Genomic DNA, 115,343 nt, shown 5'->3' on the forward strand with positions numbered 1-115,343 from the left:
AGTTGCTGTTACTCGACGAACCGACCGCGGGCGTCGATCCGAACGCGCGCCGCGAATTCTGGGAAGAGTTGCATCGCCTCGCCGCGCGGGGCATTTCGGTTCTGGTCAGCACGCATTACATGGATGAGGCCGAGCGCTGTCATAAGCTCGCGTACATCGCGTACGGCAAGCTGCTCGCGCAAGGCACTTCGAAGGACGTGATCGAATCGCAGAATCTCGCGACCTGGACCATCTACGGCGAGCACCTGAGCAAACTGTCGGAACAGTTGCGCAAGACGCCCGGCGTCGATCAGACCGTCGTATTCGGCTCCGCGCTGCACATCAGCGGTATCGACCATGCCGCGCTCGAAACCGCCATCAGACGCGCGACCGAGGGCACGGCGCTGCGCGCCGAGCGCATCGAAACCGGGCTTGAAGACGTGTTCATCTACTTGATGGGCCACTCCACCGACAACTACGGAGCGCAACCGTGAGCACGCGCACCCTGTTCTCGCTGTCGCGCTGGTGGAGCATCGTGCTCAAAGAGTTTTTGCAGTTAAAGCGCGATCGGATCACGTTCGCGATGATCGTCGGCCTGCCGATCATTCAGCTCACGCTGTTCGGTTTCGCGATCAATACCGACCCAAAGCATCTGCCTACCGCTGTCATCATCGGCGACGACAGTACGTTTTCGCGCAGCTTCATCGCCGCGATGAAGAACTCCGCCTATTTCGACATCGTCGAAACCTTGCCCAACGAGGAGGCCGGCCGCCGCTCTCTTGCCCAAGGCCGAGTGCAATTCGTGTTGTCGGTGCCGGTGGATTTTTCGAAACGTCTGCTGCGCGGCGAACGCCCTTCGCTGCTAGTCGAAGCCGATGCGACCGATCCCACTGCGACGAACACCGCGCTCGCCGCGCTGCCGGGCCTTGTGCAACCGGTCGCGGACAAAGACATCACCGGCACGCTCGCTCACCTGAATGGCACTCCGGCCGCTTTCGACGTCCAGGTGCACCGCCTCTACAACCCTGAAGGCATCACACAATACAACGTAGTGCCGGGTCTGATGGGCGTGATCCTGACGATGACGATGGTGATGATGACCGGCCTCGCGATCACGCGCGAACGCGAGCGTGGCACGATGGAAAACCTGCTCGCCACACCTGTGCTGCCGATCGAAGTGATGACCGGCAAGATCGTGCCTTACGTAATGATCGGGCTGGTGCAGGCGTCGATCATTCTGACTGCGGCGCGCTTCGTGTTCGATGTGCCGTTCGCAGGTAGCCTGCTAGCGATCTATCTTGCTGCGCTGCTGTTTATCGCAGCGAATCTGACGGTCGGCATCACGCTTTCGTCAATTGCGCAGAATCAGTTGCAGGCGATGCAACTGACCGTGTTCTATTTTCTGCCGAGCCTGTTGCTGTCGGGTTTCATGTTTCCGTTTGCCGGGATGCCAGGCTGGGCGCAATTCATCGGCAATCTGCTGCCGCTCACGTATTTCAACCGGTTGGTTCGCGGCATCCTGCTCAAAGGAAACGACTGGGCCGACCTGTGGCCGTCGGTGTGGCCCGTGGCGCTGTTCATGGTCGTCGTGATGGGCATCGCGCTGCGCTTTTACCGGCGCACGCTCGACTAGGAGGACCGGTCGATGAAACCGCTCGCTTTCTTGTCCGTCGTCGCGCTGTGCGGTTGCGCGGTCGGGCCGGATTTTCAACCACCGGCGGCGCCGGACACGCAAACCTATACACGTGAAGCGCAACCTGCTGCGACAGTCACAGCCAGCGGTGTGGCTGGAGCATCGCAAGCATTTATCGCGGCTGAGCATGCAACACCAATGTGGTGGAAGCAGTTTCAATCCGATGCGCTAGACCGTCTCGTCGAGCAAGCCCTGCAACAGAGCCCCACGCTCACGCAAGCCCGCGCGAAGCTGATTGAGGCACGCGAAAACTACAACGCGCAATTCGGCGCGACTGCATTCCCGGCTGTCGATGCGACCGTATCCGGCGTGCGGCAGCGGGTCGATATCGCGGCGTTCGGCATTCCGAATGTGCCCAATCAGGGGCCGTTTACGCTTTACAACGCGTCGGTCAGCGTGTCCTATGCGCTCGATATTTTCGGCGGTAATCGCCGGGCGCTGGAAGCGCTCATGGCACAAGTCGACTATCAGTCGTTCGAATTCGAAGCGGCGCGGCTCTCGCTCGCAGGCAATGTGGTTTCGACTGCGATTCGGCGTGCGTCTTTAAAGCAGCAGATCGCCTTGACGCAGCGCCTCGCAGACACCCAGGCCCAGCAACTCAAGATCACCGAAGGACGGCTTGCGGCAGGCGGCGTCTCGCAACTCGACGTGCGCAGCCAGCGTACGCTGCTCGCGCAGACCCGTGCGTCGTTGCCGCCACTTGCGATACAACTCGCGAAGACCGACCACCAACTCGCGATCCTGCTTGGCATGCCGCCGTCGAAGGCGGACTTCGCCGACCTGACGCTCGATTCGCTGCATCTGCCAGATACGTTGCCGCTCACATTGCCATCGACGCTCGCGCGCGAACGGCCGGACATTCGTGCTTCGGAAGCGTTATTGCATCAAGCGAGCGCGAATGTCGGCGTGGCGACGGCAAATCTGTATCCGCAATTTTCCATCTCGGCGGGGATCGGTTCGGAACGCACGAACATTCAGGACGTGGTCAGCGGGCTGAATATCTGGAACTTCGGCCTCACTCTGACGCAACCGATTTTCCGCGGCGGCGAACTGCGCGCGAAGAAGCGTTCTGCACAGGCGGCTTATGATGCGGCGCTTGCTGACTATCAGCAGACGGTGCTGCAGGCGCTGCAGCAGGTTGCGGACACGCTGACAGCGCTGCAGGACGACGCGCACGAACTGCAGGCTCGCGACGAGGCTGCCCAACAGGCGCACGCGAGCCTGGATATCGCACAAGCGCAGTATGCGGCGGGCGGTGTTAGTCAGTTCGGCCTGCTCGATACGCAACGCCAGGTGTTGCAAACCGCGCTCGACCGGACTCGCGCGCAAGCGGACCGGTTCGCCGATACGGCTGCGTTGTTTCAGTCGCTGGGTGGGGGATGGCAGGTGTCGGCGGCGCCGTAGAGATCCGATATTTCGGAACCGTCCTAGAGATCGGCGGCTCCCAAGCATGCACAATCCACGCCGGACGCGCCCCGCCACGCTCCACACACCCCACATAACAGTTTCCTCGTAAGCGTTTCCGAGAGCGCGAATTCGATTGACCGCTTTCGGCCGTTGAACTTGCCGCTCCACTAACACTCGCTCGCCGCTTATGCCATCCCCCTTTCCAATGAGCTCAGACGATCCTTCAGTTTGGTACGAGGAGGCTGTAGAGGCCTATCATGCGCACCGCTTTAGCGTAGTGCAGACGCTGGTCGATCGAATCCTTGGCCACGAGCCGGAGCATGCCCACGCCCTGCATCTGAGGGGACTGTTGGCGCTCGTATCAAACCAGAACCAAGTGGCGCAACGCTGGGTCGAGCGAGCGATTGATATTCGCCCCCACCCGAGCTTCTATAACACCCTGTACGCCATTCATCTCAGCGTGGGCGACTTCGACCGTGCCGTGCAAACTCTCCGCCAGGGTCTCGCGCTTTATCCCGACTTTCCGCGATTCCACTACAACATGGCGTTGACACTGCACCATCTGGATTGCCCTGACGAAGCGGTCATCAGCTACCGCCGGACGCTCGAACTCGATCCAGACAACTCGGAAGCGTGCAACAACCTGGGCCTTGTCTTCAGGGAGCGTGGCGCGTTCGACGATGCACAGCAGTACTACCGGCGCGCCATCACGCTCGCGCCGACCAATCTCAGCGCGCGCAGCAACCTTGGCAATCTCTTGCTGGCCACGGGTCGTTATGAAGAAGCCTGGCCTTATTTCGAAGACCACTGGGTCGCTTTCAGGGATACCGATGGACGCCCCAACCGAGTACGCCCGCAAGTGGCGCTACCACAGTGGAAAGGCGAAAGTCCGTGTGTGATAAATCGCACGACCAGCATGCCCGAACGTGGCGCGCGCCTGCTCGTCCTTCACGAGCAAGGCTATGGCGACAGTCTCCAGTTTGTGCGCTACCTGCCGCTCGCGCTCGAACGCTTTTCACTGGTGGCTTATGTCTGCCCGCCAAACTTGCGTCGCCTGTATCAGCAGGCGTTGTGTTCGCGCTGGCCCGGTCTTGTGCTGCTCGATGCAGTACCCGCCGATGTCGGCGGCTGGGACTGGTATTGTCCTTTGATGTCTTTGCCCATGGCATTCGGCACTCGTCTGGACAACGTTCCCGCCGCCGTGCCTTACCTGTATGCCGACCCCGAGCAGGCCGCCTGCTGGCACGCGCGATTCGCGGCAGTGCCGGCGCCCCACCTGCCACGCGTCGGCGTGGTGTGGGCGGGCGGTCATTCAGGCTGGGCGGAGGACAAGGTGCGCAGCCTGACATTCGCGCAAATTGCCCCATTGCTCGCTTTATCTCACGTACGCTGGATCAATCTGCAAAAGACAGATGACCCGGAAAAGCGTCCCGACGCTGCAAGCAAAGCGCTTCTGACCGACTGGATGGATGAAGTGACGGACTTTGCGGACACCGCCGCGTTAATCGAGAACCTCGACCTGGTGATCTCTGTCGATACCTCAGTGGCTCATCTTGCGGCAGCAATGGGCAAGCCGATGTGGCTGCTCAACCGTTTCGCGGGTTGCTGGCGCTGGCTGCACGATAGGGACGACAGCCCGTGGTACCCCACTCTGCGCCTTTTCAACCAGTCGCAAAGAGGCAACTGGGACGATGTGCTCGCGCGAGTCGCCACGGCTCTGCAAGAGGCCTTCTCGCCACACGACGCGCGTTGTGAAGAAGAAACGGACACTCGCTCGCCGATTATGCTGACCCCTTCCCCCGTGCACTCTGATGACATCGCAACCTGGTACGGCGAGGCCCAGACAGCGCATCGGGAAGGCCACTTCGATATCGAGCAGACACTCCTTGACCGAATCCTTGTCTGTGACCCGAAGCACGTGGGCGCCCTGTACTCGCGCGGGGTATTGGCGCTTGTGTCAGGTCAATTCGAATCGGCACAGAACTGGATCAAGCGCGCGATCGAGGTTCAACCCGATGCGAACTACTACAACATTCTGAACATCGTTCAAGCCAAATTGGGTGCGTTCGCCAGCGCTATAGAAAGCGCCCAGCGGGCTGTGGCGCTTCAGCCCGACGTCCCTATGCTCCACCACAACCTGGCGACGACACTCATGCAGCAAGGACGTCTTGAGGATGCGGCAATCAGCTTTCGCAGGGTGCTCGAACTCGAACCAGAACGCTTGACGGCACATACCTCCCTCGGCGACGTCTTCATGCAACTTGGCGCATTGGACGAGGCAGAACGTCACTACCGGTATGCCCACACCCTTGCGCCTGCAGATCTCGAAACTCACGCCGCTCTTGCCGTGATCTTGCTCACTGCGGGCCGCTATGAAGAAGCTTGGCCTTTTTACGAAAACCGCTGGGCCATGCATGAGCGTCCCGACCTAATACGCCCACAACTGCCACTGCCGCAATGGAAAGGCGAGAATTCGGACGTGATAAGTCGTACAGGCAGGGCGCCCGATCGTGGTGCACGCCTGGTGGTGGTTGCCGAGCAAGGCATTGGCGACAATCTGCAGTTTATTCGCTACCTACCGTTAGCACTGGAACGCTTTTCGCATGTAGGCTTTATCTGCCCTCCACCCTTGCGGCGCCTGTTCAAACAGTCATTGTGTTCGCGCTGGCCGGGCTTGATGCTGGTCGATACGAAGCACGGCGGCCCGCGCGATTGGGACTGGTATTGTCCCTTGATGTCATTGCCGATGGCGCTCGGCACCCGGCTCGACACCATTCCGGCCACGACACCCTACCTATACGCCCACGGCAGACAGGCCGCCAGGTGGCGCGTGAGACTAGCCTCATTGCCGAACGCTAACCTACCGCGTGTCGGGGTGGTGTGGGCCGGCAATTCAGACTTGTCGGTGGACCGACAGCGCAGCCTTACATCCGCGCAAATTGCGCCACTGGTGACGTTGCCGCAAGTACGTTGGATCAGTCTGCAAAAGACCGATGACCCGGCAAAGCGGCCCGATGCAGCAAGCAAAGAACGCCTGACAGACTGGACGGACGAACTCAGTGACTTTGCGGACACCGCCGCGCTAATCGATAACCTCGACCTGGTGATCTCCGTCGATACCTCAGTGGCTCATCTTGCGGCAGCAATGGGCAAGCCTGTGTGGTTGCTGAACCGTTTCGCGGGTTGCTGGCGTTGGTTGCGCGGCCGGGATGACAGCCCTTGGTATCCCAGCTTGCGCATTTTCACCCAGTCGCAGCGAGGCAACTGGGACGACGTGCTAGCGCGGGTTGCCGTGGCTCTGCAGCAGCGTTTTCCGCCACATGACGCGCGTTGTGAAGAAGAACGTGGTCTCCCCCACGCAGGAAATCAGACACCTTAATTTTACCCGTGCAACTCGCGACGCTTACGCCGCCACCGCTCGCGCCGCATTCCTTCCCCGCAGCCATTCCAACGCAAGCAACAGGCACGTCGAAAACACAATCAAAATCGTCGCCAGCGCCGCGATCGTCGGGCTGATGTTCTCGCGAATACCGGTGAACATCTGGCGCGGCAAGGTAGTCTGATCCGCGCCTGCCAGGAACAACGTCACGACCACTTCATCGAACGACGTAGCGAACGCGAACAGCGCGCCCGAAATCACGCCCGGCGCGATCACCGGCAACGTGATGCGAAAGAACGTCTTCACCGGATTCGCCCCCAGCGACAAGCTCGCGCGCACCAGGTTGTAGTTAAAGCCTTGCAACGTCGCCGCCACCGTCGTCACCACAAACGGCACGCCGAGCGACGCATGCGCGAGAATCAGCCCAATATACGTATTCGCCAGTCCAAGCGGCGCAAAAAACAGATACATGCCGACGCCGACCACCACCACCGGCACGATCATCGGCGAAATCAGAACCGCCATCAGCAAAGCCTTGCCGCGGAAATTCGCTTTGGTCAGGCCGATCGCCGCCAACGTGCCGAGCACCGTCGCCACGACAGTCGCCGAAGGCGCCACGATAAAGCTGTTCTTCGCCGCCATGCGCCATTCATCCGACCCGATCAGGTTCGCATACCAGCGCAGCGACCAGCCCGGAATCGGATACACCAGAAACGTGCTGGACGAAAACGACAACGGCACAATCGCCAGCACCGGAAGGATCAAATACAGCAGCGTCAGCACGGCAAGCGCGCGCAACGCGAAATACCACACGCGCTCGATCAAGGACGTATGCGGCGCAAACAAGGGCTTGGCAAGTTTCATCGCGAGTAAGCTCCGTTCAGCCAATCAGCCGAGGCTCAGGGACGAACGCGTGAAGCGTCCATAGATGACATACAGCACAAGCGTCGCGGCAAGCAGCAAACCGCCGAGCGCACACGCCATGCCCCAGTTGATCGTCACGTTGGTAAAGTACGCGACGTAGTAGCTGACCATCTGATCATTCGGTCCACCGAGCAACGCCGGCGTGATGTAGTAGCCGATCGCCAGAATGAACACAAGTAGTGCGCCCGCCCCGATGCCCGGATAAGTTTGCGGCACATAAACACGCCAGAAAGCGGCGAACGGATGACTGCCAAGTGAGATCGCGGCACGCTGATAGGTCGGCGGGATCGACTTCATCACGCTATACAGCGGCAGGATCATGAACGGCAGCAGAATGTGCGTCATCGAGATGTACACGCCCGTGCGGTTGAACAGCAGCGACAACGGATCGTGCAAAATGCCGCTCGCAATCAGCGCCTTGTTCACCAGCCCTTCGCTTTGCAGAATCACGATCCATGCGGCCACGCGTACGAGGATCGAAGTCCAGAACGGAATCAGCACGAGGATCATCACCAGATTCGCGCGGCGATCGGAGAGCGTCGAAATCCAGTAAGCAAGCGGGTAACCGAGCAGCAACGCGAAGAATGTCACGACTGCGCCGATCACGAAGGTGCGGCTGAATACGTGAAGATAAATCTGTTGATCCGGATCCGTCTCGATGATGTGACCGAATCCGTCTTGCTTGTGGTCCAAAGAAGCCAGTAGATAAAACGGCGAGTAGGCACCGGAATTTTTCGCGATCGCCTGCCAGTAAGCGACGTGGTTCCAGCGTTCGTCGAGTTCGACGAACTTCGCGTGCGTCTGGGCCGGCGTGAGTGTCAACGGCTTACTGTTGTCGTCGACGAACGGCATCGCGTGAGCCGACTTTGCGACCAGCGAGCGATAGCCTGGAATTTCCACGTTCAACCGTCGCGCCAGCGCGCCCATGCCATCGCTATCGGCAATCGCCGTCAGATCCACGGCCAGTGCAGAGTATGCGGCGTCAGGCGGCAGTGCCTTGCGATCCCAACCGCTCAACGCATTCAGCGTATGCGGCAGGGCGTTCATCACTTCCGGATTCTGCGCGGCCCGCGTCAATAGCGCACCGATCGGCACGACAAAAATCAGCAGCAGAAAAATGGCGAGCGGTGCAATCAGCAACAGCGCCATCGCGCGCTTCTTTGCTTCTGCGGCCTTTAGTTCTCGCTTAAGTCGAACATTCGACTCAGGCGTCGAATCGGCGGCGATCGTCATCGTAGTCACACCTCGTCTCCTCGATCCGGAGTTAGCGCTTTGGCTGTCGGCAGGAGTTAGCGCTTTAGCGCTTACTCCTGCCCCATGCAAAGCCCTTACCCCGATCCCATGCATCCGGCCGCTCGCGCACATCGCGAAGACACGCGTTTGCGTTTGTTTCATTGCATTGATGCGGCGCGGCTTCACCATAAAAGCCGCGCCTTCTCACACCCGGCTAATTACTTCGAAGCCCACGACGAAAAACGTTGCTCCAACTCATCGCCATGGTCGGTCCAGAACGAGAGGTTCTGCAGCACCGCGTTCTTGCCGTTAGCCGGCGAATTCGGCAGATTGGACAGCGTCTTCGGATCGAGCGCCTTGATGGCCGCCACGTTCACCGGACCATACGCAATGTTGTGCGCGTAGTCCTGCTGCGGCTTCGACGAAATCGAATAGGCGATGTACTTCTCGGCCAGCGCCTTGTTCGGCGTGCCCTTCGGAATCGCCCAGTAGTCGAGGTCGTAAATGCTGCCGTTCCACACTACCTTGAGGTTCTTGCCTTCCTTCTGCGCGGCATCGATACGGCCGTTGTACGCGGTGGACATCACCACGTCACCCGCGACCAGGAATTGCGGCGGCTGTGCGCCCGCTTCCCACCACTGGATATTCGGCTTCAGTTCGTCGAGCTTCTTGAACGCGCGGTCCTGGCCTTCCTTAGTGGCGAGCACCTTGTAGACGTCCTTCGGCGGCACGCCGTCGGCCATCAGCGCGAATTCGAGGTTGTAACGCGCGCCCTTGCGCATCGCGCGCTTGCCCGGGAATTTCTTCACGTCCCAGAAGTCGGCCCAGCCGGCCGGCGCGGTTTTCAGCTTGTCGGCGTTGTACGCGAGTGCCGTCGACCACACGAAGAAGCCCACGCCGCAGGTTTGCGGCGCTTCCGGAATCAGATCCGTCTTCTTGCCGATCTTCGACCAGTCAAGCTTCTCATACAGCCCTTCGTCACAACCACGGCCGATGTCGCCCGACTCAACTTCCACCACGTCCCAATTCACATGCTTCGCTTCGACCATCGCCTTCACTTTGGCCTGCTCGCCGTTGTATTCGACGGCGGTCACTTTATTGCTGGTTTGCGTTTCGAACGGCTGGTTGAATGCGACCTTTTGCGCGTCGCCATTCGCACCGCCGAAATTGACGACCGTCAGCTCGGCTGCATTGACTTGCGCGGCGCCCAGCGCGAGCGCCACAGCACCGACAGCGATGGCGCAGCGCGATTTCCCGATCTTGCTCATGGTGTGTTGCTCTCCTTTGGTGGTGTGCTTCAAGCTACGTACAGTGCGACTTGTTATGTGCTGCTTAGGTGAACTGCTTCTTTTGCCTGCGTCGAACGACCTACGACCCACGCAGTGCACGCGCTCACGCGCCTGCAAACACCCGCAGATGCTCGGGCGCAAACTCGAGCGCGACGGGCGCGCCAGGTGCGAAGGTTTCGAGTGCGTCGGTGCCGAGCGGCACCTTCACGAAGCACTCGTCCTGCTCCGGCAGACCACAGCGCATCCGCACGTGGTCGCCGAAATAAATCAGCCCGCGCGCTTCGCCGCTTAGCGCATTGGCGCCAGGCCGTGACACGCCGTTGGCGAGTTTCATACGCTCAGGACGGATGCAAGCGACCGCCGGCGTTCCCGCCCGCGCGCCGCCTATATTGCGTCCCGTAAGCCGTGTGCCGTCAATCAGATGAAACTCGCAGTACTCGCCATCGACGTTCGCGATCGTGCCGCGCAGCTTGTTGCTGTCGCCGATGAAGTTCGCGACGAACTCGTTGCACGGCGATTCATAGAGACGATCCACGGTATCGAGTTGCTGCACGATGCCTTTATCGAACACGGCGACACGGTCGGACATGGTCAGCGCTTCGCCCTGGTCGTGCGTGACGTAAACGAAGGTGACGCCGAGCTTCTCGTGCAATGATTTAAGTTCATACTGCATGTGTTCGCGCAACTGCTTGTCGAGTGCGCCGAGCGGCTCGTCCATCAGCACGAGCTTCGGCTCGAACACGAGCGCCCGCGCCAAGGCAATACGTTGCTGCTGGCCACCGGAAAGCTGCGCCGGGTAACGCTTGGCGAAGCCTTCCATGCGCACCATCTTCAGCGCATTATTCGTGCGATGCGCACGCTCTTCCGCCGACAGTTTGCGCACCGTGAGCGGATACGCGACGTTCTGCTCGACCGTCAGATGCGGAAACAGCGCGTAGTTCTGAAACACCATGCCGATGTTGCGCTTATGCGGCGGCACGGTATTGAGCAGCGTGCCGTCGAGCCAGATCTCGCCGCCGGTGGGAAATTCGAAGCCCGCCAGCATCATCAGACATGTGGTTTTCCCTGATCCGGACGGCCCGAGCAGCGTCAGGAATTCGCCCTGATAGATATCCAGGTCGAGTTGTTTGACGACCAGCGTTTCGCCGTCGTATGTCTTGCGCACACCTCGAAAGCTGACGATCACGTCATCGGTTTTCATCGCACTAGTCTCCTCTGCGGTCCGGCTGGCTCCCCCTGCAAAGCAGCGGGATTGCATTAATTGCGTGGCTCACTATAGTCCCTTACGGTTCTACAATATGGAACCATTTCATTATTCCGGATAGAACCACTTGGACACCGTGATCTTGTCGGATTGGCTTGCCGCGCGGCTCGACCGCGCCGCCGCCGAACCGGTCTACAGACAGACGTTGCGGCTGATGCAGCAGGCGATCCTGACCGGCCAGTTGCCGCCTGGCACAAAGCTGCCCAGTTCGCGCATGCTCGCCGAGGACCTCGGCATCGCGCGCAATACAGTGCTGCACGTCTACGATCAGTTGACCGCCGAAGGCTATGTGATCTCGACCACCGGAAGCGGCACCTATGTCGCCGACACGCGGCCGGACACGGCAGCCATGAATGCACGCAAGAAGCCGACAGTCGCGAGTGTCAATGTGGACGCCGCCGATCAAGCCACCGAGGCCTTAAAGCCGCCAAAACGCGATCTAGGCGACCTCTCCATGCGCGGACGCAGGCTCATCGATCAGGCCGGTGTCTCCGCCAAACAGTGGGGCGCGTTCATGCCCGGCGTGCCCGACGTCGCTGAGTTTCCGGCGCGAACATGGAGCCGCTTGCAAGCAAGGTTGTGGAAGGAAGCCAATCCCGATCTGCTGACTTATGCGCCGGGCGGCGGCTATCGGCCGTTAAGGCGGGCGCTGTCCGACTACCTGCGCGTCGCGCGCTCGGTGAATTGCACGCCGGACCAGATCATCATCACGACGGGTATTCATCAGTCGATCGATCTGGCCGTGCGTTTATTGACCGACGTCGGCGATCGCGCGTGGGTGGAAGAGCCGTGCTATTGGGGCGCGCGCAGCGTGCTGCAATCGTCAGGGATTACGCTAGTGCCGGTGCCCGTGGATGACGAGGGCCTCAATCCGCGCGAGCAGGATCTGCAACAGCCGCCGCGGCTGGCGCTCGTCACGCCGTCGCATCAATATCCGCTCGGCATGGTGATGAGTCTCGCGCGGCGCCGCACGCTGCTCGAATACGCACGCCAGCACAACGTCTGGATCATCGAGGACGACTACGACAGCGAGTTCCGCTACGGCAGCCGACCGCTTGCATCGCTGCAAGGGCTAGACGACGCCGGTCAGGTGATCTACGTGGGCAGCCTGGGGAAGATGTTGTTTCCTGGTTTGCGGATCGGCTACATGATCGCGCCGGAGCATCTGGTGGATACGTTCCGTACGGGCGTGGCCGAGCTGTACCGCGAGGGGCAACTGATGCAGCAGGCGGTGATGACCGACTTCATCATGGACGGCCATCTCACATCGCATGTTCGCCGTATGCGCGCGCTCTACGGCGAGCGGCGGCAGATTCTGATCGATGCGATCACCGCGCGTTTCGGCAACGAACTACCCGTGATGGGTGACGAGGCCGGGCTGCATCTGGTGCTTGGGCTGCCCGATCATGCGAACGATCGCGCGGTGACAGCAGCCGCTTACGATGCCGGCGTGATCGTGCGGCCCCTCGCCGCTTACTACAGCAGCGAGACGCCCGCGCGACGTGGACTGTTGCTGGGCTACGCCTGCGTGCCGAACGAGAAGATCGGTCCGGCATTCGACACGCTCGCGCGCGTGATCGAGCAGACGGCGCTGAAGAAGGTGCCGACGCGAGCCGCTTAACCGGTTCGCATCGCACCACAACGCATCACTTCAACCCAAAGTCCACCCGCGTCGTGGCGCCCTTGTCCTTGATGCCATCGGCGTCCAGTTTCGGCGCGACGATAAACACGCGGCTGCTGTCGATCTTGCCCTCGAAATACTGCTGCACGGCTTGCGCCCGTTGCTGGGCGAGCTGCCGCAAACTTGCGTCGTCGATCGGAGCATTGGCGGCCATCGCCGCCTTCATCTCGTCGTCCGGCAGGCTCTTGGTCAAGCCGACAAAATTGCGCGGCTTCTTGAAGTCGGCCGCTTTGTAGGCCTTGGCCAAGTACTTATCGTATTCCTTCGGATCCACGGTGACGGTCGACAAATCCACGCTCTCGCCATTGCCCACCACGTCCTTGATCTTCTGCTGCTTGACCTCGCGTTCGACGTATTGCGCACGCAGGCCCGGCCCGTCGACTGCCGGATCGACGCGGCCAATCAGATCGATACGGATCGAGCTCTTGTCGGCCAGCGCCTTCACGATGGTGTCGAGCTTCTTGTCCGCGGCGTCGGACAGTTTCGCCGACCCCGGTTCGAACTCGACGTAGCCCAATTCCTCGCCACCACCACCGAAGGCATTGGCGATCAGCGAGAACGGCGCGGTGACGGCTTTCTGCAGCAGATTGAGCACCGCATGCCAGATGAGCCCGCCGACGCTGAACTCCGGATTCGACAACGATCCCGACACTGGCAGATTCACGTCGATTTCACCGCGCGAGTTTTTCAGCAGTGAGATCGCGAGACGCACCGGCAGCTTGGTCGCCGTATCGTTCTCGACGTGATCGCCGAACGTGAGCTGGTCGATGAAAATATGATTGTTCGCGTTCAACTGATCGTTATCGAGCTGGTAGTGCAGATCGACGTTCAGCTTGCCCTTGGTGATCGGATACCCGGCATATTTCGCCGAATACGGCGTGAGGTTGGTGAGTTCGATATCGTGCGCGCTGGCTGTGAGATCGAGCGCCGGTTTTGCGATCAGCGGATTGACGGTACCGCGAATCGACAGCGGACCATTCGCCGCCAGCTTCGCGGCGATGTCCACGGGCGCAGGCGTTGTCGACTGCGTGCCGAACGCGCCGACCGTACCTTGAATGCCAACCAGGTTCGCGGTGAAGTTCGGCTTGATGAAGTTGTCCGTATACGTCACGCGGCCCTGTTGCAGCACCAGTTGGCCGAAGTGCAGTTTGACGGGGCTTTGCGGCGGCGTGGCGGCCGTAACTGTGGCCGGCGTGGCTGGAGTTGCCGACGACGCCGGTACCGGCGCGGAGGCCACCTCAGGCGCCGATGCAGCCTGCGGCGTCAACGGCACCGGCTCGTGGCCGCCGCTCTTGTCGCGTGTCAGCGATTGCGCGGCGCCGCTTTCATGCGCGACCACGTCCTTGAGATTCAGCTTGCCTTGCGCGTCGAGCAGCACACGCCCATAGAACTTCGTGAACGTGACGCGGCCCGCGTCGACCGCCGTGCCGTGTTCGTCGTAGTCGGCCTTGAGGTTGGTCAGCGCGAGCGAACTCCATCCTGCGAATGGGTCCGAAGTCGCCTTGTCGATCATCCGCACGTCGACGAGCGCGACGTCGCCGCGGTACGTCGCTTTGAGCGCCTTCGCCTGACTCAGCGCGAGATCGCCGTTCGCGTTGAGCAGCGCGCTCGCAATCAACGCATTCAGCTTGCTGCCGAAGTACGGTTCGAAGGCCGCCGCATCCAGGCGGTTCGCGTTCACTTTGACGGCCACCTTGAGCGGCGTCGCCGTGACATCGCCCTTTACGCCGAGCGTGCCTTTCTTGTTGAGCGTGGCTTGCAGATCGACCGGCAGCGGCTTACTCAGATCGTCGCTGATCTGTTGCACCTTCAATTGCAGCGGCGTCACGCTCAGCTTCACTGGATTCGGCGTCGTGTTGTCGGTGAAATTGGCGGTCGCGTCTTTCAGGTTGAGTTCGCCGATCTTGTAGTGCCACGCGGGCCCTTCCGCCTCCGCCTTCTTCACCGCATGGATCGCCGTGCGCTTCTGCTCGACCTGATGCGGACCCGCGAGCGCGGCGAGGTCGATGCTGCCGTCTTTCAGACGCTGCGCATTAACCACCAGGCCGGTCGTGTTGACGCCGGTGATATCGGCAGTGCGCCCCGCGACGTCCACCTGCTTGACCGTTACCTGGCCTTGCGCGAGCGAGACGACCGGATCCTTGCTGCCACGCGCCGCGAGTTTGAGCGACTGCAGATCGAGTTGTGTATCGGTGACCATGACTGCGACCGGCGACTTCGACCAGTTCGCGCCGACGTTGGCATTGGCGGAAAGCGCGCCGTCCATCACTTGCGCGGCGGTCGCGGTGTCGAGATACGGTTGCAGCAACGGCAACTTCAATGACTTCAGATCGAGCTTTGCGCTGGCGGTCTTCGCAACAAGGCCGAACGCGCCGGCCACGCCGAGCGAGCCACCGGCGTCCTTGAAGTCGGTATTGAGCGTGTAATGCGCGGGGGCCGGGGCGAGCGTCGAGAAATCGGTCAGCGTGACGGCCAGTTTTTGAAGGCCAAGGTCGACCGGACGCGAGGCGGCTTCATCGTGAACGTTGACGGTGCCGTCGTTGAGCGCGAAACGCTTGATCGACAGGTCCAGAGGCTGTGCGGCCTTTTCCGTGGCGCTGGCACCAGATGCCGCGACGGGCGCAGACGCTGGCACCGACGCAGAAGCCCCCGCAGCAGGCGCAGTCGCGAACATCCGCTCGACACTCAACACGCCTTCTTTATCACGCGCAAGATTGGCGCTCGGCGCGTCGATGCGGATCTCGTCGAAGTGATACAGGCTCTTCAACGGCTCCAGCGTCGCGGCAGCCACATGCACTGCACGCGCTGCGAAGAATGGCGCCTTGCTTTGATCGCGCACGTCCACGTCGTTCAGATCGACGGTGCCCGCGACACGCAACGAAGGCGTGCCGTTGGACATCACAAAGTTGAGCTTGAGATCGGTCGACAGCTTGCCGCTCTGCACAACCACAGGCAGCTTGGTCGGCGCGTAGGAGATGAGCTGCGGCACGTCGAGCCCGTCGAAGCGCAGCGACACCTCCGATTCGCGCGACGCGGCAAACGGCTTGGTCTTGCCTTCGATCGCAAGCGGACTGCCGTCGATACGCGCACGCAGCAACGGCTCGACGAAGATGTCGGTTTTCGAAGGCAGCGTAGCGATGAACGGAATGCCGAGCTTCCATTGATCGATCACGTGCGTTGCGCCGAGCAATTTGTCGTCGAACGTAATCTGGCCGTTTTCGAGGCGAATGTTCGACACCGAAAACAAGGTCGGTTTGCTATCGGGCTTGGCCGGCTGCTTCGAGAATTTCTCGATCAGGTCGGTGAAATTGAAGCGCTGCGCGTCATAGCGAACGATATGAAAGCGTGGTGAATCGAGCTGTATTTCATCGACGATCGGCGCGCCACGAAACAGCGAGCTCCATGACGGCTTCACGATGAACCGCGCAATATCGACAAAATCGCCCGCGCCGCCACGCTCGCCGATATGCACGCTATCGGCTTCGAGCTTGAGCGTGTACGGATTGAGTGCGATGCGGCCGATCGTGGCCGGCCGGTCGAGTTGCTTGCTGAGTTGCTGCTCGGCAATGTGACGAATCAACGGCGGCGCCGCGAAAAAGCCCAGCAGACCGAACAATACGAGGAAGATCAGCAGACCCGTGATGACACGCCGGGTGCGGCGTGACTGCGCGACATCGCGCACGGTCTGCATGGAAGAGGCGATTGATGCTTTATTGAGGCTTGCCATGCTCGGTCTTGGGTAATGCGGCGGCAAGCCCGCCGCGAAACGAAAATCCCGCAAGCGGCAGTATAAGTGGTGAATCTTACGCGGGATATAAATGTAAGCCGTGGCTTACACATTGTTGCACGCTACAGCGGCGTATGTCCGCCGGCACGAAGGCGGACATACGCTGATTTATGCGTCACTCATACCTTGCTGTCACAGCAGTGACGCATAACGCTGGTGGACTTCACACCAGCACTTCGCTGCCCCGCATCAACGAGGCATTTCGCTGGCGAACTTCATCGACGTCGGCGCATGTCACTGACGCACGACGGCCGGCGGTTGCCAACTGCCATCGGTGGCTTGCGGCTTCGGTGCGTACAAACGCAGCATCAGTTGCAAATCGGCGCGCGGCGCCGGCAGCCAGTTGCCGCTCTTACCTCGTGTTGATGACACCGTCACGTCGAGTGAGCCGTCGCGATTGCGGCGCGCACCGTTACGATCGCCGACTGCGAGACGCGCCGGCGCGCTTTCCCCTAATGCACCGTCCTTCGTGTAGGCGGTGATCGACCAGAAGCCGCGCATCGGCGGCAACTGGTTCGGCTCGAAGTGGATCACGTAACGATTTGCGCCGTTGAGGGCATGACCGTCGCTGTCCTGGGTGACGACCGCGCGTACTTCATCGTCCTTCGTGCCGATGCCCGGTTGGATCGCCGCGGCGTAAGCGCGCATTGCATAGTCGGGGCCGTAATTGCCCACGCCGTCGCCGAACCAGTTCCAACCGTTGCCGCTCAGCAGATTGGACGGCGGCGTGACGACACGCTGGTGGCCATCGGCAAGGCCCGCAGCGATCGCCTCGGGCGCGCTCGGCAGCTTCACCGGATCACCAGGCGTCACGCCGAAGTCCGAAAGGATTTTCAGCGCATGCGGATCGGCCGGCGTCGGCGGGTTGTCTGGCAAGGCCTGCGCGAGCCGGCTGAAGAAGCCGTTCGCGTCGAGCGCGGCGACTTGCGCGGCCGGCGTGCCGGAAGCGGCCGCGGCGGCGGCATCGGCAGCACTGCTGCTAGGCGGCGTAATCGATGCCGAGCGCGTGCCGCCCGCGTAGACGCTCAACGGTGCGACGCGGATGGCGCGCTGCAGCTTACGAACCGCTGTCAGGTCGCGGGTGCCGTTCGACTGGATGCGCACGCTCACCCAGACGTTGCGGGTCGGCACGTCGACGCGCGTCACGCCCTTGGGCAGATCGCCCTGCCAGCCCGCGCCGACGAAAGCAATCGTTTGCGTCTTGATGCCTGCGGCGCGGGTAGTGAACTGTGAGCTGGTCGACCACACCACGTTGGTCCACATGTCGAGCACGCGGGCGTCCACGTAGCGGCCACGCGAGTCGGGCAGCGACACGATCACCGGCTCCGTGCCGACGTCCAGCCAGCCGGTCGAGTCGAGCGTGTCGAGACTCGGCTGCAGCGGATTGGCCGCGCCTATCGGCGGCAAGGCCTGCGCGTGACGCAGCGTATTGACCGGCGCCTGGCCCGGATCGGTGCCGACCGCCGCGTCGCGCGCGACGCCCATCAGCACCAGCGGATAGCCGAATACATACGAATCGGCGACTTCGTCCTTGATCCAACTGTTGGCTTTTTGCGTCGTGGACGGAGTCGACGCACAACCAGCCAGAAATGCGAGGCCTACGAGCGATGCGCAGGTCCAGTGAAGCGAAAACAGTTCTTGGCGATTTTTTATCATTCGTTCAGGTGGCAGAACGTGCGGTCCTAAGGGAGACGTCGGTGCGCAGCGAAACCGGTTTGCGTGGCCTCCCTAAGCCCAGCGCAGCCAGGCGGTGGCTCGCGATTCCGACAACATCGGGTTGTATCGTATCCTTGCTCACCAGGCAAGCGCAAAGGCAGGAATAACACTGGGTAATGCACGCGCGGACACCATTTAGCGTATGGTTGACGATTTTTGTCGATCCCGCGCTGGTTCTTAACCTGCTGGTCAGGTCACGCGACTGATCTGCAAGGCGCATCGCAAAAACATCCTTGACCTTCCCATCATGGGAAGGTCAATACTGGGTTCATGATGCGGCCCAATGCCGCGACGAGCCTTGTCTACCATGACCGAACTTGCCACGCCGCTGCGTCCCGCGGACGCTACACCCTTCAGAACCACCGAACTCGACATCGGCGGGATGACCTGCGCCTCATGCGCGATGCGTGTCGAGAAAGCACTGGCTAAGGTGCCGGGAGTCGCGGGCGTGTCGGTGAATCTGGCGACCGAAACGGCAACCGTCAATCTCAGCGACGTGGCATCGGATGCCAATGCCGCCTCCGATGCGTTGATCGCGGCGGTCAAGAAAGCGGGCTACGAGGCAACGCTGATCGCGCCGCCGGACGCACCGGCAGCGGCTGCCGGGAATGCCACTCTTGCCTCCTCTGCCGACAACAAACGCAACCAGACACGCCGCGAACTGGCGGCCGTACTCGCCTCTGCCGTGCTGACGCTGCCGCTCGTCCTGCCGATGGTCGGCGAATGGTTCGGTTTGCACGCAATGCTTTCGCCGTGGCTGCAGTTCGCCCTCGCCTCGATCGTGCAGTTCGTATTCGGCGCGCGTTTCTATCGCGCGGCCTACCGTGCGGTGCGGGCCGGCGCCGGAAACATGGACTTGCTGGTGGCGCTCGGCACGTCGGCGGCCTACGGAATCAGCGTCTACGAACTGGCGACCCATCCGGGCGACATGACGCATCTGTACTTCGAAGCGTCGGCCGTCGTGATTACGCTGGTGCGTTTCGGCAAATGGCTCGAAGCGCGCGCCAAGCGCCAGACCACGGATGCGATCCGCGCCCTCAACGCACTGCGCCCCGACCGCGCACGCATCCGCGTCGGCACGGACGAACGCGAAGTATCGCTCGCGCAAGTGCGGGTCGGCACGGTGGTGACCGTGCGTCCGGGCGAACGCGTGCCAGTCGACGGCGCCGTGCTCGAAGGCCGCACCCATATCGACGAATCGCTGATTACCGGCGAAAGCCTGCCAGTGCCGAAGCAGGCAGCCGATCCGGTTACCGCCGGTTCGATCAACGGCGAAGGCGCGATTGCGGTGACGACGACCGCGATCGGCGCGGAGACGACCCTTGCGCGAATCATCCGCCTCGTGGAAAGCGCGCAGGCCGAGAAGGCGCCGATCCAAAGGCTGGTCGACCGCGTCAGCGAGATCTTCGTACCGGCCATTCTGGCGATTGCGGCGCTCACGCTGGTGGGTTGGCTGATCGCCGGCGCAGGGGGCGAAACCGCCATTCTGAATGCGGTCGCCGTGCTGGTGATCGCCTGCCCGTGCGCGCTCGGACTGGCAACGCCCGCGGCCATCATGGCCGGCACCGGCGTTGCTGCGCGGCGCGGCGTGCTGATCAAGGACGCCGAGGCGCTGGAAACCGCGCATCGGGTGAATATCGTTGCATTCGATAAAACCGGCACGCTGACGCTCGGGCAACCGTCGGTGACGGCGTTCGAAGCGATCGGCGGCATTGGGCGCGACGAGGCGTTGGCCCTCGCCGCGGCCGTGCAGCAGCATAGCGATCACCCGTTGGCGCGGGCGGTGGTGAAGGCGTATGAAGCGGCACGGGTGGGCGGCAGTCTGCGGGACGACGCTGCGGTTGAGGACTCGCCGGCGAATGGTGGCGTCGGCGCGCTGGACGATAGCAGCGGACTGGGCGCTTCAGGGTCCGTTGCGACAGCGAAGGTCGCGGCGGCGTCGCAAGTTCCGACACTCACGGCCAGCGCCGCACGCGCGGTGCCCGGGCGCGGCGTAGAAGCCGACATAAACGGCCGCACCCTGGCGCTCGGCAGCACGCGCTGGCTCAACGAACTCGACATCCAGTTGCCGCCGGAACTCACCGAGCGCGCAAAAGAACTCGAAGCCGCCGGCAACACGGTCTCCTGGCTGATGGCGCGCGCGCCGCTTGCGCCCACCGCGCTCGCCTTGATCGCCTTCGGCGACACCGTCAAGCCGACCGCCCGCGCGGCCGTCGAACGGCTTGGCCAGATGGGCATCAAAAGCGTGCTCGTCACCGGCGACAACCACGGCAGCGCAGCGAGCGTCGCCCAGGCGCTCGGTATCGACGAATTCCACGCCGAAGTGCTGCCCGACGACAAAGCCCGCGTCATCCGCGACCTGAAGATCCGCAGCGCCGGCATCGTCGCGATGGTGGGCGACGGCATCAACGACGCTCCCGCGCTCGCCGCCGCCGACATCGGCATCGCGATGGCGACCGGCACCGACGTTGCCATGCAGGCGGCCGGCATCACGCTGATGCGCGGCGATCCGGCGCTGGTGGCCGACGCCTTCGACATTTCGCGCAAGACGTGGCGCAAGATCCAGCAGAACCTGTTCTGGGCATTCGTCTACAACCTGATCGGCATTCCACTTGCCGCCTTCGGCTTGCTGAACCCGATGCTTGCCGGCGCGGCGATGGCGTTTTCGAGTGTAAGCGTCGTGACCAATGCGCTGCTGCTGCGCACCTGGCGCGGCGCGTCAGCGCGTTGACGGTGTTTACGCCGCTACATTACGCAAAGCTTTCGAAATCGCTAAAGATATGGGCAAATCGGCCGTAATGCTGACATAGGTGAAAACCATGCATTCGCATGGTTTGCGCACCTCATGTCCTCCTTACTCTGAACGCCCATGGAATTTTTCTCTTTGCGCCGCGCCAGTGTTGGCGCCCGGCTTGCCGTACTGTCGTGCGCGCTGGTGGCATTGATTTTTGCCGCCTTTACATGGGCGCTCACGCGCAGCGCCGGCAAAGAGGTCAGCGATCAGGTGCTCGAACGCATCGCCGACAAGGACCGCTCGATCGCCGCAATGATCACGCTGTTCGACAAGGCGCTGTCCGCCGAAGTCGATCGCTCGATGTCGCTGTTCGCGAGCTTCCTGCCCACCGCCTACACGCTCGACGACACCCAGAAAGTCGACATCAACGGCGTTGCCACCCCGACCATCAAGGCTGGCGACAAAGTCCTGAACATGGACTTCTCGATTCCCGACCAGTTTCTCGAACGCAGCGGCGCGGTGGCCACCGTGTTCGCCCGCAGCGGCGACGACTTCGTCCGCGTGACGACATCGCTGAAGAAACAGGACGGCTCGCGCGCGATCGGCACGCTGCTCGACCGCAAGGCGCCGGCGTACGGGCTGATCATGGCGAACAAGTCCTATACGGGACTCGCCGCGCTGTTTGGTAAACGTTTGATCACGCAATATCGACCGATTACGGACGCGAGCGGTCGCGTGATCGGCGCGCTGTTTGTCGGCGTGAACGTGGACAAGGAAATCCAGTCGGTCCAGGACGGCATCAGCAAACTGAAAATCGGCGACAGCGGCTACTACTTCGTGGTCAATGCCTCGAAGGGCGCGGATCGCGGCAAGCTGATCGTGCATCCGGCCGCCGCCGGCCAGAACGCGGACAACGCGAACGCGCCGTATCAGCAGATGCTCGACATGAAAGAAGGCCAACTCGAATTCAGTTCCGCCGACGCGACGCTGGGCGAGCGCAACGCGCGCGACAAATTCGTGTCGTTCATCACCGTGCCGGAATGGCAATGGCTGGTGGGCGGCGTCGCGCCGCGCGACGAAGTGATGGCGGACGTCGTCGCGACACGCGATGAATTCCTGCTGATCGGTTTCGCGCTGGTCGGCGTGTTCGCAATCGTGTTCCTGATCGCCGTGCGCCGCCTCGTGAGCCGTCCGCTCGATGAGGCCGCGAAGGCGTCCGAGCGCTTCGCGTCGGGCGATCTGAGTGTTCGCGTGGGGAAGGGTGTCAAGGGCGCGAATGCGCGTGCCGACGAAATCGGCCGCCTGATGCAGTCGATCGACGGCATCGGCGAAGGCCTTGCGCGCATCGTTTCGCAAGTGCGCAATGCGTCGACGGATATGTCGGAAGGGACTGAAAAGATCGTCACTGGCAGCGGCAACATCGCCGCGCGTATTGCCACGCAGGCCAGCAGCCTTGAAGAAACGGCGGCCAGCATGGAACAGATCACGTCGACCGTGCAACAGAACGCCGACCATGCCGCGCAGGCCAACACGCTCGTCACGAATGCCGCCGATGCCGCAGTCGAAGGCGGCCGTGCCGTCGAACGCGTGGTCTCCACGATGGGCGAGATCAGCCGCTCGTCGCAGAAGATCGCCGAGATCACCAGCGTGATCGAAGGCATCGCGTTCCAGACCAATATCCTCGCGTTGAACGCGGCCGTCGAAGCAGCGCGCGCCGGCGAACATGGCCGGGGCTTTGCGGTGGTGGCGTCGGAAGTGCGCGCGCTGGCGCAGCGCAGCGCGGCTTCGGTGAAGGAGATCGACGGGCTGATCGCCGCCTCCACGGCGACCGTGCAAAGCGGTTTCCGGATCGCGGAGGAAGCAAGCTCGACGATGCAGGGCATCGTTCAACAGGTGGGCCAGGTGCGCGCGATCATGGCCGAGATCAGCGTTGCGTCACGCGAGCAATCGGGTGGCATCGAGCAGGTCAATCTCGCTGTCACGCAGATTGGCGAGGCGACCCAGCAGAACGCGACGATCGTCGGCGAGGCGGAACTCGCGGCGGCTGAGTTGCGCGATCAGGCTGCTCGGCTTGCGCAGGTGGTGAGTGTGTTCAAACTGGAAGCTGGGCGGGATTGAAGCGTTGCCTATGTCTATGTAACGGCGCGGCGCCTTGCCGCGCCGCCGTGCGCCGTGATCAAAACTCGACGTCCAATTCGTCGATCTCCTCCACTTCCTGCTGCGCGTCCGCGATCCATTGCTGCATCTCGGGCAGCGCCATGATCCGCTGCCCATAGTCGACGATCTCCGGATCCAGCTTGACGTCGTAAGTCACGAAACGCGTCACCACGGGCGCGTACATCGCATCCGCCGCACTGCGCTCGCCGAACAGAAACGGCCCACCGTACTGCTTCAGGCACTCGCTCCAGATTGTCACGATGCGGTCGATATCCGACTGCGCCCGCGCCCACACCTTGAAGCCCGGAAAATGCGCTTTCAGATTCATCGGCAACGCCGAGCGCAGCGAGCCAAAACCCGAATGCATCTCGCCGCAGATCGAGCGGCAATGCGCTCGCGCGCGGATGTCTTTGGGCAATAGCGCCGCTTCCGGCTTCAATTCGTTCAGATATTCGGCAATCGCGAGGGTGTCCCAGACCTTGATGCCGTCGTGAAAGAGACATGGCACCAGAATCGACGGCGACAGCAGCAACAATTCGGCGCGCGCGGCGGGATCGTCGATCGGCATCACGATCTCTTCGAACGGCAGGCCGCTGAATTTGGTCAGCAGCCAGCCGCGCAGCGACCACGACGAATAGTTCTTGCTGCTGATGGTGAGCGTGGTATTCGCCATACGATTCTCCTCCAGATGAGGCGTTCGTCCGACGCCTGGCGATGCGCATGCACGTTGTCGTGCGCGGGCGCACCAAAGCGCGGCAAATTCGGCCCGTTCCCATGACCGGCGCAAATGCTATGCCAACGTGCAGTGACGGCCGCGTCAGTGCGACTGCACGATTGGCACATGACTTGCCTCTATTCGGGCTCCTTCCCTTTCTGCACTCGTGCGAAGGTTATGAACCTGTTCGCATATCCCACATACCAGGCTTTCGCCGACATGATGCTGCCGATGCGGCACGGCGCAGCGCTGGTGAATCATTCGCTCGACGCCTGGCCCGCGTTTGGCGATACGTCGCATGGACGCTCGATACGCGCGGCTTGCGAATTGCTGACGCTCGCCGGACTCACGCCTGTCAGGCCGCCATTCGGCATCGATAGCGTGGTGACGGAAGGCAAATCCGTACAGATCGTCGAGGAAGTCGCGGCGCACACGCCGTTCTGTTCGCTGTTGCATTTCCGTAAAGACACCGCGCCTTCTCATCCGCAACCGCGCGTGCTGGTGATCGCGCCCATGTCCGGCCACTTCGCGACGCTGCTGCGCGGTACCGTGCGCACGATGCTGGCCGAGCACGACGTTTACATCACCGATTGGCACAACCCGCGTGATGTCCCGCTGAGCCAAGGCCGTTTTGGCTTCAACGAATACGTACGGCACGTGATCGACTTCATCGAAACAATCGGGCCGGGCGCGCATCTGCTCGCGGTGTGTCAGCCGACGGTCGCCGCTTTGGCCGCGGTCGCGCTAATGGCCGCCGACGACAACCCCGCGCAGCCCGCCAGCATGACACTGATGGCCGGCCCGCTCGACACCCGCATCAACCCGACGCGCGTCAACGAACTGGCTAAAAGCAAGCCGATCGAGTGGTTCGAGCAGAACCTGATCAGCGCGGTGCCGTTCGGTTTTGGGGGTGCGCACCGTCGCGTGTATCCCGGCTTCGTGCAACTGACCGCGTTCATGGCGATGAACCTTAACCGCCATCTCGACTCGTTCGAGACCATGCATTACGAGCGGGCCAAAGGCGATCCGGCAAAGGCCGATACGATCCGTACTTTCTACGAAGAATACTTCGCGACGATGGACCTGACGGCCGATTTTTATCTGGAGACCGTCGATACGGTTTTTCAGCGGCACGCGCTGCCGTTGCATGAACTCGAGGTGGAAGGGCGGCTTGTGGAGCCTTCGAAGATTCGACGTACTGCGCTGCTGACCGTGGAGGGTGAAAAAGACGATATTTGCGCGGTTGGGCAGACGCTTGCTGCGCAGGATATGTGCGACAAGTTGAGGCCTTATCTGAAGACGCATCATGTGCAGACCGGTGTGGGGCACTATGGCGTGTTCAATGGACATCGGTGGGAGCGGCAGATTTATCCACGCGTGCGGGCCGTGATTTACGACAACGAACCGCGTGCGGTGGTGGTGAGTTCGCGGGCGCGGACGATTCAGCCGGTGTCGGTGGCTGCGGCGGCTGAGGTGATGGCGGCAGCGCCGGCTGCGGCGGCGGTGGTCGATGTCGAAGTGGGTTCGGCGACGACGGTGGTCACCGACGCGCCGAACGGAGTTAGCTCCGGCAGCGGCACCAAGCCTCAGCAGGCGGCGTCACGGGCGCCGCGCCGGCGGCCGCCCGCGACACAATCGTGAGTCAAGCCACGGCGCTCTTCCACGGCTGCACCGCCGGGACTTCGCACGGACCTTCGACTTCAATCGACTTGAAATCGGCCGGCGACACGATCTCGATGTACTCCATATCTTCGGAGTAATCGAACAGATAGTGGACGATGCCCGGCGCCTGATGCACGCAATCGCCGGCGGCGACGAGCGTCTCCTTGTCGCCGTACATGAAGCGCGCCCAGCCCTTCAACATGATCACAATGTGGAAATCGGCCTCATGACGGTGCCAACCGGTGCCTTGCTCTGGTGCGTGATTCGCCTTGACGAGTTGCGCGAGCACCTTGCCGCCGGTTGCCTGCGCGATGCCTAAATCGCGGTAAAGAAAAAAGTCGCGTAGGCCCTGATCCACGTAGGACGTGTCTTGCGGACGGACATGGCTGAACTGCGTAGCGAATTCGGTGGACATGATCGCGCTCCTCTTGAGTGAGCCGGCAGTTGAAAACGACGCGTTGGAGCGTCGGTTGCAAGCATCAAGCGGGCCAGTTTGCGGGGGTGGCTATGCGTTGCTCGAAGGCGACCAGGCTGAGGACGCACCACGCATTACGCAGTGCGTCTTGCTTCAAACGCTTCGGCTGTTGCGGACCATTATGCGCTCGGGCGAAACATCTGGAACATCTCGCCGATTCCCGCGTAGTCCGCGCGGTAGCCCGCGCGCATGATCGGTTGCGCGGCGTGGGTGTCGAACAAACCGTCTTTCAGATAGGCCTCGTTGACGTGGACGCCGACCACTTGCCCGAGCGACAGGTAGTTGTCCATCGGCTTGCCGTCGAGGGTATGCAGACGGACCACTTGCAGCAGCTTGCATTCGAGAGCGGCCGGCGATTCGGCGACGTGCGGCACGGCGACGTTGCGGCCAGGCGCGGGTGTCAGGCCGGCGAGTTCGAATTCGTCGACGTGGGACGGGACCGGTGCGGAGGAACGGTTCATCTGCTCGGCGAGCGGCTTGCTGGACAGATTCCAGACGAATTCGCCGGTGGCCTCGATGTTGGCGATGCTGTCTTTACGGCCTTCGCTGCAGAAGCCGATGATCGGCGGGAAGCTGGCGAACGCGCCGAAGAAGCTGTAGGGCGCGAGGTTCAGGGTGCCGTCGGTGGCGCGTGAGGAAATCCAGCCGATCAGGCGCGGAGCGACGATGGCCTTGAACGGGTCGTGCGGGAGGCCGTGACCGGTGGCGGGGTTGTAGAAGTAGTGGGGCATGGGTGGTGTTGGGGTTTGGGGGTGAGGCGGGAGGTATTTATACCGCAGACTCGCTGGGGGTGCTGGAGGCGGGAGTGAAGCGGACTACGGCTATTCGCGCTTCCGTGAATTCCTGTTCATCGGTTGGCTTCGCGCTCCGTCTTGACAGGTAGTGAACCAGAGCAGGCCGAGACGCCGAAGCTTCAACGGCACGTCCCTGACGCCAAGAAAGCGAAACCTCCGTCGATCGCCAACCGCTCAGGCCGAACTCAGAAGGCGTCGAGTTCGAAGCAAGCCCTTGGGGCAATCACGACCAACAAGAAACGGGAAAACTGGTAATCATGGCGCGCCGCTCTCAGACGCAACGACTCCTGACGAGCGTGTCCCACTCTGGACCAAATGCCTGATTATCTGGATTGCATGATCCGCTTCACGCTACGTGCGTGCAACGCCATTAACCGCGACTAATCACCTGCTTGCGGCCTGCTTTGACGCGCGCCAAATGGGCGTCGTCCCAATCATAGAAACCAGCACCGCTACGTACGCCAACACGCCCCGCGTTCACCTGCACCCGCAGCAGATCGAGCACGTCTTCGTCTTTGGCGAGTTCCGGCATCAGATGCTGGGAGATATCGAGGAAGGTATCGAGGCCGCCCATGTCCGCGCCCTCGAGCGGCCCGACGATCCTCCACCGGCGCCCGAGCGATGCCTTCATGACCCGATCGACCACGTCAGGCGTCGCCGCTCCCGAACGCACGATGTTCAACGCCTCGCGCAGCACCGCGAACTGCAGCCGGTTGCCGACAAAACCCGGAATCGCCTTCGCGAGCACCACCGGCTCCATGCCGATCGCGCTCATCAACGCAGCGGTACGTTCGGTGACTTCCGGCGCGGTCGCGGTACCCGGCACGACTTCGACGAGCGGGATCATGTGCGGCGGATTCCAGAAATGCGCGATCAGAAAACGCTCCTTCGCGCGCAACGGAGCAACCAGTTGATCGGGTGGGAAACCGCTTGTGTTGCTCGCGAGAATCGCATCGTCTGCCATCAGTTCAGCCAGCGACGCATACAGGCGATGCTTCAGTTCCAGCACCTCGGGAATCGCCTCGATCACGAATTGCGCCGCCGCCATAACGTCGAGTTGCGCATGTGTCTCGATGCGCCCGAGCGCCGCCTGTTTGGCGGCGTGGTCGATGCGCCCGGCGTCGATCAGTTCGTCGAGTACCGCTTCCGCCTTGGGCGCGACGCTCGCGAGGCGCGCCGGGTCGACGTCGTGAACGATCGTCCGATGCCCATGCAACGCGCTTTGCGTCGCAATGCCGACGCCCATCAATCCAGTGCCCACTACGCCTATGACTGCCTCGTCCACGCCGCTCTCCTGCTGCCGTCGATGAAAGCCTTCGAGCATAGCGTAGCGCGCCGTTTTCCAAGACCGAACGTGGCAAAGCCGGTCTTCCGTGAGGAAAGACCGGCTTTGCGAACTTCACGCCGCGTCGCACGGCGCCGTCATGCGCGCATTAGTAGCGCGGGGGCGGCGGGCGATGATCGTCGCCGTGATGATGCGGATCGTAGTCGTGCGGATGATGACGCATCCAGTCGTCATGAGCCCAGTAGCGGTGGCCGTCGTAGTAACGATCGCCGTGCCAGCCGATGTTGATCGACACGCCCACCGGCATCTTGTGCGGCTGACCGTACACCGCCGGTCCCGGACCATTCTCGACAACCACCCGTTCCTGGGCGAAAGCACTGCCGGCTGCGAGCAACGCGCCGCCCGCCAGCAAGGTTGCAACAATCGAACGCGACGTCTTGTTAAAGGTTTTCATCGTGACCTCCCATGCAAAGTTTTGTATCAAGCCAGCGCCCGTGTTCGGTCGACATCGAACCGCTATTTTGGGTTCGGACCAGACGCCGTACGCTTGAGACCAACTTTAGCGGTGCAAACCGCATGAAGACGTGAGCACTTGTAAGCGCACATTTCATTGGAAAAGACTGATGAATGGGAGTCTTTTCGACCTTCGCCGCCCGTCTATAGCACATGCGCGGTGGATCAACTGAATGACACGATGGCGCCGTGTGAGGCGCCGTTACATCCATTTCGGCCGGGAAATATTCGGAAAAACTGGAAATCGGGCTGCGAGCGCACCAAAAACAAAAGCCACGGCACGCGTTTCGCGGGCGGTGGCTTCAATGATGCGAGGCGCACTCGACGTGCGCGCCCATGCGCGATGGTCCGCGCTCAGGCCATACGAATTTGCTTTTTAGTCGCTCAGCTTGATGCCGAACAACGTAGATTGCGCTTTGCGCATGCGCTCTGCTTCGCGGCTACGTGCTGCGTACGAGTAGTCCGAATCCAGCGGCAGGTGGGGCGACGCAAAGAGGTCGCTGACCTTTTGGAACAATGCAAAAATGAAGCTCATGGCGACTCCCGGTTGGTTACTGCATTAGCTAGGGTTTTCCCTTAAGAAGAATTATAGGGTTTTCCCTAGGCAAAAGCTAGTGCAATGCAGCAATTTCTCGGGTGTGGTGTGTTGTCACAGGGTTTTAGTCCATGGTGCGTCGCACCATGACAACGTCCCCGTTTTTCGTATTTCAGGGTCAAAAGCGTCCGCTTACTGAAGGGTGGTCGATTGCGGCTTTCTGCTGCGCGTGGGTTTCGCGCTCGTCGTGTTTTTACGAGGGTTCACTACGGCTGCATCGACTGCACCCTCCGCAGTGCTCTCCGCACGCATCAGCGTCGCGCTGTTGACGGAGACAATCAGCCCCGGCAAGGTCCGCGCGGGGTTCTCTTGCGGCTTGACGGAAGCGCCCGTCGCCGAAAACTCGACGTTCAACGCCCAGTGCCCTTCGTGGATGCCCTGATCGCGCAGAAGCGCGCCTAGCAGTTCCTCGATCGAATATTTGTGCGTGCTGGTCGGCATGGTGGCTCCCGTCAGAAGATGCGCTGGCGTATCCGGTCCGGCTTCGCAACAGCAACGAGAGTGTAAAACGCGACGTTTGGCTTGCGAGGTGTTGGCGGCGGGTGTTGCCTTACGGCGCCTATCCTGGGAGACAGGGAGCGAGAGCGGGGCTGGGGGTTCAGGACTGGAAGCCGCGATGCTGCGGGGCCGGGAGCGGGAATAGGCGCCCGGCTGTTTGCGCGGGCAAAACGAGCTGCCGCGGCCGGCTAACGCCAGCGCGGCAGTCGTTGAATATCAGTGCGAATTGGCAGCCTTCGGCTTGTGCGCGTGCTGTGCGCGCGTGCCGCGTTTGCCATGCGCTGGCGTGGCCACGGCTGGCTGAGGCGCTGCGGTTGCGGCTGCGTCAGAAGCCGCATTGGCCGCCGTCGCGTTGGCCATCGCGATGTGCGTGTCGAGCAAGCTGGCCATGGCGGCCTGCTGGTTCTGCATCATCTGTTCGATGCGGTGTTGCTGGGCGGTGGTTTCACGCGTCAGGCGCATCAGGAGCACCGTCTGCGTGATACCGATCGCGACTGTCATCAGCAACGCGCCCACCACGATCGACAACATCCACTTCATTCGGCGTGAATGGTCGGTCGCGGCGAGGCGTTGATCGGCGATCACGCCGTACAGGGCATCGACGGTATCGGCGAAGGCCGTAGCACGCGCGCGGTCGAGTTCAGGCGCGGCCCGCAGCGCTGCCGCGGCTGCTTCGGCGCGCTGGGCTTCACGGAAAGAAGGCGCAGAGAAAGACGCGTTTGTGTGTGCGGCAGATGCCGAGGCTGATGCGGGCGCTGATGCCGACGCCGACGCCAGCGCAGATGCCGATGCGGGCGCAAACGCAGACACATTGCCCGACGACTTCGCAGCCGGCCTCGGCTCAGCAACCACCGCGCCGGAATCAGCCCCAGACTCGGAGGAAGACAAAGCACGCTCCGCTCCCGCATGCGCGCCTTCTGCGCCGACCGCTTCTCTCGAAGCCGTCGTCGCCTTGGCAAAAGTCGCCGCGAAACGCTGCGGCGGAATAGGCGGCCTGGCACCGCCCGAGGTCGACGCAACCGCTGCATCTATCGTCGTGGCACCCGGCTCAGCAGCCTGGCGCAGCGCGGTCACGCTGCGCGCCACAGTCGCCGCCGCCATCGCAGACGTGAGCGGCACAACCGCGTCACGTGCCGACGCCGCCGGCTTCTCTTGGGCCGACGCTTCCGCTGCCGCCTTCACATCCCCGAAAGCCAGCTCGCCGACAGGCGATGCCGTGGCCTCCACGGCCTCCGTCTCCAGCCCACTCAATTGCGCATTCACCTGCACCGGTTCATCCGATTTCGCAGCGCGAGGCGCGCGCCGCGCCGCCCTTGCCTCCAGCGACATGCCGTCGGCATCGATCGCGCCAACCGCGGCCAGCACGACATCGGGTAATTCAAAGCCGTGCAACGTGCCTTGCCGGACGTCGATATTCATCGCTTCCAGCGTGGCGCGAGTGGGATCGTCGGGGAACAGGTCGAGCGTGCTGTCGTCGCGCGAGGCATCGCTCAGTTGCGCGAGACGTTGTGCCGAGCGCGCGGCACGCGCCAGCTTGTTTTCAGTTTCGGTCGAGACGGTGGCCTGCCGCCGCTTCTTCGAAGCGGCGCGCTGAGGCCGGGACTGCGTGGATGCTGCGGAATCTGCCATAGAGAAAAAAGCGGTCGTCGCCGGAAAGCGGGCGCCGAGCACCGCTCGTCAATGCCATTGGAATTTTTCGAGACCGCATTGTCGCACGGCCGCCCGCCCCTGCCGAAGCCATTCGCCGAGGTTTTTCCGTCTTTAAGACGACGCCTCGCCCTGCCGAAACTGCTTGACGCCGTGCAACTGACGCAGGCGCGAGCAGATCGCTTCATATTCGGTATTCGACACGCGGTGCAACGTGATCACTGTGACGGAGTGCCAGCGGCAGCCGTTTGCTTTATGCTTGGCCGCACGTCGCCGCGCGGGTTGCTGGGACGATCGTCGTGCCGCTGTCGAACTGCCCTATTGCGGGCCAATCAGCACCCACGATCGCCGGCGGCGCGCGCCGTGGCAAGAGCCAAAACCCGCACGCGCTTCGAATGACCGCGTTTGACCAACCGAACTATGCAGAGCATGACCCCTTTCACCGCTTCGACCATCCCGCTTGCCACCACACTGCGTGATCACTTCACTCACGTCGTGCTGCCGCTGTGGCGCGGACCCGGTTTCAACCCCGTGCTGAAGCTGCCCTACGAAGCGGTCAGCGCCGAGGGTCCCGAACCGTTGCCCGCGGAGCGTTATCGGGCGATGGCGTGCGCGCGACAATTGTTCGTGTTCTCGCAAGCAGGCGATGCAGCGCATGCCCAGGTGCTGTTCGACTCGCTGATGCACGCCTTTCAGGACACGCGCAACGGCGGATGGTTCTATAGCGTGGATGCGCAGGGCGCGCCGCTCGACACGACCAAAGACTTGTACACGCATGCGTTCGTCGTGTTCGCCTGCGCGGAATATGCCGGCCGTTCCGGCAACCGCGACGCGCTGGAAGTCGTGCATCGCACGTCGTCACTAATTCAGTCGCACTTCGCGGCCGACGATGATCTGTTCAACGCCGCACTCACCGCGGACTTCGCCAGCGTGACCGGCACGCCGATCCAGAATCCCTTAATGCACCTCACCGAAGCCTGGTTGGCCGCCCGCGAAGTCACGCGCGACAACGCCTTCGACGCCGCGTTGCGCCGCCTCGCCGGCGCCATCGCGCATCACTTCGTGCATGCGCCGACCGGCTGCGTCGCCGAATTGCCGATTGGCGCGGACGACAACCGTCTGGAACCGGGGCACCAGTTCGAATGGTTCTGGCTGGTCAAGCAGGCGGGTGCGTTGTTCGAAGCCTCAGGTCTCGACGAATCGCTGACGCGCGCGTTCAGCTTCGCGCAGCAATATGGCGTGGACCCGCAAACGGGCGGCGTGTACGCCTCGCTCGACGAAACCGGACGCATCAAGGACGCCACCCAGCGGATCTGGGCGCAGACCGAGTACCTGCGCGCCCTGGCGAGCCATGACGACCCCGCTGCGCACGCCGCGCTGCCGCGGCAAATCGAACTCTTCAGGCAACGCTTCCTGCGTCCGCAAGGCTGGTTCGAATGCAAAACGGCCGCCGGTGATGTGGTGCGCGCCGACATGCCGTCGACCACCCCCTATCACCTCGCGACCGCCTATGACGCCTTGCCGGGCTAAGTGCCGGCCGCCGTCTTCCCGGGCATCGGCGTCAAAAGCCGACTGACCGGTCAATCAGTATTCTTCGCGTTGCCAAGGTCCCCAATCGGCGTCGGCAGTTTTGAATCGCGTGTAGGTCGCGCTGTGTCCGGTGGGGGTATCCGATGTGTCGCCGTGCGGCTTTTTATCGGTGGTGTGAAGGGCGAAAGCCTGGTGCTCTTCGGTATCGACCGTGATACGGCCGACCGGATCCGGGGCGCTTTCTTGAGGTGATTTCGACTCCAATATCGCGAGATAGGGGGTCAAACGACTCCAGAATGAGGTAAGTTCATCTTGCAAATAATGTGTCAATGTTTTTCCTGGAAGAGTAATACAAGCAGTTTACCCTACCGGCTGGGCCCCCTTGGAAAATGGTTTCCGAACCTCAAAAGGGTCCAATCAGGGGAATACCCGAATACTTGTTGATTGGCGTCCATCATAAAGACGTGATACAACTCGTACTTCGCGCTCGATCTCGTGTTGAGAAATAGCGGTCGCGAATGCAACACACAACATTTACTGGATTAAAAATGGCAACAGGTACTGTGAAGTGGTTTAACGATGCAAAGGGCTTTGGCTTCATCACCCCGGACGACGGCGGCGAAGACCTGTTTGCACACTTTTCGGAAGTTCAAGGCAGCGGCTTCAAGTCCCTGCAGGAAAACCAGAAAGTGACGTTCGAAGTCAAGCAAGGCCCGAAGGGCAAGCAAGCTGCGAACATCCAGCCGGCCTAAGTACCTTCCGGTACGTTGAGGCACCCTTAGGCGCTTGCGTCTAATGCAAAATGGCCCGCTTTGGCGGGCCATTTTCTATTGCAGATGCCCTCTTTTTGGGCACGTTCGCGGTCTAGATCGCCCGCATTCCTGACAACGCAAACGCCGCCGTTTGCCCGCGCAGGTCGTCCATTTGTTGCATTCGCAACACAGTCTCAGAAATTTCGAACACGGAAACGGCGTCCTTCAATTGCTGCGTCTGCTGATGCAGCGAGGCTGCCGCTGCGGCGGCTTCCTCGACGAGCGCCGCGTTCTGCTGCGTCATCTCGTCCATCTGCACCACCGCCTGGTTGACCTGCTCGATGCCCGTGCTCTGCTCGAGCGACGATGCGCTGATTTCCGCCATCATCTGCGTGACGCGCGAAATCGACGCGGAAACGTTGCTCATCGCCTCACCGGCATGCTCGACCAGCGCCGAACCGCCCTGAATTTCGGCGACGGATTCGCTGATCAGCGTCTTGATTTCCTTCGCCGATTGCGCGCTGCGCTGGGCGAGCCCGCGCACCTCGCCCGCCACTACGGCGAAGCCACGGCCCTGCTCGCCCGCGCGCGCCGCTTCGACGGCCGCGTTCAGCGCGAGGATATTGGTCTGGAACGCGATGCCGTCGATCACCGAAATGATCTCGGCGATCTTGTCCGAGCTTTGCGCGATGCCGCGCATCTTGTCGACCACCTCGTTGACCACTTCGCTGCCGCGCGAGGTCGCCTCCAAGGCGGTTTCGGCGAGGGCATTGGCTTCACGGGCGTGATCGGCGTTCTGGCGCACCGTGGCGGTCAATTCCTCCATGCTCGACGCGGTTTCTTCGAGCGATGCCGCCTGGTTTTCTGTACGTGCCGACAGATCGGCGTTGCCGGTGGCAATTTCGTCGGCGCCGAGATGAATCGAGTCAGCGGATTCGCGCACGGTTTGCACGGTGCGCGCCACGCTCGCCTGCATTTTCGCGAGGCCCGAGAAGAGGCGGCCGATCTCATTGGTACCGCGCGAAGCGATCGGCTGGTCGAGACGCCCTTGCGCGATGCGGTCGAAGTGACGGCCGGCTTCTTCCAGCGGCGCCACCACGCACTTACGGAGCGCTGCGTACACGCCGAATGTGCCCGTCACCAATGCCAGCAGGATCGCGATGCTGACGGCGCGGAACGTGGCCATGCGGGTGTCGATCGAATCGAGCGACGCGCGGCTCGCGGCGGCGCCGAATTGCACGAAGTTGTGCGACTCCGCGAGGTACGCGTCCTGGAAGCCTTGGGTCGGCTGGTCGAGAAAGGCCTGGATATTGTTCGAGTCGAGAAACTGCACCAGTTCCGCAAGCGCGTCGTGCAGCTTTTTGTAGCGCTCGGCGAGCGCCGCAGCGCGGGTGCTGTTTTCGTCGCTGGTCTTCTGCGCGCTCATAAACGCGCCGAACGACTGGTCGGCCGCCGTCAGCTGTTCGCGGGCATGCTGCACGATGTCGGCCGGCTCGGCGCCGCCGCGCACCATGCGCGTACCCGCCCGCGACAGGTTGATGCGCGCATCCATCAGATGCTGGGTCGTTTCATTGACCGCGTCCACCTGCTTCAAGGCGATATTCGACAGATCACCCACGTCGTCATGCGTGCGCGTGAGCGACCAGAATCCCAAACCCACCGTGACAAGCTGGAAAACGCAGAACGCGGCCAGAACACACAACAGGCCGGATGCGACCTTGATCTTGCTGAACATCGTGAACACCTAAAGCAAAGAATGACGGGACCTACGTCAGGGTTAACGGCAAGGCCAAACTTTGCTTGAGATCAATGTCGTCAAAAATCGTCTTACGTCCCCTTTTCATCGGCCAACTTCGCAATTCCCGTCATTTTTCGCAACAATGCTGCGCAGATATTTTGGATTCACCTTGACGCGATGCGTCGGCGCTTCCTAGAGTGGGTAGGGACTGCACAATGGACGCCGGTGCAGATGCCACTGCGGGCTACGCCCGAAGGAATCACAATGACCGACATCCTCGACCGGGCGCGCGGCGCACTGCATGCCCAGCCGTTCAGCATGCTGCTGGGCACCGAACTGATGCACACCGGCACCAACGAACTGACGCTGTGTCTGCCGATCCGCGACGAGTTGCGGCAACAACATGGCTTTGTGCATGGCGGTGTCATCAGTTATCTCGCCGACAATGCGCTGACGTTCGCCGGCGCGCTGTCGCTGGGGCCGAAGGTCGTGACCGGCGAGTACAAGATCAACTATCTGCGGCCGGTGATGAACGGCACGCTGATCGCGCGGGCGAAGGTCGTCTACGCGGGACGCTATCAGGCGACCTGCCAGTGCAATGTGTATGTGATGGACGGGCAGCGCGAGAAACTCGTCGCCGTTGCGCAAGGCACGATCAATCGCATCAGCGAGAACGGCGAGCACGAGCCGGCGGGTTGAACGGAACCGTGCATTGGAGATGGGACGGGCGAGTCATAAGGCTCACACCGGGGTACATAAAAAAACCGCGCCTGCTGGGAAGCAGGCGCGGTTTTTCATTCTGAACGGTGCCAATTGTGCGGCTTACTGCACCGTCTATCGCACCGCTTATTCCGCCGCGTAAGTCTTCTGCGTCTGTTCGCCGAGACCTTCAATACCGAGACGTATCGTCTGGCCTGGCTTCAGATACACCGGATTCGGCTTCACGCCCATGCCGACGCCCGGCGGCGTGCCGGTCGAAATCACATCGCCCGGTTGCAGGCTCATGCACTGCGACACATACGACACCAGCTTCGCGACGCCAAACACCATCGTCTTCGTGCTGCCGTTCTGATAGCGGTGACCGTCCACTTCGAGCCACAGGCTCAGGTTCTGCGGATCGGCGACTTCGTCGCGCGTCACGACCCACGGGCCGATCGGGCCGAACGTATCGAAGCCCTTACCCTTGTCCCACGTGCCGCCGCGTTCGATCTGCCATTCGCGTTCCGACACGTCGTTGATCACGCAGTAACCGGCGACGTAGTCGAGTGCGTTGGCTTCGTCGATATATTTCGCGGGCTTGCCGATCACCACGCCGAGTTCGACTTCCCAGTCGGTCTTCTTCGAGCCGCGCGGAATTTCGACGTCGTCGTTCGGGCCACTGATCGCGCTCGTCCACTTGTTGAAAATCACCGGTTCCGCCGGCACCGGCAGATTCGATTCGGCGGCGTGGTCCGCATAGTTCAGCCCGATGCAGATGAACTTGCCGATCTTGCCGACGCACGGTCCCATGCGCGGATTGCCTTCGACCAACGGCAGCGAAGCCGGATCGAGTGCACGCAGCTTGGCGAGGCTTTCGTCGCTCAGCGCGGCGCCGTCGATATCGCCAACCACCTTCGACAGATCGCGAATCTTGCCTTGCGCGTCGAGCAGGCCCGGCTTTTCCTGGCCTTTCGGCCCATAACGAAGCAGTTTCATCGTTGCACTTCCCTTTCCGTTCAGTGGTATTCGGTTCGTGTTTCAGCGTTGATCAGTGTGCGTCAGTTCGACCAGCCACCGTCGATCACATGCGCGTGGCCGGTGGTGAACGACGATTCGTCGGACGCGAGATACAACGCCAACGCGGCGATCTCTTCCGGCTTGCCGATGCGACCCATCGGCTGACGCGCGACAAAGGCTGCCTGCACGGCCTCTAGCGTCGCGCCTTGCGCTTTGGCCTGCTCAACGATCCGCTGTTCGAGCGACGGCGAAGCCACCGTGCCCGGGCAGATCGCGTTACAGCGTACACCACGTGTAATGAAGTCTGCAGCGACGGACTTGGTCAACCCGATCACCGCGGCTTTCGACGCGCTGTACGCAAAGCGGTTCGGCACGCCCTTCACGCTCGAGGCCGCCGACGACATATTGATGATCGAGCCGCCGCCCTTCTCCAGCATGGCAGGCAAAAACGCGCGGATCATCCGGTACATCGCCTTCGCGTTCAGGTCGAAGGCGAAGTCCCAATCTTCTTCGCTGCATTCGAGAATCGAGCCGGCATGCACGAAGCCCGCGCAGTTGAACAGCACGTCGATCGCGCCGAGTTCGGTGGCCAGCGCCTTGATCGCCGCGTTGTCGCGCACGTCGAGCTTGCGCGCTTCGACCGGCTTGCCGGTGAGTCCGTCGATGCGGATATCGGTGGCGATCACGCGCGCGCCTTCGCGCGCGAACATTTCTGCGGTGGCGAGACCGATACCTTGTCCTGCGGCGGTGATCAGGGCCGTCTTGCCGGCCAGTCTTTGTGTCATCTGCGACTCCAGTTGAATGGGCTTTCTCTTGTGTTCGTAACTCGTCTTCGTCACATCAAAGTCGATAAAACGCAGCGGCGTTGCCGCCGAAAACCGCCTCTCGCTCGGCCTCGCTCAAGGACGCGAGCAAGGTGTTCGCCACTGAGTGCCAGACCTGATAGTCGCCGTTCAGATCGAGCACCGGCCAGTCGCTGCCCCACATCAAACGCGAGGGACCGAATGACTTCAGCAGATGCTCGACATACGGATGAAGCGTTTCTTCGCTCCAGCCGGGCGACGCTTCGGTGACGAGTCCCGACAGCTTGCAATGCACTTGCGGCAACTTTGCGAGCCGAGTGATTGCGTCGGCCCATGTTTGCCAACCCGCGCGACCGTAACGAATCGGTGGCTTCGCGCCGTGATCGACGACGATGCGCAGCGCGGGGAAACGCGTCGCGAACGTTTCGAAAGGCTCGACGTGCCGCGCGTAAATCAACGCGTCGAACGCGAGGTCATGCTCGATCAGTGCTTCGATTGCGGGCGCGAGATCGGGATTCGCAATCCATGTATCGTCGGGTAGATCCTGCAGCATCGGCCGCACGCCTTTGAACTTCGGCTCATGCGCTAGCGCTCCAATCACAGCCGGTGCCGTGGGCAGCAACAACGGCACCCAGCCGACTACACCGGCAATCGATGGCTCATGCCGCGCGATGTCCAGCAAGTAGCGCGTCTCATCGATAGTCGGCGCCGCCTGCACCACCACCGTCCGTTCGACGCCCGCTGCTTCTCGCAGTGGCTTGAGATCGTCGGGACCGAACGGCCGGTACAGGATTTTCAGTTCCGGCGTGAGCCACTCGTAGTCGCCACGAGCGGGGTCCCAGTAGTGCTGGTGAGCGTCGATATGTATCGTCAAATCAATCCTCCGGCGCGGGCGCGCGGCTGTCGAGCAAGCCTTTGTCACGCAACGCGGACCACAGATCCGCTGGGATCGGCTGCTCGAACGACGCGGCGTTCTCACGCAATTCGTCGGCACTGCGCGCGCCGGTCAACACGGTTGCGACCGCCGGATGCGCATACGGAAACTGCAAAGCCGCGGCGGCAAGCGGCACGCCATGCACCCGGCACACCGCTTCCAGCCGCGCGACGCGTTCGATGATTTCGCTCGGCGCATCGCCGTAATTGAATTTCAGATCGCCTTCGACACCGCGCGCCAGAATGCCTGAGTTGAATGCGCCGCCTAACAGGATGCTGACGCCGCGTTGTTCACATGCTGGGAGCAGGTCGTCGAGCGTGGTCTGTTCAAGCAGCGTATAACGGCCCGCGAGCAACGCGCAATCGATATCGAATTCGGCCATCACGTCGAGTATTGCCGCGCCTTCGTTGACGCCGAGCCCGACCGCCTTGACCGCGCCCGAGGAGCGCAGATCATCGAGCGCACGAAAGCCGCCGCCTTCGGTGAGTTGCCGCCAGTAATGGGGGTTCTTGTCGCCATGCGTGACAACGCCAATATCGTGCACCAGCAGAATGTCGATATCGACGATGCCGAGACGCTGCTGGCTGTCTTCGAACGAACGCAGAATACCGTCGTGCGTGTAGTCGAAGATCGCCTGGAACGGCAGCGGGTCTTGCCAGCCTTCGCTACCGTCGTAGGGCGTGGTGCGCGGCACGAAGCGGCGCCCGACTTTCGTGGACAGCACGTATTCACTGCGCGGATAGCCGCGCAACGCGTCGCCCAGACGGTGCTCAGCTTTCGTGTGACCGTAGTGCGGCGCGGTGTCGAAAAAACGCACGCCGGCGTCCCACGCAGCGGCGATAGTCGCGTGCGCTTCTTCTTCGGACAGATCGCGATACAGGCCACCCAGCGGCGCCGTACCGAGCCCCAATCCGGATACCTGCAATGCACGACGGCCGATGTTGCGCCGCTGTTCGATCTTCGAACCGATCTTTGCCGTCATGGACCACGTCTCCTATGTCGACCAGAGTTGGCGCTTTAGCGCTTACTCTGGTCCCATGCAAAGCTGTCGACCAGAGTTGGCGCATCAGCGCTTACTCTGATCCCGTTTATGTTTTAGCACGTGCCGACGATATTTGCCCGCTGCGTGGCCTCGGACTCGTCGCAAATGGACCGCTCAGTGCGGCTCGATCGCGACAACCCGATGCGGCGGTGCGGCGCTCGACGGCAAACAAGCCGGGCCCACTGGTTCGAAAGTCTTGTACGTCAGGATGAATTCCTGATGACCGAGCATTTCCGATTTCGACGCCGCACCGAGCGACACCGCCACAGTTTGCTCGAACACCTCGCGGCCGACTTCGTCGAGCGTGCCGCGGCCTTCGAGAATGCGGCCTGCATCGACATCCATATCGCCGGCGAGATTGCGGTAGGTCGCGGGATTCGCGCACACCTTGATGACCGGTGAAATCGCCGAACCGACCACCGATCCGCGTCCAGTCGTGAACAGAATCACATGCGCGCCGCACGCGATCAGTTCGCCGATTTCCGCGTTGTCGCTAATGTTTGGGAAGCCGAAGCGCGGTTCGCCGTCAGGCACAACGTCGAGAAGATAGAGGCCACCGGTCGGCGGAACGTCGCCGGGTTTGATAATGCCGACAATCGGCGACGCGCCGCTTTTCGCATACGCGCCTAACGATTTCTCTTCCTGCGTGGTGAGGCCGCCGTCCGCATTGCCGACCGCAAAACTGCCATGCCCGAGGATCGAGTAGTAGCGCGCCGCCTTCGCAACGCAAGCGACAATTTCATCCCCGAGTTCCGGCCTCGCGGCACGCGTTTTCATATGAAACTCGCAGCCCACCAGCTCGCCGGTTTCTTCGAAAATGCAGGTCGCACCCGCGTCGATCAGATGATCGAACGCACGGCCCACGGCCGGGTTTGCGGTAATGCCGCTGGTTCCGTCCGAGCCGCCGCAAATCGTGCCGATCACCAGTTCGCTCAGCGCCATCGGCACTTTCTGCTGCGCAGCAAGTTGCTTGCGTGCGTCGCGAATCCAGTCGACGCCGTATTGAATCGTGCTGCGTGTGCCGCCTTTTTCCTGAATCGTCAGGACTTCGACCGGACGGCCGCTCGCGCGCACCACGTCCACAAGGTAATGCTTATTCATGCTCTCGCACCCGAGCGACACGAACAGCACCGCGCCCACGTTGGGATGCGTGGTGAGGCGCTCGAGCATCTTTTCGGCGTACCCATTCGGATAACAACCGGGAAAGCCGATCAGATGCACTGGTGGCTCGCGTTCGGCTGAAGGATCGTCGAACGCGTCGAGCGGTTCGCGAAACTGCGTGACGATCTCGCGCGCAACGTGATGCGCGCACTCGACCAGATAGGCCACCGCAACCACATTGCGGATGCCCTTGCGGCCATCCTTGCGCGGATAACCCTGCAACAAGGGCTGATGCTGCGCGGCGGCGGATGCTACGGAAGTGTCAGTCATGATCATTCCAGCGCGGCGCAAGGCCACGTCAATGTGCTCAATTCAGTGATGGACGAACTCATGGCCCGCGTCGTGCGTATACGTGGGCAGGTAATCGCTTTCGAGGTTGTGCGTATGCAGATGCGCACCGCGCGCCACCGCCTCGGTCACGTGACCGATCACCGCGCCGTAACGCAGCACCTTGTCGTCTTTCGCGAGTTCATGGCGCGCGACCTTATGGCCGAGGTCGATGGTTTTGGTGAACGTCACGCGCTCGCCCTCGATCTCGACTTGCGTGCCCGCATCGAGACGCGCCGCCGCGATCAGGCAGTTATCCGCGGGACTGAGCAGGATCAGGCGTGGGTCGGTTTGCAATGTTTGGGGCGTTTGCGGCGTTTGCGTTGAGCGGCTGGTCAAGTGCGTTCTCCGTTATGCATGTGCATTAGTTCTGGCCTTCACCGCTGGCGAGCCGTGCCACCATCAGCGAGCCGAGGATGATCGCGCCGTAGATCGCCTGAATCCAGAACGACGGCACTTGGGCCAGCGTCAGCAGGTTCTGCACGACGCCAAGCAGCAACACGCCGGTGAGCGCACCGAGCATCGAGCCCTTGCCGCCGTCGAGCGAAATGCCGCCAATCACCGCCGCCGCGAACACCGTGAAAATCATGCCGTTACCCTGGTTCGCGTTGATCGCCCCCACGTACCCGGTCACGATCAGACCGCCCACCGAGGCCAGCATACTGCCGAGCACGAATACCCCCCACGTAATGCGCTCGACGCGAATCCCCGCCGCGCGCGCCGCTTCCGGATTACCACCGATCGCATATAACGCGCGGCCCAGGCGGTGATAGCGCAGCACGAACGCAGCGATGGCAAACGCTGCCGCCGCGAGCCACACCGACAACGGCAAACCGAGCACGATGGTGGTGGCGAGCGAGAAGAACGACGGCGGCATATCGAACAGCGTGCCGCCTTTGGTCGCGCCGACCAGCATGCCGCGCAACACGATCAGCATCGCCAGCGTGACGATGAAGGCGTTCAGCCGCAACCGCACCACCAGGAAACCGTTGACGAAGCCAATCACCGCGCCGACCACGAGGATAGCCAGCAAACCCGCCGCCGCCGGCCATTGCATCCCGAAGCCCGCGGACGCAGCCGGCATCACCAGCATCGCGCCGATAGCCGGCGCAATGCCCACCGTCGATTCGAGCGACAGATCGAACTTGCCGGTCAACACGATCAGCGATTCGGCGAGTACGACCAACGCCAATGCCGCGGACGCCCCCAGCACGCTGATCAGATTCGCCTTCGTCAGAAAGCTCGGGCTCACAAACGCGCCGATCACGAGCAACAGCGCAAGCGCGGGCAGCAACGCCAGTTCGCGCAGCCGGGCGAGTTCGCTGCGAGCACGTTTGCCGCGCGTCGCCTGTGCGACGAGCTGCGGCTGTGCCTGACCTTGCGGGGTGCCGAATGCGGGGCTGGGCACACTATTCTTCATGGAGACTGACTCCTTCAACGGATGCGATCAGGTCGTGGTCTTGCCAACCCGCGGGAAATTCGGCCGCGACACGGCCACGGAACATGACCAGCACACGGTCACAGGTACGCAGATCGTCGAGTTCGCCGGACACGACCAGCACGGCCTTGCCCTCCTCTCGCACGCGATCCACGACTGACAGCAACGCTTCTTTCGATTTCACATCGACGCCTGCCGTGGGGTCGATCAATACAAGCACGTTCGGATCGGTGGCGAGTGCGCGCGCCATCACGACCTTCTGCTGATTGCCGCCCGACAGCCCTGACACGACATGCTCGGGGCCTTGCGCGACGATGCCGAGCGCGTCGATCATCTTCTGACCGAAGGCGTTCTTTTTCGCAGGCGGCGCAATGCCGAATTTGCCGAGCAGGCGCGCGATCGTCATCGAGGCGTTTTCGGCAACCGATTGCGTCAGCACCAGGCCTTCGTGATGGCGATCCTTCGGCACGCAGCCGATGCCGTGCGCCAGCGCAACAGGGACATCGCCAGGCGGCAGCGTCACACCATCCACACTGATCGAGCCGCGCCTGGCCGCACGCAAACCGGCAATCGCTTCGGCCACGCTGGTGCGGCCGCTACTCGTTGCGCCGGTCAGCCCTACCACTTCGCCGCGCTTCACCGTGAACGACACACCTTCGTAATCGGAACCCACCAGATCTTTGACTTCCAGCGCAATGGCAGTGTCCGCCGGCAACGCATCGCGCGCCGCCGCATCGGCGACGGCCAGGCCACCACGCTCGCCGGTCATCGCTTCGATCAACTGCTCGCGTGGCAACGCGGAAACCGGCGCACTGACGATATGCCGCGCGTCACGCAGCACCGTCACCGCCTGGCAGATTTCATAGACTTCCTGCAGGTGATGAGAAATAAAGAGGAACGTCACGCCTTCGCGCTGCAACTCGCTGATGCGGCGGAACAGGCGCTTGATTTCGTCGCCGTCGAGCTGCGCGGTCGGTTCATCGAGAATGATGAAGCGCGCACCGTACGACAACGCCCGCACAATCTCCACGAGTTGCCGGGCTTCCACGCTCAGATCGCCGGCGCGCACATCTTCGCGTACGTCGATCTTCCAATGATCGAGCAACTCACGCGCATCGCGGCGCATGGCGCGCCAATCGATCACGCCCCCGCGTGACGGCTGCCGATTGATGAACAGATTCTCCGCGACGCTCAGATCGCGAATGATCGTCGAATGCTGATAAACGCAGGCCACACGCTCGCGCCATGCATCGCGATCCGCAATCGACGGCGCGGCCGCGCCGCCAAAACGCACCTCGCCGGTATCGGGCTTGCGCAAGCCGGTGAGGATCGACACCAGCGTCGATTTGCCCGCACCGTTACGCCCGACGAGCGCATGCGACTCGCCGGGCATCACGCGGATACTCACGTCTTTCAACGCGGCCGTGGAGCCGAAGCGTTTGGTGACCTCAAACGCTTCGACGACCGGCACGGAGGGCGTCGGCTCGCTCATTTAACGGTGTTGCCCCACAACGCTTTGTCGTCGACATTCGACTTCGTGACGAGCGGTGCGGGCAATTGATCTTCGAGAATGCCCGGCGCCAGCTGGACGATGTTGCTGCCGTGATCCGTCGGGCCCGGCTTGAACGTCTGTCCGGCCAACGCCGCCTTGATATAGAAGAGACCGTATTTCGCGTAGGAATCGGCAGGCTGCGAAATGGTGGCGTCGATATCACCGCGACGGATGGCCTCGAACTCCTGCGGAATGCCGTCGTTACTGACAATCACGACGTGCTTCGCATCGCCGGCCGGAAACAGCATCTGCTTGCGGCGCAACGTTTGCAGCGTGGGCGACAGATAGACACCACCTGCCTGCATGTAGATTGCCTTCACGTCAGGATTCGCGGTGAGCAGACTGTCGAGCGCGGTAGCCGCGACATCACCCTTCCAACTTGCCGGAATCTCCAGCAGCGACAAACCCGGGAAGCCCTTCAGACACGAGCGGAACGCTTCGGACCGGTCGCGTCCATTCACCGACACCAGGTCGCCCATGATCTGCACGACCTTGCCCGACTTCACATGCTCGCCGATGTACTTGCACGCTTTCTCGCCGTAGGCGCGATTGTCGGCGCGCACCACCATCGCCACCTTGCCTTGCGTCGGCGCGACGTCGACGGCGACCACCGGCACGTTCTTCGACGATGCTGCATCGAGCGCGCGACTGATCGCAGCCGAATCCAGCGGGCCGACCACGATGCCCTTCGCACCGAGGTTCAGCAGGTTGTTCATGTCGGTGATCTGCTGGGCCGGATCGCCGTTCGAATTGACCGGTGCGAGGATATCGATGCCCATGTCCTTCGCGTACTTGGGCAGATAGTTGTTGTACGACTGCCAGAACGGCGACGTGAGAAGCGGCAGACCGAGGCCGACCTTGCCGGCGTCAGCGGCGTGTGCCGCACCGCTGACGGCGAGGCCGGCGACGCAAGCTGCCGCCGCAACGGCGAACAGCGAACTCTGGAACAAACGGCGAGCCGGGTGCGGCCCTTTCGCGAACGACATGGTTGTCTCCTGTGTCGGTCCGGAGTTAGCGCTTTAGCGCTTACTCCGGCCCCATGCATGCGTTGTGGGAACTGCGTGAACCCGCCATGCGAGTGGTGGGCACTTGGTCCTGCGCTTTCTTATGAAGTATTGGTGTGCGTTCATTCACCAATGAACGTATTATTCATATACGGACTTTTCGAAGTCAAGCGATGTGCACTGCAGCACATCTCGGTGTTTCCCCTGGCGCAGTGCCACCTCGCGCAAGATTCGCCCCGCACTTACACTCACGCGCCAGATAATGAGAACAACACACGGAACCTCGCTCGCTATGGACGCAGAAGACAAAGACGACGCCGACCGTTACCGCGCCCCCGCGTTGGACAAGGGCCTCGACATCCTTGAACTGCTCGCCGAGCAGAAAGAAGGGCTGACGCGCGCCGAAATCACCAAGCTGCTGGGACGCAACGCGAGCGAGATGTACCGGATGCTGGAGCGTCTGGTCGCACGGCAGTACGTGGTGCGCTCGGCGGCGGGCGACCGTTATTCGCTGAGTCTGAAGCTGTATGCACTCGCGCATCGTCATCCGCCGATGAACCGCCTGATCTCCGAAGCGCTGCCGCTAATGCAGCGCTTTGCCGATGCGGCCGAGCAATCGTGTCACCTTGTGGTGTACGACCGCGGCAATCTGCTGGTGATCGCTCAAGTGGACGGGCCGGGCACATGGGGCATGTCGGTGCGGCTCGGCTCGCGGGTCGGCCTGATCGATACGGGTTCGGGCCGCGTGATGCTCGCGTTTCAAAGCGTCGAGCAGCGCGACCAGATGCTGGCCGAACACACCAAGGTGAAAGGCGAAGTCACGATCGATCGTGACGCGTTGGAACAGGCATGCGAGCGGATTCGCGCGGCAGGTTTTTCGCAGAAGGACAGCCAGCAGACGTTCGGCGTCACGGACGTCACGTTCCCGATCCAGGGGCCGTCAGGCCAGGCGATCGCGGTGCTCACTTGCCCGTACTTGCGGCGCATCGACGAATACGTTGCGCCGACTCTGGAGGCGGCAACAGCGCTGCTGCGCGAGACAGTGCAGGCGCTATCGATGTTTCGGGAAGAGGCCGTTTAACGCACATGGTTTAGAATGGCGACCCTTTCAAAAATCACGCCGCAGGGGTCTCCTCATGCGCGCTCAACGATCAAGCAATGGCGAAACTTCTGACCGATTCCGAATTCCTGCGTTTTTCCGAACTCCAGCAGAAGCAGTCGAGCTTCACGATCACGCCTGAAGAAGCCGACGAACTGCGCGACATCGTCGCTCATGCGCAAAAGCGCCGTGACGACCGCGCAGCAGCGATGCACAGCATCGAGACCTTCATTCAGCAATTCGACATCAGCCCGGACGAGCTGTTTTCGGCCGAGCAGATCGGCGACGCCGCGCGCACCTTCGGTCTGATTCCGGCTGCGAAGAAAGAGCGCGTACTGCCGCCGCAGTTCACGTTCAACGGCAAGCCGTATCAATGGACAGCGCGTCCGCTGCCGGACGACATCCGCGTGCCGCTGTTCGACGCCTTCAAGGCGGGTGAATCGGTGAAGTCGTTCATCGCGACGCTGAAGGACGCGAACCGTTGCGCGGCGACGATCGCGCGTCTGGAACGCGAAACCGGCGCTGTGTACGCTGAGGCGCTGCTCGAAGAGTTGTCCGTGACCCGCACGCAGGTCGACGAAGCTGCGACGAAGCTGCCGGCTTAAAGACTGAAGTCACAACGCCTGGGGCCGCGAATCGCCGCGGCCTGGCGTCATAGTCATAGCGGGCGGTCTTGTGTCTGTGAGCTTCGGCAAGCGCCGTCCCGCCAACTTAACCTTGCGCCGGTTCATCCAGCGCCATCCTGAAGCCGACCACGCCCGGATCTTCCGTCGGCGTGATGGTGAAGCCGCAGGACTTGGCTAGCGCAATCATCGGCGCGTTCTCCCGCAACGCCTCGCCGACCAGCCAGTGGGTGCCGCGTGCCCGCGCATACTTGATGATCCGATCCATCAGCAATTGTCCAAGGCGCCGGCCTTTCTGGTCGGAGCGCACCGCGGCGGCGAACTCGGCTGTCTCGTTGTCGGGATCGGCGACGGCACGCACAACGCCGAGCGTGCGCGTAAAGCCGTCTTCGCTGGTGACCGTCGCGATGAGTGCCATTTCGCGGTCGTAGTCGATCTGCGTCATGCGAGCGAGCTGCGAGTGATCGAAGCTGCCCACTGCGCCAAAAAAACGCAGGCGTAAATCTTCCGGCGTCATTGCTTCCACAAAATCGTGGTGCGCGGCTTCGTCTTCTGGTCGGATCGGCCGGACCGTCACACGTAGACCCTGCCAGTCGATCGTCTCTTCGAAACGGCGCGGGTACGGCACGATCGCGAGCCGGCTGCGTGTCGACGCGAGGCTGAGGGTAGGCTCGACTACCACCACGTGGTCCTTGAATACGCACAGCGTCAACGCCAGGCCGACGATCTCCTTGACGTCGCAGACCGCCTGCGAAAGCGCCGTCAATGCGGTTAATGCCGGCTCGGGATCGATCAGGCGCGCGTAGCGCGAGTGCATGACCATGTCGCGCGCGAGCATCGGATTAAGTGGCGGCAAGCCGTAGAGGCGCAGCGGCTCGGACACGCCATCCGCAGAAGGCGCGGTGAAGCGGAAGACGGGACCGAAGTTGTCGTCGTCGTGAAGTTCGACGGCGATGGCGACAACCGGCTTGCGCGACTGTGCGGCGACCAGTTCCTCGCAATCTGTCTGTGCCGGCGCTGCGGCTGATTGCTGCGCGGCTTGTTGGGTTAGCGCTTGCGTCGATCCTTGCGTAGCGCCTTGCGCCGAGGATCCTTTCGTCAGGTCGCCCCTTTGCGTTTCGACCCTCAGCCCAAAACGCTCAAGAAACTGTGCCGCTGCCGCCCCAGTTAGTTGGTGCTCACCTGCTGCAAGCGCGGCGCGGGCCTGCGCCTGAGCGGCGTCGATTGCTTCGGGTATCTGCGCCGGCAAACCTTCCGGCGTCTGCATCAGCAACTCGCGTCCCATCCGGTAGTCGACCAGACGCGCAAAAGCGCGCGCAAGCCGCTGCGGCGTCGTATGAACCGGAATGCCTTGCGCGTGCAGCGCGTCGCGGGTCGCCGCGTCCACGCCGCCGAAAAAGCACGCGAGTAGCCCGCGATACGCGAAGCGCTGATTCGCGATCAATGCCTGCGCGACCTCACCGACCGGCGCGCCATGCGTCGACGCGTGGACCACGAAGGCCGTGCCCGTGCTGCGATGCTCGGCGAGCAGCTTGAGCGCGGTACCGAAATGCTCGGGACGCGCATCGTCGCCGAGTCTTAGCGGGTTGCCGGCCACCGCGTGCGGCAGCGCTTCGCTTAGCGCCGCATCCGCTTCGGCGGGCCACGGCGCGAGCGTGTCGCCGGCGGCGGCGAAGGCGTCGCAGGCGAGCGTGGCGAGGCCACTGTCGCTGGTGATCAGCGTCGCCGTCGCGCCTGCCGCCACCCGGCCCACGCCGAGCGTTTCGATTTCATCGAGCAGATCGTCGAGCGAATCGACGCGCACCATGCCCGCGCGGCGGAATGCAGCCGTGTACAGCGCGTCGGCCGGATCGGCGCGGCCTGAGCGCAACGCCAGCACTGGCTTGTTGCGCGCCGCCGCGCGAGCCGCGGACATGAATTTACGCGCGGCGCGCACCGTATCCAACTCCAGGAGGATCGCGCGCGTGCCGGGATCGCTCGCCAGATAGTCGAGGACGTCGCCGGCATCTACGTCGGCTTCGCCACCCAGCGCCACGGCGTGCGAAAAGCCAAGGCCGCGCGCATGCGCCCAACCGAGCACAGCATTCGTCAGTGCATTCGACTGCGACACCCATGCCACACCACCCGCCTTCACCGTGCACGACGGCGCACCGAAATGCGCGTGCAGCGCCGGCGACACCACTCCGAGACTGCCCGGCCCGACGATCCGCAGCAAATGCGGCCGCGCCGCCGAGAGCGCATGCCGGAGCTGCAAGCGGTCCTCATCGCATCGCACCTCGCCGACGATGATCGCCGCGCGCGTGCCCAGGCCGCCGAGCTTGTGGATGATGCCGGGCCACGTGTCGGGCGGTGTGCAGATCAGCGCGACGGTAGGCGCTTGCGGCAAATCGCCGACATCGCCGATGACCTTGCGTCCGCCGAGCGTCTCGTATTTCGGATTGACCGGCCAGATGGGGCCGTCGAAGCCGCCTTCCAGCACACGCGCCCACACCATTGCGCCGGTGCTGCCCGGCCGCTCGGAAGCGCCGATCACAGCGACGGATTTAGGGCGGAACAGGGCGTCTAGGTTGCGAACGGTCACGGGCGCTCCAGCGGAGTGTGAAGTAGGCACGGCGGCCAGGTGGCGCGCGTCTTCGTCAGGATAGGCGAAGTCGAGGGCTTGCGCGGCTGCGGTTCTGAAAACGCGGCGTGACGTAGACGAAATCCCGCTTGATCCGCGCCAACGCACGCCAGAATTTTTTTAGCGCGATCAGGCAAAATATCGAGCCTGAATGCGACAATCCTATGGATGCCCGAACAGTCCGTTTGCCTTTGAAACATGCGGGCTGATTGATGGCGGCATGGCGCGTCAGAGACAACGCGCGGCACGAACATGGATTCCGCGAGCAGGCACGCCTGCTCCGAACGAACAAAGAGACAGAAGGTGATTTATGCGGCGCTTGCCATCGCTGATCGCGTTGCGCTTCTTTGAAGAAACAGCCCGGCACATGAGCTTTAACCGTGCGGCCACGGCGCTGTGCGTCACCCAAGGCGCGGTGAGCCGGCAGATCAAGCTGCTCGAGGAATCGCTCGGCGCGAAGTTGTTTGAGCGCGATCACAAGGGTATCCGGTTGACGCCCGCCGGGCTGCAATTCCTGCCTTGCCTCTCCGAGGCCTTCGACACCATCGAGCGCGGCTTCCGTCAGATCACCGCAGCCAAAGGGCGGCGGCGTCTCGTCGTCGCCGTGCCGCCCACCTTTGCGACGCAGTGGTTCTCGCCGCGGCTCGGTTCGTTGGGAGACGAATTGCCCGATGTCGAACTGTCCGTTCGTACGTCGCCCACGGAAGACTGTCACTGCGTCATCCGCTTCGGCCGAAACGCACTGGCGGGTGCACATTCCGAATTGCTGATGACGGAGCGCCACGTACTGGTCGGCGCACCGGGTCTGCTCAGCGAATCACTCGACATGCTGCTCGAACACTTGCCCGCGCTGCACGTGCTGCATAACGACGCCCGCCTGGACCTATGGCCGAACTGGCTGGCGAAGGCTGGCCTGCCCGCACGCTACGCGGAAAACGGCATCGAGTTTTCTACGCTGGAGCAGGCGATCCGCGCCGCGCGTAAAGGCGCGGGGCTGGCGGTGGTCGATCGAAACATGATCGTCGAGGAACTGGCGGACGGGAGTCTCGCGCGGTTTTCCGATGTTGAAGTAGCCGGGCCGTATGGCTACTGGCTCGACGTGGCGCAACGCCACGCGGCGCTTGAACATGTGCAAGCGTTTGCAGGGTGGATGCGGGAAGAGGTTTTGAAGATGATCAACAGTCCTCATGGGGTCCACTAAATCGCTTAAAAGCCCAAGCGAGGGTCGTAGCGTCGGCAAGCCGCTCCCCACCCGGGGCAGCGTACGCTCACAAACACAGTTACGCGACATGCGACTAAGCGACTACCGTAACGGTGACGATCTGTTCTGGCGCAATCCAGCCACTGATTCGGCCAAAAAACGCTTATAAGAAGCACATAAGCAATTGTTCGCCTTATCGTGCTACATTTATGAGGCACAAGGAGTTGCCTCATGGATTGCACCCTACAGATATTCCTGGACGATCGCTGGGTCGACTGCGCGCAGATCGAACTCAACGGCGGCCTTTGCCAGTGGAATCACCTGGTTGAGTACGCCATCGAACACCCAAACACCTCAGTGTCACTGGCTGAGCCTGTAGATCTGGATATCCGCGCAGCCCAGACCCTGCCCGCGTTCCTCTATGACCTCGTCCCACAGGGGGGCGGCCGTCGCTTCCTGCTGGGTGAGCTGGAACTACCGGATGGCCCTGACGCGGATTTTCCGCTGATCTGCGCGGGCGCCTTCAATCCGATTGGCCGGATCCGCGTTGCCGAGGCCGTCAACTATTTTGACGCGCACGTGGGGCGGCACGCGGACGCGCGTGGTCTGCCCGGCCTGACGATCGACGAAGTCGTCGTTCGCAGCGCGGATTTCGCGGAAAGAATGTTCCTGCACGGGATGCTGGGCACCGGCACCACAGGGGTTCAGGGCGCGGCGCCGAAATACCTGCTAACCCGGGACCGCGCGGGCCTGCTGCATGGTGATGCCATCCTGCCTGATGCCGATGCCACGCAGCACTTGATCGCGAAACTGCCGCGCGGGAATAGCGCGGCCGACGACAAGGTCCTGCGCAATGAAGCAGCGTACATGCGGGTGGCTGCCGCGTTGGGTATCCGCACGCACGCGGATTTGCCGACCCTTCACGGAGACGTTCTGCTGGTTCCGCGCTTCGACCGGATCGCGCGCGACGGGAAAGTCGTGCGCCTCCATCAGGAAAGCGTGGCATCCATTCTGGGGCTACCCGGTTTTGACCAGCGACCGAGCCTCTTCGAGGTCGTGGCCGGAATCCGCAAAGTTGTGAGCGATCCAGCAGCCGAAACGCTCGAATTCATCAAGCGGGACGTGCTCAATCTGGCGATGCGCAACACGGACAATCACGCGCGCAATACGGCTGTGCAACTGGTCGAAGGCAGAGTTCAGCTCACGCCCCTGTTTGACTTCGCGCCGATGTACCTCGATCCCGAGTTGATCCCACGTGCATTGAGGTGGTATCGCCCGAACACCCGGGCTGAGCTGATGGACTGGACCGACGTGCTCGCGGCGTTGCCTGTACCTGACCACGAGCGCCGAATGCTCGCCGCGGAGTTGAGCCGGTTTGCCGTACAGATCGAACGCCTGCCCGACACCATGGCAGCGCGGGGGGTCGATCACGACATCATCGAGTTCCTGACGCAGTACATCGATACACAGGCCCGACAACTGAAAGCTCTTCAACCCTTAGAGGCCTAGCATGCCCCGTCGGATTCGCCCCACCCGTGAAGAGCAGAACGCCCTGCGCCGCGCTTTCTACGAAAGGATCGCCCGGGGCGATATGACCATTCCTGATGCCATGAAAGCGATGCGCAAGATGACGGGCCTGACCCAGGCGGAATTCGCCGCGCACCGAGGCGTCAGCCGCCGAGTCATCCAGGACATCGAGCGCGGGACCGGGAATCCGACCGTCGACTCGCTTAACAGCGTTGCGAAGCTTTTCGGCCTGCAGGTCGGATTCGTCCCAATCAGGCGAAACGAACCCGCTTCACCGACCTCAATTAGCGGCCTATGACGGCTTACATCGCCTTCTTGAACGGCGCGCCCGAATGCTCGCGCAGTTCATTAAAGACAATCTTCGGCCACGCCTTCTGCGCGACTTCAATCTCCGACACATGCGATGCCAGATACGTCGGCGCATCCGATGCATCGAGCGCAATCCGCGCCGCGTACGAATCCGTGAAACGGCGCAGTTCGGCTGCATCGTCACACGTCACCCAACGCGACATGCGATAGCGCGCCGGCGCCATCCGCACGTCGACCTTGTATTCCGTCGACAAGCGGTGCGACACCACTTCGAACTGCAGTTGACCCACCGCGCCAAGAATGATCAAACCGCCGACTTCCGGACGGAACACCTGAATCGCGCCTTCCTCGCCGAGCTGCTTCAGCGCTTCGCCGAGTTGCTTCGCACGCATCGGATCGACCACTTCGACCGTCTGGAAAATTTCCGGCGCAAAGAACGGCAAGCCGACGAACTGCAACAGCTCGCCTTCAGTCAGCGTATCGCCGAGACTCAGCGTGCCGTGATTCGGGATACCGATGATGTCGCCCGGATACGCCTCGCTGACCGTCTCACGACGCTGCGACAGGAACGTCACCACGTTATTCGCGCGGAACGTCTTGTTCGTGCGCGTCACCTTCACGGCCATGCCGCGTTCGAAATGCCCCGAACACACGCGAATGAACGCCACGCGGTCGCGGTGCGCGAGATCCATGTTCGCCTGCACCTTGAAGACGACGCCGGTGAACTTCGGCTCGTCCGGCATCACCGGACGTTGCACCGTCATCCGCATCGACGGCGGCGGCGCCAGATCGACCAGCGCGTCGAGAATTTCCTTCACGCCGAAGTTATTGATCGCCGAGCCGAACAGCACCGGCGATTGTTGACCCGCGAGGAACTGTTCGCGATCGAAATCAGGCGACGCGCCGGTGATCAGGTCGATTTCTTCTTTCGCCTTGACCCAGCTATGGCCGAAGCGACGTTCGCCTTCTTCGTCGCCGAGCGCTTGCAGCGTTTCGACGTCGCCGCCCGCCTTATCCTGCCCGGCGCGGAACAGGCGCACCTGATCGCGCTGGATGTCATAGACGCCTTGGAATTCCTTGCCCATGCCGATCGGCCAAGTGAACGGCACGGCGGCGACACCCAGATGCTGCTCGATTTCATCGAGCAGTTCGAGCGGCTCGCGCACTTCGCGGTCGAGCTTGTTGATGAAGGTGACGATCGGCGTCTTGCGGCTGCGGCAGACTTCGAGCAGCTTCAGCGTTTGCGCTTCCACACCGTTCGCGCCGTCGATCACCATCACGGCGGCGTCGACCGCCGTCAGCACACGGTAGGTATCTTCGGAGAAGTCTTCGTGGCCCGGGGTGTCGAGCAGGTTGATGACGGCGTCACCGTACTCGAACTGCATGACCGAACTGGCGACGGAAATGCCGCGCTGCTTTTCGATCTCCATCCAGTCCGAGGTCGCGTAGCGATTGCTCTTGCGGCCCTTCACGGTACCGGCGATCTGAATCGCGCCCGAGAACAGCAGCAGCTTTTCAGTAAGCGTGGTTTTGCCCGCGTCCGGGTGGGAAATGACCGCGAACGTGCGGCGGCGTTTGAGTTCGGAGACTGACATCGGGTCTGGCGGTCACGGATAGGGGTTCAGGCGGTCTTCGGAAGCTTGTGGCTGCCGGTCTGCCACGTCTTGCGCGGCGGCGCCGAACTGCGAGAGCCGGTCTGAGACCCGCTTCACGCGGCAAGTCCGCCGCGTCGCAACCAGATTACGAACGAGCGTTTGAAAATGCGGGAATTGCCGGCACAGAACAGCGCAGGGAACGAATGATACACGTCATGGGGGCGGACGGCAGGAAATGCGGATTGAGGGGCAGATGCTGTACGGTCCCACGGATTCCCGCGCCGATGCGAAGGGCGGCAGATTGCCGCCCTGTCGGAGACTACTGATATGACATCGTAAAGGTTGCGACGCCGTTGACGGTACCCGCCTTGACTTTCGCGTCCGTCTGGACGTATCTCGCCGAAAGCGGGATGTCCATCGGACCACCGGAAGAGGTGCCCGCCTGCCACTGATTCGTGTTACCCGCCGCTGATGAATCCGGTCCGAACGCGACCGGCGTACCTTGGTTGAGCACCTGGAGCGCGACACCACTCGCCGTTGAGCCGGATTTCAGAGCAAGTGTAGTGCTTGTATTGGCTGGGTTAGCGTTATCCGTCAAAGTAATAAAGACCTTAGTGCCGGCACTCGGGCAATTGAGCGTGATTGGAAAAGACTTCTCTCCAGCGGTAGAACCAATGCCGGTTAGCGCGCTCGCCTTGATGGGGTCCAATGGGACGCTGGGCGATGGACTTGTCACGGTGCACGCGGTAGAACTAATGGACGAGGAGCCAGCTACCTGCGCCACAGAAACCAGGCCGGTCATACTACCGGTTCCTCCGACGTAAAACGTAATCGCATAGCCGCCGGTGCCGTTCAGCGTGAGCGTGCCCAGCTTGGTGATAGGCCCCGTCTTGACCAGTTTGAGCTTGACATACAGTTGACTAGTGAACGTGAGCGCACCATCAGGGACGGTATAGGTGGAGTTCAAAGTCATACCGTCGACCGCTCCGCCACCTGACAGAGACATGGTGTAACCGATTCCCGATATAGACGTCGAGCCGGTCCAATTGGTGGTACTTCCGAAGGGGCCGTTACTCGACCATCTTATCAGTCCGCCTCCGCTACAATTTGCGTACTTCTTGCCAGCTGTTGCTCCGACCACCGCAACAGGTTCTGTAGTAGCGAGTACAGCACCATCTGGGGCATTGGGCGGTACAACGATCGTTGTTGGGAGTTTGATCACCACTTCGGGGGCGTACCACCCGATGGAGTCGCAACCGGCGTACGCTTCAGGCGCGCTCATGAGCAGCGCAAGGCACGCGATCAGTAGCCCCAGTGGTCTTCTTCTGCGACAGGCCACCGCGGCTAATCGCGATAGTTTGCTTGGCATTCCAGATGTGAATTTCATGATGTCCATTCCTTGTAACGCAAGACTCACTCGTTTTGCGGTCCAGCGATTGTTCCGATACTCGAAACTCAGCGACACTTGACAGCGAGTTTGAGTACTTCCTGACAAGGCCTTGCTACCGGGCACTTGCCGTTCTGAAAATCAGTTCAATGTGTTTGTTCTGCTGCATGGTCAGGATTCGCCCCGGCAACGTGACCCTGCTCGTCGCGCACCATCGCGGATGCCGCCTGAAGCGATTCCCCCATGCCAAGGCAATGCCCCTGCACTGACGTATATGCCGCGCCCGCCTTGCCAGTCGACTTCGGCAGTACATAGTCAATCTGGCACTGCTCAGACGCCGCCGCCCCCCACTTCACAAAGAGCGAGCCCTTGTCTTCCAGCCCTCGCGCAAAAATACGGCTGTCCTGCGCGACCACACCTACTGTGTGTCCATTGCCGTCGACCACATCCACACCAAACGGCAGCGCCTTGTCGCCGAGTTGCGGTGCGCGAATCAATGCTGCACGTCCATTCACCGTCTTGTACTTGAGCATCACTACAGAGCCAAGCCGCGGCACGGCCTGCTCTGAAGTCGATTGGAACTCGACATCGGTCGACGTGCCCTTCGGGTCGATATCGACCGTGTTCATCCCGTAAGGCGTCAGGTACGGCACCACCGCATAACCGCGGCTATTGACCTTGACACCCGCCGCGCTCGACACGCTTGCGCCTTCTGCCCCCGGTGCTTCGACGATCCCGAAGGTATCGCCAACCGTCTGCGATAACGTCACACCACCAGGATGCGCAACGATTGATCCGCTGATACCGGCCGACACCTGGCGTGAACCCGAGCCCGCACTTGCCGAGGCGGTCACTTGCGCATACGGCGCGAGGTACGTACCGCTTACGCCAGTGTTGGACGAACTGCTACCGTTGCCGTACGTACCGTAAGCGTTGTACGAATACTGGTTGTTATCGCCCAAGGAGCCACTCACGTTGGCCTGCATACTGGTGCTGCCACCCGAGCTAGACAGGCTTGTCGACATCAGCGGCGCGTGCTGGCTGTGACCCAGCGGGATCGTCGTGCTGACCATGAACTGGTTCGACATCGAGCCGTCCGAGTTGCGCGTGCGGCCCGCGGTGACGCTGTAGGTGCCGTATTTGTAGCTGTTCGTGTAGCCAGCCTGATAGAACGTATCGCTGCCGCCGTGATTCCAGTACTGCTGCGCGGATGCGCTCAGAAACACGCTACCGCGGTCCTTGAAATTCTGATTGAGCGTCAGTTGAAAACGGTTCTTCTGGCGATAGATCGAATTGATATCGCCGCCCCGCATTGCCTGATCGCGCACCGATGCGGCGTCCGACAGATTCATGAAGCCAGCAGTCGAATAGCGGTACGCTGCAACCGCAATATTCGTATCGGTCGAGTCAATGAATTTGTTGTAACCGATGCGCAAGCTCGTGCCGCGCATGGTGCTCTGGTTCGGAATCTGAGTCTGGGAGCCCGTCACATCGGCGGAAATTGCACCGAATTTCGTGTTGAGCGCCACGCCGATGTCGGCCGACACGTAACCATTCGCCGCAATACCGCCGCCGTAGGCTGTCAGCATGTTCGTCAAACCACGCTGCAAGGTGAACTGCGCGAAATTCGGCTTGTTTTCAAGGCTGTCGTTACGCAACTGCCCGGCAGTCACCGCGAAGCGCGTCGTGCCCGGCCGCAGTGACTGTGCCACCGAGGCATAGGGCACGGTAAAGGTCTTGGTGCGCCCATCGGCTTCGGTGACGGTCACGTCGAGATTGCCGCCGTAACCGGTCGCATACAGATCCTTGATCTCGAACGGCCCCGGCGAGACGCTGGTTTCGTAGATCACCTGATTGTTCTGCTTGACGGTCACACGTGCGTTCGACTCTGCCGTTCCGCGCACGACCGGCGCATAGCCGCGCAGCGAGTCGGGCAACATGCGATCGTCGGTGGCGATCTGCGCGCCACGGAACTGCACGCTGTCGAACACGTCACCTGTAGTGCTACCGTCGCCCAACGTCACCTGCGACTTCAGCGCAGTGAGGTCGTGCTGCACGTACGTGGCGATATTGTCGAATTGTGTGCCTTGGCCAGTCCCCTGCGAGATAGAAGACTGATGGCGGAAATGCCATGCGCCAATATTCACGCCGGCGTTCAGGCCCAAATAGCTCTGCGTCGAATCCGTGCCCGAACCGGCGGTGTGATAGGTGTTCGCGTTGTAACTCACGAAACCCGCATTCACACCGTTTTGCCACATCTCAGGCGGCACATAACCGCGTGCAGCGTTACGCATGTACTTCTGCGGCACGCTCAGCATGAGCTTCTGTTCTGAAAAGTCAAAATCGATCGTCGCTTGCGGCACCATGACGGCAAGATCAACACATTCGTCCGCATTGGCAACGGCCGGTTCGCCGGCCTGCTTGCTTTCCGCTCCATGAGCATCAGCGCCTGTGTCGGCAGGCACATGCGCTACTACCGCCTTGACGCTGCTATCCGCACTCACCTTGGCAAAATCAACCCCGAGCTTTTCCAGCATCTGCCGGCTAAGACATGCATGCGCACCTTGCCCTTCGCCTGCAGCCACGAAGCGCACGTCCTCGTGTGCGACACGAATATCGTTCACGAAGACATCGACGGCATAAACGCCGGGGGACACCGAATTGCCTTGCGAGAATCGCGCGACGTCCACAGTCTGCGTCGGGTCGGTGCGCAAAAATGTCGTGTCGAACTGGACGGCGGGGGCGGAAGTCGTCTCCGAAGCATTCACGTTCGCCGACTGGACGCCCCCCATGACCGCGAACACCGACATCACAACTGCAGCGATGGGATGCAAGCCGAGCGGATCGGGGACTTCACGGGTGCAGACTTGCGACTGATGGCGAGGTGAGTGCTTCATGATCTGACCGACTTCCAATGTCTTCCAACAGGCGTGCGTCATCCCTGTGCGTTGCCTGTGCAACGCAGGCCGTATGCGAGAAAGGTTGAGTTGTGGGCGGAAGGCTGCCGCCCGACGGACAATGGAGCTGCGGCTTATTGACCTAGCGTTGCGTCGCCATCGATGGCGCCGCCGTAGTCGCTAATAGCGGTGTAGTGAACCTTCGCACCCGCGGATACACCATTCATCTTCTCGACCGGCAGCACCTCCGTCGCGTGAGGCGCCACCATGCCGCCCCTCTCGTTCTTGTAGGTGTGACCACCGCTCTCGACATCGACTTCGCTAAACGACACGTAGTACGGTGTCGGATTCGATACGCTCGCCGCCTGGCCCTTGCCGCTCGGCGACGCGGCAATCTTCCAGCTGAGTTGCGCCGGTGCGTCTTCGGGCTTGCCCGGCAGTTTGGCCGGACGTACGAACACCTTGATACGCGTGCGAAGGGCGAATTGCAGTGTGTTGGCATCGGTCGCGCCACTCGCCTTCGGCGGAATGTCCAGTACATTGAGCCAATACACCGATTCGCGATCCTGCGGCAGCGCTTCGCCGCTATACATCACGCGCAGCGTCTGCGCTTTATTCGGGTCCATGCGAAAGATCGGCGGCGTAATCACAAACGGCACCTTGATGTCACCGGGTTTCGCGTCCGCGTTACCGTCGTCCATCCATACCTGCACGAGCGACGGCCTGTTGCTGTCGTTATCCAGCTTGACTGTGACTTCGCGCTGATCGAGCGGATACACCACTCGCGTACCGCCGATCGTCACGCTTGCCTGTGCGCTGCCAGCGAGCAGCACACAGGCAAAACCGACTCCCATCGTCATTTTTTTTAGCAGCTTCATCACAATCACCTTTAAATTTAATCTTGAAAAAGAGCCGTTAAAAAGGCGCTCACCCGCGTGAACGCCTCCGGTCAAGGCTTACTGATACTGCATCGTGTATTGCACAGACGTGTTGACCGAACCGGCCACCGCCCCGCCAAGCGAGTAGTACTGCGAGTAGTACTGAAGCGTGCCCGAGCCCGAGCTGATATCCGTGCTGTTGTTGGTAATATCGTTGTTTCCCTCCGTCACGATGTTGATCGGCAAACGTTTTGCGTTCAACAGTTGAACCTGCACGTTTTTCGCTGTGCCGCTGTTCGTCAGGTTGCCGGTGATCGTGTCAACCGTCGGGCCGTTTTCGAAATGGGCGACTGCCTTGGTCGCGCCGCCCGTGCAGTTCGTCAAGTTAAATTCGAACGGAGTGGCCGTCGTGCCGCCCGTTGCACCTGCGGCCGCCAGCGAACTTGCGGTGACGTCGTCCAGTTTGATGTTCAAGTCGGCTGCCGAACCCGCGGTCTTGCCATTGATCGAACACGTGTTGGCCGTCACAGTGCCGGTGAACAAGATCGTGCCGTCTGCCGCGTGGGCGCCAAACGATGCGAGACCCAACAGACCGCCAGTTGCGATCGCGATTGCTGGGAGGAATGATTTCATTTTGCTGCTCCAGTGAGTTAGGAAATTTTGCGATTCAACGGCGAATCTGAATTAGATAAGACTCGCCATTAGCCCCTGGGCGCTCCAATGTTCTAAGCCAGAAAAGTGGCGGTATGTGTTTCGAACCATTGGCCTATCGTTCAGGCGCAAAACAATATTAAGATTCCGCTTTGTCGAAGTACTTAAGACGATTCTTAAATGTGTAAGACTATCCCCACAGATAATTCGAATTAATCTGACGGCTGGGGTTTTACTCAGGTTAGCGATTGAGATTTTTCCGAAAAATTCCTGGAACCCCTCCACTCGGTTCTCGCGCAGCAAATAAGAAAACCCCGCCGCATCGTTGCCGATGCGGCGGGGTTTCTAAACAGCGCTAACTGCGAACTACGCGCCGCTGGCTTCGTTCAACGTCAGATGCTTCGTTTCAGGCGCCCATGCAATCGACACCACCATGCCGATCAGCAGGACAACGGCAAGCACCATCATCGTCGAGTGAAAACCTAGGTGGAGGATGCCGAGCGGCAACAGAAACGTACCGACCGCCGAACCAAGACGGCTGCACGCAATTGCCAACCCGACGCCGCACGCGCGCACCTCGGTCGGAAAACACTCTGGAGGAAACACGCCAACAAGGTTCGAGAAAGCGGACATCGTCAGCGTGAAGATCGCGAATGCGACGATCATCGCGAGCGTTGCGGACTCCGGCAGCAGGCTCAACGCAATCAGCGACATGCACGTCACCGCGAACGAGCCGATCAGAAACGCACGGCGCGATAGCTTAATGGTGAGCCAGATGCCGATCAACGCGCCGAGCACGAGGAATCCGTTCAACAGGAAATCCGTGCTGGAGTTGTTGTCCAAATGGATCGCTTTAAGAATGGTGGGCAGAAACGTGTAGATCGCGAAATAGGGAATCACGAGGCACACAAAGAACGCACAGTTGAAGATCGTTCTGCGGATCAGATCTTTCTTGAACAGGCGCATGAAGCCACCGGGCATGTGCGCATGTTCATCGTTGCAGTCGTTCAGTGTCACGTTAGGGCCGAAGTGCTTGAGAACGATCGCCTTGGCTTCAGCGACCCGTCCCTTGCCATGCAGCCAGCGCGGCGATTCGGGCGTGCCCATCCGCAAAATCAGCACGATCAGCGCGGGAATGCCGGCCGACGCAAGCAGCCACCGCCATGCATCGGGCGACGCGTCCGCATACTGCATGCCGAGCACGTTGGCCACCACATAGCCGATGGTCCACACCACGCTGAACGATCCGAGCAAGGTGCCGCGATGTTTGCGTGGCGAAAATTCAGCGAGGATCGCATGCCCAACCGCGAAATCGCCGCCCATGCCGAAGCCGATCAACACCCGCAGCAGACACAACTCGAACGGCGAACTCACGTAGAACTGCGCGAACGCTGCTGCGGTGATGATCAGAAAACTCAACAAAAAGATCTTCTGCCGTCCCAGGCGATCCGACAGCCAGCCGAACACCAGGCTGCCGACAAAGATGCCCATCAGCGCGGAACTGCCGATCATGCCCATCCAGAACGCGTCGAGCGGCATCTGGCGATTCAGCGACGCCAGTGCATAGCCGATCGTGCCGAGTGCAAACCCTTCGGTGAAGTGGGCGCCGAACGTCAGCCCGGCAATCTTGACGTGGAACGCGTTCAACGGAACGTCGTCGAGAGGAATGGGGCCGTGCACGGCCGCCGCTGCGGCTGACGGCAAAGTGGGGGCGACGCCGAAAGTGGCCGCCTGGCTATCCTGATTGCTCACGCTGTCTCCTTGTATGTGTGTGCGCGGCGGACGCGGAGCCGGCGTGATGCCGGTGCCGCGCCAAGCCACGCAGTTGGGCTCGTCATTCGCTTCGCGGTTTATCTCGTCGTTCGCCGCATGCATTGGCATGCAATGCGCCAGGCAAACACGTGAGATGAACGCGTGAAACGAAGATCAGCGGCCGAGCCCGCCCATCATCATGTATTTCAGTTCCGTGTATTCATCGAGGCCGTACTTCGAGCCTTCGCGGCCCAGGCCCGATTGCTTGACGCCGCCGAACGGCGCGACTTCGGTCGACAAAATCCCTTCGTTGATGCCGACCATGCCGCTCTCCAGCGCTTCCGCCACGCGCCATGCGCGGGCAAGATCGCGCGTATAGAAATAGGCGGAGAGGCCGAACGGCGTGTCGTTGGCCGCCGCGATGGCTTCGTCTTCCGTCTTGAAGCGAAAGCAGGCGGCCACTGGGCCAAAGGTTTCTTCCGCGGCGATCAGCATCGAGTTCGATGCATCGATCAGCACGGTCGGCTCATAGAACGTGCCGCCGAGTGCATGCGGTTTGCCGCCCGTTAAAACCTTCGCGCCTTTCTGCAACGCGTCGGCGACATGCGCTTCCACCTTCTTCAGTGCCGCCTGGTTGATCAGCGGACCTTGTTCAACCTCGCCTTGAAGCGCGTTGCCGACGCGCATCTTCCGCACAGCCCGTGTCAGCGCCTGCGTGAATGCGTCGTAGATACCGTCCTGCACGTAGAAGCGATTCACGCACACGCAGGTCTGCCCGGTGTTGCGGAATTTCGAAGCCATCGCGCCTTGCACTGCCGCGTCGATATCCGCATCGTCGAAAACGATGAACGGCGCGTTGCCACCAAGCTCCAAAGACAGCTTCTTCAGCGTATCCGCCGACTGCTTCGCGAGTAGTTTGCCGACGCGCGTCGAGCCGGTGAACGACAGCTTGCGCACCACCTCCGATTCAGTCAGCACGCCGCCGATCGCCACTGCGTCGCCGGAGACAATGTTGAACACGCCCGGTGGAATACCGGCCTTCTCCGCCAGTACTGCCAGCGCCAAGGCGGACAACGGCGTTTCTTCAGAAGGCTTGAGCACCATCGTGCAGCCTGCCGCCAGCGCCGGGCCGGCCTTACGCGTAATCATCGCAAGCGGGAAGTTCCAAGGTGTGATGGCCGCGACCACGCCGACCGGTTCGCGCGTCACGATGATCTTCGCGTTCGGATTCGGGCTCGGGATCACGTCGCCATAGCTCCGCTTGGCTTCCTCAGCGAACCATTCGAGGAAGCTCGCCGCATATCCGACTTCGCCGCGTGCTTCGGCAAGCGGTTTGCCTTGCTCGCGCGTCAGCAATTCGGCGAGCGCGTCGCGGTTCTCGAGCATCAACTCGCCCCAGCGTCTGACACGCGCGCCGCGCTCCTTGGCTGTTATCGAGCGCCACGCCGGAAAGGCTCGCTCTGCCGCAGCAACGGCGTGCGTCGTTTCCACCGCGCCGCCCTTCGCGACCTGAGCGATCACCTCGCCCGTTGCAGGATTCAGAACCGGGTACGTGCTCGCGCTTTCGTACCACTGGCCACCAACGTAATGTCCGGTTCGAAGCAATTCGCTCATGCGGCCTTCTCCAGGTTCTCGACGAACACGCCTTGCGCAAGCCGCGCTTCACGAGCGATGCGTTTTCCCGCGGTGTAGTCGTTGATCAGATCGCACGGCGTGTAGTTGCGTTCGAGTTCGAACAATTCGTCGGCACTGAGCTTCGTGCCGAGCGCGGCAAGCGCGCTGTCGAATTGCGCCGGTGTATCCGCGCCGACCAGCATGCTGGCAACGCCGCCATGGTTCAGCACCCACGCCTGCGCAATCTGCGCGGCCGACACACCACGCCGCGCTGCCACGCGCGCCACCGAAGCAGCAATCTCACGAGAAGCCGTATCGCCGTACATTTGCGCAGTGAAGAAATCGGTCTGGTTACGTGTTGAGTTCGGATCGCAGGTCAGCAGACCACGCGCCAGCGGACTGAACACCGACACACCGACGCCCTGATCCTGGCAATACGGAATCATTTCGCGTTCTTCCTCGCGATACGCAAGGTTCAACTGCAGTTGCATGTTGATGGGTTTGTGCCAGCCGTTGCGCTCGCAGACCTGCATGATCTTCGCGAACTGCCACGTGTACATCGTCGATACGCCGATATAACGAGCCTTGCCCGCGCACACGATATCGTTCAACGCACCCATCGTTTCCTCGACCGGCGTGTTCACGTCGAAGAAGTGCAGCATGTAGATATCGACGTAATCCATACCGAGGCGCTTGAGCGACGAGTCGATACCGTCCATGATGTGCTTGCGCGAATGGCCGCCGGCGTTCTGATACGTGCCCATGTCGTAGCCGACCTTGGTCGTCACGACAATCTCCTCACGCCGCGCGATGCGCTTCAAAATGCGGCCCACCACTTCTTCGCCTGCACCGGTCGAATAGAAATCGGCGAGGTCGATAAAATTGACGCCGGCTTCCAGCGCGTGACGCACAATTGGCTCGCTCTGCGCTTCGTCAAAGATCCACGGCTTCCATTGCGGAGTGCCCATGTTCATCGTGCCGAGGCACAGACGCGACACCTTCAGGCCCGAGTGGCCGAGGCGAATGTATTCCATAGTGCTTGTCTCCTTCCTGATCACATTCAGTAGCGCACGCAGCAGCACGTCCCTCACGGCACGCGAACCGCGTTGCGTGTGATTAACGTCGTTTGGGGGTGTAGAACGGATTCGATACGTCGCGTGCGGCGGCAAACACCTCATCGCGATGTGGCAGGCCCTTCATCGCGGCGAGAATCGCGTTCTTGCACGCGCGGTAGTTGTTCTCGAAGACGGCGTCGAGATCGTCGGTGGCCGGATTGACCCAGTTCGCCGACACCACCACCCAATCGTTCTCCGCTTCGGGCGGCAACGTGCCGTTCTCCAGCGATTCGGCCACCGCTCTCGCGATGCCGGCTTGCGAAGCACCCCACGTCGCGTTGCCGTGGAAGTCGCCGCCGATCTGCGCCTTGTTCACATAGAGCGTCAACGGCTTGGTCGGCACACCCGGCCGCGCGATCACGACAAACGGTGCGTGCCCCGCTGAAGGCGTCGCCAATGCCGTAGCGAAGGCTTGCCCTGCAGGCCCGTTGCGCGGGCCGACCAATACGTTGATATGCGCGAGATTGACGCCAGGACCTTCGAATCCTTCGCCGATAAAGAGTTGTTTGTCCGTCGATACGCTCATGGTCTTTCCGTCGAAGTTGAGTGGATGACCGATTGTGCTGCGCGGTCTCCGCGACCATGTATCGATGAGTTTTGATCCGGGGTATGAGGCGAACTCATCTCCGGGTTTGCCCCGGGCGCACCAGTCGGCACGTTGGATGTGCGCGTTGAGTCGCGCGCACGGTCAAGCGCAAAGGTGAGACTTTTCGGGACTCGCGATGGCGAGCCTCGAATCGAGGCGAAAGGTGAACGCACAGAAGGCCGCACACGCACCAGCAGCGCGAGGTTCAGCAGCGAGGCGAAGCCCGCGGAAAAGACCGTGTGAGAATCGAACGATGGACTACGCGATTCTTCGCATAGCCAGGGAACGCCCGCCAGCAAAGGCTGGCGCGGATTTCGAGGAAGGTTGTAGCACCACGAGGGACAGCCGGGGTGATCGCACCGCAAGGTGCGTCATCCGACAAAACCAGGCTCACCGAAACAACGAACCCTGGTGCGAGGCGCCTCGCGAAACCCACGGCGCGCGTTGCAAGCTCACGCGAAAGGTGAGCGTTTTCGGGACCCTCTCAGCGGTGCGAGAAAAACCCGACGCAACTTCACTTCAGAAAAATTCGGCACGTTGCGAGCGCAAGCGCCATGGTCGAAACGTACTTTAGCCTTCGATCAGAAAGCGCTCGCGATTCTTGCCCGCGAGCCAGCCAGGCGAGCGGCCACGGCCGCTCCACGTCTCGCCGGTTTTCGGGTTTCGGTACTTGGCTACCGAAGGCGCTTTGCGTACCGCGGCACGCTTGCTCGTAAAACCCAGTTCTTCCGCGGTCAGATCGTACTCGGCGACCTTCTGCTTGATCTCGGCAATCGCCTGCGCGATTTCCTTTTCGCGCGCCACCGCGACTTCCTTATGGAGCTTCTCGAGCTGAGCAGTTAACTGTTTATATGAGGCCATGGCGGGTACTCCGATCGATTTGACGAACTGCAGTGCGGACACTTGCGGACACTATCAGACGAATAAAGCGCCGGATAGAGCGGCCCGCGCAGGGCGGTCCGCTCAGAGTGCGCCCGTGAACTGTCCGCCGTTCAAGACTGCCCGCTCAACTGCTGCAGGCCACGCACTCAATCGTCAATTGCATCGTACACGCGGCGCTCGAAATCAACCGACATTGGGAAGGGTTCGACAGCACGGCGCTGAATCAGCATGAGACCGATCAGGTCCTCCACCGGATCGGCGAACCAGCTCGTGCCATACGCACCCGGCCAGCCGAACGAACCCATCGAGCGATAGCCGAGCGGCAACTGCTGCGCCGGATCGTCGACGATGGACAAGCCAAGGCCGAAACCCTGGCCTGCCCACAGCACATGACCGAACGCCGGCACGCGTCGCTGGTCGCGGGTCAGAAAATTCGAGCGCATCAAATCGACCGAGCGATGCGACAGCAGACGTGTCGAGCCGACGCGTCCACGCCCTAGCAACAGTTGCGCGAACTGCAGATAGTCCTGCACTGTCGAGACAAGGCCGCCGCCGCCGCTCTGAAAGCGGTCGGGATTCGCCCAGCGGCTCGCCGACGGATGATCTTCGACCACGCGCCGCCGCGTGCCCGCCTCGACGCCATACGCCGTCGCCAAGCGCGTGAGCTGCGCGTCGGGCACCCAGAACGCCGTATCGCGCATGCCGAGCGGTTCGAAAATCCGAGTCCGGAAGAAGTCGCCGAGCCGCATACCACTCACGCGCTCGATCAGCACGCCGAGGACGTCGGTCGCGATGCCGTAATGCCAGCGCGAGCCGGGCTGGAACATCAACGGCAAGCTGGCTATACGCCCCAGCCACGCGCCGGCATCCCCGCGCGCTTCAATACCGTTGAAGGCCGCCGCGTAAGCTTCGGCCAACGGTCCGGTGGCGGTGAAATGATAGGCAAAGCCGGCGCGATGCGTGAGCAGATCGAGCACGGTAAGTGGCGCTCTGAGCGGGTCGGTTTCGTCGAGCGGGCCGGTGGGGTCGCGCAGCACGGATGGCGCAGCCAGCTCCGGCAGCCACGATGAGATTGGCGAGTCGAGCGCGAGCCGATCCTCTTCGATCAGCATCAGGATTGCCGCGCTCGTCACCGGTTTGGTCATCGACGCGATGCGAAACAGCGTGTCGCGCTCCATGGGCAATTGCGCCGCTTCGTCGCGCAAGCCGAGCGGCTCGAAGTAACCGATTTCACCGCGCCGCCAAACCAGCGAAACGACCCCCGCCACTTCGCCGCGTTCCACATAGCCTTGCATGGCGTTCGTGAGCGCCGTCAGCCGGGTCGCTGAAAGTCCTGCTGGTTGCATGCTTCTCCTGAGTCCTTAGGCGTTACGTTCCCTTTTTTCTGCCGGAAACGTTACCCGATCAGACGGTACACGTCACCCTCCGCCCATGGACAGTTACGCTTTCTGCCGCTCCTCCAATGCGGAGAGGGCCGCATTGAGCCGTTTGACGCGACTAGCCTGCGCCGGCACCAGTGCCACCCCGGACACCGAGTTAATGCGGTTGCGCCAATATGACAGCGGGATGCGGTCTTCAGCGGAAATATGCGTGATTACATTTTCAAGGTGTTTGATATCTTTTTCGAGTTGGAGGTGATTCATTGCTTTCCCCGGAATTACTCATTGAGCCAGTTTAAGAGCATAAAGCGTGCCCCGATTACTCCAGGAGCTCCGTTGAAACGGAAAATTTTTCTGAAGTTGATAATTTGGGCCGCCGCAAAACCGGCAAAACCTGCACATTGTTTTTGATTGTGAGCCGGCCAGATGAGGATACTGCGGCGAAACTTCGCGTTCCGTTAGATGCCGCACCGACTCGGCTTGACAGCGAAAACCGAGCGCTTTTTTATCAGCGCAAGCCGTAAAAATAATAATCTCGAAGCAATTCGATCAGTATTCATTGTGCATCGCAACCGTTTCCGTAAATGCACATTAGAGCCAGATATTTATGACGGTCATATGCTTTTTGCATGACACTGCTCGCCGTATGGCCGGTTTGACCCGGTTAAGCGAGATCTGCGAAGAAGGGGAGACAGCCCCCCGTCATGGCCGAGCGGTGGGATCAAGGAAGGAAAGTGTTAGTGGCACGCATCACGCCAGCCATCGGCCGGCGTGGTGTCATTTCGCCCGGCAGGCGTAAATCAGACTGAGCGTGCCGTTGTCGCTGGACTGGCGCACGACGTCGAAAGCACCGCCGCACGCCGCGTTTGCCTGCTGCGAGCAGGAGTCCGAGCCGGCCGGACATTGGACCAGCGTAGTTAGGCGGCCGTCCGACAGAAACAGTGGTGCGCTGCTGCTGCAACCGCTCAGCATGGCGATTGCGGGAAGCGCCAGTGCGGCACAAGCACCGCGCGCGACAAAGAAGAGACTGCGTTTCATTTGAAACCCCGATCACGTCTTGTTTTTCGATCACGCGATTGTGCCACGCGGCAATTGCACTGCGTCACGCGATGTCGCGGGACTTCGTCACACCTCAATGCCGTATGCCGCGATCTTCTTGTAGAGCGTCGCGCGGCCCATGCCGATCTGCATGGCCGTCTCAATCACGCGACCGCCGTTGGCGCGCAAGGCGTCGCCGAGGAAGCGCTTCTCGAACGTGGCCATAGCATCGCTCCACGACGTCACTTCAGGCGCCTCCGAGGTGGCATCTGAAGCGTGCGCTTCAGAGCCCGTGGATACAAGAAGACGATGTCCGCCTTGCGCCGGGCCGATGAACGGCGCCAGCGCACGCGCATCGATTCGCTCGCTGTCCGAAAGCATCACCGCCCGCTCCAGCGTGTTGCGCAGCTCGCGCACATTGCCGGGCCACCCATACGAACACAGCAGCCGCAAAGCATCGTCCTGCAATTCGAAGTGACTGGCGCCGCGCGCTTGCGTCGACAGGTCCTCGAGCATGGCGTAGGCAAGCGCTTCGATATCGGACGAACGCTCGCGCAGCGCCGGCGCCTGGATCGTCAACACGTTCAGTCGATAGAACAGGTCCGCGCGGAAACGTCCCGCCGCGACCAGCGCCGGCAAATCGGCCGAGGTCGCGGCGATGATCCGCACGTCCGCGCGCACGATCCGGTTCGAGCCAAGCGGCTCGAACTCCCTGTCCTGCAGCACGCGCAACAGCTTGCCCTGCAAGGGCAGCGGCATGTCGCCGATTTCGTCGAGAAACAGCGTGCCGCCGTTCGCAAGTTCGAACTTGCCGACCCGTCCTTTCCGGTCGGCGCCGGTATAGGCGCCGGGCGCGGCGCCGAAGAATTCGACTTCGAGCAAGGTGTCAGGAATCGCCGCCACGTTGACGGTCACGAGCGGCCAATTCGCTCGCGCCGATCCGCCGTGAATCGCATGCGCCAGCAGTTCCTTGCCCGTGCCGGTTTCGCCGAGCAACAGCACCGGCGATTCGAGTTGCGCGGCGCGGCGCGCCTGGCGCTTCACTTCGAGACTGGCCGCGCTCGTGCCGACAAAACTGCCGAACGTGTACTTCGCCCGTCTTGCCTGCGCGAGCGACTGACGCGTCGCGATCAACTCTTCCTGCACGCGCGAGTAATGGGAAAAAAGCGGCGTGAGCGCCTTCAGTTCGTCGAACAACGCGAAACCTACCGCGCCGACCGTTTCACCCGCATCGTCTTTCAACGGCAGCCGCGTCACGACAAGCGGCTCGCGGCCCGTTTCGAGGATGTCGAGCAGAATCGGTTTGCCGGTTTTCACGACCTCGCGCATCAGGCTGTTGGGAATCACCTCCTCGCAATCCCGGCCAATCGCTTGCTCCGGGTCCGAAAACCCGAAGCGCGCCGCGTAGCGCTTGTTGATCCAGACGACGCGCGCCTCGGCGTCGACGATGAACGTGCCTTCGCTAAAGTTTTCGAACGTGCGGAAGAGCGAATCCATCGCCCGGCGGAGTACGTCGCCGTAGGTGGCAGGAAGGCCTGCCCAGTCGTTCATCATGGTGTCGCTGTCTCCGGCTATCGTTCTATTTATGCATATCTCATTTCGTAGACAAGCTTATCTCATTGATGAGATCGCCAGCAAGCTTACTACATAAAGGTTTTTCCTCAATTCAGCCTATGTTCAGCTGATCTGCGTCCCGATTTTGAGACGTTTGGGTACAATCGGCCGCATCGCGTTTCGAACTTCGGCCTGTGAAATCAACGGACAGGCCGCTGCGGCGTGCGTGGCATGGAATCTGCATTTGCGGGCGCCGGGCCGTCGCAGTCATCGGGACGGCGTACACGTAGAACAACCAAGCTTTGGAGACTCAATGTCCTTTGTTATCGTCCTCGCCGCGCTGGCGTTTCTGATGTTTGCCGCGTATCGCGGCTACAGCGTCATTCTGTTTGCGCCGATCGCCGCCCTCGGCGCGGTGCTGCTGACCGATCCGGGCGCGGTCGCGCCGGTGTTCTCCGGGATTTTCATGGAGAAGATGGTCGGCTTCGTGAAGCTTTACTTCCCCGTGTTTCTGCTGGGTGCGGTGTTCGGTAAGGTAATCGAACTGTCCGGCTTTTCTGAGTCGATCGTGGCCGCGGCCATCCGCTATATCGGCCGCTCACGCGCCAATGCGGTGATCGTCGCGGTGTGCGCGCTGCTCACCTATGGCGGTGTATCGCTGTTCGTGGTGGTGTTCGCGGTGTATCCGTTCGCCGCCGAGCTGTACCGCCAGAGCAATATTCCGAAACGCCTGATGCCTGGCGCGATCGCGCTCGGCGCGTTCTCGTTCACCATGGATTCGCTGCCGGGCACGCCGCAGATCCAGAACATCATCCCGACCACCTTCTTCAAGACGACGTCCTGGGCCGCGCCCGCGCTCGGTGTAACCGGCTCGCTGTTCATCATCGTGGTTGGCCTCACGTATCTGGAATGGCGCCGCCGCGCGGCGATGGCGACCGGCGAAGGCTACGGCACGGAACTCGTCAACGAACCGGAGCGCGTCGAATCGAAGCAACTGCCGCATCCGTTGCTCGCGGTCGCGCCGCTGGTGCTGGTCGGCGTGGCGAACTTCCTGCTGACCCGCTCGATTCCGAACTGGTACGGCGCGTCGTACACCATCGCGCCGGACATCCTGCCGGGCATCCATGCACCGGTCACGACGGCGATCAAAAGCGTCGTCGCGATCTGGTCCGTTGAAGGCGCGCTGCTGCTCGGCATCATGATGGTCGTGTTGACTGCGTTCGGCCGTGTGCGCGAACGCTTCGCGGTCGGCACCAAGGCGGCGGTGGCGGGCGCATTGCTGGCCTCGTTGAATACGGCGTCGGAGTATGGCTTCGGCGGCGTGATTGCGGCTTTGCCGGGTTTCCTGGTGGTCGGCGATGCGCTGAAGAGCATTCCGAACCCGCTCGTCAATGCCGCGGTTTCCGTGAGTTCGCTGGCGGGCATCACCGGTTCGGCATCGGGTGGGATGAGCATCGCGCTCGCGGCCATGTCCGACACGTTCATCAAGGGTGCGGAAGCCGCGCATATTCCGATGGAAGTGTTGCACCGGGTTGTTGCGATGGCGAGCGGCGGCATGGACACGCTGCCGCATAACGGCGCGGTGATCACGCTGCTGGCGGTGACGGGTTTGACGCACCGCCAGTCGTACCGCGATATCTTTGCGGTGACGGTGATCAAGACGCTGGCGGTTTTCTTTGTGATCGCGGTGTATTACATGACTGGGTTGGTTTAACGGCGCGGCAGATGGCGCGGAGATCACGCCGCACGGTGCGGCGTGATTCCGAACGGCGCACGGCATTCCGCACGCTCGAACAATTGTGTACTTGAGTACTGGCTAGCGGGTAACACAAGCGGCAATACCGACAAACTGCCGACGTCAAAAATTTTGTTCGGTTAACTTAGCCCGACCGACACTGGACGCCAACTGCCCCCATGAGTTCAAGCCCCGCCTTCTGGATGATTCCGTCCGCCCCGACGCCCGTCGGACCCTTCTCCCATGCCACCGAAGCCGACGGCTGGGTGTTCCTGACCGGTCAGATGCCGACCTCGCCCACCGACGACAGCGCGCCGCTGCCGGACGGCGTCGTCGCGCAGACTCAACGCGTGATGGACAACCTCATACTCGTGCTGCAAGGCGTCGGTCTGACGCTGCAACATGTGGTCGCCGTGCGCATTTTCCTGACCGAGTTCAAGCGCGACTATGCGCCGATGAACGAGACCTACCGCGCCTACTTTCCCGCGGACAAACTGCCGGCGAGAACCTGCATCGGTGTCACTGCGCTCGCACGCGACGCGCTGGTCGAGATCGACTTCATCGCGAAACGCCCGGATTGACCGGCCAGGACTGAAACGCCGATGGCGACGGCAATGACGATCCGGCCGGCAGAAACGCCAATCAATGCGTCGACTCTTCATCCAGCCCGAAGTGATCGCATATCGCCTCGTGCAGCGAGATCGCGCGTTCGTCCAGTTCGGTCGTCCACGGTTCGCCGTTCTCGCAGAGCCGTTGCAGTTCACGGCATTGCTGCGCGAATCGCTGCTCCTGCACAACCAGGAACCCGCCGGCCGCGCTATGCGCCCAGCCACCCAATGCTTCCCGGTCCTCCTGTTCGACAATAGCCAGCAGCCTCGGCAGATCGTTTTGAAGATGCTCCTTGAGCATGGCCGTGTAACGCGACTTGTCGTCCGCGCTGAGCGTGTTCACGGGGTCGGCGGTTGCTCCGGCTGCCGCTGGAGTCGCCGCAGCTGTCTGCTCGGCTGTTGCTGTTGCTGATGCCGGTGCCAGTGTCGCTGCGGTCGCCGATACCGGCTCCGCGGACGTCAACGCGAGCAGCGCCGCCTCCAACTCACCCAGCGACGCCGGCTTCGCGACATACCCGGTAAAGCCTCGCTCGCGCCAGCCTTCCTGCTGCTGGTTGTCGGTGACTGCGCTAAAAGCCAGCACCGGTAAGTCCGCATGCGCTTTACGCAATGCCGCCAGCAACGCATAGCCATCCATGACGGGCATGTGGATATCGGTCAGCACCACTTCGAAATGCCCTTGTTCGAATGCTGCCAGCGCTTGCCGCCCGTCGCCGGCAATCGTCGGCAGGCAGCCCAGCGCGTCGAGTTGCTCGACGATCAAGGTTTGGATCAGCGGATTGTCTTCGGCGACCAGCACCGTCAAGCCTTGCAAGGCCGGATTGGCTTCGGGAGGCGGCAATGCGGCGGAGGTCGGCGGCAGCGCCTCTGCGGCATCGGCGGCACCGGTGGCCGCGAGATCGACCGCGGCCAGAATCGCCTTGCGGCTGAACTCCGTCACTTCGAGCACGCCGTCGCCACACGGAGCGGGACGATGCGGTCCGGTGCGCGTGATCCACACTACGCCGGCCGGATGCACCGCACGCAACGCTGCAATCGCGTCGAGATCGTACTCGCCGGTGACCACCATCGCCTCCGGCCGGTTCACGCGCAACCACGCTTCTGCGCTGCGCATCGATACGACGGTATGAACAGACCACCCCACCAGATGCAAGCCGCTATCGATGATCTGCCCCGACTCGCGTTCCTGCGACACCACCAGCACACTGCCGCGGCGAGCCGGTTCGACAACCGGCTCGCGCAACTCGTCCGAGGGCAGAGCGAGCGGAATCGAAACACTGAACGCGCTGCCGACACCCAGCACGCTCTCGACCGAAATATCGCCGCCCATCAACTCGCACAGCCGCGCGCAGATCGACAAGCCGAGGCCGGTGCCGCCATAGCGGCTCGACGTGCTCGCTTCGCCCTGCACGAACGGACTGAAGATGCGCGCAACCAGAGCCTGATCCATGCCGATCCCCGAATCGCAGACCCGGCAGATCAGAATCGGACGTCCTTGCAGATCGTCTTTCACTTCGGCACTCAGCGTGATCTTGCCGCATGAGGTGAATTTGAACGCGTTGCTCAGCAGGTTGTTGACGATCTGCGCGATGCGCGTGCGGTCACCACGCAGCACCTGATCGAGCGTCGGCGACAGATGCGCATAGAAGCGAATAGCGCGATCCGCCGTCATGGGCGCGTAGGAGAGCGCAATGTTCTCGAAATCGTCGAGCGGGCGGAACGACTCGCTCACGAGCTTCATCTCGCCGGCATCGATCTTCGAAAAATCGAGGATGTCATTGACGATACGGCGCAGCGCATCGGCCGCAACATTCAACGCCGTGAGTCGCTGCGCGTGCGCTTCGAGCCCTGGTGTACGGGCGAACAATTCGAGGTTGCCAAGCAGCGCGTTCAGCGGCGTACGAATTTCGTGGCTCATCGACGCGAAGAAATTCGAGCGGGCCCGCATCGTGATTTCGGCGGTCTGCTGCGCGAGGCGCAACTGCTGTTCGAGCGCATGTTGCGCGGTGACATCAAGGATCGCGCAGAACAGCACGTCCTCGTCGGCGTAACGTGCCGGCGCGTAGGTAAATTGCAAAAACTGCGCTTGCGGCGAGGCGCTTTCTTCGGGCGCCGGCCGTGATGGCGGCTGTGACTGCGGATGCGCTTCCGGCTGCGCAGGCGCGACAAAAGCGGCGATCCTCGCGAATGCAGTGATCGAAGGACCATCCGGCGCTTGTGCACGAATTTCGTCGACGATATGCAGCGGCAGGCGACTGCGCCCGGCTTCCATATGCAGCAACTCGTCGGCCAATGCATTGGCGATGATGATCGAATAATCGCTCTGCCGGACGATGCACAAACCAACCGGCGTCGCGCTAACCAGCACGTGATTGATGGTTTCGCTTTCCAGCGCACGCGACGTTTCCGCGAAGGTGCTGCGCATCAGGCGCAGCCCCCAGAACCGCGCCGCCAGCGCGATCCCCGCCAGGACCAGCAGCGCGAGGCCGGCGAGCGCGGCCAGTTGCCAACCGAGCGCGGCAATCAGCTCACGCCACGACAGGTAGCTAACCAGCGAGCCAAAGCCTGGCATCAAAGGCTCGCTCAGAATCACGCCATCGCGGGTGTAACGGTATGCATCGGATGGCATATGAGCGACGGCGTCTTGCAGCATGGCTGCAGTCTGCACGTCGACGGGCGGTGACGACACGATCACATGGCGATCCGCCGTCATCAGCAACTGCGTCCCCTCGCGGTCGGGCCGCGCGACATGCGCCAATAGCCCGTCAAGCGGAATGCTCATCGCGATCAGCGTGGTCGGTGTATCGCCGGCATAGTAGGCGCTCACCGTGGAGATTACCGGCACGCCTTGCAGTGGATCGCGATAGGGACCGAGCCAGATCCGCTTGCCTTTGCCGGGCATACGCGTGCCGGTTTGCGCCTGCAGTTCCTGTTCGAAGGCCTCCCGCAATGTGCTCACGATCGCCGGCTGCAAAGTCGGCGCAGCAGTCACGCTGCGATCGGCGCCCGAGTTGGCGACCGGTTGAGCGAGCGAAGGCAGAATCGCGGCGTAGTCTTCGGTCAGCCCAAGCAGGATCGCCCGTTGCGGTAGCTCGAACGCCTGCTGGGTCACTAGCGTCGACTGTGCCGCTTCGTAGATGCGCCATAGGTTCGCGCCGAATTGCGGCCCCCATGCCGCGCGCGCGGCGTCGCCGACCAGCAGGTCGAATTGCGCATCGACCCTTGGCACCGTACCGCGAGCGACGCCGCTCACGCGCACCGCATCCTCGACGCTTGCCGGCACGCGCAGTACGTTGTCGGTGTCGCGATAGTAGTCGAGCGTAAACTCAGCACGCCGCATGAACGATTCCTGCCGATGCAGGAGCCGCGAGAGGTCGGCGGCGCTCTGGGACGCGAACGTTCGCCGGTATTCGAGTTGCTTGTCCGCGGCAAGGACGGCCAGCAGCAGCGCAAAGCCCACCACGATCAGCATCAGCGAAGCGATCGTCGCGAGGTACAACCGTTGTTGGCGCTTCGCGCTATGGGCCAGCGACGCGAATGCGTGCGCCAGTGATTCCTGCGTGCGGTCGAGGATCTTTTGCATCGGCTGGCAAAGTTAGCGTGGTTCGCGCGCGCAGACCGCTGCGGCTCGGAGGAGCACGAAACACGTCTGCAGCCCTTTACGGGCGCAGTGTAGCGCTTTTGATAACAGCACGCGAAGCATCCGGCACTGATTTCCAGGGCTACTCGGAACGCACGCGCATGAGTTCGCGCACGAAGTCGAGCCGGAAGAATTGACATTAATCTGATAGATCGGCGTTACTCCCACCTCGACAGCCCGGAATTGACGCATCAGGATGCAACCGTCAGCGCCCAATTAGTTGCAAGGGCAGGCTGACCCGAGTAACAACGGCGTTTAGCAGCCCGCCCTCCCAAAGGACGGGCTATTTTTTCGCCGCCTGTTTCTCTCGTCACGCCCCGCCCTAACCGACGCGCGCGTCAGCACCGTGACAGCCGGGGAGAGAACGGCTGCACCGTCACGGGGCACGAAAAATGCAGCCGTCGGGGCGGAGAGTCGCGTTAAACTGGTTGTCACAGTCGGGCGTCACGGCTCGCATTGCCCGGCGGGCCTCGCCAGCCATTGGTCAATGCGGCGCAGCGCGAGGTCCCGGCAAGCAGATAGGTGGCGGGCGGATTCCCCACGTGTGAGCGCCGTGCGACAGACGGCGCGCCAACCTGCCCGTACAATGGTTCGATCAACAACGGAACAAGGACAACCTCGATGCGCACTACCGGGTCCTCCGGGTCAATGGCCCTGCTCACCGAATACGACGACGCAACGGCGCGCGAACTCCGCTCGCTGCGCCTCGAATCGACAGAAGACGGCAAAGGCATTCTTCTGATCGAGGTCGATGAGCGCAAGCCAGGCATTCACCGCGAAGTGCGCTACGAAATCACGCCGGCCGAACTGATTGCGGCCATTCGCGCGCATGGCGCTGAATTGCCGGGCGAACAGCACAATCATCGTCAATAAAGCTGCCACGCACGGTATTGCGCTTACGCGCGAATGCCGTGCGCCGTTTCTGCACCGCCGCCTTTGGTTTGCGTACCGAATAACGGCCTACGGGCATCCGTAGGCCGTTATTCATCATTCGCTTGCCGCGAAAGCTTCAATCCGTTCGCTTTGCTCCATTCGCGCTTCTATTCCGCGCCTTTAACCTGCGGGCAAGCCACAGTCGCGCTTTTAACACGCTAATAACTGGCCGCATTTCCGACATTTGCACGTCTTGAAAATGCGTCCATAATCCTTACATACCCCGTTGCTTTCCCTACCTGCGCCGCGCCCGAAAGGGCTGCGGATGTAAGCCGATGCTACATGATCTCGTCGAGCAATATGGACCAGCGCTCGTCTTCGTCAACGTGCTGGCCGCCTCACTCGGGCTGCCGGTGCCGGCGATGCCGTCGCTCGTGCTGTTCGGGGCGATGGCGGCCATGCATCCCGGGTCGGTGGGCACGCAACTGATGCCGGTCCTCGTGTTGTCGATCTTCGCCACGCTGATCGGCGACAGCGCCTGGTATCTCGCCGGCCGTATGTACGGCGGCAACACGCTGAAAACGATCTGCCGTCTTTCGCTGTCGCGCGACACCTGTGTAAAAAAGACCGAACGTTTCTTCGGCCGCTGGGGCGTGCGTGTGCTGGCGATCGCGAAGTTCGTGCCGGGCCTGTCGATCGTGTCGATTCCAATGGCCGGCGCAATGGGCACCCGCTACCGCACGTTTCTCACTTACGACAGCATCGGCGCCGCCTTGTGGTCCGGTACCGGTTTGATCATCGGCGCGCTGTTCGCCCGGCAGATCGATATGCTGTTCGCCATGGCCGGGCGGCTCGGGCGCACGGCCGCGCTGGTGGCCGTCGCGTTGCTGCTGCTGTATGCGGCCTATCGCTGGATTCGCCGGCGCCAGCTGATTTCCACGCTCGCGACGCAGCGGATCGAAGTCGACGAGCTGGCGGCGCTGGTCGCGGCCGGCAAAACACCGGTCGTGTTCGATATCCGCTCGCAGGAAAAGCGCGCGCTCGATCCGTTCGTGATTCCGGGCTCGCAATTCGCCGACGAGCGCCAGCTCGAGGAGATCGTCGCAACGTACCCGCACGATCAGAAGGTGGTGATCTACTGTTCGTGCCCGAATGAAATATCCGCAGCATGGATGGCCAAACAGATGAACGAAGCCGGCTTCGCCGACGTGTTGCCGTTACGCGGCGGCATGGAAGCCTGGCGCGACTCGGGCAAGGCGGTGGACGCGCTGCCCGGCATGCCACCGCCCGACGTGGCGGTCGACGATATCGCGCCGAAGGCCGTGTAGCGCAGCAGCGCATTCATATCGGCGCCCTCGCGCGCCCGCGCCGCTTCGCCCCCCGTGTCGATCAATCAGAAAGAACACAGAAGGAGCGGTTCAATGCTGTCGACTCAAGAAGTTGAAGGGCAACAGGCCGTCGTCGCCGACGCGCCGTTTTCGTCGCTTGCGACGCGCATGCATCAGATGTTCCCTGAACTCACGTGCGCAGAAATCGATCGTCTGCGCCGGTTCGGCGAAGTGGGCCACTGGGAAGCCGGTGAGCTGCTGTTCGAGACCGGCTACACCGGCCCAGGCATGTTCGTGCTGCTGGACGGGCGCGTGAAGGTTTATCAGCGCGATGGCATCGGGCGCGAGGTTGTGATCGCGGAACATGGCGCCAAGCATTTTCTCGCGGAAGTCGGTCAACTGTCCGGGCGGCCCGCGCTGGTCAACGGCATGGCCGTCACCCCGGTCGACGCTTTGCTGATTCCGCCGGACAAGCTGCGCGCGTTGATCGTCGCCGAGGCCGAACTGGGCGAGCGCATCATGCGGGCGCTGATCCTGCGGCGCGTGTCGCTGATCGAAAAGGGCGCGGGTGGCCCAATTCTGATCGGCAACAGCAGCGACGCACGGCTCGTCATGCTGCAAGGCTTCCTGTCGCGTAACGGCCATCCTCATTCGGTCATCGACGAGCGCGACGAAGACGCACTGCGTCTGATCGAGCAATTCGCCGCGCAAAAGGAAGACATGCCGCTGGTGATCTGCCCGGACGGCTCGGTGCTGCGTCATCCGAGCATGCCGGAACTCGCCACCTGCCTCGGCTTGCTGCCCGATCTCGACGATTCGCATGTGTACGACGTCGCAATCGTCGGCGCCGGCCCGGCCGGCCTCGCTACTGCGGTGTACGCGGCGTCCGAAGGCCTCTCGGTCATCGTGCTCGACAGCCGTGCGCCAGGCGGCCAGGCAGGTGCCAGTTCGCGGATCGAAAACTATCTCGGCTTTCCGACCGGTATCTCCGGCCAGGCGCTGGCGGGCCGCGCGTTCGTGCAGGCGCAGAAATTCGGCGCGCACGTGGCGATTCCGGTCCACGTCAAGGCGCTGCATTGCGCGGAGTCGCCGTACCGGCTGGAACTCAAGTGCGGCGGCAAGATCACGGCCCGCACCATCGTGATCGCGAGCGGCGCGGTCTATCGGCGCCCCGCGCTCGAAGGGCTCGATCGTTTCGATGGGCGCGGCGTGTATTACTGGGCGTCGCCGGTCGAGGCCAAGCTGTGCAAACGCCAGGAGATCGTACTGGTAGGCGGCGGCAATTCGGCCGGCCAGGCGATCGTCTATCTGGCGACGCACGCGGCCAAGGTCCACGTGCTGATCCGCCGGGGCAGCTTTGAAGCCACCATGTCGCGCTATCTGATCGACCGCATCCGCTCGCTGCCGAATGTATTCGTGCATCCGCATTCGGAGGTCGGCCGGCTCGAGGCGGACGACATCGGGTTGGCGTCGGTCGTGTTGAAGAAGCCGCTACCGGACGGCACCGCAAGCCTCGATACGCGCCATCTGTTCCTTTTCACCGGTGCCGATCCGAATACCGACTGGCTGCGCACCTGCGGCGTGCAACTGGACGACAAGGGCTTCGTGCTGACCGGCGCCGGCGTGGACGGCGCCTCCGTCTGCGACCTCGCTACAACTGTCGAAGGCGTGTATGCGATCGGCGACGCGCGCGCCGGGTCGACGAAACGCGTCGCGGCGGCGGTCGGAGAAGGTGCGGCGGTAGTCGCGCAGATCCATCAACTGCTGGCCGTTTCGGCGGGAGAAGCGGTCGCTTTGGGGGCTTGAGCGGCCCCCCGGGTAACCTGCTGTTACACACGTCTTCAACTGGTTGCACCTGCTTTTCTTTCTGTATCGTAAGATTGTTGTCAGCCATTCGACAGCGAATGGCTGACTCTTTCAACTGCAATCTTGCATGGGACACAGGAGACAAGCATGATCCAACGCGCGATCGTTTTCGCCGCCTTCGGCTTTGCCGCCGCCTGCGCAGCGACCTCTGCCTCGGCCCGGGTGGACGTCGGCGTGTTCGTCAACACACCCGGCCTCATGTACGCCCCGCCGCCTGTGGTTTATGCACCCCCACCGGTCGTTTATGTGCCTGTGCAACCCGCGTATGGCTATGGGTATCGCGGCGACTACTACCGCGAGTACCGCGAGCGCCATGACCATGGCCGCCACCGTGGCTGGGACAAGCACAACAGGCGCGACTGGTAAGGTCCGTTCGGGAGCGTTGCGCAATTGCGGAGTTGCAGCGCCGTTGCCATTGTGCCCACCGTGCCTCCCGCGCTGGCATGCTCCGGTTGCATTCCACGCCGATTCGTCTGCCGTATTCGCGCTAAAGTAGCGGCTGCTGATCCAGGCCGGACCTCGCGTCCGCTCCTAATCCCGTGACCGACGCCCGCGTGAAGACTCTTCCACTATCCGCCGCGCGCACCCTGCATCTGGCCGCGCAAGGTTTGTTGACGCCGCCGCGCCGCAAGGCCGTCAAAGCCGACGTGCTCGACGCGATTCGCCGCATGGCGCAACTGCAGATCGACACGATTCACGTCGTCGCGCGCAGTCCCTATCTCGTGCTGTTCAGCCGGCTCGGCGCGTATCCGCAGCAATGGCTCGACGAGCATCTCGCCGAAGGCAAGCTGTTCGAATACTGGTCGCATGAAGCTTGTTTCGTCCCGACCGAAGACTACGGCCTGCTGCGCCATCGCATGCTCGACCCGAGCGGCATGGGCTGGAAATACGCGGCGGAGTGGCACAAGAAGCACCGCAAGGACATCGACAAGCTGCTCGCGCATATCCGTGCAACAGGTCCCGTGCGTTCAGCGGACTTCGCCCGCGAGGCGGGCACGGGCAACGGCTGGTGGGACTGGAAGCCGGAGAAGCGTCATCTCGAAGTGCTGTTCGCGATCGGGCAATTGATGGTGGCCGAGCGGCGCAATTTTCATCGCGTCTACGACCTGACCGAACGCGTGTTACCGGATTGGGACGACGCGCGCGACCTGCCGCCGCGGGAAACCGTCACCGAGGAAGCGTTGCGGCGAACCTGCCGCGCGCTCGGCGTCGTGCGCGCCGATTGGGTCGCCGATTACTACCGGCTGCCGCGCCGCCCCTATCGCGACGAACTGCGTGCGCTCGCCGATCGCGGTGAGCTGATCCCGGTTCAAGTGGAAGGCTGGAAGCAGGACACCTTCGTCCATCACGAATTCGCGCCGATGATCGACGACGCAGCGAACGGCAAGCTCGCTTCAACCGTCACCACGGTGTTGTCGCCGTTCGATCCGGTGGTGTGGGACCGCAAGCGCGCCGCCGCGCTCTTCGATTTCGACTACGCGATCGAATGCTATACGCCGGCCGCGAAGCGCAAATACGGCTATTTTGTGTTGCCGCTTTTGAGCCGGGGGCGCCTGGTCGGTCGCGTGGATGCGAAAGCGCATCGGACCAACGGCGTGTTCGAACTGAAATCGCTGCACATAGAACCCGGCGTGCGCCTGAGTGCGAGGCTTGCCGGTGATCTGCGCCGTGCTCTGCAACGCTGTGCGGACTGGCACGGCACGCCGCAACTGGAAATCGCATCGGCGCCGCCGGAATGGCTCGAGGCGTTGAGCGTGGACAGCGGGATGGAAGCTTAAGCGCGCTGCACAAGAAGCGTCATTAATGCAGCGCCGCCCACGCAAGCGACAAGGAAAACACGCCCAGCACGATCGACGCGCCGCGCTGCATCTTCACCGGATTCAGCCAGGTGAGTTTGCCGCTGCCAAGCGCCGCGCCGAACGCGATCCACGCAAGCGCGATCGGCACCAGCAGGCAGGCGAACATCAGCATCGCCGCGGCATACGCGGGCACATGCGCGAACGCGACGACGGGAAAAATCGTACCGGCGAACAACAAGCCTTTCGGGTTGAGCAGCGTCGCCACGAATAGCGTGCGCATGCCGCTCGCCCGCTGCGTCGAATCGGGCAAAGCCACCGCCGCGCGCCACATATCGACGGCGAGATATGCGATGTACACGCCGGCCGCCACGCGTAGCAGCGACGGCAACCACGGCAGCGCGTGCGCTGCCTGCGCGAGAAAGTGTCCCCACACTGAAATCGACAGAAGATAGCCGGCGAGTTCGGCGGCGATCAGCGGCAAAGAACGGCGCACGCCCTGACGCAAACCGGCAGCCGCAAGCAGCGTATTGGTCGGACCCGGCGTAATCAACACGACGATAATGCCGATGGCCAGCAACGCGATAGCGGACGTAGAAAGCATAAAAAAGGCGCAATGTTGGAAACAATGCGCCTTTTTATCACAGAGAACCGGGCCGCCGAAATACAACGGCTATTCACAAGGGCAAAGCAAAGACAAATGGCAACGGGCGGCATGCTGTCGTCAATCGCGACAACAAACCAACAAATGCCCGCGCCACATGGGACCCTCGAGCCGAGGTGAACCACGCCGCCCGCAGACGGCGCGTCTTTGCCTTCAGCGGTCCAGTTTCGCCCGCAATTCGCGAGCGGCTTCCAGCAGTCCGTTGTAACCCGAACGCGCATGCTCCGGCAGATCCGGATCGCCGACGAACGCGCCAAGCGTTTCGATCAGGCTATACAGAATGCCCTTTGCGGCACCGGAAGCAATGCTGCCGGACGACACCTGCTGGTCCACGTGACTCAGCGCTGCATCGAGGTGTTCCAGGTCGGGCCGCTCGCCCGTGGGCGGCTGAGGCGTTACGTCTTGCGTCATGATGAAACTTCTCTCGGGTTGATGCGTCAGTGAACAAAGCCATCCTTTCACGTTGTTATATACCGATCGTGCGCTGGCGTCTATTCGTGCTCGGACTCAGCGCGATCCACGCGATTCACGTCAAGGCGTCCACCGATACATCAGGATTTTCGCGCGCGCGTCGTCTTCCAGCAGAACGCCGTATTCGCCATTGCCGCGCTGCACCGCGCTGATGCCGAGATAAACATCCACCCAGCCGCTGGTATTGCCGACGCTCGCGCCCGGCGTCATATAACCGACCGCTTGCCCTGTGCGCGCGTCGTACACGTCCACCTTCGCGGTGTACAACTCGGCGACGAAAACGTAATTGCCCGCCACCGCGACGCCGACCGTTGTCGTCTGCGGATTGGTTTGCGTGTTCCATGGCAAGGAGACCGTGTATTGCTGCGCCGGTGTGCCGGAACTCCAGTTGTCATAGCGCGCGAGCACCGGGCCAGCCTCTTTCCAGTGGGTCGAATCCCATGGGATCGCACTGGTAAAGCCCGATATGTACATCGTGTCGGTCTCGACGATGTAGACGATCCGCGCGATCCGCGTGAACGGTTGCGGCATCGCGAACATCTTCGAGCTCGCGTACGTGTAGATCGGATTGCCGGCTGAGTCGAGACCTTGCAGCGGCATCTCGCGAATGCCGCTCGTCGGCGTGGCGAGCCACACGTTGCCTGGCGTATCGACCCACCAGAAGCCGTTGCCGACCGTGCTGCCCGTCGACGGATTGCTGCTGATCTCGCTGGCGTCGACGGTGCCGTTGCCATTGCTGTCGCGCCATAACCATTCGCCGTAGGTGGGCTGCGCTGCGGGCCATGTGCCAGGCAGCGGATTTTGCGCCAGCAAGCCGGACGGAATCGCCATTTCTGCGTGCGCCGCATCGAAGCGATAGACGTTCAGATAGTGCGCGCCCGGATCGAGCGTATAGAGAAACGGCAGGCCGTTGATTCGCCGCACCATCGGCTCACCGCGCACACCGCGCGGCTCGTGAAAGGCGGGGTCGTCGGGATAATCGAAGCGGTCGAGCGTGAAGCCCGCATACGACCATTCGTGGCCGACCGGTTGGTTGTAGTCGAGCGTGAAACGCTTCGAGCCCGTGTAGACGGAATTCGGCGTTGCCGGATCGAACGCGGCGCTATCGACGAAAGTCAGCCCGTACAGGCGCCAGTTGAGTGCATGCTTGCTGTACACGTAGCTCTCGAGCACCGCACCTTGACCGACCGATGCCGAGCCGAGCGGCCGCGGCCCTTCGCCGTTCTGCGCGACGTACAGATTGCCCGCCGGATCAAGTCCGATGCCCGTGATGCCGTTGAAGCGCCAGTTGCCCGGCACGCCCTTGACCGGATGGAAGATGCCGTTACGCGTGCCGATCGGCGCGGCAGCTTGCGGCTGGCCGCTGGCGTCCTTGTTGTAGACGAGGATCTGCTGCGACGGTCCGTTGTCGGCGACAAGGATTTGTCCGGAAGGTGTAATCGCGATGTCGGTTGGCACTGCGCCGGCGGGCAACGCCAAGGTGCCGGAGAGCGCGGTGCCGTTGGCGGCGTAGTGAAGAATGCTTAGGTTTCCGGATGAAACACCGCTCATCACCCACAGCGTTGAATCCGTGTCGATTGCAATGCGCCCCGGCGAAGGCACGCTCCACGATCGTAAACGCTGCATCGATGCCGCGTCGAACACGAGGATCCGGCTGTTGATGGTATCCGCGACGTACAGTTCGGTATCGGTGGCAGCCATGCCGCGAATGCCAGCATCGGTACCGGTCGTCACCGTGTCAAGCAGCAGGAAACTGTTCTTCGTCGCGTTGGCACTATTGCCGATGCCACCCGTGAAAGGCGCGCCGGCCGCCAGATTGGCAAGCGTGCGGCGCGTCACGCCGAACCATGTCTGATTGGCCGGCGGATAGTCCGCGCCGACCAGTCCATTGTTCTCGTTGCCGATCGACATTGCCGCGTACAGGTAGGTGTGGTTCGTCGCGACCGCATCGCCGCCGGCGGCGCCCCAGCCATGCGTCGAACCGGCCACGGCGATCTTGTCGCCCGCACGGTACGCGGCGATTTCGCTACCGCTTTCATCCCAGGGGGCATTGGTATAAACGGTGCCGTCAGCGCCGACGCTGATCGCCTGAATGTCCTGCTGCATCCACTTGCCATCGCCGAAACCAAAGCTATTGCCGATCCACGACGTGGTGTAGGTGAGTTGCGATTGCGCGGATGCGTTGAGAGGAAGCAGACTGTGGACGACAAGAACTGCCACGCCAAGGCGAGAGAAGAGTTTCACGACGGGTTTTCCTTGCGAGGTGCGAAGCGCGCACGGCCGGCGTGTCCGGCGCGCTATCGCGAGTATGCGGATCGGCTAGCTATCGCGCATACGTGAACATTGTTGGCGTTTTATCCTCGCATGGAAAAAGCGGAAATTTATTCGCAAAAAATTCGCGGTAAGCAATTGATCGTCTAAACAATTCGAAGCGCATAAACATGCGCTGTAATGCAGCGCTATTTGCTCTTGGGCTTCACGCGATAGGCACACCGTCGCGCGCCGGCGAGCACATGCTCCTCGCGCTCAATCGATCCTTCCTCACCGACGATCTCCGCAAACAACTGCAGCTCCGCACGGCAAAAACCCTGGCAGGTGCGCGCCGCCGCGCAGATCGGGCAGTGGTTCTCCAGCAGCAGCCAGTCGCGCCCGTCTTTCTGCAACTCGGCCATATAGCCTTCGGCGCTGCGAATCTCCGCGAGCCTGGTGAGGCGCGCCTTGAGGCCCTTGATCGGCTTGAGCGCCGCGAGATAGTTCGCGCGCGTTTCGACTGCACGCTGATCGATCAATTTGTCGAGTCCCTCTTCGCCGAATAGCTGACGGATCGAGCCGAGCAACTGCACGGTCAATTGCGGATGCGTATCCGGAAAGCGTGCGTTGCCCGCTTCCGTCAAACCCCAACTTTGACTCGGCCGCCCTGGCCCCGCCTGCGATGCCTGGCGCCCTTCGATCAAGCCACTTGTCAGCAGTTTCTGGATCTGTTGCCGCGCGGCCTCGACCGTGATGCCGAGTTCGCCCGCGATCGATGCCGTCGATAAAGACCCCTGCGTCTTCAACAGATTCAGGACGCGATCCACCGGCGCAGCCGCTGACGCGGCTTGCGTAACGGCCGGTGAATTTTCCAAGCTTTCATTTGCATATCTCATCGGAGCGCATTATTATCCAAGCCAATACTTGCATAATAAGCCAGCCTCGCACGGCTGTCCATGACATGAAAAATCTGCAATCGGATGTGCCGGCATGGAGTGATCTGCTCAGCGGCAGTAACGGCTGGCGGGCGTTGGGTCTCGCGGGCGGTGTCGCACTGCACGCCACCAATGTGTATGTGGCGACGACGATTCTGCCGTCGGTCGTGCACGACATCGGTGGGCTCGAACTGTATGCGTGGAATACGACGCTGTTTGTGGTCGCGTCGATTCTCGGCTCGGTGTTGTCGGTGCGCCTGCTCGCAGTGCTCGGCGCGCGCTCCGCGTACTTCAGCGCGCTGGCGGTGTTCGCGCTCGGCACCGTCGTGTGCGCGACTGCACCGTCAATGCTATGGATGCTCGGCGGCCGCACGCTGCAAGGTTTCGGCGGCGGAATTCTGCTCGCGCTCAGTTACGCGCTGATTCGCGTGGTGTTTGAAGAGCGCCTGTGGCCGCGCGCGATGGGCTTGGTGTCGGGCATGTGGGGCGTGGCGACGTTATGCGGGCCGGCGGTCGGTGGCATCTTCGCGCAGCTCGGCGATTGGCGGCTGGCGTTCTGGGTATTGCTGCCGGTCGTGCTGCTGCTCGCCATGATCGTGCATCGCGAGGTCGATGACAAACGCGCCCACGGTGAAGCGGCTCAACCGATCCCGTTGCTCAAGGTCAGCTTGCTTGGCGCCTCCGTCCTCGTGATTTCGCTCGCCGCATTAACCGACGACATGCGCTGGAACGCGCTCGGCGTTATCGCCGGCCTTGGCTTCGTATGGCTGCTTGCGAGACTCGAACGCAGCGACGCCCACACGCGCTTGTTGCCGAGCGGTTCGTTTTCGATTCGCACGCGGCTCGGCCGCATCTACGCCTGCATGAGTCTGCTCGGTATCGGCGTGACCAGTGAGATCTTCGTGCCGTATTTCTTGCAGACGATCCACGGACGTTCGCCGCTCGCCGCCGGTTATCTGACCGCGTTGATGGCAGCCGGCTGGTCGGTCGGCTCGATGTTTAGCGCCGGCCGCTCCGCCACTGCCGCGCAACGCTTGAGCCGCGCGGGTCCGGTGGTCGCGGCACTCGGACTCGCCGCGCTCGCATGGCTGATGCCGATAGCAGGTTTGTTCGACGGTTTGCCCGGCACGGCCGCATTGTGCGCGGCGCTCGCGAGCGTGGGGCTGGGTGTCGGGATCGGCTGGCCGCATCTGCTTACTCGTGTGTTCACCGCCGCGCAACCGGGCGAAGAGAATCTCGCGTCCCTTTCGATCACCACCATTCAACTGTTTGCGATGGCGTTCGGCTCGGCGCTCGCGGGTCTCGTCGCGAACGGCGCCGGTCTCACGACCCTCGCCCCGCTACCCGGGGCGCAACAGACCGCGCTCTGGCTGTTCGCGACGTTCGCGTTCGCGCCCCTGCTCGCAGCCGGGCTGACCCGCCACAACCCGCGCCTTACCGGAGAAGCATCGTGATAGATCGAGTACAAGCCATGCGGATCTTCGTGCGAATCGTCGATGCCAGCAGCTTCACGCGCGCCGCCGAGTCGCTCGAGATTCCGCGCGCCACCGCGACGACCACCGTGCAGGCGCTTGAGTCCCTGCTTGGCGTGCAACTGCTGGTGCGCACGACGCGCAAGGTCACGCTGACCGCTGAAGGCGCCGCGTATTACGAACGCTGCGCGCAGATTCTCGCCGCTATCGAAGAAGTCGAATCGGGCCTGTTCAACCGCCCGGAGAATCTGCGCGGCCGCTTACGTATCGCGATGCCGGGCATGATCGCCGCGTCGATCGTGGTACCTGCTCTGGCGTCGTTCCGTGCGCTGCATCCGCATGTCGAACTGGCGCTCGGCGTGGGTCAGCGCACGCTCGATCTGGTTGGCGAAAGCGTCGATTGCAGCATCGAACTGGGCGAGTTGCCCGATTCCCGGCTGCTCGCGCGCCGCCTCGGGCTGCTCGAACGCGTCACCTGCGCAAGCCCGGCATATCTCGCGCGGCACGGCGAGCCGCGTCACCTGGACGATCTCTCGGACCACGTCTCAGTGAACTGGCTGTCGACGCAGACCGGCCGGCGCGTGGACTTCGACTTCAGCGTGGCGGCGCGGACAAGCAAGGTCAAAGTGGACGGCTTCATTCAGGTGAACGACGAACACACGTATCTCGCGTGCGGGCTCGAAGGCCTGGGACTGATTCAGCCTGGACGAGCCGCCGCTGCGCCGTACCTTGCATCCGGACAGTTGATCGAGGTCCTGCCGAAATGCAAGCCGACGCCGGTCGCGGTCTCAGTGACGTATGTGAAAAGCCGGCAGATTTCGCCGCGCGTGCGAGCCTTTGTCGACTGGCTCGCCGAGGTGTTCGACAACGCGCCGGGAATGGTCAAGGCAGCGCCGCCGCTGGCCGATCCGCCGTTGTGGCCGGTGCCGGATACGCAGCGTCTAAACGAACTCAATACGGCGTCGCACTAAACGCATCGACGTGCGAATACGAAATGAAGTGCACTAGTGCGACTCAACGCGCCTGCGCGAATTCTTCTGCCACCGCGGCAATCAGCACCTGCATCCGCGCGCTCTTGTAGAGATCGGCGTGCGCGACCACCCAGACATCGAATGGCTCCGCGCGATGCGGCATCACGCGCACCAGCTCCGGTTCGTAGTCGGCGCGAAAACATGCCAGCTCGGCGATACCGAAGCCGGCAAGGACAGCCTCGAACAGCATCGCAGTGGATTGCGTCTGGAACACGAGACGCCCGCGCGAAGTCGGCTCACCGCACAACGCCGCCCGCATCGACGGCGAGGCCGGCTGTTGATACATCACCAGATCGTGCCCATCGAACGCCTCGCCTTCGCGCGGCTCGCCGCGCGCGGCAATGTATTCGCGCGACGCGTAAATACCGACCTCCAACTGCGCGAGCTTGCGCGCGATCAGGTCGGGTGCGTCGGGTCGCAACGTGCGGATCGCCACGTCGGCTTCGCGCCGCGTCAGATTGGCGATCTGCGCGGACGTCACGCAGACGATCTCGATGCCCGGATGCGCCCGCCGTAGCCTGGCGATGGCCGGCATCACGAAGCGTTTGCCGAGCGAATCCGTCGTGGCGACGCGGATCGTGCCGGCCAGTTGATCGTCGAGTCCGGCAATTCGCCGTTCGATCGACAAGGCGGCCTGCTCCATCGTCTCGGCTGCCCCGAGCAACGCTTCGCCGGCAGGCGTCAGCACGAACAAGGCGGGGGTGCGCAGAAACAGAGTCGTCGAAAGCGTTTCTTCGAGCGCGGCGATCCTTCGGCCGACCGTTGCCTGATCGACATCGAGTTGCGCCGCCGCGCCGCGCAGCGTGCCCGTACGCGCCACGGCGAGAAAAAATCGTGCGTTGTCCCAGTTGATCATTGGCTGCGCTGTCCGTCATGCATATTTGCATCATACACATGCGCAATCACTGCTTTATTGCATTCGCGTATGTGGCTAGACTTCGTCGATCGATTCAATTGCAGTTCTAGCCCGAGGATGTGTAATGACCGAATGCGCCGCTGAACAACCGCTGCCCACCAAGCTAGCCGACACGGAGCGGGCCGCCGGGCGTCCGCGCCTGACGCTGGCGCTGGTGGCGAGCGGCATGTTCATGGCCGTGCTCGACACCACCATCGTCAACGTCGCCCTGCCTGCGATGCACGTTAGCCTGGGCGCGTCCGTGGGCGGGCTCGCGTGGATTGTCGATGCCTACACGCTGAGCTTTGCCGCGCTGATCCTCGCGGGCGGCGTCGCGTCCGACCGTTTCGGCGCGAAGGCGGTGTATCTGTGGGGACTGGCGCTGTTCGTCGTGGCCTCGGCGGCTTGTGGGCTGGCGCCGAACGTCGGTGCACTGGTGGTCGCGCGCTTCGTGCAGGGCGGCGGTGCGGCGTTATTCCTGCCGGCGTCGCTCGCCATCGTGCGCAGCACCTTCGACGACCCCGTCGAGCGCGGGCGCGCCATCGCGACGTGGGCTGGGATTGCCTCGGTCGCCGCCGCAATCGGGCCGGTGTTGGGCGGCCTCCTTGTGCAAGGGTTCGGCTGGCGTAGTGCGTTTCTGATCAATGTGCCGACTGGTCTCGTTGCCTTCGCGGGAGCTTGGGTCGTGGTGCGTCACTCGACGCGCAGCGTTGGGCGTCATTTCGATTGGGGTGGGCAGTTGGCGAGCATCGTCGCATTGGGCGCGCTCTGCTATGCGGCGATTGAGTTGCCGTCGCGTGGGATCGCTGCGCGAGAGGTGTGGGGGGCGGCGTTGCTTGCCGTGCTAGCTGCGCTGACGCTTGTTGTTGTCGAGCGGCGTGCGCAGCATCCGATGGTGCCGGTTGAGTGGTTCCGTAATCGGATGTTTGTGACGATGAATGCGATGGGGACGCTCGTTTATGTTGGCTACTTTGGATTGTTGTTTGAGTTGAGTCTTTATTTGCATGGCGAGTTTGGGTTTAACGCGCGGGAGATTGGGCTTACGTTGTTGCCGCTGGCGGGGAGTTTGTCGATCGGGAATGTGGTGGTGGGTAGGTTGCATGGGCGGTTTACTGCGACGCAGTTTATGACAACCGGGCTCGTGCTAGCCGCCGTTGCGGTGCCGGCGATGGCAATGAGTCTGGAATGGCGCGCGCCTTGGTTTTTTACTTATGCGGCGATGGTGATGTTCGGTGGTGGGACGGCGTTGTCGGTGCCGCCGATGATTTCCACGGTGTTGGAACAGGTGCCTGGTGAATTGGCTGGTGTGGCATCGGGATTGCTGAATGCGTTGCGGCAGGCGGGGGGGCTTGTAGGGGTTGCGATGGCGGGGGCGGCGACGATTTTGGCGCCGCATGTGGCGGAGGCGTTGTGGTGGGTTGCTGGTATGGGGCTGGTGACTTATGCGGCGGCGGCGGGGTTGGCAGCGAGTGCGGCGTAAGTTTTTTGCTCAACTGGCTCGCTCCCGGAAAAGCTCACCGGTCACATCTCCAGTCCACTTTTGCCCCCCGGAAAGACTCACCTTTAACGCTGCCAGCGAACGCGCGATCGCTCAGGGCATCACCGCTCCTTGAGACGCCATGCCGTCAGCCCGCCGGCCCTCTGGATGCCCTCACCCGCCGCACAAAGAGTCGCCGCGTGAGATCGAACGCCACCAGATTGCCCGCTACCACCAGCAGGAGCCCGAGCACCGCCAACGCGGACCATCGGTAGCCCTCGAATACCGTCGACGCCGCCAGCGCCACAATCGGAAACAGCACGGTGCAGTAGGCGGCCCGCTCCGGCCCGATGCGCCCGACCAGCATCAGGTACGCGGTAAAGCCAATCACCGAGCCAAATATCGCCAGATAGGCGAGCGCGCCGAGATAACGCGCGTCGGATTCGATGGAGAAAGAAAAGCCGGCCAGCGCGCTTCCCACCGTCAAGACGCCGGCGCCGATCAGCATTGCCCAGCTATTGGTGGCGAACGGGTGCAAACCCATCGATTGCATCCGGCTCGACAACAGATTGCCCGCCGAAAAGCACAAGGTGCCAAGGAACGCGATCGCGAGCCACGCGAACTGACACTGGCCGATCGCACCTATTTCGAAGACGCCCGCATCGCGCACCTGTGTCAATCGCTCGCCAATGAAGACTGGCAGGATCCTGATGGCCTGCTGCGGACCAATGAAACCGCGCACGAGGTGTTGAGTCTGCTGCTGCGCGCACAAGGCGTGCGTCGCACGGATACCTTGCTCAAGGGCGGGCTGTCGGTCGCTACTCGGCGACGCTTGCGCGACTACATCGAGAACCATCTCGCGCAGACGCTCACGCTCGGTGAACTTGCGGGTGTAGCGGCGCTGTCGGAATTTCATCTGGCGCGCATGTTCCGCTCGTCGTTCGGACTACCGCCTGCTGCCTGGATCGCGCAACAACGGCTCGAACGTGCACGCACGTTGCTGCGCACTACGAGACTGCCGCTCGCACAAGTCGCCGAACAATGCGGCTATGCGAACGCCAGCCATTTCAGCCATCGTTTCCGTGAAAGCGTCGGCGCGGCGCCGGCGGCGTATCGGCAGGTGGTGGGCGCGGCATAAGGGCCAACCGCGGCCAACCACCTTCACCGCAAAGCCATCGCCAATACACGCGCTACATGGATTGCGTCGACACCTGCGCCATCATGAATCTGATGCCGACAACTCGTGCCGTCCGCCACCATCACCGTATTGCCGTCGAGCTTGCGCACCGCGGGCAGCAGTGAGAGTTCCGCCATTGCCTGCGATGTCGCGTAGTGCTCGGCTTCGTAGCCGAAGCTGCCCGCCATCCCGCAGCATGACGACTCGACAGTCGACACCTTCAATTCAGGAATCCAGTTCAGTACGGTTTGCACGGGCGTGAACGCGTCGAAGGCCTTTTGATGGCAGTGGCCATGTACAAGCGCCTGCTCCTTCGCCAACGGCTTCAACGCGAGCAGCAAGCGCCCGGCCTTTTCTTCGCGCACCAGAAACTCTTCGAATAGAAACGCCTGTTTCGAAAGGCGTCGCGCTTCGTCACCGAGACCGTAGTGCAGAAACTCGTCGCGCAACGACAGCAAACACGACGGCTCCAACCCGACGATCGGCACGCCGCGTTCCACAAACGGCTTGAACAGATCGAGCATGCGCCGCGCTTCCTGCTTCGCTTCATCGACCAAACCGGCCGCGAGGAAAGTGCGGCCGCAACACACCGGCCGCTCGCCCTGGCGCGTATTGAAGTGCACCGTGTAACCGGCAGCTTCCAACACCTGCTGCGCGGCGCGCGCGTTTTCCGGCTCCATGTTGTTGTTGAACGTATCGACGAACAACAGCACTTCTTTCAGCGCGCCGCCTTGAGGTGGTTTGGTCGCCGACGCACTCGCCAAGAACGATTTCTTGAAACGCGGCAACGTACGTTCAGGCGCAAAACCCACCGAACGTTTGAACCACGCCGACAACACCGGCACGTTGTCGGCCAATGCCATCAAGCCCGGCACGCGACTCGCCGTTGCCGCATAGCGCGGCATGAAGGCCACCAACCTGTCACGCAGACGCAGTCCATGCCGTTTGACACGCGCCGCCCGCGCTTCGATCTTGAACTTCGCCATGTCGACGCCCGTCGGGCAATCGCGCTTGCAGCCCTTGCACGAGACGCACAGGTCGAGTGTGTCCTTGACGTCGTCGCTGGCGAGTCCTGCTTCGCCCAGTTGCCCGGAGATCGCGAGACGCAGCGTGTTCGCCCGTCCCCGCGTCACATGTTGCTCATCCTTCGTCACGTGATAACTCGGGCACATGGTGCCCGCGTCGAACTTGCGGCAATGGCCGTTGTTGTTGCACATCTCGACGGCCTTCGCGAGACCGCCTGACAGATCGTTACCGCTGCCCGGCAGCGTCTCCCGCCCCGTGAGCGGATCGCGTTCAACGTTCCATACGGACCAGTCGAGCGCGGTATCGATCCGCTGCGCTTCATAGCCCGGCGCAAAGCGAAAATTGCGTGCGTCGTCCATCTTCGGCGGACGTACGATCTTGTCGGGATTGAAGCGGTTGTCCGGATCGAACAGCGCCTTGATCTCGGTGAACGCCTGGTTCAGCCGCGGCCCGTATTGCCACGCCACCCATTCGCCGCGGCACAAACCGTCGCCGTGCTCGCCGGAATACGCGCCCTTGTATTCGCGCACCAAGGCCGCTGCTTCCTCCGCGATCGCGCGCATCTTCACTGCGCCGTCGCGCCGCATATCGAGAATCGGCCGCACGTGCAGCGTGCCGACACTCGCATGCGCATACCAGGTGCCTTCGGTGCCGTTGCGGTGAAAGACTTCGGTCAGACGGCTCGTGTATTCCGCCAGATGTTCGAGCGGCACCGCGCAATCTTCGATGAAGGAGACCGGCTTGCCGTCGCCCTTCATGCTCATCATGATGTTCAGCCCGGCTTTGCGGACTTCCCACAGCGCTTTCTGTTCGTTCGCGGCAGGCATCTCGACGACCGAATCGGGCAAACCGAGATCGGCCATCAGTTCGGTGAGTTGTTTGAGCGACGCGAGTTGCTGGTCGCGGTCCTCGCCTGCGAATTCCACTAGCAGGATGGCTTGCGGCTCGCCGACCAACGCCTTCTCGATCACCGGACGGAAGGCAGGATTGCTCATCGCCAGATCGATCATGGTGCGATCGACCAGTTCCACGGCCACCGGCTTCAGCTTGACGATGTGCTGCGTGAGATCCATCGACTGCCAGAAGGTCGGGAAGTTGACCACGCCCAGCGTCTTATGCGTCGGCAACGGCGCGAGCTTCAGCGTCAGTTGCCGGCTGAACGCGAGCGTGCCTTCCGAACCGACCAGCAGATGCGCGAGATTCGCGCTGCCGTCGTCGGTATAAGCGCGCGGGTTCTGGCAATCGAACACGTCGATGTTGTAGCCCGCGACGCGACGCAAAACCTTCGGCACGCGTTCGACGATTTCAGCATGCTCCCGCTCAGCAATCCGCTTCACGCCTTCGACGATCTGCTGCAAGCGCACGCCTTGCGGCGCCTCGCGCAATGAGGCGAAACGTGCTTCGCTGCCGTCGGCGAGAATGGCGTCGATCGCTTCGACGTTGTGCACCATGTTGCCGTATTCGATCGAGCGCGAACCGCACGAGTTGTTGCCGGCCATTCCCCCAATCGTGCATTGCGCCGCCGTCGAGACATCGACCGGAAACCACAGGCCATGCGGCTTCAACCATACATTCAGATGGTCCAGCACGACGCCCGGCTCGACCGTCACCGTGCGCGCGTCGGCATCGAATTCGACGATGTTGTTCAGCCACTTGCTGGTGTCGATCACCAGCGCCTCGCCGACAGTCTGGCCGCATTGGCTTGTGCCTGCGCCACGCGCGAGCAACGGTACTTTCTCGCTGCGTGCAATTTCCAGCGCAATGCGCAGATCGTCCTGATCGCGCGGCACCACCACGCCGATCGGCGTGATCTGATAGATCGACGCATCGGTGGAATAACGGCCGCGGCTGGCCGCATCGAACAACACGTCGCCACGCAAAGCCTTGCGCAGATGTTGCGCGAGCGGCGACGTCAGCCGTGCAGCGGACGGCACCAGATGGATCGGCTTGACGAGTAAAGCGGAAGTGGGGTTCGTCATATCGTCGGCCTATAAGAAAGCGGGCTAGTACAGCGTCAGGCTGATCGGCGCGAGCCCTTCAATACGCCCGCTCGCTGTGCCCGCGCTCTGCGGAAAAAACATGCCGGTGTACGAACCGGTGGTGACGACCATCTCCGGCGTGACCGCGATACCGCGCGACGTGGCGTGATTGACGAGCCATGTCAGCAGGCGTCGCGGATCGCCGGCCGGATTGGCGGGTGTTGTTTCAACCACGTCACGCTCTTCAAAGCTGAACTGCAACGAAGGCGTCACAAACGGAAAGTCCTCGCGATATGGCGTAAATTCGCCGACGACCAACGCGCCGTGATTCTGCAAATCCGCGAGTTGGGCAAGCTTGTCGACCTTGGGCCAGTCAGCGTAACGGCTCGCCACGATCTCGATGGTCGCGCCGATCGAGCCGATACCTGCGTGCACGTCGGCTTCGCTATAGGGTGTTGTCGACGGCTCGAAGCGGCGGCCGAAGCGGAATGCGATCTCCAGTTCGAGTCCCAGCGGAGCGAAGGCTTCACGCGGCAATCGTGCGCCGTCGGCATGCAGATCGTTCGCAGGCAGCGGTGCGCCCTGGATCGGGCCGCTGTCGGACTTCGCGCCGATCTTCCAGCCGCCGATGGGTGCGTCCAGTACGCGCAGGATCTCGTGCTGGATCGCGTAGGCGGCGACGCTGTCGGCGGGCGTTTGCTCAGGCGGCAACGCATCGAGCGTGAGGTGATGGCGGCGCGCGTCGGCGAGACGTTGACTCAGTGATGTTGTCATTGCTTTAAAGGCGAAGAGAGGGAACCGTGCGTTTCGAAACGGTGTGTTCCGAAACAGCGCATTCCGAACGTTGAATTCCGTTTACGCGCCCACGCCGGTCGTAGCGTGCGCTTTGTCGGCCGCGTTGAGTTCGAACTTGCTTTCCGGCTGCATGCGGAACGCGAGCACCACGCCGATCGCCATCAACAGCATGCTGCCGACGAACGGCAACTCCCAACTGCCGAAGTAGTCGATCAGAAATCCGCCGACCACCGGCGAGATGATCGCGGCCAATGCCGAGCCGGTGTTCATCATGCCGCTCGCAGTCCCCGAGTATTCCGGCGCGATGTCCATCGGAATCGCCCACATCGGGCCGATCGTCATTTCGGCGAAGAAGAAGCCTGACGCGAGACACGCCATCGACAGATACAGGCTGTGCGTGAACATCAGCGGAATGAGCGAGAGCAGACAGAACAGCATGCACACCGATACCATCCAGCTTCGCGCACGCTTCAGGCTGCGGGTCCGCGTGAAGATCCAGTCGGTCACAATGCCGCCGAGCGTGTCGCCGAGTACACCGGCAAAGAACACGACCGATGCGAAGATCGCCGACTTTTGCAGTTGCAGGTGATAGCTGTGCAGGAAGTACTGCGGAATCCAGCTAAGGAACAGCCACAAGGTCCAGCCGTAGCAGAAGTACACGATCGTGACCGGCCACATGCGGCGAAACAGTTTTCCCCACGGCACACCGGCCGCTTTCGGCTTCGGCGCGGGCAGGACTTCGAGTTCCTCAGTCGTGATACGCGGATGATCTTTCGGATGTTCGGTGAACGTGAACGCCCACACCGCCACCCACAGCAGGCTGAACACGCCGCAAATGTAGAACGATTCGCGCCAGCCCCAGGTCGCCATCACCAGCACGATCAAACCGGGTGCCACCGCGTTACCGATACGCGATGCCGCGTGGGTGATGCCCTGCGCGAAGCCGCGTTTTTCTTTCGCGACCCAACGCGCCATCGCGGACGTCGCAGCAGGAAACGTGGCACCTTCGCCGAAACCGAGCAACACGCGCGCGGCCAGCAACGAGACGAGACCACCTGCGAAACCGGTCAGCAAAGTCGCCACGCCCCAGATAGCGCCGCAGAAAATCAGCGTGCGTTTTGCACCGAAGCGGTCACTGACCCAGCCACCGATGATTTGAAAAATCAGATACGGGTAAGCGAAGGCGGAGAACACCAGGCCCACTTCCGTATGGGAGAGGCCGAACTCCTTACCGAAACCTGCGGCCGCGGTGCTGACGTTGACGCGGTCCAGGTAAGTGATGAAGTACATGACGCTTAGCATCACTAGAACGATACTGGTCGCACTGCTCACACGAAACCGCCTCATCGTCTCTCTCCATTGCAGTCTATCGACGGCGCGCCTGGAATGGCGCGCTGCGTCGTCGCCCGTCAGCGACCTGCGCTGCGGGAACATCGCATGTTGTTCAGGGGCCGCGTTCTATGCGCGGCTTCGTGTGGGAAGTGCTCTCCGCCTTCCCTTGCTGCGAGATGCCTGTTACTTGCTGCCTGCTACTTGCTGCCTGTTAGGCAGATGCGCTGACGCACCGATGCGGCGAGCACCGATGCGCGTGGCGCTCCGTCGCTTAAGCCGCCGCTTTCAGCCCCGAGGCTTTGGTCGGCTGGCTCAACCACTCCATAGCGGCAGGCAAGCCACTTTCCTTGAGCGGCACACCCGCGAGCCGCAGGCCCATTTCGCAACCGGCCAGCGTCGCCAGCAGCATCAGGTCGTTGCAGTCGCCGAGGTGGCCGATGCGGAACATGCGGCCTTTCATCTTGCCGAGACCCGTGCCGAGCGACATGTCGAAGCGTTCGTAGATGAGCTTGCGCACCGCGTCGGCATCGATGCCTTCGGGCATCATCACGCCGGTAAGCACCGGGCTATACACAGCGGGATCCGCGCACTGAATCTCCAGACCCCACGCGCGGACCGCACGGCGGGTGGCTTCGGCGAGACGCTCGTGACGGGCGAACACGTTGTCGAGCCCTTCGCCGAGAATCATCTCCAGCGCCTCATGAAGCCCATACAGCAGGTTCGTGTTCGGCGTGTACGGCCAGTAACCGGTCTTGTTCATCTCGACGATGTCGGTCCAGTCCCAGAAGCTGCGCGGCAATTTGGCCTGCTTGCTGGCGGCCAATGCCTTCGGCGAGATCGCATTGAAGCTGATGCCCGGCGGCAGCATCAAACCCTTTTGCGAACCCGACACGGTGACGTCGACGCCCCATTCGTCATGGCGATAGTCGGCGCAGGCGAGGCCCGAAATCGTGTCGACCAGCAGCAGCGCCGGGTGACCGGCGGCGTCGATCGCGCGGCGCACGGCGGCGATGTCCGAGGTAACGCCCGTCGAGGTTTCGTTATGCACGACGCACACGGCCTTGATCGCGTGTTGCGTGTCGGCGCGCAGGCGCTCTTCGATCATGTCCGGCTGAACTCCGCGCCGCCAACCTTCGATACCAGGCAGGCCGAGGAACTCCGGCTTCAGCCCGAGGCTTTCCGCCATCTTTTTCCACAGCGTCGCGAAGTGACCGGTTTCGAACATCAACACGTTGTCACCGGGGCTCAGCGTGTTCGACAGCGCCGCTTCCCACGCACCGGTACCGGAGGCCGGATAGATCACCACCGGTTGCTGCGTCTTGAAGATTTTCTTGATGCCTTCGAGCACTTTCAGACCAAGTTCGCCGAACTCGGGGCCGCGGTGATCGATGGTCGGGTAGCTCATCGCACGGAGAATGCGATCGGGCACCGGGCTCGGACCCGGGATCTGCAGGAAGTGACGGCCGGCGGGATGAAAGTCTAGCTTGAGCATTGGGCTCCTCCGATTGAATTTTGCATTCAAAAAACTATATCAGACGATCTGTGACGATCCCAAGCCGAAAATTGCTTACTGACACCAGTGTTTACCCGCGCTATTAACTAATCTTTTGGCTTCCGATAAAATCCCATGTGACACGATGTTGAGGGCTTTTGTATGCAAAATTCGGATTTCGATGCGGGTGTGACCGCTTCTCCGCTGATGCCGAAGGTTGAGCGTCAGCGTTTGCACGACACGGTGGTGGAGCACATTCGCCGCTTTATCGTCGAAGGGGTGCTCGAGCCGGGCAAGAAACTGAACGAGCGCGAGTTGTGCGAGACGCTTGGGATTTCACGCACGCCGTTGCGGGAGGCGCTGAAGGTTCTGGCTGCGGAAGGGCTGATCGAGATTTCGCCGAATCGCGGTGCGTCGGTGTCGAAGATGTCGGAAGCGGAGTTGCGCGAGACCTTCGAGTTGATGAGCGGTCTTGAAGCTTTTTCCGGCGAACTGGCGGCGGAGCGGATGACGGCTGCGGAGCTTGCCGAGATCAAGGCGTTGCATTACGCGATGCTGGCTTGCCGGACGCAGAACGATCTGGCCGGGTACTACAGCCGCAACCAGGCGATTCACGACAAGATCAATGAAGCGGCGAGGAATTCAGCACTGCGGCAGACTTATGTCGCGGTTAATCGACGCTTGCAGGCGCTGCGGTTCCGGTCGAATTTTCAGATCCCTAAGTGGGATAGTGCGATTCATGATCATGATGAGATGTTGAAGGCGCTCGAGGCACGGGATGGGAAGAAGTTGAGCGCGATTCTTCGGCAGCACTTGCTCGATAAGCGGGATGCGGTGTTGCAGGTGCAATCGCGGGAAGACGTGGCGGCTTCGGTGTTGAAGGCTTGAGGAGTCTTTTGCGCGTTTTCTCGTTTGCCTTTGGCGAAGGCGTTCGTTGACCGCAGGCGCCAAAGGCGAAAAACTTGTCCACGCAAAATGTTAGCAAGCCTGTGGACAAGCTTCTGACATTCCAGCCAAGTCGTTGAAGCGGCAGACATATCGCCTTGCGGTTCATGCGTAAGCATCACCCGGTGCTTGACCGTTGGCGTGACCCAAAAACCAGAGCAGCGGGTGCGAAGCCTTAAGCACGGCAGCCCAACTCCTAGTTGTCCACATAATTTGTTCACAAGGCTGTGGACAACTTGCGCACAGGCCAGCCAAGTGCTTGATGCCGCACCCGTATCTCCCGTCGGCTCAGCCGCAGGCAATGACCTTGCTCTGTGATAAAAAGTAATCCCCAGCCACCCGCCGAGGCTCCCGCATGTCCTCCGTCATGGGCTTCAAACTCGTCCTGCTGTCGCTCGGCGCGATGATCGGTCTCCAACTGCTCGCCAAGCGGCTACGGCTCCCACCGGCTGCAGCGCTTCTGGTCGGCGGCGCCGCGATGGCCTTCGTGCCTGGACTCCCTCGCATCGACCTCGATCCCGAACTGGTTCTGGTCGTGTTCCTGCCGCCGCTCCTCATGGACGGCGCCTACTTCTCCGTATGGGACGAATTCAAGCGCAATTTTGGCGGCATCCTGCTGCTCGCGATCGGCGCCGTCGCCTTCACGACCCTCGCGGTCGGTATGGTCGTGCATTGGGTCGTGCCGTCCCTACCGTGGAGCGCGTGCTTCGCGCTGGGCGCGATCGTCTCGCCGCCTGACGCCATCGCCGCGAAGGCCGTACTGGAACGCGTCGCGCTGCCGCGCCGGTTGATGGTGCTCCTCGAAGGCGAAAGCCTGCTCAACGACGCCGCCGGCATCGTGCTGTTCCGCTTCGCCGTCGCGGCCGCGCTGACCGGCACGTTCAACGCTCAACACGCGGTCGAGCGGTTTGCGGTGCTCGGCCTGGGTGGCGTGGCGGTGGGCATCGCGATCGGCTTCGTGGTCGTCAGGCTGCTGCGCTACCTCGACGACGTCTACCTCATCATCACCGCATCCGCACTCTCCCCGTGGCTCAGCTACATCGCTGGCGACATGCTGGACGTCTCGGGCGTCATCGCGACCGTCAGTTGCGGGATGGTGCTCGGATGGCATCAGCATGAAGTTTTCTCTGCCTCGGTGCGCATGCGCGGCACAGCCTTCTGGCAAGTCCTGATCTTCCTGATGGAAGCGCTCGTGTTCCTTCTGATCGGGCTGTCGCTGCGCGGCGTGATCGTGCGGCTGGGTGGCGTCGGCGACGCGTTGACCGCGTTTGCACCCGCAGTCGGCGCAGTGATCGCGGCCGTCGTGCTGTCGCGCTTCGTGTGGGTGTTTGCCGTCGAATGGTTGAAGGGACTCGTGTGCAAGGTGACGCGGCGCGCAAACATTGCACTCGATTGGCGCTCGTCGACGGTGACGAGTTGGGCCGGTATGCGTGGCGTGGTGACGCTGGCGATCGCGCTCTCGTTGCCCGAGGCGATGCCGGGACGCGATCTGATTCTGGTCGCGTCGTTCGCGGTGATTCTCGTGACCGTGCTTGGACAGGGGACCACGATCGGCGCGTTGATTCGCTGGGTCAATCTGGATAGCGTGAAGGAACGCAACGAGCAGCATTTGACCGAGCCTCAGGCGTGGGCGAGGCTCGAAGCGGCACAATTCGCCGCGATCCAACCGCTCGTGCACGACGCCGAGGGACAAGTGATTCATCCTCGCCTGCTGGAGCAATACAGCTATCGAGCGCAGATGACGGACACCTATCAGGACGTGACGGAATATCCCACCGATGTTCGCGCCGCGCATTACGACGTTGTGCTCGCCGCCGTGGCGGCCGGTCGCAGCGAGTTGTTGCGGATGCATCGGTCGGGCTTGATCCACGATGAACTGCTAACCGAACTGGAGCGGGATCTCGATTTGCAGGAGATCGCCGCGTTGCATGGAAGGGGATGACCGGACCGCGCCTGACGCGAGTCCACACGCGAACCGGTCGAACCGCGGCGAGCGTCAATGGCCCTTGAAGATATCCAGCAGTTGATTTTGCATTTGCATCATCTCGTGCGCGTGCTTCATCTCCATCTGCGCCATCGTGTCGTGATACTCCATGTCCATCTGCATCATTTTTTGCTGGATGCCGATGGCCTGAGCGCGCTGTTCAGGGCTCAGCTTGTCCATCATCATGCTGTACTCAGGCGGCATCAGATAGGTGCCGGCGCGTCCTATTCCCTGTGCTTGCACAGACCCCGCTACAAGCGCGAGCGGCAGCAATCCGCACATCAGTGCGGCTCGGATCGATTTCATTTCATCTCCAGTCTTACGTGAGCAGCCCGGTTTCAACAAGGACTGCATAAGCGACGTTCAGGTGCTCAGACTGGCTTGCCGCGGTGGAGCAGTTGCACATGCCTGGTCTGAGGATGCAACACCCGGGGCTGACCGCTGCACACGATCGACCGGGTGTTTCATGGGTTTAGTCGCGAACGCTGACTGGAAATGACATGCTGGATGAAAATTGTGCCGATGATATTTCTTCTGCGCGGCTGTCATTTTCGCCGCGGCACGCCGACTAATTAATCCTTCCAGGACGACCCCAGAATCATCGTGCAGAAATTCTCGCGATGATAATGCGGGTCCTTCAGCGCCAGCACATCCGCCTTCACGTTACCGAAGGTCGTCTCCGGCTTGTGGATCGTGCCGTGCGCGAATGCGTCGATGATGCCTTCCTTGAAATGCGCGCCGCGCGGGTGGGCGTGGATCACTTCATGGCGTTGGTGTTCGGTGAATTCGTCATAGGCGAGGCCCAGCACGTCCATCTCCACACCTGCGGTAACCAGCGCGACGACCGGCTTCATGTATTGCGGAATCCCAGGCGTGGTGTGCAGCGCAATCGAGTTCCACACCTGCTCGATATCGTCTTCGCCGATGCCGTGGCGCTGCAGAAAATCGCGCGCCGCGTTCGCGCCGTCCACCTCGAAGCGGTCATGCTCGCTGCTATAAGGAGCGACGAGCCCCATGTCATGAAACATCGCGCCGATGTACAGCAGCTCGGGGTCGTACTTGAGCTGCTTGCGCGCGCCGGCCAGCGAGCCGAACAGGAACACGCGCCGCGAATGGTGATAGAGCAACTCAGTTTCGGTATCGCGCACGAGCTGCGTGGCTTCGCGCGCCATCATGCTGTCGGGAATCTGGATGCCTGCGATCGTGGTCATGTGAAGTACTCCATGAAAGACTTGAGTGAACCCGACGCGCGGTCTTTGTGAGTCGATAGCGCGTTTGGTATGCTGGTCCGCGACGCTTTTTCTGGCTGCTTATTTGACCCGTCGAGCAGCGCGTCCGATGAAGCTCAGTATTGGTCAGCGCGCTGTCGCGGGCAATCGTTGCCGACCGTTGAACACTGCCAAACGCACCGCGTTGACTGCCGCGGGCCGCGGATTCCCATCCATCGTCAAAGGAGGTCATTCGATGCCTACCGTCGCGATCGCGATCTTTCCCGGCGTGCAGGCGCTCGACGTCGCCGGTCCGGTCGATGTGTTCTCCGAAGCCAATCGCTTCATCGCACCGCAGGATCGCTATGAGGTCACACTGCTTAGCGCGGAGCCGGGTCCACTGCGTGCCTCCAACGGCATGACACTCATCGCCGATGCCACGTTCGACCAGGCACGCCGGCCGTTTGACCTCGCGTTGGTCGCAGGCGGCCCTGCGCTGCCCGGCGATACCGCGCCCGACACACGTTTGCTGGAATGGTTGTCGCAAGCCGCCACGCAGTGCGAGCGTTTCGGCTCGATCTGCACCGGCGCGTTCGCGCTCGGCCACGCGGGGCTACTCGACGCACGCAACGTCACGACGCACTGGCAGCACGCGGCGCAACTCGCCGAGCAGTTTCCGCGAGCCCATGTCGATTTCGACCGAATCTATCTGCGCGACGGCAACTTGGTCACGTCAGCGGGCGTGACGGCGGGCATCGATCTATCGCTTGCGTTGGTCGCCGAACATCATGGGCCGCATACGGCGCTCGCCGTCGCCAAACGGCTGGTGGTGTTTGCACAGCGGCAAGGCGGTCAATCGCAGTTCAGCCCGTACCTGACCGCACCCGCTGACGACACCTCGCCGGTCGCCAAAGTGCAGGCGCACGTCATGGAACGGATTCGCGAGAGCTTTACGGTCAAACAACTGGCGGACGTCGCCGGAATGAGCGCACGGAATTTCGCCCGCGTGTTCGTGCAGGAAACCAGGGTGACGCCGCATGAATTCGTCGAACGTGCTCGCGTGGATGCGGCGCGCCAGTTGCTCGAAAGCAGCGATGCCGCGCTCAAGGCGATTGCCTATGACTGCGGATTCGGCACCGCAGACCGGATGCGCATTGTCTTCACGAAGCGAATCGGCGTCACGCCGATGCAATATCGCGAGCGCTTTCGCTCTGCCTGAGGGAAACAGGATGGTGACACGAGCATGAGCCAGGAGAGCAGCTAGCGCACCGCCAGAACGCAGCGTGAACACCGGCGCCGCTGCAAGCATCAGACATAGCGTGAGAAAATGACGGCCTTCTCAGGCGAACGATCACAAGGAACGACATGTCTCCCTCTTCTCCGATCCGTGCGATCGTTACCGGCCACAATCGCGGCCTCGGCGCATCCCTCGCTGAACAACTGCTGACGCGCGGCGTCGCGGTACTGGGTTTGTCCCGCTCGCGTCACACCACACTTAAAGAGCGTTTCCCTGCACTGCTCGACGAAATCGAGCTTGAACTTGCGGATCCCACGCGCGTCGCGCAGTGGGTCGCTACCGATGCACTGCGCAGCTTCGTCAGCGGCGCGCAGAGCGTACTGTTGATCAACAACGCAGGCATGGTCCAGCCGATCGGTCCGATCGAAGGCCAGAACGCCACCGACATCGCGACCGCCGTGAGCCTGAACGTGGCCACGCCACTGATGCTGGCGAGCGCACTCGCCGCGGCCAGTGTCGACGCGAACGACCGGCGCATCATGCATATTTCCAGCGGCGCGGCGCGCAATGCGTATCCCGGCTGGAGCATCTACTGCGCGACCAAGGCCGCGCTTGATCATCACGCGCGCGCCGTTGCACTCGACGCGAATCGCGCGCTGCGTATCTGCAGCCTGGCGCCGGGCGTCATCGATACGAATATGCAGGCGGAAATTCGCAGCAGCGGCGAGGAACAGTTCCCGATGCGCGAAAAATTCGAAGACCTCAAGCGCAACGGTCAGCTTTCGACGCCCGAACAATGCGCCACCCAGTTGCTCGATTACGCCTTCAGCGATGCATTCGGTCAAACGCCGGTGGCCGACATTCGCGAGGTCGCGAAGCAGGCCTGATACGCGAGCTTCGTGCTCCCGTAAAACCTCACCTTTCCGCTGATCTTTCGGCCAAGAGGCCGAACCTCACACGCCGGGCGCAACCATCGCGCCGCGCTCGGCCGCTCCAATCTCGCCGTGCGGCACGAACACATAGCCGCGTCCCCACACCGTCTGCACATAGCGCGGCTCGGAAGGATCGATCTCGATCAGACGCCGCAGCCGCCAGATCGATACATCGAGACTCCGCCCTTGATGCAGCACGCTATTGCCGCGCAATTTCTCGTTGAGTTGCACGCGCGTGAGCACAGTCATTGCGTGATTGACGAAGATTTTCAGCAAAGCGAACTCGGAGCTGCGCAGCGCGAAATGCTCGTTGTCGCGGCGCAATTCGCGTGCGGAGAAGTTCAGCTCGCAACGCCCGAAGCGGTACGGCGGTCGCGTTTCCGGCGCGCCTGGCGCGAGCGCGCCACGCCGGCGCAGCAGCACGCGGATACGGGCGAGCAATTCGGCAGGGTCGGCGGGCTTGCTCATGAAATCGTCGGCGCCGAGTTCGAGACCGATCACGCGATCGATCGCCTTGCTGCTCGCCGACAGCAAAATCACCGACACGTCGTTGCCGCTCATGCGCAAGTCGCGCAATACGGCAAGGCCGTCGCCGTGCGGCGCTGAGACGTCGAGCACCAGCAACGCCGGCCGTTCCGTCTCGACCACGTGCTTCAGCCCGGCGCAACGCGGACGTGCGGACACACCGCAGCCCTGCCCGCGTAAAGATTCGCCCACTACTGCCGTTAAGCCGGCATCGGCGCCAACAAAGAGAATGTGCTGACTCATCCAACTGATTCCAGGAGACGATCGGTTTTCAGAGACAGGCGATGGCTTGCAGGAATAGCAAATCCGCTGACCGCTTGTCGTCCGCGTCGCCATCTTCCCTGTATGCCGCTGTTCTCAAAACGCGGAACAGCCCCCAAGGTTGGCAATTTCTTCCCAACTCTTTCAACGCTGAACGTGATATGGGAAGGCTCGCAAAGTCACCCTGCGATGCGCGCATCAACTCCCGAAAAATCTCACCTTTGGTGCGTAGCGAGCGGGGCGGGGCGTGAAGTGCACATCGGAGCGCTCCCGAAAACGCTCACCTTTCGAGCTTGGGGGCAGGCCGCAAAGGCATGCTGGGCGGGCCACCGATGGTTCCTAACCGGCTACTCCCGCAAACCCTCACCTTTGGAAGGGGTCGAGTAATCTGCATACCCAGGTAAGAGGCAGTGTGTGTCAGGCGCTCGCGTTCCGCACCGGTGGCGGATCTCTTCAGCAAATGCTTGCGCGAGTCTCGGCAGAATTGTCGGAAGGTGAGGAGGAGTGATACGGTGCGGCTCACGTGTGCGCTGAGGCATCACGCTCCCGAATATGCTCACCTTTGAGCTTTGTGAAGACATTCGGAACGCCGGCCGCCATCAAGGCAACCGGCTCATTCAATCAGGCAATCAGAACTTGTGACGAATCCCCACCACCGCCACTTCCTGGCTGTTGGTCCCTGAATTCACGCCATAATCGCCGATCGACGCCTGGGCGCTCACCACCTTGCCGTTAGCAAATTCTTCGATGAATATGAAAGTGCCGGTAGCGTGGGCGCTTCTAAGGCCACGCGTTGGCGCGATGTCACGCCGGGATGGCGGACAGTTCGGAAGGTGCGTATTTCGCGGTCGCGAGAACTTCGGCGGGAACGGGTACATGTGCGCGCCGCAACAGTGCGCCGCTGCGGAACATCAGCAGATCGCCCGGCTGGCAGGTGCTCCAGACTTCATCGGTGAGCGGCGTGGTGGCGATCACCGCCGTGCGATCGGCCGGCGTGCCACGCTCGGCGAAATCAACTGAGAGGTCGCCATCGACGAGACGCGCGCTCGAAAACGGCCAGTGACGTATCACATACGAGAGGCGCGTCGAGCAATACGCGAATTGTGCCGTGCCGTTCGAAAGCACGAAGTTGAAAATGCCATACGGGTTCAGTGCGTGAGTTGCCTGCTCGATGACGTCGAACACGGCGTCGATATCGTCCGTGTCCGGGTGATCGGCAAAATGCGCATAGAGGCGATTCATGATGAAGCAGAACGCCGCTTCGCTGTCGGTCGTGCCGACCGGTGCATACGGACCTTGCTCCGGCTCACCGAGCCGTTGCAGGTCGCCGTTATGCGCGAACACCCATTGCTGGCCGTGCAACTCGCGCATGAACGGGTGGCAGTTCTCCACGCGCGCGCCGCCTTGGGTCGCCTTGCGAATATGCGCGACGACATTGCGCGACTTGATCGGATGGTTCTTCAGAAATTCGGCCACCGGCGACTGATACGCGGGCTTTTCATCGACGAACACGCGGCACGCGCGATCTTCGTAGAACGCCACGCCCCAGCCGTCCACATGATGGTCGGTGAGGCCGCCGCGTGCGGCAAAGCCCGTCAGCGAGAAACTGACGTCGGTGGGTTCGGCGCAGCTGAGGGCGAGCAGTTGGCACATGCTCGGAGACTAGCGTGTTTCAACCGCCGCCGTTATAGCGAATCATGCTTTGCAAATCACCGGCGCACGGGCTCCCGAAAACCCTCACCTTTGGCCGGCCCGCCACAGCGTGCAGCGTCTAGCTCGCCAGCTTGCGGAACGTTTCCAGCACCGCGTCGCCCTTGAACGGTTTGACGATCCAGCCTTTCACGCCCGCCGCCTTGCCGCGCTCTTTCATCGCCGGGCTGCTCTCGGTTGTCAGCATGATGACGTTGACGGTGGTGTTCGCGAGTTCGCCGCGAATCTTTTCGACCATCGTCAGGCCGTCCATATTCGGCATGTTGACGTCGCTGATCACCAGCTTGATGCCGGGACTGGCCTTCAGTTTCGCGAGACCGTCCTTGCCGTCCACTGCCGTGTCGACGTCCAGACCGTTCTTCTTCAGAAAGCCGGCCACTTCGTCGCGCACGGTGCTCGAATCATCTACCACCAGAATTTTCGACATGTTTTTTCCTATGAGAACATTCAGAACAGATCCAGTTCGCCCGCTTCGACCATCGCACCGACATCGTCCGTGACTTCCTTGAAGTCCTCCGGCGACCAGCTCAGGCTGAACACAAAACGTTGATGCAACTTGACCGAGCGGCTCGTCTGCGGGTCCGTCAGCGAGTACATGAAACACAGCTGCGGATTGCCGCTGCCGAACGAGATGTACTTGTGCTTGTGATTCACCAGCAGCGGCACCTGCACCTGGCTGCGCAGCCAGGCGTCCGCATCGCCGACATAGCGGTTCTTGAACGAACCCCAGATCAGATTGGTCACTTCGCCGAGCACGCCATTCAGATCGCGGAAGTTTGCTTCGCCGTCTTCCGCGTTCTCGCTCATCCGGTAACGATCGAGCAGTTCGAGAATCGGCGCCTCTTCCGCCTGCATCATCATGTAACCGCGGCACCACGCACTTTCCAGCGGAATCAGGCTGAACACCTCACCGAAGATGATCCGGTCGCGCACGATATAAGGCGTGTCGCACGTGATGGTCAGGTCCTTGAATACGTCGCCGAGAATCGCCTGCGTCATGTCGGCGATGCCACGCACGAGCGCGTTCGGATAATCCAGACTGAAGATGTATTCGTCGATCACCTTGCGCAAGGGCGCCATATCGTGCGCGACGTAGGCCGCGCAGACCACACGGCGCAAGCTCTCCGGCAGACTCTCGACGCTGGGATCGTCATCGCGCCGGATGATGATCGGCAACTCGGGGCGCACCGCGTTGATCCTGATCGCAATCTCGGCGCTCGCTTCGGCTGAGCCACCGTAGCCTTCAGCAAACAGAACCGCGCCCAGATCGATGTTCGAGCGCAACACCGACTGCAAGCGGTTCTTGCCGACTTTCACGCCGACCAGATTGTTCTCGTCGCAAAAGCGCTTCAGCGCCTCTTTGTGCACGGGGCAATCGTCGAGCACCAGCACCTTGCTGACCGGCTTGTTCATGTTCATTTCGCGTTCCTGCTCGCTGCGGATATCGACGTCATGGTCAAAACCCGACACTCAAAACAACTCCAGCTCACCGCTGGATTCTTCGATTGCGCTCGTGTCGGCTACGAAGTCGATCGGCGCATGGGCGCACACGCATACCGTCGCGGCAAGCTGCACGGAACCGTTCAGCGTGACCGAATACGACGACAGCAAACCTGGCTTCAATGCCGGCAGATGCCCCAGACACCGCGCGCTCAATACATACGGTGTCGACATGCCGAGGTCCGGGAAATAGCGCAGCAGTTCCTGATTCATCGCGCCGCAGCACAGATTGCAGATTTCCAGAAAAGCTTCCTGAAATGGCCGCTCGTCGGCCTCTTTCAGGTAGTAGTCGCGGGTGCTGTCGTTTTCGTCGAAGTGCAGGATCAGCAGCAGTCTGAACACGATCGACGAGATGGTCAGCACGACCACCTGGGTGTCCTTCGTTGCGCCCACACCGGCCTCGGCAAGCGGCACGATCTCACACGTATCGCCGGAATCCCGCGGCAGGCGCGCCTGTGCCGCCTTGCGGAAAATGCGTTCGAAGCTGTCCTTCGCCTGGCTCGTGATCACGCCGGCACCTGGTGCAGCTTCGAGTGGAACTGATTGGCGAGCGATTCGACGCTGGAAAGCGACGCCGCGATCATCTTGCCGCCCGCCTGGATGTCCTGAAACGTGGAGGTGGTGGTCAGATCGTTGCGGTGCAGGCTGTCGCGATAGCTCTTCGACAATTCCTCAGAACGCGCGGCGAGCGCCCGAACTTCGCTCGCCACCACCGCGAAGCCGCGTCCGGCCGGACCCGCGCGCGCGGCCTCGATCGACGCATTCAGCGACACGATCACCACGTGCCGGACGATCGACGACAGCTCCTGATTCTTCGCGTGCATGTCGTGGTTCTGCGTCATCAGCGAGATCATCTGCTCGTGCCAACGCTCGAATGTCGCGCCGAGGCTCTTCAGACGCGCGGCTTCGCCGGCGATCTGTTGCGCCTGATGCGCCCACTGGTCTTTGTCGTCAGTCGCTGCTTTCAACGTTGCGCGCAGCTCGTCGACGCTGGCCGATTGCTGCCTCAGTTCCTCACGCAACTGTGCGGCCAATGCTTCCATCTCCTGCGCGGCCTGTTCGCGTTCGCGGATCGCTTCACCGTGGTCCGCCTGTTCCGCCGTCAGCGCTTTGATCCGGGCATCGGCTTCGGCGGAGAGCCGTGCCGTCAGCTTCGTGCTTTGCAACTTGTGCGCGACAAAGGCCAGCAGCGCGGTTACCGCGCTGCCTGCCACCGCCGCCAATACGTACTGTTGAATCACAACCTATCCTTCCGAAGTCCGTCGCGAAGCGCGTCAATCAGCGTTCGACCAACGTTCAATCCGCCATCGCGTCGAGTTGCAGTTCGCCGGCATCGCCGCGCGCCGCCACACCCAGCGTGTCGACGGCGAAGCTATCCGGCAGGCAGACGATCGTCTGGAACTGACGGAACGAAGCGCCCTTGTGGTCGTCGGTGAAGCGCAGTTCGATGCGGCCGTTCTCGCGCTTGAGGAAGTCGCGCACCGCGTCCATGCCGACGCCACGGCCCGATACTTCCGTCACCGTTGCGGCGGTCGAGAAGCCCGGCCGGAAAATGAACTCGGCGATGGCTTCGTCGCTCAAGTGTTCGTCGCTGCCGATCCAGCCGCGCTCGACGGCAATGCCGCGAATCCGTTCGAGTGCGAGGCCGCGGCCGTCGTCGCTGAGGGTAATCTGCAGCGCGCCGCTGTCCACGCCCACTTCGATATCGATGGTGCCGGCCGGCGTCTTGCCGTGTGCGCTGCGCGCCTCGGCGGTTTCGATGCCGTGGTCCATCGAATTACGCAGCAGATGCATGAACACGTTGTTTAACGTACCGCCCGCCTGGCCGCGCAGACGGTAGCCGTTGTCGTCGATGCGCACGGCCGGCGCCGGCTTGCCCAGTTCCTGCGCCAACGAAGGCAGCGAATCCAGCACACCAGACAGTGCGTCGCGCACGCTTTCGCTGCCCAAGGCGCGCAAGGTCTGGCGCAGCGCATCGCGCATCGACTGCAATTCGTGGAGTTCGCTGGCGTTCGTCTTGTCCAGCATGCTCAGGGTCTGTTGAATCTGATCCTTCTCGACCATCACGTAGCGGCCCGCATTGCCGACGTTATTCGCTCCTGCTTTGCTCTTGCGGCCGAGGCTATGTTCGTTGATCTTCGCGTAGCTCTCGATCGCCTCGCGCACGCGCGTCAACTCCTGCATCAGGTGTTCCTGATCCCACGAGCGGTCCGCGTCCGGTTGGCGCAGTTCGTGATAGCTCTGCTCGGTTTCATGAACGACGTCAGTCAGGTGCGCCAGGTTGTAGGTCCGCGCATTGCCCTTGATGGTGTGCATGTTGCGGAACAGCTCGGCGATCGCCGCATGGTCCGCTTCCGAGTGCTTGCGAATGATGCGCTCGTTCTCGCTGACAAAACCCGCGGAGCTTTCAATGAAATGATGGAACTTCTCTTCGCTCACCGCGAGAATCTCGCCGATCATGTCGAGACGGCGGCGCTGTTCGCTGGCTTCCGCAGCGAGCTTGCGCAGTTCGGTGACGTCGCGCACGCACAGCATCAAGCGCCCGATAACGTCGTTTTCGTCGGTGATCGCCGACCAGCTTAGGTCGAGAATCTTCACGCGGCCATCGGGCATGCGCTTCGAAATTTCGCCGACCAGCAGATGCTGATTGAACGCGAAGTTGATGCAGTCTTCGCCAAGACACGCATGCGCGGCCGCATCGACTTGCGAGAGCACGTCCGAGCCGAGATCGGTATCCGAGAACACCAGATCCATCAGGCCGCGCCCGGCGATGTCTTTCGTTTCGAAGATGTCTTCCAGATACGCCGAGTACTCGGAGTGGATCACGGCGCCGTCGATTACCGTCAAGATACCTTGCTGCATGTTCTGCAACATCGCCTGGATGTCAGCGGTCTTCTGCTTGAGTTGCGCCGAGCTTTCCTGGATCTTTTCGATCATGCCGTTGAAGGCGACGATCGAATGGCCGATTTCATCCAGCCGGCCCACCGGCACGCGGCGCGTGAAATCCTGGCTCGACGCGATCTCGCTCATCATGGCTTGCATGCGGCTGAGCGGGCGGGTGATCTGACGGTAAAGCAGCGTGCCGATGAAGGTCAGCAGAATGATCGCAATACCGGTAACGATGGCGATGGCCGTCGTGGTTGTAGAAAGCGTGGCGTTCAGTGCGGTGATTGCATCGTCTTTCTGACGGTTCTTCTCGACACGCAGGGTCTCGACGATGCCTTCGAGTTCGTCGCGATACTGGGCGACGTTGGCGAACAGATACGCTTGCGCGAGTTCGTTCTTGCCGTCGGCCTTCATTTTCGCCGTCTCGGCGATCGCGGTGAAGTAGTTCTCGAGGCTGTCATTAGCCTGGGAAACGAGGCCTTGCTGGGCATGGCTCGCGGCATCTTTGCCTTGCAGCGCGAGAGCCTGTTGCAACGAGGCTTTTTTCTTCTTCAGTTCGTCTTGTGCCTGGGCGACCATGTTGGCGTCCGGCGCGTAGACCAAGGTCATGGTCGCGAGCTGTACGTCTTTGACTTGCGAGACGAGGTCAGCGGAAGCCAGCGCACTGGGGACGACGCCCTCGGTCACCTTGCGCACTTCGCCTGCGCTGCCACGCGTTTGATACACGGCGTAGCCACCGATTGCCGACAAGGCGACGAACATCAAGATAACCAATAGCGTGATGCGATGACGGATAGTCATGTGAAACCCCCGGGGGTATGGCCTTCGCGTCAACCCTCGATCGGGGCAGCGCGTTATTTGCGAAATCTGGTCGTGTGTACAGCACAGGCCATTATTCTGGCCGCATGTTACTAAGCGATGACTACGGGGTTTTTGGCCACGTCCGGAGGGTTAAATATTCTTCTAAAGTTCTTGGTTTTAAGGCCGTTAACACAGGCCTTTTTGATTTGCGCGTTGTAGTGCGCAGTGCTTTTGCAAAAGCGTACATTGCGTTGACATACGCCGTCAGGTGAACGGGTAACTGAACAGCAAATCGAGCGGCAAATGTTCTGCGCCAGGTGCGTCAGCGAATCGGCGGCAGATGCTTCGACGCCTCGCGCACGGTAAGCGGCGACATGATGTCCCGCGAAGCGGAAAGAAAGGTGCTCACCGCGTCGGGAGCATGCCACGCGTAGTCCCGCAACGCCCAACCGATGGCCTTACGGATGAAGAAGTCGCTTTCCGCGGCCAGCGAACGCGCGTACTCGAACAGGCGCTCTTCGTCGGTATGCTCGCGCCAGCCGAGTTGATGAATCATGGCAATGCGCCGAACCCACAGCGATTCGTGCTGGAGTGCCGCGTCCATTGCGGCCTGCACATCCGGCGTGTGTGCTCGCGCCGCTTTCAGAATGTCGCCGACGACACCCGCCAGCGGATCGATCGAATCCCACCATGCGCTCCGCTGTGCGAGCGTCAATAAGTGCGCGATGTCTGCTGCCGCAAGCGTCTTCCATTTACGCGCCAACAGATCGGTCGCGACGTACTGGAATTCGCGTTCCGGCATCCACCATAGGACATTCGCACACGCCAGCAGATGATCGGTATTCTCCACCGTCAGCCGCTTGAACACCGGCAATACCGCTTGGCGCCGCAGTGGTGTCGGCACACCGATGAACTCGAAGTGGTCACGCATGTAAGCGCGCATCGCAAGCGCGCGTTGAGCGTCGGCGTGCGGCACGAGTGCCGCCTTGATTTCTTCACCGAAAGCGTCGGGCGTCATTGGGGAAATGCTCCGTGTGAATGGAAAGTAACGCGCAGGTGGCTGCGTTCGGGCGGCCTCCCGAATCTTCTCACCTTCGAATCGAAAGTGCGTCGACAGGTAGCAACATTATCACCGCACACGCTCCCGAATGTTCTCACCTATCGGCTTTTAGCTTCCCTCCCAACCGCCGCCTGATACCTTGTACAAGGTCACTAGATTGGCCTGTCGCGACAGACTATCCGACGCGAGTTGCTGTTGTGCGGTGTAGAGCGTGCGCTGCGCGTCGAGGAAAGTGAGGAAGCTGTCCGTACCCGCCTTGTAGCGCGCCTGAGCAAGTGTGTAGTACCGCTGCGATGACGTCACATAGTCGCGATCCGCCTCCACCTGATCAACGTAAGTGGCACGCGCTGTCAGCGCGTTCGCGACTTCTTTGAATGCTGTCTGAATCGTGCTCTCGTAATCGGCGACCTCGATCTGTTTCTCGATCTTGGCGACGTCGAGCGAAGCCTTGTTGCTGCCGTAATCGAAGATCGGCACCGACACGCTCGGCGCGAATGCCCAGGCACCTGTACCAGCTTTGAACAAACTTGAAAGCGTCGAACTCGACGTACCGGCCGAAGCCGTCAACTCGATCTTCGGAAAGAACGCCGCGCGCGCCGCGCCGATGTTCGCGTTCGCCGCCTTCAGCGCATGCTCCGCCTGCACGATGTCGGGACGACGGGTGAGCAGCAGTGACGGCACGCCCGCACCGATGTCGGCGAACATCGATTCGTCGTCGAATTCACGAGCGGGTGGAAGGTCGTCGGGAATCGGCGCGCCGAGCACAGCGACCAGGTTGTTGCGGTCCTGCGCTACGGCACGCCGGTAAGACGCAAGGCTCGCCTTCGCGCTCGCCAATGAGTTTTGCGCCTGCTGCACGTCGAGCATCGACGAATTGCCCAATTCCTGGATGCGTTTTGTCACGTCGTACGTCGACTGATCCGCCTTGACGGTGTCTTCGGTGATTTGCAGGAGACGCTCGTCGGACAGGAGCGTCAGGTAGTCGGTCGCCACCGTCGCGATCAGGCTGATCTGCGTGCTCTGCCGCGACGCATCCGTCGCGAGATAGTTTTCCAGGGCCTGACGCTTAAGGCTGCGCAAGCGTCCGAAGAAGTCGATCTCCCATGACGTGGTGCCGACGCTCACGTCGCTGGAACTGGTCGTCACGCCTGAAGCGCGCTCGCGGGTCAGGCTGCCGCTCGCGCTGATCGACGGCGCGAGCGCGGCGCGCGTGATGCGATATTGCGCTTCGTACTCGGCCACGTTCAACGCGGCGACACGCAAGTCGCGGTTGTTGTCGAGCGCGATCTCGATCAGCCGTTGCAAACGCTCGTCGCGAAAG

General features: G+C 61.9%; 91 protein-coding genes and 3 pseudogenes (2 of these 94 only partly in view). 31 read left to right on the forward strand and 63 right to left on the reverse strand.

Annotated features, from left to right (window positions below):
- The 4 genes from M0D64_RS01225 to M0D64_RS01240 form a co-directional block, all read left to right on the forward strand.
- Nucleotides 1-473, forward strand: partial view of an ABC transporter ATP-binding protein gene (locus M0D64_RS01225; RefSeq protein ID WP_154557966.1) — the end only. 481 nt of this gene lie to the left of the window's left edge; only the last 473 of its 954 coding nucleotides appear in the window; the start codon falls outside the window, past its left edge; it ends in the stop codon at nucleotides 471-473.
- Nucleotides 470-1,612 carry an ABC transporter permease gene (locus M0D64_RS01230; RefSeq protein WP_266237856.1) on the forward strand — a complete coding sequence of 381 codons (1,143 nt, stop codon included), beginning with the start codon at nucleotides 470-472 and terminating at the stop codon, nucleotides 1,610-1,612. Before M0D64_RS01225 ends, M0D64_RS01230 begins: the two co-directional genes overlap by 4 nt.
- A 12-nt stretch (nucleotides 1,613-1,624) precedes the next feature.
- Nucleotides 1,625-3,076 carry an efflux transporter outer membrane subunit gene (locus tag M0D64_RS01235; RefSeq protein ID WP_266237854.1) on the forward strand — a complete coding sequence of 484 codons (1,452 nt, stop codon included), beginning with the start codon at nucleotides 1,625-1,627 and terminating at the stop codon, nucleotides 3,074-3,076.
- 208 nt (nucleotides 3,077-3,284) lie between these two features.
- Nucleotides 3,285-6,458 (forward strand): tetratricopeptide repeat protein, encoded by a 3,174-nt coding sequence (locus tag M0D64_RS01240; protein ID WP_266256333.1) that lies wholly within the window; start codon nucleotides 3,285-3,287, stop codon nucleotides 6,456-6,458.
- A gap of 24 nt (nucleotides 6,459-6,482) precedes the next feature.
- On the opposite strand, the gene M0D64_RS01245 is transcribed toward M0D64_RS01240, so the two are convergent.
- The 4 genes from M0D64_RS01245 to M0D64_RS01260 all read right to left on the reverse strand — a co-directional run bounded on the left by M0D64_RS01245 (nucleotide 6,483) and on the right by M0D64_RS01260 (nucleotide 11,105).
- Nucleotides 6,483-7,322: an ABC transporter permease gene (locus M0D64_RS01245; protein WP_154557968.1), complete on the reverse strand. Its 840-nt coding sequence runs from the start codon at nucleotides 7,320-7,322 to the stop codon at nucleotides 6,483-6,485.
- Between the two features lie 24 nt (nucleotides 7,323-7,346).
- Nucleotides 7,347-8,615 carry an ABC transporter permease gene (locus M0D64_RS01250; RefSeq protein ID WP_266238274.1) on the reverse strand — a complete coding sequence of 423 codons (1,269 nt, stop codon included), beginning with the start codon at nucleotides 8,613-8,615 and terminating at the stop codon, nucleotides 7,347-7,349.
- Between the two features lie 218 nt (nucleotides 8,616-8,833).
- On the reverse strand, nucleotides 8,834-9,883 hold the full coding sequence (locus tag M0D64_RS01255) for an ABC transporter substrate-binding protein (protein ID WP_154557969.1): 1,050 nt from the start codon (nucleotides 9,881-9,883) through the stop codon (nucleotides 8,834-8,836).
- A gap of 124 nt (nucleotides 9,884-10,007) precedes the next feature.
- The gene (locus tag M0D64_RS01260; protein ID WP_154557970.1) at nucleotides 10,008-11,105 is read right to left on the reverse strand and encodes an ABC transporter ATP-binding protein; all 1,098 of its coding nucleotides are present in this window, start codon (nucleotides 11,103-11,105) and stop codon (nucleotides 10,008-10,010) included.
- A 130-nt stretch (nucleotides 11,106-11,235) separates the two neighbouring features.
- Here M0D64_RS01260 and M0D64_RS01265 point away from each other — a divergent pair, with 130 nt between their 5' ends.
- The gene (locus M0D64_RS01265) at nucleotides 11,236-12,789 is read left to right on the forward strand and encodes a PLP-dependent aminotransferase family protein (RefSeq protein WP_266256334.1); all 1,554 of its coding nucleotides are present in this window, start codon (nucleotides 11,236-11,238) and stop codon (nucleotides 12,787-12,789) included.
- Between the two features lie 25 nt (nucleotides 12,790-12,814).
- Here the strand turns inward: M0D64_RS01265 and M0D64_RS01270 are convergent, their stop codons facing one another.
- Together M0D64_RS01270 and M0D64_RS01275 are read right to left on the reverse strand one after the other, a co-directional pair.
- Nucleotides 12,815-16,576 carry a DUF748 domain-containing protein gene (locus tag M0D64_RS01270; RefSeq protein WP_266256335.1) on the reverse strand — a complete coding sequence of 1,254 codons (3,762 nt, stop codon included), beginning with the start codon at nucleotides 16,574-16,576 and terminating at the stop codon, nucleotides 12,815-12,817.
- 294 nt (nucleotides 16,577-16,870) lie between these two features.
- Nucleotides 16,871-18,292: a DUF1254 domain-containing protein gene (locus M0D64_RS01275; RefSeq protein ID WP_266256336.1), complete on the reverse strand. Its 1,422-nt coding sequence runs from the start codon at nucleotides 18,290-18,292 to the stop codon at nucleotides 16,871-16,873.
- 367 nt (nucleotides 18,293-18,659) lie between these two features.
- On the opposite strand from M0D64_RS01275, the gene M0D64_RS01280 reads away from it, so the two are divergent.
- Both M0D64_RS01280 and M0D64_RS01285 read left to right on the forward strand, forming a co-directional pair.
- On the forward strand, nucleotides 18,660-21,083 hold the full coding sequence (locus tag M0D64_RS01280; protein WP_266256337.1) for a cation-translocating P-type ATPase: 2,424 nt from the start codon (nucleotides 18,660-18,662) through the stop codon (nucleotides 21,081-21,083).
- A gap of 138 nt (nucleotides 21,084-21,221) precedes the next feature.
- On the forward strand, nucleotides 21,222-23,204 hold the full coding sequence (locus tag M0D64_RS01285) for a methyl-accepting chemotaxis protein (RefSeq protein WP_266256338.1): 1,983 nt from the start codon (nucleotides 21,222-21,224) through the stop codon (nucleotides 23,202-23,204).
- 58 nt (nucleotides 23,205-23,262) lie between these two features.
- Here M0D64_RS01285 and M0D64_RS01290 read toward each other — a convergent pair whose 3' ends face one another.
- Entirely contained in the window at nucleotides 23,263-23,916 is a 654-nt protein-coding gene (locus tag M0D64_RS01290; protein ID WP_054034774.1) for a glutathione S-transferase family protein, read from the reverse strand.
- 219 nt (nucleotides 23,917-24,135) lie between these two features.
- Here M0D64_RS01290 and M0D64_RS01295 point away from each other — a divergent pair, with 219 nt between their 5' ends.
- The gene (locus tag M0D64_RS01295) at nucleotides 24,136-25,599 is read left to right on the forward strand and encodes a polyhydroxyalkanoate depolymerase (protein WP_266256339.1); all 1,464 of its coding nucleotides are present in this window, start codon (nucleotides 24,136-24,138) and stop codon (nucleotides 25,597-25,599) included.
- A gap of 1 nt (nucleotide 25,600) precedes the next feature.
- Here M0D64_RS01295 and M0D64_RS01300 read toward each other — a convergent pair whose 3' ends face one another.
- From M0D64_RS01300 to M0D64_RS01335, 8 genes and pseudogenes are all read right to left on the reverse strand, one after another.
- Nucleotides 25,601-26,035: a cupin domain-containing protein gene (locus M0D64_RS01300; protein WP_093634459.1), complete on the reverse strand. Its 435-nt coding sequence runs from the start codon at nucleotides 26,033-26,035 to the stop codon at nucleotides 25,601-25,603.
- 179 nt (nucleotides 26,036-26,214) lie between these two features.
- On the reverse strand, nucleotides 26,215-26,826 hold the full coding sequence (locus M0D64_RS01305; RefSeq protein WP_266256340.1) for a flavin reductase family protein: 612 nt from the start codon (nucleotides 26,824-26,826) through the stop codon (nucleotides 26,215-26,217).
- A gap of 433 nt (nucleotides 26,827-27,259) precedes the next feature.
- Nucleotides 27,260-28,213, reverse strand: a complete 954-nt coding sequence (locus M0D64_RS01310) for a 3-hydroxyacyl-CoA dehydrogenase family protein (RefSeq protein ID WP_266256341.1) — start codon at nucleotides 28,211-28,213, stop codon at nucleotides 27,260-27,262.
- Nucleotides 28,214-28,322: 109 nt separating this feature from the next.
- The gene (locus M0D64_RS01315; protein WP_266256342.1) at nucleotides 28,323-28,628 is read right to left on the reverse strand and encodes a hypothetical protein; all 306 of its coding nucleotides are present in this window, start codon (nucleotides 28,626-28,628) and stop codon (nucleotides 28,323-28,325) included.
- Nucleotides 28,629-29,063: 435 nt separating this feature from the next.
- Entirely contained in the window at nucleotides 29,064-29,222 is a 159-nt protein-coding gene (locus tag M0D64_RS01320) for a hypothetical protein (protein WP_166618131.1), read from the reverse strand.
- Between the two features lie 192 nt (nucleotides 29,223-29,414).
- Nucleotides 29,415-29,723, reverse strand: coding sequence for a hypothetical protein (locus M0D64_RS01325; protein WP_154557982.1), 309 nt, complete (start codon nucleotides 29,721-29,723; stop codon nucleotides 29,415-29,417).
- 273 nt (nucleotides 29,724-29,996) lie between these two features.
- Nucleotides 29,997-31,409: a hypothetical protein gene (locus M0D64_RS01330; protein WP_266256343.1), complete on the reverse strand. Its 1,413-nt coding sequence runs from the start codon at nucleotides 31,407-31,409 to the stop codon at nucleotides 29,997-29,999.
- A 132-nt stretch (nucleotides 31,410-31,541) separates the two neighbouring features.
- Nucleotides 31,542-31,655: pseudogene (locus M0D64_RS01335) on the reverse strand (MgtC/SapB family protein); the annotation flags it as partial.
- Between the two features lie 192 nt (nucleotides 31,656-31,847).
- Between M0D64_RS01335 and M0D64_RS01340 the strand changes: the two are divergent.
- A complete protein-coding gene (locus tag M0D64_RS01340; RefSeq protein ID WP_266238272.1) occupies nucleotides 31,848-32,957 on the forward strand; it encodes an AGE family epimerase/isomerase in 1,110 nt (369 codons plus the stop codon).
- A gap of 54 nt (nucleotides 32,958-33,011) precedes the next feature.
- Here M0D64_RS01340 and M0D64_RS01345 read toward each other — a convergent pair whose 3' ends face one another.
- The gene (locus M0D64_RS01345) at nucleotides 33,012-33,287 is read right to left on the reverse strand and encodes a hypothetical protein (protein WP_266256344.1); all 276 of its coding nucleotides are present in this window, start codon (nucleotides 33,285-33,287) and stop codon (nucleotides 33,012-33,014) included.
- A gap of 218 nt (nucleotides 33,288-33,505) precedes the next feature.
- Here M0D64_RS01345 and M0D64_RS01350 point away from each other — a divergent pair, with 218 nt between their 5' ends.
- On the forward strand, nucleotides 33,506-33,709 hold the full coding sequence (locus tag M0D64_RS01350; protein WP_007178724.1) for a cold-shock protein: 204 nt from the start codon (nucleotides 33,506-33,508) through the stop codon (nucleotides 33,707-33,709).
- A gap of 112 nt (nucleotides 33,710-33,821) precedes the next feature.
- On the opposite strand, the gene M0D64_RS01355 is transcribed toward M0D64_RS01350, so the two are convergent.
- On the reverse strand, nucleotides 33,822-35,444 hold the full coding sequence (locus M0D64_RS01355; RefSeq protein ID WP_266256345.1) for a methyl-accepting chemotaxis protein: 1,623 nt from the start codon (nucleotides 35,442-35,444) through the stop codon (nucleotides 33,822-33,824).
- Nucleotides 35,445-35,711: 267 nt separating this feature from the next.
- Here M0D64_RS01355 and M0D64_RS01360 point away from each other — a divergent pair, with 267 nt between their 5' ends.
- Nucleotides 35,712-36,146, forward strand: coding sequence for a PaaI family thioesterase (locus M0D64_RS01360; RefSeq protein ID WP_154557986.1), 435 nt, complete (start codon nucleotides 35,712-35,714; stop codon nucleotides 36,144-36,146).
- 147 nt (nucleotides 36,147-36,293) lie between these two features.
- Here M0D64_RS01360 and M0D64_RS01365 read toward each other — a convergent pair whose 3' ends face one another.
- The 9 genes from M0D64_RS01365 to M0D64_RS01405 all read right to left on the reverse strand — a co-directional run bounded on the left by M0D64_RS01365 (nucleotide 36,294) and on the right by M0D64_RS01405 (nucleotide 45,406).
- Nucleotides 36,294-37,142: an ureidoglycolate lyase gene (locus M0D64_RS01365; RefSeq protein WP_266256346.1), complete on the reverse strand. Its 849-nt coding sequence runs from the start codon at nucleotides 37,140-37,142 to the stop codon at nucleotides 36,294-36,296.
- Between the two features lie 62 nt (nucleotides 37,143-37,204).
- Complete coding sequence (locus M0D64_RS01370) at nucleotides 37,205-37,948, reverse strand: SDR family oxidoreductase (protein WP_266256347.1); 744 nt, start codon at nucleotides 37,946-37,948, stop codon at nucleotides 37,205-37,207.
- A gap of 55 nt (nucleotides 37,949-38,003) precedes the next feature.
- Complete coding sequence (locus M0D64_RS01375; protein WP_266238270.1) at nucleotides 38,004-38,834, reverse strand: amidohydrolase; 831 nt, start codon at nucleotides 38,832-38,834, stop codon at nucleotides 38,004-38,006.
- A 7-nt stretch (nucleotides 38,835-38,841) separates the two neighbouring features.
- Nucleotides 38,842-39,882, reverse strand: coding sequence for an aldo/keto reductase (locus M0D64_RS01380; protein ID WP_266237810.1), 1,041 nt, complete (start codon nucleotides 39,880-39,882; stop codon nucleotides 38,842-38,844).
- Between the two features lie 174 nt (nucleotides 39,883-40,056).
- Nucleotides 40,057-41,373, reverse strand: coding sequence for a UxaA family hydrolase (locus M0D64_RS01385; RefSeq protein WP_054034919.1), 1,317 nt, complete (start codon nucleotides 41,371-41,373; stop codon nucleotides 40,057-40,059).
- Between the two features lie 42 nt (nucleotides 41,374-41,415).
- Nucleotides 41,416-41,769, reverse strand: coding sequence for a UxaA family hydrolase (locus M0D64_RS01390; protein WP_266237806.1), 354 nt, complete (start codon nucleotides 41,767-41,769; stop codon nucleotides 41,416-41,418).
- 25 nt (nucleotides 41,770-41,794) lie between these two features.
- The gene (locus M0D64_RS01395; RefSeq protein ID WP_266256348.1) at nucleotides 41,795-42,850 is read right to left on the reverse strand and encodes an ABC transporter permease; all 1,056 of its coding nucleotides are present in this window, start codon (nucleotides 42,848-42,850) and stop codon (nucleotides 41,795-41,797) included.
- Nucleotides 42,840-44,360, reverse strand: coding sequence for a sugar ABC transporter ATP-binding protein (locus tag M0D64_RS01400; protein ID WP_266256349.1), 1,521 nt, complete (start codon nucleotides 44,358-44,360; stop codon nucleotides 42,840-42,842). The genes M0D64_RS01395 and M0D64_RS01400 overlap by 11 nt, the downstream gene beginning before the upstream one ends.
- Nucleotides 44,357-45,406 carry a sugar ABC transporter substrate-binding protein gene (locus tag M0D64_RS01405; RefSeq protein ID WP_266256350.1) on the reverse strand — a complete coding sequence of 350 codons (1,050 nt, stop codon included), beginning with the start codon at nucleotides 45,404-45,406 and terminating at the stop codon, nucleotides 44,357-44,359. Before M0D64_RS01405 ends, M0D64_RS01400 begins: the two co-directional genes overlap by 4 nt.
- A gap of 310 nt (nucleotides 45,407-45,716) precedes the next feature.
- Between M0D64_RS01405 and M0D64_RS01410 the strand changes: the two genes are divergently transcribed.
- Both M0D64_RS01410 and M0D64_RS01415 read left to right on the forward strand, forming a co-directional pair.
- A complete protein-coding gene (locus M0D64_RS01410) occupies nucleotides 45,717-46,505 on the forward strand; it encodes an IclR family transcriptional regulator (RefSeq protein WP_266237797.1) in 789 nt (262 codons plus the stop codon).
- Nucleotides 46,506-46,582: 77 nt separating this feature from the next.
- On the forward strand, nucleotides 46,583-47,128 hold the full coding sequence (locus tag M0D64_RS01415) for a hypothetical protein (protein ID WP_266237795.1): 546 nt from the start codon (nucleotides 46,583-46,585) through the stop codon (nucleotides 47,126-47,128).
- A 106-nt stretch (nucleotides 47,129-47,234) separates the two neighbouring features.
- Here the strand turns inward: M0D64_RS01415 and M0D64_RS01420 are convergent, their stop codons facing one another.
- Nucleotides 47,235-49,727: a GNAT family N-acetyltransferase gene (locus tag M0D64_RS01420; protein ID WP_266256351.1), complete on the reverse strand. Its 2,493-nt coding sequence runs from the start codon at nucleotides 49,725-49,727 to the stop codon at nucleotides 47,235-47,237.
- Nucleotides 49,728-50,076: 349 nt separating this feature from the next.
- Here M0D64_RS01420 and M0D64_RS01425 point away from each other — a divergent pair, with 349 nt between their 5' ends.
- The 3 genes from M0D64_RS01425 (at nucleotide 50,077) to M0D64_RS01435 (ending at nucleotide 52,792) form a co-directional block, all read left to right on the forward strand.
- Nucleotides 50,077-50,967 carry a LysR substrate-binding domain-containing protein gene (locus M0D64_RS01425; protein ID WP_266256352.1) on the forward strand — a complete coding sequence of 297 codons (891 nt, stop codon included), beginning with the start codon at nucleotides 50,077-50,079 and terminating at the stop codon, nucleotides 50,965-50,967.
- A gap of 231 nt (nucleotides 50,968-51,198) precedes the next feature.
- Complete coding sequence (locus M0D64_RS01430) at nucleotides 51,199-52,476, forward strand: type II toxin-antitoxin system HipA family toxin (protein ID WP_266256353.1); 1,278 nt, start codon at nucleotides 51,199-51,201, stop codon at nucleotides 52,474-52,476.
- A gap of 1 nt (nucleotide 52,477) precedes the next feature.
- The gene (locus M0D64_RS01435; protein WP_266237786.1) at nucleotides 52,478-52,792 is read left to right on the forward strand and encodes a helix-turn-helix domain-containing protein; all 315 of its coding nucleotides are present in this window, start codon (nucleotides 52,478-52,480) and stop codon (nucleotides 52,790-52,792) included.
- Nucleotides 52,793-52,796: 4 nt separating this feature from the next.
- Here the strand turns inward: M0D64_RS01435 and M0D64_RS01440 are convergent, their stop codons facing one another.
- The 14 genes from M0D64_RS01440 to M0D64_RS01505 form a co-directional block, all read right to left on the reverse strand.
- Nucleotides 52,797-54,398, reverse strand: a complete 1,602-nt coding sequence (locus M0D64_RS01440; RefSeq protein WP_266237783.1) for a peptide chain release factor 3 — start codon at nucleotides 54,396-54,398, stop codon at nucleotides 52,797-52,799.
- A gap of 319 nt (nucleotides 54,399-54,717) precedes the next feature.
- Complete coding sequence (locus M0D64_RS01445) at nucleotides 54,718-55,371, reverse strand: fimbrial protein (RefSeq protein ID WP_266256354.1); 654 nt, start codon at nucleotides 55,369-55,371, stop codon at nucleotides 54,718-54,720.
- Between the two features lie 560 nt (nucleotides 55,372-55,931).
- Nucleotides 55,932-58,577, reverse strand: a complete 2,646-nt coding sequence (locus M0D64_RS01450; protein WP_266256485.1) for a fimbria/pilus outer membrane usher protein — start codon at nucleotides 58,575-58,577, stop codon at nucleotides 55,932-55,934.
- A gap of 239 nt (nucleotides 58,578-58,816) precedes the next feature.
- Nucleotides 58,817-59,560 carry a fimbria/pilus periplasmic chaperone gene (locus M0D64_RS01455; RefSeq protein ID WP_266256355.1) on the reverse strand — a complete coding sequence of 248 codons (744 nt, stop codon included), beginning with the start codon at nucleotides 59,558-59,560 and terminating at the stop codon, nucleotides 58,817-58,819.
- A gap of 78 nt (nucleotides 59,561-59,638) precedes the next feature.
- Entirely contained in the window at nucleotides 59,639-60,193 is a 555-nt protein-coding gene (locus M0D64_RS01460; protein WP_266256356.1) for a fimbrial protein, read from the reverse strand.
- A gap of 384 nt (nucleotides 60,194-60,577) precedes the next feature.
- The gene (locus M0D64_RS01465) at nucleotides 60,578-61,963 is read right to left on the reverse strand and encodes an MFS transporter (RefSeq protein WP_266256357.1); all 1,386 of its coding nucleotides are present in this window, start codon (nucleotides 61,961-61,963) and stop codon (nucleotides 60,578-60,580) included.
- A 174-nt stretch (nucleotides 61,964-62,137) separates the two neighbouring features.
- Complete coding sequence (locus tag M0D64_RS01470; protein WP_266256358.1) at nucleotides 62,138-63,577, reverse strand: NAD-dependent succinate-semialdehyde dehydrogenase; 1,440 nt, start codon at nucleotides 63,575-63,577, stop codon at nucleotides 62,138-62,140.
- Entirely contained in the window at nucleotides 63,574-64,611 is a 1,038-nt protein-coding gene (locus M0D64_RS01475) for an aldo/keto reductase (RefSeq protein ID WP_266256359.1), read from the reverse strand. The genes M0D64_RS01470 and M0D64_RS01475 overlap by 4 nt, the downstream gene beginning before the upstream one ends.
- 82 nt (nucleotides 64,612-64,693) lie before the next feature.
- Complete coding sequence (gene fae / locus M0D64_RS01480; RefSeq protein ID WP_266256360.1) at nucleotides 64,694-65,218, reverse strand: formaldehyde-activating enzyme; 525 nt, start codon at nucleotides 65,216-65,218, stop codon at nucleotides 64,694-64,696.
- A 630-nt stretch (nucleotides 65,219-65,848) separates the two neighbouring features.
- Entirely contained in the window at nucleotides 65,849-66,139 is a 291-nt protein-coding gene (locus tag M0D64_RS01485; RefSeq protein WP_054034751.1) for an H-NS family nucleoid-associated regulatory protein, read from the reverse strand.
- Between the two features lie 167 nt (nucleotides 66,140-66,306).
- Entirely contained in the window at nucleotides 66,307-67,506 is a 1,200-nt protein-coding gene (locus tag M0D64_RS01490; protein WP_266256361.1) for a serine hydrolase, read from the reverse strand.
- Between the two features lie 93 nt (nucleotides 67,507-67,599).
- Nucleotides 67,600-67,803 (reverse strand): hypothetical protein, encoded by a 204-nt coding sequence (locus M0D64_RS01495; protein ID WP_171926576.1) that lies wholly within the window; start codon nucleotides 67,801-67,803, stop codon nucleotides 67,600-67,602.
- A gap of 513 nt (nucleotides 67,804-68,316) precedes the next feature.
- On the reverse strand, nucleotides 68,317-68,577 hold the full coding sequence (locus M0D64_RS01500; protein ID WP_266256362.1) for a hypothetical protein: 261 nt from the start codon (nucleotides 68,575-68,577) through the stop codon (nucleotides 68,317-68,319).
- A gap of 87 nt (nucleotides 68,578-68,664) precedes the next feature.
- Nucleotides 68,665-70,131, reverse strand: coding sequence for a sigma-54-dependent Fis family transcriptional regulator (locus M0D64_RS01505; protein ID WP_266237761.1), 1,467 nt, complete (start codon nucleotides 70,129-70,131; stop codon nucleotides 68,665-68,667).
- Between the two features lie 313 nt (nucleotides 70,132-70,444).
- Between M0D64_RS01505 and M0D64_RS01510 the strand changes: the two genes are divergently transcribed.
- On the forward strand, nucleotides 70,445-71,845 hold the full coding sequence (locus M0D64_RS01510) for a GntP family permease (RefSeq protein ID WP_154565017.1): 1,401 nt from the start codon (nucleotides 70,445-70,447) through the stop codon (nucleotides 71,843-71,845).
- Nucleotides 71,846-72,045: 200 nt separating this feature from the next.
- On the forward strand, nucleotides 72,046-72,447 hold the full coding sequence (locus M0D64_RS01515) for a RidA family protein (protein ID WP_266256363.1): 402 nt from the start codon (nucleotides 72,046-72,048) through the stop codon (nucleotides 72,445-72,447).
- Nucleotides 72,448-72,508: 61 nt separating this feature from the next.
- Here the strand turns inward: M0D64_RS01515 and M0D64_RS01520 are convergent, their stop codons facing one another.
- Entirely contained in the window at nucleotides 72,509-76,057 is a 3,549-nt protein-coding gene (locus M0D64_RS01520; protein ID WP_266256364.1) for an ATP-binding protein, read from the reverse strand.
- 678 nt (nucleotides 76,058-76,735) lie between these two features.
- On the opposite strand from M0D64_RS01520, the gene M0D64_RS01525 reads away from it, so the two are divergent.
- From M0D64_RS01525 to M0D64_RS01545, 5 genes are all read left to right on the forward strand, one after another.
- Nucleotides 76,736-76,987 carry a hypothetical protein gene (locus M0D64_RS01525; RefSeq protein WP_007178686.1) on the forward strand — a complete coding sequence of 84 codons (252 nt, stop codon included), beginning with the start codon at nucleotides 76,736-76,738 and terminating at the stop codon, nucleotides 76,985-76,987.
- Nucleotides 76,988-77,322: 335 nt separating this feature from the next.
- Nucleotides 77,323-78,315 carry a DedA family protein/thiosulfate sulfurtransferase GlpE gene (locus M0D64_RS01530; protein WP_154565021.1) on the forward strand — a complete coding sequence of 331 codons (993 nt, stop codon included), beginning with the start codon at nucleotides 77,323-77,325 and terminating at the stop codon, nucleotides 78,313-78,315.
- A gap of 93 nt (nucleotides 78,316-78,408) precedes the next feature.
- The gene (locus tag M0D64_RS01535; RefSeq protein ID WP_266256365.1) at nucleotides 78,409-80,121 is read left to right on the forward strand and encodes an FAD-dependent oxidoreductase; all 1,713 of its coding nucleotides are present in this window, start codon (nucleotides 78,409-78,411) and stop codon (nucleotides 80,119-80,121) included.
- Between the two features lie 147 nt (nucleotides 80,122-80,268).
- Nucleotides 80,269-80,547, forward strand: coding sequence for a hypothetical protein (locus tag M0D64_RS01540; protein ID WP_154565025.1), 279 nt, complete (start codon nucleotides 80,269-80,271; stop codon nucleotides 80,545-80,547).
- A 188-nt stretch (nucleotides 80,548-80,735) separates the two neighbouring features.
- Complete coding sequence (locus M0D64_RS01545; RefSeq protein ID WP_266256366.1) at nucleotides 80,736-81,959, forward strand: winged helix-turn-helix domain-containing protein; 1,224 nt, start codon at nucleotides 80,736-80,738, stop codon at nucleotides 81,957-81,959.
- Between the two features lie 22 nt (nucleotides 81,960-81,981).
- Here M0D64_RS01545 and M0D64_RS01550 read toward each other — a convergent pair whose 3' ends face one another.
- The 4 genes from M0D64_RS01550 to M0D64_RS01565 form a co-directional block, all read right to left on the reverse strand.
- The gene (locus M0D64_RS01550; RefSeq protein ID WP_266256367.1) at nucleotides 81,982-82,581 is read right to left on the reverse strand and encodes a LysE family translocator; all 600 of its coding nucleotides are present in this window, start codon (nucleotides 82,579-82,581) and stop codon (nucleotides 81,982-81,984) included.
- 213 nt (nucleotides 82,582-82,794) lie between these two features.
- The gene (locus M0D64_RS01555; protein ID WP_154565029.1) at nucleotides 82,795-83,052 is read right to left on the reverse strand and encodes a hypothetical protein; all 258 of its coding nucleotides are present in this window, start codon (nucleotides 83,050-83,052) and stop codon (nucleotides 82,795-82,797) included.
- Nucleotides 83,053-83,172: 120 nt separating this feature from the next.
- Nucleotides 83,173-85,356: a hypothetical protein gene (locus tag M0D64_RS01560; protein ID WP_266240971.1), complete on the reverse strand. Its 2,184-nt coding sequence runs from the start codon at nucleotides 85,354-85,356 to the stop codon at nucleotides 83,173-83,175.
- Nucleotides 85,357-85,571: 215 nt separating this feature from the next.
- Entirely contained in the window at nucleotides 85,572-86,237 is a 666-nt protein-coding gene (locus M0D64_RS01565; protein ID WP_266256368.1) for a metalloregulator ArsR/SmtB family transcription factor, read from the reverse strand.
- An 86-nt stretch (nucleotides 86,238-86,323) separates the two neighbouring features.
- On the opposite strand from M0D64_RS01565, the gene M0D64_RS01570 reads away from it, so the two are divergent.
- Together M0D64_RS01570 and M0D64_RS01575 are read left to right on the forward strand one after the other, a co-directional pair.
- Entirely contained in the window at nucleotides 86,324-87,751 is a 1,428-nt protein-coding gene (locus M0D64_RS01570) for an MFS transporter (RefSeq protein ID WP_266240969.1), read from the forward strand.
- Nucleotides 87,748-88,740, forward strand: a complete 993-nt coding sequence (locus M0D64_RS01575; protein WP_266256369.1) for a LysR family transcriptional regulator — start codon at nucleotides 87,748-87,750, stop codon at nucleotides 88,738-88,740. Before M0D64_RS01570 ends, M0D64_RS01575 begins: the two co-directional genes overlap by 4 nt.
- Before the next feature lie 43 nt (nucleotides 88,741-88,783).
- On the opposite strand, the gene M0D64_RS01580 is transcribed toward M0D64_RS01575, so the two are convergent.
- Nucleotides 88,784-89,653, reverse strand: coding sequence for a LysR family transcriptional regulator (locus M0D64_RS01580; protein ID WP_266256486.1), 870 nt, complete (start codon nucleotides 89,651-89,653; stop codon nucleotides 88,784-88,786).
- 127 nt (nucleotides 89,654-89,780) lie between these two features.
- On the opposite strand from M0D64_RS01580, the gene M0D64_RS01585 reads away from it, so the two are divergent.
- The gene (locus M0D64_RS01585) at nucleotides 89,781-91,175 is read left to right on the forward strand and encodes an MFS transporter (RefSeq protein WP_266256370.1); all 1,395 of its coding nucleotides are present in this window, start codon (nucleotides 89,781-89,783) and stop codon (nucleotides 91,173-91,175) included.
- Between the two features lie 145 nt (nucleotides 91,176-91,320).
- Here the strand turns inward: M0D64_RS01585 and M0D64_RS01590 are convergent.
- A pseudogene (locus M0D64_RS01590) lies at nucleotides 91,321-91,785 on the reverse strand (EamA family transporter); the annotation flags it as partial.
- Here M0D64_RS01590 and M0D64_RS01595 point away from each other — a divergent pair.
- Nucleotides 91,777-92,310 (forward strand): annotated as a pseudogene (locus M0D64_RS01595) (helix-turn-helix domain-containing protein); the annotation flags it as partial. The pseudogenes M0D64_RS01590 and M0D64_RS01595 sit on opposite strands and share 9 nt — an antisense overlap.
- A 23-nt stretch (nucleotides 92,311-92,333) precedes the next feature.
- On the opposite strand, the gene M0D64_RS01600 reads toward M0D64_RS01595, so the two are convergent.
- From M0D64_RS01600 to M0D64_RS01615, 4 genes are all read right to left on the reverse strand, one after another.
- Complete coding sequence (locus M0D64_RS01600) at nucleotides 92,334-95,354, reverse strand: FAD-binding and (Fe-S)-binding domain-containing protein (RefSeq protein WP_266256371.1); 3,021 nt, start codon at nucleotides 95,352-95,354, stop codon at nucleotides 92,334-92,336.
- A gap of 24 nt (nucleotides 95,355-95,378) precedes the next feature.
- Nucleotides 95,379-96,128 carry a 2-keto-4-pentenoate hydratase gene (locus M0D64_RS01605; protein ID WP_266256372.1) on the reverse strand — a complete coding sequence of 250 codons (750 nt, stop codon included), beginning with the start codon at nucleotides 96,126-96,128 and terminating at the stop codon, nucleotides 95,379-95,381.
- A gap of 81 nt (nucleotides 96,129-96,209) precedes the next feature.
- Complete coding sequence (locus tag M0D64_RS01610; RefSeq protein WP_154565043.1) at nucleotides 96,210-97,496, reverse strand: MFS transporter; 1,287 nt, start codon at nucleotides 97,494-97,496, stop codon at nucleotides 96,210-96,212.
- Nucleotides 97,497-97,752: 256 nt separating this feature from the next.
- Nucleotides 97,753-98,973, reverse strand: a complete 1,221-nt coding sequence (locus M0D64_RS01615; protein ID WP_154565045.1) for an alanine--glyoxylate aminotransferase family protein — start codon at nucleotides 98,971-98,973, stop codon at nucleotides 97,753-97,755.
- Between the two features lie 162 nt (nucleotides 98,974-99,135).
- Here M0D64_RS01615 and M0D64_RS01620 point away from each other — a divergent pair, with 162 nt between their 5' ends.
- Together M0D64_RS01620 and M0D64_RS01625 are read left to right on the forward strand one after the other, a co-directional pair.
- On the forward strand, nucleotides 99,136-99,861 hold the full coding sequence (locus tag M0D64_RS01620; RefSeq protein ID WP_266240964.1) for a GntR family transcriptional regulator: 726 nt from the start codon (nucleotides 99,136-99,138) through the stop codon (nucleotides 99,859-99,861).
- 412 nt (nucleotides 99,862-100,273) lie between these two features.
- Nucleotides 100,274-101,860 (forward strand): Na+/H+ antiporter, encoded by a 1,587-nt coding sequence (locus M0D64_RS01625; RefSeq protein ID WP_266240963.1) that lies wholly within the window; start codon nucleotides 100,274-100,276, stop codon nucleotides 101,858-101,860.
- Nucleotides 101,861-101,914: 54 nt separating this feature from the next.
- Here the strand turns inward: M0D64_RS01625 and M0D64_RS01630 are convergent, their stop codons facing one another.
- Both M0D64_RS01630 and M0D64_RS01635 read right to left on the reverse strand, forming a co-directional pair.
- Nucleotides 101,915-102,208 (reverse strand): hypothetical protein, encoded by a 294-nt coding sequence (locus M0D64_RS01630; RefSeq protein WP_266256373.1) that lies wholly within the window; start codon nucleotides 102,206-102,208, stop codon nucleotides 101,915-101,917.
- Nucleotides 102,209-102,474: 266 nt separating this feature from the next.
- On the reverse strand, nucleotides 102,475-103,113 hold the full coding sequence (locus M0D64_RS01635) for an HD domain-containing protein (RefSeq protein ID WP_093634363.1): 639 nt from the start codon (nucleotides 103,111-103,113) through the stop codon (nucleotides 102,475-102,477).
- A 253-nt stretch (nucleotides 103,114-103,366) separates the two neighbouring features.
- Here M0D64_RS01635 and M0D64_RS01640 point away from each other — a divergent pair, with 253 nt between their 5' ends.
- Nucleotides 103,367-104,329, forward strand: a complete 963-nt coding sequence (locus M0D64_RS01640) for a GlxA family transcriptional regulator (RefSeq protein ID WP_266256374.1) — start codon at nucleotides 103,367-103,369, stop codon at nucleotides 104,327-104,329.
- Nucleotides 104,330-104,475: 146 nt separating this feature from the next.
- Nucleotides 104,476-105,234 (forward strand): SDR family oxidoreductase, encoded by a 759-nt coding sequence (locus M0D64_RS01645; protein WP_266256375.1) that lies wholly within the window; start codon nucleotides 104,476-104,478, stop codon nucleotides 105,232-105,234.
- 66 nt (nucleotides 105,235-105,300) lie between these two features.
- Here M0D64_RS01645 and M0D64_RS01650 read toward each other — a convergent pair whose 3' ends face one another.
- From M0D64_RS01650 to M0D64_RS01690, 9 genes are all read right to left on the reverse strand, one after another.
- Entirely contained in the window at nucleotides 105,301-106,047 is a 747-nt protein-coding gene (locus M0D64_RS01650) for a winged helix-turn-helix domain-containing protein (protein WP_266256376.1), read from the reverse strand.
- Between the two features lie 822 nt (nucleotides 106,048-106,869).
- A complete protein-coding gene (locus M0D64_RS01655) occupies nucleotides 106,870-107,718 on the reverse strand; it encodes a class II glutamine amidotransferase (protein WP_266256377.1) in 849 nt (282 codons plus the stop codon).
- Nucleotides 107,719-107,836: 118 nt separating this feature from the next.
- Nucleotides 107,837-108,202: a response regulator gene (locus tag M0D64_RS01660; RefSeq protein ID WP_028196001.1), complete on the reverse strand. Its 366-nt coding sequence runs from the start codon at nucleotides 108,200-108,202 to the stop codon at nucleotides 107,837-107,839.
- A 20-nt stretch (nucleotides 108,203-108,222) separates the two neighbouring features.
- Complete coding sequence (locus M0D64_RS01665) at nucleotides 108,223-109,194, reverse strand: chemotaxis protein CheX (RefSeq protein WP_266256487.1); 972 nt, start codon at nucleotides 109,192-109,194, stop codon at nucleotides 108,223-108,225.
- Between the two features lie 51 nt (nucleotides 109,195-109,245).
- On the reverse strand, nucleotides 109,246-109,785 hold the full coding sequence (locus tag M0D64_RS01670) for a hypothetical protein (protein WP_168435886.1): 540 nt from the start codon (nucleotides 109,783-109,785) through the stop codon (nucleotides 109,246-109,248).
- A complete protein-coding gene (locus M0D64_RS01675; RefSeq protein ID WP_168435887.1) occupies nucleotides 109,782-110,516 on the reverse strand; it encodes a methyl-accepting chemotaxis protein in 735 nt (244 codons plus the stop codon). The genes M0D64_RS01670 and M0D64_RS01675 overlap by 4 nt, the downstream gene beginning before the upstream one ends.
- Before the next feature lie 55 nt (nucleotides 110,517-110,571).
- Complete coding sequence (locus tag M0D64_RS01680; protein ID WP_266240957.1) at nucleotides 110,572-112,962, reverse strand: HAMP domain-containing protein; 2,391 nt, start codon at nucleotides 112,960-112,962, stop codon at nucleotides 110,572-110,574.
- A 322-nt stretch (nucleotides 112,963-113,284) separates the two neighbouring features.
- Nucleotides 113,285-113,980 (reverse strand): DNA alkylation repair protein, encoded by a 696-nt coding sequence (locus tag M0D64_RS01685; protein WP_266256378.1) that lies wholly within the window; start codon nucleotides 113,978-113,980, stop codon nucleotides 113,285-113,287.
- A 150-nt stretch (nucleotides 113,981-114,130) separates the two neighbouring features.
- A protein-coding gene (locus tag M0D64_RS01690) for an efflux transporter outer membrane subunit (protein ID WP_266256488.1) crosses the window boundary here: on the reverse strand, nucleotides 114,131-115,343 show its 3' portion. The gene runs 254 nt beyond the window's last position; the window shows 1,213 of its 1,467 coding nt (coding positions 255-1,467); its start codon lies off the right edge, out of view — the gene reads right to left on this strand; the stop codon is at nucleotides 114,131-114,133.

The sequence above is a fragment of the Paraburkholderia sp. WS6 genome, from assembly GCF_030464835.1.
Classification (GTDB): Bacteria; Pseudomonadota; Gammaproteobacteria; order Burkholderiales; family Burkholderiaceae; genus Paraburkholderia; species Paraburkholderia madseniana.

Coding starts and splice junctions, on each gene's coding strand:
- M0D64_RS01235 (WP_266237854.1), top strand. CDS start 1,625: ATGAAACCGCTCGCTTTCTTGTCCGTCGTCGCGCTGTGCGGTTGCGCG.
- M0D64_RS01240 (WP_266256333.1), top strand. CDS start 3,285: ATGAGCTCAGACGATCCTTCAGTTTGGTACGAGGAGGCTGTAGAGGCC.
- M0D64_RS01245 (WP_154557968.1), bottom strand. CDS start 7,322: ATGAAACTTGCCAAGCCCTTGTTTGCGCCGCATACGTCCTTGATCGAG.
- M0D64_RS01250 (WP_266238274.1), bottom strand. CDS start 8,615: ATGACGATCGCCGCCGATTCGACGCCTGAGTCGAATGTTCGACTTAAG.
- M0D64_RS01255 (WP_154557969.1), bottom strand. CDS start 9,883: ATGAGCAAGATCGGGAAATCGCGCTGCGCCATCGCTGTCGGTGCTGTG.
- M0D64_RS01260 (WP_154557970.1), bottom strand. CDS start 11,105: ATGAAAACCGATGACGTGATCGTCAGCTTTCGAGGTGTGCGCAAGACA.
- M0D64_RS01270 (WP_266256335.1), bottom strand. CDS start 16,576: ATGGCAAGCCTCAATAAAGCATCAATCGCCTCTTCCATGCAGACCGTG.
- M0D64_RS01275 (WP_266256336.1), bottom strand. CDS start 18,292: ATGATAAAAAATCGCCAAGAACTGTTTTCGCTTCACTGGACCTGCGCA.
- M0D64_RS01280 (WP_266256337.1), top strand. CDS start 18,660: ATGACCGAACTTGCCACGCCGCTGCGTCCCGCGGACGCTACACCCTTC.
- M0D64_RS01285 (WP_266256338.1), top strand. CDS start 21,222: ATGGAATTTTTCTCTTTGCGCCGCGCCAGTGTTGGCGCCCGGCTTGCC.
- M0D64_RS01290 (WP_054034774.1), bottom strand. CDS start 23,916: ATGGCGAATACCACGCTCACCATCAGCAGCAAGAACTATTCGTCGTGG.
- M0D64_RS01295 (WP_266256339.1), top strand. CDS start 24,136: ATGAACCTGTTCGCATATCCCACATACCAGGCTTTCGCCGACATGATG.
- M0D64_RS01300 (WP_093634459.1), bottom strand. CDS start 26,035: ATGTCCACCGAATTCGCTACGCAGTTCAGCCATGTCCGTCCGCAAGAC.
- M0D64_RS01305 (WP_266256340.1), bottom strand. CDS start 26,826: ATGCCCCACTACTTCTACAACCCCGCCACCGGTCACGGCCTCCCGCAC.
- M0D64_RS01310 (WP_266256341.1), bottom strand. CDS start 28,213: ATGCTCGAAGGCTTTCATCGACGGCAGCAGGAGAGCGGCGTGGACGAG.
- M0D64_RS01315 (WP_266256342.1), bottom strand. CDS start 28,628: ATGAAAACCTTTAACAAGACGTCGCGTTCGATTGTTGCAACCTTGCTG.
- M0D64_RS01320 (WP_166618131.1), bottom strand. CDS start 29,222: ATGAGCTTCATTTTTGCATTGTTCCAAAAGGTCAGCGACCTCTTTGCG.
- M0D64_RS01325 (WP_154557982.1), bottom strand. CDS start 29,723: ATGCCGACCAGCACGCACAAATATTCGATCGAGGAACTGCTAGGCGCG.
- M0D64_RS01330 (WP_266256343.1), bottom strand. CDS start 31,409: ATGGCAGATTCCGCAGCATCCACGCAGTCCCGGCCTCAGCGCGCCGCT.
- M0D64_RS01340 (WP_266238272.1), top strand. CDS start 31,848: ATGCAGAGCATGACCCCTTTCACCGCTTCGACCATCCCGCTTGCCACC.
- M0D64_RS01350 (WP_007178724.1), top strand. CDS start 33,506: ATGGCAACAGGTACTGTGAAGTGGTTTAACGATGCAAAGGGCTTTGGC.
- M0D64_RS01355 (WP_266256345.1), bottom strand. CDS start 35,444: ATGTTCAGCAAGATCAAGGTCGCATCCGGCCTGTTGTGTGTTCTGGCC.
- M0D64_RS01360 (WP_154557986.1), top strand. CDS start 35,712: ATGACCGACATCCTCGACCGGGCGCGCGGCGCACTGCATGCCCAGCCG.
- M0D64_RS01365 (WP_266256346.1), bottom strand. CDS start 37,142: ATGAAACTGCTTCGTTATGGGCCGAAAGGCCAGGAAAAGCCGGGCCTG.
- M0D64_RS01370 (WP_266256347.1), bottom strand. CDS start 37,948: ATGACACAAAGACTGGCCGGCAAGACGGCCCTGATCACCGCCGCAGGA.
- M0D64_RS01380 (WP_266237810.1), bottom strand. CDS start 39,882: ATGACGGCAAAGATCGGTTCGAAGATCGAACAGCGGCGCAACATCGGC.
- M0D64_RS01385 (WP_054034919.1), bottom strand. CDS start 41,373: ATGACTGACACTTCCGTAGCATCCGCCGCCGCGCAGCATCAGCCCTTG.
- M0D64_RS01395 (WP_266256348.1), bottom strand. CDS start 42,850: ATGAAGAATAGTGTGCCCAGCCCCGCATTCGGCACCCCGCAAGGTCAG.
- M0D64_RS01400 (WP_266256349.1), bottom strand. CDS start 44,360: ATGAGCGAGCCGACGCCCTCCGTGCCGGTCGTCGAAGCGTTTGAGGTC.
- M0D64_RS01405 (WP_266256350.1), bottom strand. CDS start 45,406: ATGTCGTTCGCGAAAGGGCCGCACCCGGCTCGCCGTTTGTTCCAGAGT.
- M0D64_RS01410 (WP_266237797.1), top strand. CDS start 45,717: ATGGACGCAGAAGACAAAGACGACGCCGACCGTTACCGCGCCCCCGCG.
- M0D64_RS01415 (WP_266237795.1), top strand. CDS start 46,583: ATGGCGAAACTTCTGACCGATTCCGAATTCCTGCGTTTTTCCGAACTC.
- M0D64_RS01425 (WP_266256352.1), top strand. CDS start 50,077: ATGCGGCGCTTGCCATCGCTGATCGCGTTGCGCTTCTTTGAAGAAACA.
- M0D64_RS01430 (WP_266256353.1), top strand. CDS start 51,199: ATGGATTGCACCCTACAGATATTCCTGGACGATCGCTGGGTCGACTGC.
- M0D64_RS01435 (WP_266237786.1), top strand. CDS start 52,478: ATGCCCCGTCGGATTCGCCCCACCCGTGAAGAGCAGAACGCCCTGCGC.
- M0D64_RS01440 (WP_266237783.1), bottom strand. CDS start 54,398: ATGTCAGTCTCCGAACTCAAACGCCGCCGCACGTTCGCGGTCATTTCC.
- M0D64_RS01445 (WP_266256354.1), bottom strand. CDS start 55,371: ATGACTTTGAACTCCACCTATACCGTCCCTGATGGTGCGCTCACGTTC.
- M0D64_RS01450 (WP_266256485.1), bottom strand. CDS start 58,577: ATGGGGGGCGTCCAGTCGGCGAACGTGAATGCTTCGGAGACGACTTCC.
- M0D64_RS01455 (WP_266256355.1), bottom strand. CDS start 59,560: ATGAAGCTGCTAAAAAAAATGACGATGGGAGTCGGTTTTGCCTGTGTG.
- M0D64_RS01460 (WP_266256356.1), bottom strand. CDS start 60,193: ATGAAATCATTCCTCCCAGCAATCGCGATCGCAACTGGCGGTCTGTTG.
- M0D64_RS01470 (WP_266256358.1), bottom strand. CDS start 63,577: ATGAGCGAATTGCTTCGAACCGGACATTACGTTGGTGGCCAGTGGTAC.
- M0D64_RS01475 (WP_266256359.1), bottom strand. CDS start 64,611: ATGGAATACATTCGCCTCGGCCACTCGGGCCTGAAGGTGTCGCGTCTG.
- fae (WP_266256360.1), bottom strand. CDS start 65,218: ATGAGCGTATCGACGGACAAACAACTCTTTATCGGCGAAGGATTCGAA.
- M0D64_RS01485 (WP_054034751.1), bottom strand. CDS start 66,139: ATGGCCTCATATAAACAGTTAACTGCTCAGCTCGAGAAGCTCCATAAG.
- M0D64_RS01490 (WP_266256361.1), bottom strand. CDS start 67,506: ATGCAACCAGCAGGACTTTCAGCGACCCGGCTGACGGCGCTCACGAAC.
- M0D64_RS01495 (WP_171926576.1), bottom strand. CDS start 67,803: ATGAATCACCTCCAACTCGAAAAAGATATCAAACACCTTGAAAATGTA.
- M0D64_RS01500 (WP_266256362.1), bottom strand. CDS start 68,577: ATGAAACGCAGTCTCTTCTTTGTCGCGCGCGGTGCTTGTGCCGCACTG.
- M0D64_RS01505 (WP_266237761.1), bottom strand. CDS start 70,131: ATGATGAACGACTGGGCAGGCCTTCCTGCCACCTACGGCGACGTACTC.
- M0D64_RS01510 (WP_154565017.1), top strand. CDS start 70,445: ATGTCCTTTGTTATCGTCCTCGCCGCGCTGGCGTTTCTGATGTTTGCC.
- M0D64_RS01515 (WP_266256363.1), top strand. CDS start 72,046: ATGAGTTCAAGCCCCGCCTTCTGGATGATTCCGTCCGCCCCGACGCCC.
- M0D64_RS01520 (WP_266256364.1), bottom strand. CDS start 76,057: ATGCAAAAGATCCTCGACCGCACGCAGGAATCACTGGCGCACGCATTC.
- M0D64_RS01525 (WP_007178686.1), top strand. CDS start 76,736: ATGCGCACTACCGGGTCCTCCGGGTCAATGGCCCTGCTCACCGAATAC.
- M0D64_RS01530 (WP_154565021.1), top strand. CDS start 77,323: ATGCTACATGATCTCGTCGAGCAATATGGACCAGCGCTCGTCTTCGTC.
- M0D64_RS01535 (WP_266256365.1), top strand. CDS start 78,409: ATGCTGTCGACTCAAGAAGTTGAAGGGCAACAGGCCGTCGTCGCCGAC.
- M0D64_RS01540 (WP_154565025.1), top strand. CDS start 80,269: ATGATCCAACGCGCGATCGTTTTCGCCGCCTTCGGCTTTGCCGCCGCC.
- M0D64_RS01550 (WP_266256367.1), bottom strand. CDS start 82,581: ATGCTTTCTACGTCCGCTATCGCGTTGCTGGCCATCGGCATTATCGTC.
- M0D64_RS01555 (WP_154565029.1), bottom strand. CDS start 83,052: ATGACGCAAGACGTAACGCCTCAGCCGCCCACGGGCGAGCGGCCCGAC.
- M0D64_RS01570 (WP_266240969.1), top strand. CDS start 86,324: ATGAAAAATCTGCAATCGGATGTGCCGGCATGGAGTGATCTGCTCAGC.
- M0D64_RS01585 (WP_266256370.1), top strand. CDS start 89,781: ATGACCGAATGCGCCGCTGAACAACCGCTGCCCACCAAGCTAGCCGAC.
- M0D64_RS01600 (WP_266256371.1), bottom strand. CDS start 95,354: ATGACGAACCCCACTTCCGCTTTACTCGTCAAGCCGATCCATCTGGTG.
- M0D64_RS01605 (WP_266256372.1), bottom strand. CDS start 96,128: ATGACAACATCACTGAGTCAACGTCTCGCCGACGCGCGCCGCCATCAC.
- M0D64_RS01610 (WP_154565043.1), bottom strand. CDS start 97,496: ATGAGGCGGTTTCGTGTGAGCAGTGCGACCAGTATCGTTCTAGTGATG.
- M0D64_RS01615 (WP_154565045.1), bottom strand. CDS start 98,973: ATGCTCAAGCTAGACTTTCATCCCGCCGGCCGTCACTTCCTGCAGATC.
- M0D64_RS01620 (WP_266240964.1), top strand. CDS start 99,136: ATGCAAAATTCGGATTTCGATGCGGGTGTGACCGCTTCTCCGCTGATG.
- M0D64_RS01625 (WP_266240963.1), top strand. CDS start 100,274: ATGTCCTCCGTCATGGGCTTCAAACTCGTCCTGCTGTCGCTCGGCGCG.
- M0D64_RS01630 (WP_266256373.1), bottom strand. CDS start 102,208: ATGAAATCGATCCGAGCCGCACTGATGTGCGGATTGCTGCCGCTCGCG.
- M0D64_RS01635 (WP_093634363.1), bottom strand. CDS start 103,113: ATGACCACGATCGCAGGCATCCAGATTCCCGACAGCATGATGGCGCGC.
- M0D64_RS01640 (WP_266256374.1), top strand. CDS start 103,367: ATGCCTACCGTCGCGATCGCGATCTTTCCCGGCGTGCAGGCGCTCGAC.
- M0D64_RS01645 (WP_266256375.1), top strand. CDS start 104,476: ATGTCTCCCTCTTCTCCGATCCGTGCGATCGTTACCGGCCACAATCGC.
- M0D64_RS01650 (WP_266256376.1), bottom strand. CDS start 106,047: ATGAGTCAGCACATTCTCTTTGTTGGCGCCGATGCCGGCTTAACGGCA.
- M0D64_RS01655 (WP_266256377.1), bottom strand. CDS start 107,718: ATGTGCCAACTGCTCGCCCTCAGCTGCGCCGAACCCACCGACGTCAGT.
- M0D64_RS01660 (WP_028196001.1), bottom strand. CDS start 108,202: ATGTCGAAAATTCTGGTGGTAGATGATTCGAGCACCGTGCGCGACGAA.
- M0D64_RS01665 (WP_266256487.1), bottom strand. CDS start 109,194: ATGAACATGAACAAGCCGGTCAGCAAGGTGCTGGTGCTCGACGATTGC.
- M0D64_RS01680 (WP_266240957.1), bottom strand. CDS start 112,962: ATGACTATCCGTCATCGCATCACGCTATTGGTTATCTTGATGTTCGTC.
- M0D64_RS01685 (WP_266256378.1), bottom strand. CDS start 113,980: ATGACGCCCGACGCTTTCGGTGAAGAAATCAAGGCGGCACTCGTGCCG.